95 protein-coding genes and 8 pseudogenes are annotated in these 115,343 nt (G+C 56.6%); 53 read left to right on the top strand and 50 right to left on the bottom strand.

Annotated elements, in window-relative coordinates; genetic code table 11:
- Positions 1 to 1,795: 1,795 nt before the first annotated feature.
- Positions 1,796 to 2,713: a recombinase family protein gene (locus tag AAIH70_RS26220; RefSeq protein WP_430036605.1), complete on the bottom strand. Its 918-nt coding sequence runs from the start codon at positions 2,711 to 2,713 to the stop codon at positions 1,796 to 1,798.
- A 279-nt stretch (positions 2,714 to 2,992) separates the two neighbouring features.
- Between AAIH70_RS26220 and AAIH70_RS26215 the strand changes: the two genes are divergently transcribed.
- The gene (locus tag AAIH70_RS26215; protein ID WP_430036602.1) at positions 2,993 to 3,238 is read left to right on the top strand and encodes a hypothetical protein; all 246 of its coding nucleotides are present in this window, start codon (positions 2,993 to 2,995) and stop codon (positions 3,236 to 3,238) included.
- 21 nt (positions 3,239 to 3,259) lie between these two features.
- Here the strand turns inward: AAIH70_RS26215 and AAIH70_RS26210 are convergent, their stop codons facing one another.
- The 5 genes from AAIH70_RS26210 to AAIH70_RS26190 all read right to left on the bottom strand — a co-directional run bounded on the left by AAIH70_RS26210 (position 3,260) and on the right by AAIH70_RS26190 (position 6,563).
- Positions 3,260 to 3,514 (bottom strand): hypothetical protein, encoded by a 255-nt coding sequence (locus AAIH70_RS26210; protein WP_430036599.1) that lies wholly within the window; start codon positions 3,512 to 3,514, stop codon positions 3,260 to 3,262.
- A 160-nt stretch (positions 3,515 to 3,674) separates the two neighbouring features.
- Entirely contained in the window at positions 3,675 to 4,817 is a 1,143-nt protein-coding gene (locus AAIH70_RS26205; RefSeq protein WP_430036596.1) for a site-specific integrase, read from the bottom strand.
- On the bottom strand, positions 4,814 to 5,092 hold the full coding sequence (locus AAIH70_RS26200; protein WP_245519439.1) for a type II toxin-antitoxin system VapC family toxin: 279 nt from the start codon (positions 5,090 to 5,092) through the stop codon (positions 4,814 to 4,816). Before AAIH70_RS26200 ends, AAIH70_RS26205 begins: the two co-directional genes overlap by 4 nt.
- A 123-nt stretch (positions 5,093 to 5,215) precedes the next feature.
- Positions 5,216 to 5,473: a type II toxin-antitoxin system VapB family antitoxin gene (locus AAIH70_RS26195; protein WP_132281803.1), complete on the bottom strand. Its 258-nt coding sequence runs from the start codon at positions 5,471 to 5,473 to the stop codon at positions 5,216 to 5,218.
- Between the two features lie 586 nt (positions 5,474 to 6,059).
- Positions 6,060 to 6,563, bottom strand: a complete 504-nt coding sequence (locus AAIH70_RS26190) for a PAS domain-containing protein (RefSeq protein WP_430036592.1) — start codon at positions 6,561 to 6,563, stop codon at positions 6,060 to 6,062.
- A 395-nt stretch (positions 6,564 to 6,958) separates the two neighbouring features.
- Here AAIH70_RS26190 and AAIH70_RS26185 point away from each other — a divergent pair, with 395 nt between their 5' ends.
- The gene (locus AAIH70_RS26185) at positions 6,959 to 8,935 is read left to right on the top strand and encodes a methyl-accepting chemotaxis protein (RefSeq protein ID WP_430036589.1); all 1,977 of its coding nucleotides are present in this window, start codon (positions 6,959 to 6,961) and stop codon (positions 8,933 to 8,935) included.
- Positions 8,936 to 9,104: 169 nt separating this feature from the next.
- On the opposite strand, the gene AAIH70_RS26180 is transcribed toward AAIH70_RS26185, so the two are convergent.
- Both AAIH70_RS26180 and AAIH70_RS26175 read right to left on the bottom strand, forming a co-directional pair.
- The gene (locus AAIH70_RS26180; protein ID WP_430036586.1) at positions 9,105 to 9,305 is read right to left on the bottom strand and encodes a hypothetical protein; all 201 of its coding nucleotides are present in this window, start codon (positions 9,303 to 9,305) and stop codon (positions 9,105 to 9,107) included.
- 121 nt (positions 9,306 to 9,426) lie between these two features.
- A complete protein-coding gene (locus tag AAIH70_RS26175; protein WP_430036584.1) occupies positions 9,427 to 9,582 on the bottom strand; it encodes a hypothetical protein in 156 nt (51 codons plus the stop codon).
- Between the two features lie 189 nt (positions 9,583 to 9,771).
- On the opposite strand from AAIH70_RS26175, the gene istA reads away from it, so the two are divergent.
- Both istA and istB read left to right on the top strand, forming a co-directional pair.
- The gene (gene istA / locus AAIH70_RS26170) at positions 9,772 to 11,307 is read left to right on the top strand and encodes an IS21 family transposase (RefSeq protein ID WP_132281914.1); all 1,536 of its coding nucleotides are present in this window, start codon (positions 9,772 to 9,774) and stop codon (positions 11,305 to 11,307) included.
- Between the two features lie 11 nt (positions 11,308 to 11,318).
- Positions 11,319 to 12,074, top strand: a complete 756-nt coding sequence (gene istB, locus AAIH70_RS26165) for an IS21-like element helper ATPase IstB (RefSeq protein ID WP_132281916.1) — start codon at positions 11,319 to 11,321, stop codon at positions 12,072 to 12,074.
- 328 nt (positions 12,075 to 12,402) lie between these two features.
- Here the strand turns inward: istB and AAIH70_RS26160 are convergent, their stop codons facing one another.
- The 5 genes and pseudogenes from AAIH70_RS26160 to AAIH70_RS26140 all read right to left on the bottom strand — a co-directional run bounded on the left by AAIH70_RS26160 (position 12,403) and on the right by AAIH70_RS26140 (position 14,832).
- On the bottom strand, positions 12,403 to 12,567 hold the full coding sequence (locus tag AAIH70_RS26160; RefSeq protein ID WP_430036582.1) for a hypothetical protein: 165 nt from the start codon (positions 12,565 to 12,567) through the stop codon (positions 12,403 to 12,405).
- Positions 12,568 to 12,937: 370 nt separating this feature from the next.
- Positions 12,938 to 13,054, bottom strand: a pseudogene (locus tag AAIH70_RS26155) (integrase); the annotation flags it as partial.
- A 38-nt stretch (positions 13,055 to 13,092) separates the two neighbouring features.
- Positions 13,093 to 14,175 (bottom strand): tyrosine-type recombinase/integrase, encoded by a 1,083-nt coding sequence (locus tag AAIH70_RS26150; RefSeq protein ID WP_430036580.1) that lies wholly within the window; start codon positions 14,173 to 14,175, stop codon positions 13,093 to 13,095.
- Between the two features lies 1 nt (position 14,176).
- Positions 14,177 to 14,578: a type II toxin-antitoxin system VapC family toxin gene (locus AAIH70_RS26145; protein ID WP_132281791.1), complete on the bottom strand. Its 402-nt coding sequence runs from the start codon at positions 14,576 to 14,578 to the stop codon at positions 14,177 to 14,179.
- On the bottom strand, positions 14,578 to 14,832 hold the full coding sequence (locus AAIH70_RS26140; RefSeq protein WP_111564548.1) for a type II toxin-antitoxin system Phd/YefM family antitoxin: 255 nt from the start codon (positions 14,830 to 14,832) through the stop codon (positions 14,578 to 14,580). The genes AAIH70_RS26145 and AAIH70_RS26140 overlap by 1 nt, the downstream gene beginning before the upstream one ends.
- A 235-nt stretch (positions 14,833 to 15,067) precedes the next feature.
- Here AAIH70_RS26140 and AAIH70_RS26135 point away from each other — a divergent pair, with 235 nt between their 5' ends.
- From AAIH70_RS26135 to AAIH70_RS26125, 3 genes are all read left to right on the top strand, one after another.
- Positions 15,068 to 16,021, top strand: coding sequence for a DUF1403 family protein (locus tag AAIH70_RS26135; protein ID WP_430036578.1), 954 nt, complete (start codon positions 15,068 to 15,070; stop codon positions 16,019 to 16,021).
- Positions 16,018 to 16,731 (top strand): SMC-Scp complex subunit ScpB, encoded by a 714-nt coding sequence (gene scpB, locus AAIH70_RS26130; RefSeq protein WP_430036577.1) that lies wholly within the window; start codon positions 16,018 to 16,020, stop codon positions 16,729 to 16,731. Before AAIH70_RS26135 ends, scpB begins: the two co-directional genes overlap by 4 nt.
- Positions 16,732 to 17,165: 434 nt before the next feature.
- Positions 17,166 to 17,768, top strand: a complete 603-nt coding sequence (locus tag AAIH70_RS26125) for a hypothetical protein (RefSeq protein ID WP_430036575.1) — start codon at positions 17,166 to 17,168, stop codon at positions 17,766 to 17,768.
- A 28-nt stretch (positions 17,769 to 17,796) separates the two neighbouring features.
- Here the strand turns inward: AAIH70_RS26125 and AAIH70_RS26120 are convergent, their stop codons facing one another.
- On the bottom strand, positions 17,797 to 18,321 hold the full coding sequence (locus tag AAIH70_RS26120; protein WP_430036573.1) for a hypothetical protein: 525 nt from the start codon (positions 18,319 to 18,321) through the stop codon (positions 17,797 to 17,799).
- 715 nt (positions 18,322 to 19,036) lie between these two features.
- Between AAIH70_RS26120 and AAIH70_RS26115 the strand changes: the two genes are divergently transcribed.
- Positions 19,037 to 19,228: a CsbD family protein gene (locus AAIH70_RS26115; RefSeq protein WP_132281783.1), complete on the top strand. Its 192-nt coding sequence runs from the start codon at positions 19,037 to 19,039 to the stop codon at positions 19,226 to 19,228.
- Positions 19,229 to 19,280: 52 nt separating this feature from the next.
- Here the strand turns inward: AAIH70_RS26115 and AAIH70_RS26110 are convergent, their stop codons facing one another.
- The 4 genes from AAIH70_RS26110 to AAIH70_RS26095 all read right to left on the bottom strand — a co-directional run bounded on the left by AAIH70_RS26110 (position 19,281) and on the right by AAIH70_RS26095 (position 23,189).
- The gene (locus tag AAIH70_RS26110) at positions 19,281 to 19,913 is read right to left on the bottom strand and encodes a hypothetical protein (protein ID WP_245519437.1); all 633 of its coding nucleotides are present in this window, start codon (positions 19,911 to 19,913) and stop codon (positions 19,281 to 19,283) included.
- A gap of 259 nt (positions 19,914 to 20,172) precedes the next feature.
- Entirely contained in the window at positions 20,173 to 20,922 is a 750-nt protein-coding gene (locus AAIH70_RS26105) for a hypothetical protein (RefSeq protein WP_245519436.1), read from the bottom strand.
- A gap of 429 nt (positions 20,923 to 21,351) precedes the next feature.
- Complete coding sequence (locus tag AAIH70_RS26100; protein ID WP_430036571.1) at positions 21,352 to 22,512, bottom strand: tyrosine-type recombinase/integrase; 1,161 nt, start codon at positions 22,510 to 22,512, stop codon at positions 21,352 to 21,354.
- Positions 22,512 to 23,189 carry a hypothetical protein gene (locus AAIH70_RS26095; RefSeq protein ID WP_430036677.1) on the bottom strand — a complete coding sequence of 226 codons (678 nt, stop codon included), beginning with the start codon at positions 23,187 to 23,189 and terminating at the stop codon, positions 22,512 to 22,514. The genes AAIH70_RS26100 and AAIH70_RS26095 overlap by 1 nt, the downstream gene beginning before the upstream one ends.
- Here AAIH70_RS26095 and tssI point away from each other — a divergent pair.
- The 10 genes and pseudogenes from tssI to AAIH70_RS26045 all read left to right on the top strand — a co-directional run.
- A pseudogene (gene tssI, locus AAIH70_RS26090) lies at positions 23,182 to 24,828 on the top strand (type VI secretion system tip protein TssI/VgrG); the annotation flags it as partial. The gene AAIH70_RS26095 and the pseudogene tssI sit on opposite strands and share 8 nt — an antisense overlap.
- A 5-nt stretch (positions 24,829 to 24,833) precedes the next feature.
- Positions 24,834 to 26,117, top strand: a complete 1,284-nt coding sequence (locus tag AAIH70_RS26085; RefSeq protein WP_430036569.1) for a hypothetical protein — start codon at positions 24,834 to 24,836, stop codon at positions 26,115 to 26,117.
- 6 nt (positions 26,118 to 26,123) lie between these two features.
- Positions 26,124 to 27,344: a hypothetical protein gene (locus AAIH70_RS26080; protein WP_132276777.1), complete on the top strand. Its 1,221-nt coding sequence runs from the start codon at positions 26,124 to 26,126 to the stop codon at positions 27,342 to 27,344.
- A gap of 262 nt (positions 27,345 to 27,606) precedes the next feature.
- Positions 27,607 to 28,050, top strand: a complete 444-nt coding sequence (locus tag AAIH70_RS26075; protein ID WP_132276779.1) for a hypothetical protein — start codon at positions 27,607 to 27,609, stop codon at positions 28,048 to 28,050.
- 20 nt (positions 28,051 to 28,070) lie between these two features.
- Positions 28,071 to 29,162, top strand: a complete 1,092-nt coding sequence (locus tag AAIH70_RS26070; RefSeq protein ID WP_430036567.1) for a DUF2169 family type VI secretion system accessory protein — start codon at positions 28,071 to 28,073, stop codon at positions 29,160 to 29,162.
- A 2-nt stretch (positions 29,163 to 29,164) separates the two neighbouring features.
- Positions 29,165 to 30,274: a DUF4150 domain-containing protein gene (locus tag AAIH70_RS26065; protein WP_132276783.1), complete on the top strand. Its 1,110-nt coding sequence runs from the start codon at positions 29,165 to 29,167 to the stop codon at positions 30,272 to 30,274.
- A 22-nt stretch (positions 30,275 to 30,296) separates the two neighbouring features.
- On the top strand, positions 30,297 to 31,229 hold the full coding sequence (locus tag AAIH70_RS26060; protein WP_430036565.1) for a hypothetical protein: 933 nt from the start codon (positions 30,297 to 30,299) through the stop codon (positions 31,227 to 31,229).
- A gap of 23 nt (positions 31,230 to 31,252) precedes the next feature.
- Positions 31,253 to 32,101 carry a hypothetical protein gene (locus AAIH70_RS26055; protein ID WP_430036564.1) on the top strand — a complete coding sequence of 283 codons (849 nt, stop codon included), beginning with the start codon at positions 31,253 to 31,255 and terminating at the stop codon, positions 32,099 to 32,101.
- A 3-nt stretch (positions 32,102 to 32,104) separates the two neighbouring features.
- Positions 32,105 to 33,211, top strand: coding sequence for a hypothetical protein (locus AAIH70_RS26050; protein ID WP_430036562.1), 1,107 nt, complete (start codon positions 32,105 to 32,107; stop codon positions 33,209 to 33,211).
- Between the two features lie 132 nt (positions 33,212 to 33,343).
- Positions 33,344 to 34,483, top strand: a complete 1,140-nt coding sequence (locus AAIH70_RS26045) for an RHE_PE00001 family protein (RefSeq protein WP_430036560.1) — start codon at positions 33,344 to 33,346, stop codon at positions 34,481 to 34,483.
- A gap of 402 nt (positions 34,484 to 34,885) precedes the next feature.
- On the opposite strand, the gene AAIH70_RS26040 is transcribed toward AAIH70_RS26045, so the two are convergent.
- Complete coding sequence (locus AAIH70_RS26040) at positions 34,886 to 35,830, bottom strand: hypothetical protein (RefSeq protein WP_430036558.1); 945 nt, start codon at positions 35,828 to 35,830, stop codon at positions 34,886 to 34,888.
- A gap of 718 nt (positions 35,831 to 36,548) precedes the next feature.
- On the opposite strand from AAIH70_RS26040, the gene AAIH70_RS26035 reads away from it, so the two are divergent.
- The 3 genes from AAIH70_RS26035 to AAIH70_RS26025 all read left to right on the top strand — a co-directional run bounded on the left by AAIH70_RS26035 (position 36,549) and on the right by AAIH70_RS26025 (position 39,972).
- On the top strand, positions 36,549 to 37,880 hold the full coding sequence (locus AAIH70_RS26035; protein WP_430036556.1) for a phospholipase D family protein: 1,332 nt from the start codon (positions 36,549 to 36,551) through the stop codon (positions 37,878 to 37,880).
- 105 nt (positions 37,881 to 37,985) lie between these two features.
- Complete coding sequence (locus tag AAIH70_RS26030) at positions 37,986 to 39,299, top strand: hypothetical protein (RefSeq protein ID WP_430036554.1); 1,314 nt, start codon at positions 37,986 to 37,988, stop codon at positions 39,297 to 39,299.
- A 10-nt stretch (positions 39,300 to 39,309) separates the two neighbouring features.
- Entirely contained in the window at positions 39,310 to 39,972 is a 663-nt protein-coding gene (locus tag AAIH70_RS26025; RefSeq protein ID WP_430036552.1) for a hypothetical protein, read from the top strand.
- 253 nt (positions 39,973 to 40,225) lie between these two features.
- Here the strand turns inward: AAIH70_RS26025 and AAIH70_RS26020 are convergent, their stop codons facing one another.
- Positions 40,226 to 41,245 carry a hypothetical protein gene (locus tag AAIH70_RS26020; RefSeq protein WP_430036550.1) on the bottom strand — a complete coding sequence of 340 codons (1,020 nt, stop codon included), beginning with the start codon at positions 41,243 to 41,245 and terminating at the stop codon, positions 40,226 to 40,228.
- Positions 41,242 to 41,718 (bottom strand): hypothetical protein, encoded by a 477-nt coding sequence (locus tag AAIH70_RS26015; RefSeq protein ID WP_430036548.1) that lies wholly within the window; start codon positions 41,716 to 41,718, stop codon positions 41,242 to 41,244. Before AAIH70_RS26015 ends, AAIH70_RS26020 begins: the two co-directional genes overlap by 4 nt.
- A gap of 341 nt (positions 41,719 to 42,059) precedes the next feature.
- Between AAIH70_RS26015 and AAIH70_RS26010 the strand changes: the two genes are divergently transcribed.
- From AAIH70_RS26010 to AAIH70_RS25995, 4 genes are read left to right on the top strand one after another with little or no spacing between them, the layout of a single operon-like run.
- Positions 42,060 to 44,888, top strand: coding sequence for a hypothetical protein (locus AAIH70_RS26010; protein ID WP_430036546.1), 2,829 nt, complete (start codon positions 42,060 to 42,062; stop codon positions 44,886 to 44,888).
- Positions 44,885 to 45,961: a hypothetical protein gene (locus tag AAIH70_RS26005; RefSeq protein ID WP_430036544.1), complete on the top strand. Its 1,077-nt coding sequence runs from the start codon at positions 44,885 to 44,887 to the stop codon at positions 45,959 to 45,961. Before AAIH70_RS26010 ends, AAIH70_RS26005 begins: the two co-directional genes overlap by 4 nt.
- A 4-nt stretch (positions 45,962 to 45,965) precedes the next feature.
- A complete protein-coding gene (locus AAIH70_RS26000; RefSeq protein ID WP_430036542.1) occupies positions 45,966 to 51,518 on the top strand; it encodes a DEAD/DEAH box helicase in 5,553 nt (1,850 codons plus the stop codon).
- Positions 51,515 to 53,494 carry an RNA helicase gene (locus AAIH70_RS25995; protein ID WP_430036540.1) on the top strand — a complete coding sequence of 660 codons (1,980 nt, stop codon included), beginning with the start codon at positions 51,515 to 51,517 and terminating at the stop codon, positions 53,492 to 53,494. Before AAIH70_RS26000 ends, AAIH70_RS25995 begins: the two co-directional genes overlap by 4 nt.
- Positions 53,495 to 53,496: 2 nt before the next feature.
- Here AAIH70_RS25995 and AAIH70_RS25990 read toward each other — a convergent pair whose 3' ends face one another.
- Together AAIH70_RS25990 and AAIH70_RS25985 are read right to left on the bottom strand one after the other, a co-directional pair.
- Positions 53,497 to 55,536, bottom strand: a complete 2,040-nt coding sequence (locus AAIH70_RS25990) for a Druantia anti-phage system protein DruA (protein ID WP_430036538.1) — start codon at positions 55,534 to 55,536, stop codon at positions 53,497 to 53,499.
- A gap of 28 nt (positions 55,537 to 55,564) precedes the next feature.
- Positions 55,565 to 57,106: an ATP-binding protein gene (locus tag AAIH70_RS25985; protein WP_430036536.1), complete on the bottom strand. Its 1,542-nt coding sequence runs from the start codon at positions 57,104 to 57,106 to the stop codon at positions 55,565 to 55,567.
- Between the two features lie 409 nt (positions 57,107 to 57,515).
- Here AAIH70_RS25985 and AAIH70_RS25980 point away from each other — a divergent pair, with 409 nt between their 5' ends.
- The 3 genes and pseudogenes from AAIH70_RS25980 to AAIH70_RS25970 all read left to right on the top strand — a co-directional run.
- Positions 57,516 to 58,610, top strand: a complete 1,095-nt coding sequence (locus AAIH70_RS25980) for a type IV toxin-antitoxin system AbiEi family antitoxin (RefSeq protein ID WP_430036534.1) — start codon at positions 57,516 to 57,518, stop codon at positions 58,608 to 58,610.
- Between the two features lies 1 nt (position 58,611).
- Positions 58,612 to 59,499: an antitoxin gene (locus tag AAIH70_RS25975; protein WP_430036532.1), complete on the top strand. Its 888-nt coding sequence runs from the start codon at positions 58,612 to 58,614 to the stop codon at positions 59,497 to 59,499.
- 70 nt (positions 59,500 to 59,569) lie between these two features.
- Positions 59,570 to 59,889 (top strand): annotated as a pseudogene (locus AAIH70_RS25970) (transposase); the annotation flags it as partial.
- 120 nt (positions 59,890 to 60,009) lie between these two features.
- Here AAIH70_RS25970 and AAIH70_RS25965 read toward each other — a convergent pair.
- The 5 genes from AAIH70_RS25965 to AAIH70_RS25945 form a co-directional block, all read right to left on the bottom strand.
- On the bottom strand, positions 60,010 to 60,360 hold the full coding sequence (locus tag AAIH70_RS25965; RefSeq protein WP_430036530.1) for a cyclophilin-like fold protein: 351 nt from the start codon (positions 60,358 to 60,360) through the stop codon (positions 60,010 to 60,012).
- A 62-nt stretch (positions 60,361 to 60,422) separates the two neighbouring features.
- Positions 60,423 to 61,079 carry a DUF4405 domain-containing protein gene (locus AAIH70_RS25960; RefSeq protein ID WP_430036528.1) on the bottom strand — a complete coding sequence of 219 codons (657 nt, stop codon included), beginning with the start codon at positions 61,077 to 61,079 and terminating at the stop codon, positions 60,423 to 60,425.
- A 60-nt stretch (positions 61,080 to 61,139) separates the two neighbouring features.
- On the bottom strand, positions 61,140 to 61,613 hold the full coding sequence (locus AAIH70_RS25955; RefSeq protein ID WP_430036526.1) for a hypothetical protein: 474 nt from the start codon (positions 61,611 to 61,613) through the stop codon (positions 61,140 to 61,142).
- A 139-nt stretch (positions 61,614 to 61,752) separates the two neighbouring features.
- Positions 61,753 to 62,925, bottom strand: coding sequence for an alpha/beta hydrolase (locus AAIH70_RS25950; protein WP_430036524.1), 1,173 nt, complete (start codon positions 62,923 to 62,925; stop codon positions 61,753 to 61,755).
- A complete protein-coding gene (locus tag AAIH70_RS25945; protein WP_430036668.1) occupies positions 62,922 to 64,073 on the bottom strand; it encodes an MFS transporter in 1,152 nt (383 codons plus the stop codon). Before AAIH70_RS25945 ends, AAIH70_RS25950 begins: the two co-directional genes overlap by 4 nt.
- Positions 64,074 to 64,252: 179 nt before the next feature.
- On the opposite strand from AAIH70_RS25945, the gene AAIH70_RS25940 reads away from it, so the two are divergent.
- From AAIH70_RS25940 to AAIH70_RS25930, 3 genes are all read left to right on the top strand, one after another.
- On the top strand, positions 64,253 to 65,140 hold the full coding sequence (locus tag AAIH70_RS25940) for a LysR family transcriptional regulator (RefSeq protein WP_430036522.1): 888 nt from the start codon (positions 64,253 to 64,255) through the stop codon (positions 65,138 to 65,140).
- 388 nt (positions 65,141 to 65,528) lie between these two features.
- Positions 65,529 to 66,509 carry a 3'-5' exonuclease gene (locus AAIH70_RS25935; RefSeq protein WP_430036520.1) on the top strand — a complete coding sequence of 327 codons (981 nt, stop codon included), beginning with the start codon at positions 65,529 to 65,531 and terminating at the stop codon, positions 66,507 to 66,509.
- A gap of 170 nt (positions 66,510 to 66,679) precedes the next feature.
- Entirely contained in the window at positions 66,680 to 66,826 is a 147-nt protein-coding gene (locus AAIH70_RS25930) for a DUF1127 domain-containing protein (protein WP_003551724.1), read from the top strand.
- Positions 66,827 to 67,290: 464 nt separating this feature from the next.
- Here AAIH70_RS25930 and AAIH70_RS25925 read toward each other — a convergent pair whose 3' ends face one another.
- Together AAIH70_RS25925 and AAIH70_RS25920 are read right to left on the bottom strand one after the other, a co-directional pair.
- Complete coding sequence (locus tag AAIH70_RS25925; RefSeq protein ID WP_430036518.1) at positions 67,291 to 67,632, bottom strand: putative quinol monooxygenase; 342 nt, start codon at positions 67,630 to 67,632, stop codon at positions 67,291 to 67,293.
- 51 nt (positions 67,633 to 67,683) lie between these two features.
- Positions 67,684 to 68,700 carry an NADP-dependent oxidoreductase gene (locus AAIH70_RS25920; protein WP_430036516.1) on the bottom strand — a complete coding sequence of 339 codons (1,017 nt, stop codon included), beginning with the start codon at positions 68,698 to 68,700 and terminating at the stop codon, positions 67,684 to 67,686.
- A gap of 93 nt (positions 68,701 to 68,793) precedes the next feature.
- Here AAIH70_RS25920 and AAIH70_RS25915 point away from each other — a divergent pair, with 93 nt between their 5' ends.
- Both AAIH70_RS25915 and AAIH70_RS25910 read left to right on the top strand, forming a co-directional pair.
- On the top strand, positions 68,794 to 69,696 hold the full coding sequence (locus tag AAIH70_RS25915) for a LysR substrate-binding domain-containing protein (protein WP_430036514.1): 903 nt from the start codon (positions 68,794 to 68,796) through the stop codon (positions 69,694 to 69,696).
- A gap of 905 nt (positions 69,697 to 70,601) precedes the next feature.
- Positions 70,602 to 70,850 (top strand): hypothetical protein, encoded by a 249-nt coding sequence (locus AAIH70_RS25910; protein ID WP_430036512.1) that lies wholly within the window; start codon positions 70,602 to 70,604, stop codon positions 70,848 to 70,850.
- Positions 70,851 to 71,080: 230 nt separating this feature from the next.
- Here AAIH70_RS25910 and AAIH70_RS25905 read toward each other — a convergent pair whose 3' ends face one another.
- Positions 71,081 to 74,527 carry a chemotaxis protein CheB gene (locus AAIH70_RS25905; protein WP_430036510.1) on the bottom strand — a complete coding sequence of 1,149 codons (3,447 nt, stop codon included), beginning with the start codon at positions 74,525 to 74,527 and terminating at the stop codon, positions 71,081 to 71,083.
- A gap of 84 nt (positions 74,528 to 74,611) precedes the next feature.
- Positions 74,612 to 74,926, bottom strand: a complete 315-nt coding sequence (locus AAIH70_RS25900; protein ID WP_430036508.1) for an ArsR/SmtB family transcription factor — start codon at positions 74,924 to 74,926, stop codon at positions 74,612 to 74,614.
- 114 nt (positions 74,927 to 75,040) lie between these two features.
- Between AAIH70_RS25900 and AAIH70_RS25895 the strand changes: the two genes are divergently transcribed.
- The gene (locus AAIH70_RS25895; RefSeq protein WP_430036506.1) at positions 75,041 to 75,673 is read left to right on the top strand and encodes a hypothetical protein; all 633 of its coding nucleotides are present in this window, start codon (positions 75,041 to 75,043) and stop codon (positions 75,671 to 75,673) included.
- Between the two features lie 88 nt (positions 75,674 to 75,761).
- Here the strand turns inward: AAIH70_RS25895 and AAIH70_RS25890 are convergent, their stop codons facing one another.
- The 3 genes from AAIH70_RS25890 to AAIH70_RS25880 form a co-directional block, all read right to left on the bottom strand.
- On the bottom strand, positions 75,762 to 76,025 hold the full coding sequence (locus tag AAIH70_RS25890) for a hypothetical protein (protein WP_430036504.1): 264 nt from the start codon (positions 76,023 to 76,025) through the stop codon (positions 75,762 to 75,764).
- 75 nt (positions 76,026 to 76,100) lie between these two features.
- The gene (locus AAIH70_RS25885) at positions 76,101 to 76,388 is read right to left on the bottom strand and encodes a hypothetical protein (RefSeq protein WP_430036502.1); all 288 of its coding nucleotides are present in this window, start codon (positions 76,386 to 76,388) and stop codon (positions 76,101 to 76,103) included.
- A gap of 744 nt (positions 76,389 to 77,132) precedes the next feature.
- Positions 77,133 to 78,029 (bottom strand): LysR family transcriptional regulator, encoded by an 897-nt coding sequence (locus AAIH70_RS25880; protein WP_430036500.1) that lies wholly within the window; start codon positions 78,027 to 78,029, stop codon positions 77,133 to 77,135.
- A gap of 140 nt (positions 78,030 to 78,169) precedes the next feature.
- Here AAIH70_RS25880 and AAIH70_RS25875 point away from each other — a divergent pair, with 140 nt between their 5' ends.
- Together AAIH70_RS25875 and AAIH70_RS25870 are read left to right on the top strand one after the other, a co-directional pair.
- Positions 78,170 to 78,499: a nuclear transport factor 2 family protein gene (locus tag AAIH70_RS25875; protein WP_430036498.1), complete on the top strand. Its 330-nt coding sequence runs from the start codon at positions 78,170 to 78,172 to the stop codon at positions 78,497 to 78,499.
- Entirely contained in the window at positions 78,496 to 79,275 is a 780-nt protein-coding gene (locus AAIH70_RS25870; protein WP_430036496.1) for an SDR family oxidoreductase, read from the top strand. The genes AAIH70_RS25875 and AAIH70_RS25870 overlap by 4 nt, the downstream gene beginning before the upstream one ends.
- Before the next feature lie 121 nt (positions 79,276 to 79,396).
- On the opposite strand, the gene AAIH70_RS25865 is transcribed toward AAIH70_RS25870, so the two are convergent.
- On the bottom strand, positions 79,397 to 79,864 hold the full coding sequence (locus tag AAIH70_RS25865) for a MarR family winged helix-turn-helix transcriptional regulator (RefSeq protein ID WP_430036494.1): 468 nt from the start codon (positions 79,862 to 79,864) through the stop codon (positions 79,397 to 79,399).
- 145 nt (positions 79,865 to 80,009) lie between these two features.
- Here AAIH70_RS25865 and AAIH70_RS25860 point away from each other — a divergent pair, with 145 nt between their 5' ends.
- Both AAIH70_RS25860 and AAIH70_RS25855 read left to right on the top strand, forming a co-directional pair.
- Entirely contained in the window at positions 80,010 to 80,795 is a 786-nt protein-coding gene (locus AAIH70_RS25860) for an alpha/beta fold hydrolase (protein ID WP_430036492.1), read from the top strand.
- A 185-nt stretch (positions 80,796 to 80,980) separates the two neighbouring features.
- Positions 80,981 to 82,611: pseudogene (locus tag AAIH70_RS25855) on the top strand (GMC family oxidoreductase).
- Positions 82,612 to 82,914: 303 nt separating this feature from the next.
- Here AAIH70_RS25855 and AAIH70_RS25850 read toward each other — a convergent pair.
- Complete coding sequence (locus AAIH70_RS25850; RefSeq protein WP_430036490.1) at positions 82,915 to 83,496, bottom strand: DUF1349 domain-containing protein; 582 nt, start codon at positions 83,494 to 83,496, stop codon at positions 82,915 to 82,917.
- A gap of 381 nt (positions 83,497 to 83,877) precedes the next feature.
- On the opposite strand from AAIH70_RS25850, the gene AAIH70_RS25845 reads away from it, so the two are divergent.
- Entirely contained in the window at positions 83,878 to 85,101 is a 1,224-nt protein-coding gene (locus tag AAIH70_RS25845; protein ID WP_430036488.1) for an MFS transporter, read from the top strand.
- Between the two features lie 566 nt (positions 85,102 to 85,667).
- Complete coding sequence (locus AAIH70_RS25840; RefSeq protein WP_430036485.1) at positions 85,668 to 89,615, top strand: putative Ig domain-containing protein; 3,948 nt, start codon at positions 85,668 to 85,670, stop codon at positions 89,613 to 89,615.
- Between the two features lie 315 nt (positions 89,616 to 89,930).
- Here AAIH70_RS25840 and AAIH70_RS25835 read toward each other — a convergent pair whose 3' ends face one another.
- The 3 genes from AAIH70_RS25835 to AAIH70_RS25825 form a co-directional block, all read right to left on the bottom strand.
- Positions 89,931 to 92,693, bottom strand: coding sequence for an EAL domain-containing protein (locus AAIH70_RS25835; RefSeq protein WP_430036483.1), 2,763 nt, complete (start codon positions 92,691 to 92,693; stop codon positions 89,931 to 89,933).
- Positions 92,694 to 92,722: 29 nt separating this feature from the next.
- Positions 92,723 to 93,835 (bottom strand): FecR domain-containing protein, encoded by a 1,113-nt coding sequence (locus AAIH70_RS25830; protein WP_430036481.1) that lies wholly within the window; start codon positions 93,833 to 93,835, stop codon positions 92,723 to 92,725.
- A 229-nt stretch (positions 93,836 to 94,064) separates the two neighbouring features.
- Positions 94,065 to 94,286, bottom strand: coding sequence for a hypothetical protein (locus AAIH70_RS25825; RefSeq protein ID WP_132279083.1), 222 nt, complete (start codon positions 94,284 to 94,286; stop codon positions 94,065 to 94,067).
- Positions 94,287 to 94,631: 345 nt separating this feature from the next.
- Between AAIH70_RS25825 and AAIH70_RS25820 the strand changes: the two genes are divergently transcribed.
- Together AAIH70_RS25820 and AAIH70_RS25815 are read left to right on the top strand one after the other, a co-directional pair.
- Positions 94,632 to 94,862 carry a CrpP-related protein gene (locus AAIH70_RS25820; protein WP_132279086.1) on the top strand — a complete coding sequence of 77 codons (231 nt, stop codon included), beginning with the start codon at positions 94,632 to 94,634 and terminating at the stop codon, positions 94,860 to 94,862.
- 221 nt (positions 94,863 to 95,083) lie between these two features.
- Entirely contained in the window at positions 95,084 to 95,731 is a 648-nt protein-coding gene (locus tag AAIH70_RS25815) for a BA14K family protein (RefSeq protein WP_430036478.1), read from the top strand.
- A 479-nt stretch (positions 95,732 to 96,210) separates the two neighbouring features.
- Here the strand turns inward: AAIH70_RS25815 and AAIH70_RS25810 are convergent, their stop codons facing one another.
- Positions 96,211 to 96,606: a DUF1236 domain-containing protein gene (locus AAIH70_RS25810; RefSeq protein WP_132279092.1), complete on the bottom strand. Its 396-nt coding sequence runs from the start codon at positions 96,604 to 96,606 to the stop codon at positions 96,211 to 96,213.
- Positions 96,607 to 96,990: 384 nt separating this feature from the next.
- On the opposite strand from AAIH70_RS25810, the gene AAIH70_RS25805 reads away from it, so the two are divergent.
- The 5 genes and pseudogenes from AAIH70_RS25805 to arsH all read left to right on the top strand — a co-directional run bounded on the left by AAIH70_RS25805 (position 96,991) and on the right by arsH (position 100,101).
- Positions 96,991 to 97,344 (top strand): ArsR/SmtB family transcription factor, encoded by a 354-nt coding sequence (locus tag AAIH70_RS25805; RefSeq protein WP_430036476.1) that lies wholly within the window; start codon positions 96,991 to 96,993, stop codon positions 97,342 to 97,344.
- Complete coding sequence (gene arsN2, locus AAIH70_RS25800) at positions 97,338 to 97,781, top strand: arsenic resistance N-acetyltransferase ArsN2 (RefSeq protein ID WP_430036474.1); 444 nt, start codon at positions 97,338 to 97,340, stop codon at positions 97,779 to 97,781. Before AAIH70_RS25805 ends, arsN2 begins: the two co-directional genes overlap by 7 nt.
- 131 nt (positions 97,782 to 97,912) lie before the next feature.
- Positions 97,913 to 98,971 (top strand): ACR3 family arsenite efflux transporter, encoded by a 1,059-nt coding sequence (gene arsB, locus AAIH70_RS25795; RefSeq protein ID WP_430036665.1) that lies wholly within the window; start codon positions 97,913 to 97,915, stop codon positions 98,969 to 98,971.
- 2 nt (positions 98,972 to 98,973) lie between these two features.
- A pseudogene (gene arsC / locus AAIH70_RS25790) lies at positions 98,974 to 99,398 on the top strand (arsenate reductase (glutaredoxin)).
- Positions 99,391 to 100,101 (top strand): annotated as a pseudogene (arsH, locus tag AAIH70_RS25785) (arsenical resistance protein ArsH). Before arsC ends, arsH begins: the two co-directional pseudogenes overlap by 8 nt.
- A gap of 11 nt (positions 100,102 to 100,112) precedes the next feature.
- Here arsH and chrA read toward each other — a convergent pair.
- Positions 100,113 to 101,324 (bottom strand): chromate efflux transporter, encoded by a 1,212-nt coding sequence (gene chrA / locus AAIH70_RS25780; RefSeq protein ID WP_430036472.1) that lies wholly within the window; start codon positions 101,322 to 101,324, stop codon positions 100,113 to 100,115.
- 1,077 nt (positions 101,325 to 102,401) lie between these two features.
- Here chrA and AAIH70_RS25775 point away from each other — a divergent pair.
- Together AAIH70_RS25775 and AAIH70_RS25770 are read left to right on the top strand one after the other, a co-directional pair.
- Complete coding sequence (locus AAIH70_RS25775; RefSeq protein WP_430036470.1) at positions 102,402 to 102,773, top strand: hypothetical protein; 372 nt, start codon at positions 102,402 to 102,404, stop codon at positions 102,771 to 102,773.
- 8 nt (positions 102,774 to 102,781) lie between these two features.
- Positions 102,782 to 102,979: a CrpP-related protein gene (locus AAIH70_RS25770; RefSeq protein WP_132279107.1), complete on the top strand. Its 198-nt coding sequence runs from the start codon at positions 102,782 to 102,784 to the stop codon at positions 102,977 to 102,979.
- 112 nt (positions 102,980 to 103,091) lie between these two features.
- On the opposite strand, the gene AAIH70_RS25765 is transcribed toward AAIH70_RS25770, so the two are convergent.
- The 4 genes from AAIH70_RS25765 to AAIH70_RS25750 form a co-directional block, all read right to left on the bottom strand.
- Positions 103,092 to 103,295 carry a cold-shock protein gene (locus AAIH70_RS25765; RefSeq protein WP_430036662.1) on the bottom strand — a complete coding sequence of 68 codons (204 nt, stop codon included), beginning with the start codon at positions 103,293 to 103,295 and terminating at the stop codon, positions 103,092 to 103,094.
- A gap of 681 nt (positions 103,296 to 103,976) precedes the next feature.
- Positions 103,977 to 104,291 carry an ArsR/SmtB family transcription factor gene (locus tag AAIH70_RS25760; protein ID WP_132279113.1) on the bottom strand — a complete coding sequence of 105 codons (315 nt, stop codon included), beginning with the start codon at positions 104,289 to 104,291 and terminating at the stop codon, positions 103,977 to 103,979.
- A 202-nt stretch (positions 104,292 to 104,493) separates the two neighbouring features.
- Positions 104,494 to 106,755, bottom strand: coding sequence for a methyl-accepting chemotaxis protein (locus tag AAIH70_RS25755; protein WP_430036467.1), 2,262 nt, complete (start codon positions 106,753 to 106,755; stop codon positions 104,494 to 104,496).
- 226 nt (positions 106,756 to 106,981) lie between these two features.
- On the bottom strand, positions 106,982 to 109,159 hold the full coding sequence (locus AAIH70_RS25750) for a putative bifunctional diguanylate cyclase/phosphodiesterase (protein ID WP_430036465.1): 2,178 nt from the start codon (positions 109,157 to 109,159) through the stop codon (positions 106,982 to 106,984).
- 1,359 nt (positions 109,160 to 110,518) lie between these two features.
- Here AAIH70_RS25750 and AAIH70_RS25745 point away from each other — a divergent pair.
- The 3 genes from AAIH70_RS25745 to AAIH70_RS25735 all read left to right on the top strand — a co-directional run bounded on the left by AAIH70_RS25745 (position 110,519) and on the right by AAIH70_RS25735 (position 112,821).
- Positions 110,519 to 110,989, top strand: coding sequence for an Hsp20 family protein (locus AAIH70_RS25745; protein WP_430036463.1), 471 nt, complete (start codon positions 110,519 to 110,521; stop codon positions 110,987 to 110,989).
- A gap of 151 nt (positions 110,990 to 111,140) precedes the next feature.
- Positions 111,141 to 111,437 carry a DUF982 domain-containing protein gene (locus AAIH70_RS25740; protein ID WP_071208272.1) on the top strand — a complete coding sequence of 99 codons (297 nt, stop codon included), beginning with the start codon at positions 111,141 to 111,143 and terminating at the stop codon, positions 111,435 to 111,437.
- A 100-nt stretch (positions 111,438 to 111,537) separates the two neighbouring features.
- Positions 111,538 to 112,821, top strand: coding sequence for a diguanylate cyclase (locus AAIH70_RS25735; protein WP_430036461.1), 1,284 nt, complete (start codon positions 111,538 to 111,540; stop codon positions 112,819 to 112,821).
- On the opposite strand, the gene AAIH70_RS25730 is transcribed toward AAIH70_RS25735, so the two are convergent.
- Both AAIH70_RS25730 and AAIH70_RS25725 read right to left on the bottom strand, forming a co-directional pair.
- On the bottom strand, positions 112,794 to 113,090 hold the full coding sequence (locus AAIH70_RS25730; RefSeq protein WP_430036459.1) for a hypothetical protein: 297 nt from the start codon (positions 113,088 to 113,090) through the stop codon (positions 112,794 to 112,796). The two genes, AAIH70_RS25735 and AAIH70_RS25730, sit on opposite strands and share 28 nt — an antisense overlap.
- Before the next feature lie 28 nt (positions 113,091 to 113,118).
- Positions 113,119 to 113,358 (bottom strand): hypothetical protein, encoded by a 240-nt coding sequence (locus AAIH70_RS25725; protein ID WP_430036457.1) that lies wholly within the window; start codon positions 113,356 to 113,358, stop codon positions 113,119 to 113,121.
- 170 nt (positions 113,359 to 113,528) lie between these two features.
- On the opposite strand from AAIH70_RS25725, the gene AAIH70_RS25720 reads away from it, so the two are divergent.
- The gene (locus AAIH70_RS25720; protein ID WP_430036455.1) at positions 113,529 to 114,056 is read left to right on the top strand and encodes a hypothetical protein; all 528 of its coding nucleotides are present in this window, start codon (positions 113,529 to 113,531) and stop codon (positions 114,054 to 114,056) included.
- Positions 114,057 to 114,319: 263 nt separating this feature from the next.
- Here AAIH70_RS25720 and AAIH70_RS25715 read toward each other — a convergent pair.
- Together AAIH70_RS25715 and AAIH70_RS25710 are read right to left on the bottom strand one after the other, a co-directional pair.
- Positions 114,320 to 114,889 (bottom strand): annotated as a pseudogene (locus tag AAIH70_RS25715) (M20/M25/M40 family metallo-hydrolase); the annotation flags it as partial.
- 97 nt (positions 114,890 to 114,986) lie between these two features.
- Positions 114,987 to 115,343, bottom strand: a pseudogene (locus AAIH70_RS25710) (histidine kinase); the annotation flags it as partial.

The raw sequence follows: 115,343 nt of genomic DNA, 5'->3' as shown, positions 1-115,343 counted from the left end.
ATGTTGCTGGCTCGCCACGGGAGTAGATCTTCACGTATGATTGCCTGGAGCGGTATTTGTGGGGGTTGTGCAGGCGTTGATAAGGACTTTGGCGCGATGGCAACACGAACCTTTGCCGATCTGGACACATCTCCTGCCCCCAGAGCACGGCGGCACTGGCGGGCTTCCGGACCCCAATCATGCTGGATTCTGGTGATTAACGTCGCAAGCGCGGATGAAATCCTGTGACGATCCGTCGCTTTAACAATTACTATGTTGATGCTTAGATGCGTCAATCCACTTCGTCAGGCGCCGGTTAGGTGTTTCGCCAACCGGGAGGAGTCCGGTGTACCCGAACATCTGATCGTCTGAAGATTGGGACAATAGAAGCACTTCTTCGATATCTTAACGCCCTCGGTTGTCGAAGGGGTCAAGGAATAGTTCCCCTGCGAACAAGGTAAATCAGTTTGATTAGCCCGAAACCGCTCAGATGAAGGCCGGTCAAGACAGTTACCTCACAGGTGGACAGAAAAAGAGATCGGGATCATGCCTTATTGTCAGGGGTGTGTGGCAGCAAATTGGGACAGAGGATGCGTCGCTTTCGGACATTGAAGACGGGATCTGCCATCATCGAGCTCTTAGGTCTCAATTTCGATGATGCGAGGAGCGCAGAGTATTCTGTCCAACATCTCAATATCGGCGCAATCAAACTGGCTCTCGATCATCACGTGGCGGATCAAGCCCTATTGACAGGATAAATTTATGCCGACCTATTTGAAGCTTGGGCTTGCCGGGTTCATTACAAAGCTGGTCGTCATCGCGATCGGGGTATGCCGTCCTGACCTGTGATCGTAAGGCCGTGCGATCTGGCAGGTCTTTGGGCGTATTGCTTGGCCAACTTGCTAAGTATGCCGGTAGGAAACCGGGTTTCGATACTACGTAAAGCTCTCATTTGCCATCATCAACGCCCTGCCCGATCGAAAGGGCATCTAACCTGACGGCCATCGCACCACTGGTTGGCCCGGATGCGAAGCAAGCGTGCTAACTTGCTTTCAGAAGGATGTTCGATTCATATGACGTGATCGCGGAGACCCATGGATCAATGATTGATGACGATGCCGAGGAGGGGAGGGCTGCTATCTCGGGCTATTGTGGGAATGTATCGAAGCCGTGGATGTGTGCCCGGTAGAAATCTGGCTTTGAGCTGAAGTGTGCTCGATACTTTCGCTGCGGCCCGTTTTCAGATGACACCTACTGGGGTGGCCAGACGGTTTTGCTATTATTGTGATGTGCTTGTCTCGGCGGACCATTTTAAGCGGCGCGATCGGGCAGAGTTGCAGTAGGTCCTATCGTTTGATCGACGAGAGCAACGGTAGGGATGGGTTGTATTTTGACGCATCGACGCGCCAAGCCGATTCTTCTGGTCACCAATCCCATAAGGCACACCATACATTGTCTCAATGGCTTTATGGTTCGCGACCGTCGATCACTCGGGCACGCCGCAGCTGATCAGCTTTCCATCTGTATGGCGCGTTGTGATCGATACGCCAGTCGGAGACCTCCTTGTTGAAGACGTTTCCGATACGGCCCGAACCTTTCCCTCTGTTCGCGAACTGTCTTGGCAGCTCGAGCGCGGGCCGGCCTCAGAGTGCCATGGATTCTTTTAGCAAAGGGCAGGGTCGGTCGTAAAACTCTGGAGGTAAAACATATTCCTTCAACCCGCCCGACACATTATTTAGAGCGAAGGCTGGAAATCTTGGTCGTCGAAAATCGGGCGCCAGAAACCGAGCAGTCGGCATGTTGGTGCCCCGTCCCCTCAGTGACGAACGAGACCGAGCCGATGTGCCTGATCCAGTAGGTGGCGAACAGAAGAAGGCTGCCATTTGCGACCACCGTGCGCTGGCCGCTCGCCCATCTGATCCAGTTGACCCGCAATGTCGCGAAGCGAAAGTCCAGGATCAGCAATGGCAATCGCTGCGACGAGTTTCATCAGATGATCTTCTGGGGCTCGACGGGGTGAGCGAGTTAACAGCTCGGGTTCGGCAAGCTTTTCGCGGACCATCCGGCGCACCGCTCGGCGCAGTCTTTCCACCGTCCAATCATGGCCTTGGCGGTTTAGGACACTCACGACATTGTCCCAGCTATGCGCGGGGCGAAGCTGCCGGACGGTTGGAAGCCAAGTTTGGGCCGACGAGATCAACTCATTGAGATAGAGTTTTTCTCGCGCCTTCGACACCGCCATGATCGCTTCTGGTCGCCTTTCCCGAAGTCCAGGATTGCCCGGCATTCTGCCACGAGCCTTCGCTTGCTCGATCCCAGCTTTGGTTCGTTCGGCGTTTAGCGCTCGTTCGAGCTGTGCAACCGCCGCGAGGACTTGAAGAGAAAACATCCCCTCAGATGTGGACGTGTCGATCGGATCGCAGATCGATCTGAAATAGACGCCGCGTTCTAAAAGGCCCTTGATCAGGTGCAACAGATGGCTCACCGATTGGGCGAGGCGGTCCAGCCTGACGACGACAAGCACGTCACCGGTGGCGAGCTCGCCGAGCAGCCTTGTTAGAACCGGCCGCGTCCGTGACGCGCCAGATTCATGCTCTTGAAAGATCCGCTCGCAACCGGCGGCGCGCAACTCGTCCATCTGGGCATCATCGACATGATCGGCGGTCGAGAGTCGGGCATAGCCGATAAGACGTTTTGGGGCCGACGATGGATTGGCCGCTTGTTGTTTTTCCATGTCTCTCACACGCGATTTGATATAGGCTTGTACAATAAAGAAATGCGTGAGAAAAATCACGGTTGCAAGCGGGTTTTATGGGGTAAATGCAGCCCCGCCAGACACAACCTGCAGCCCTTGATAGATCTTGACCTGCCGTGTGTGTGCAACGCCCGCTGGCGGCGCCCTATGGGGGAAATTTCGTAAAAAAGGGATGTCTGAGAGCAGGAAGGCAGAAATAATCATTTGAGCGAAGAGGCCGGTTAAATCTGCGCTGATCGCCAGATAACGAGAGTGACGATGACACTTGGAGAATTGGTTGATCGCTATCGCCTGGAGCTGCAGGACGAGACGGTCGGCGTCCGGAAAAGCTGGGAGGAAATGTTCCGATACACCTTCAAGCAATATCCTGAAGACGCCGAACTGAACACGTTCGACCTCGGCACGTTCGCGGACGGACTGTTGTCGTCGGATATGAACCCGCAGATTGTCGAGGGATACGTGAAGCGTTGGCGTGATCTCCTGGCATGGGCGAAGGGCATTTAGCCAAGAATTCACAACGCAGACTTATGCGTCGACGGCTCCAAATTCGGCCTCCGTTGGCCAATCAGTCTCCCGCATGATTTCCATAGCAGCTTTGATGGCGACCAGTGCAGTGTTCAGATCATTGTAGCGACTTGAAGAGTCGGCGTACACGCCGAAACCATTAACAACCCGGCCGTTGAAACCCGACTGCAGGGAATCCAGTGCTTCACCCACAAGCGACTGGATTTTTTCTGTTGTATTTGCGGCGCTCGAAATCTTCTCATGGCTCTCGTTCATGGAACTTTCCTCCAACCGTAATGACGTGTCCCCATTCCGCAAGCATAACCTTAGCGTGAGTTTGATGGAGAACAACGGGAAAGCACATTGGGCAATGGGACAAGCTGCCTGGAATGCCGTTTATACCCATCATGAAACTCTTCCCGTTGAAGGCAGGCCCCTAAAGCAACCTTGCCACCCGCCCACTACGGCGCGTGGCGCTGTTATAATAGCTGGATGCCTGCTGGACCGAGCTGTGACGGGATTGCTCCATGGCCTCAGGGAGGGGAATGCCGCGATTTGCAGCTTCTGTAAGGTATCCCGACCGCAGCCCGTGCGCCGAAAACTCTTGCGGGTCCAACCCCGCCATCGCCGCCCGCTGTTTGACTATGTCGTTGACCGATTTCGGATCCAGCGTCCGCTTCGACACATTGCCCCAGCGATCCACCTTGCGAAACACTGACCCGGTTTCGATGCGTGCGGCCGCGATCCAGGCATTCAGCGCCTCGACAGGTCGGCCGGTGAGATAGACGACCTCGTCGTGATCTGAACCGGATGTTTTGGTGCGACCGAGATGGAGGGAGAGAGAGGGAAGGGGAGGGCTGTCCTCAACGGCGATTGGTGGTTGGACCGTCAGTTGTTCCTTCCGCAATCCTGCGATCTCGCTGCGTCGGCGTCCGCCGGAGGCAAAGGCGACCATCAGGATCGCCCGGTCACGCAGGTCGCGCAGACTGCTGCTGGCGCAGGTGGCCAGCATCTTTGCCAGGACGTCGCCGGTTACCGCTTTGGCACTCTTGCGTTTGCGGGGCCGCGGCGTAGCGCGGACAGCGAGGCGAATAGCGGATTTGAGGGCAGGGGAGGTGAAGCCGTCAGAGAGGCCTCGCCATTTCGTCAGGGTGGACCAAGTGGCCAGACGCCGGCGCACGGTATCGGGCGCATGCGGGCCGGTGGATTTCAGGAAGCCCTGGTGTCGAAGATTTTCTGCAACCTCATGGGGCATCCCATGCAGAGGATCCTCTTGCCGCTTCTGCGGATCCCAAAGATGATGCGCGACAAATTTGAGTAGCAGTGCTTCAGGCGCCGGCCAAGGCAGCGATTTTCCGGTGGCCGCCAAAGACCATGCCTGCAAATAAGCCAGATCGGAGGTGAGGGCTCGAAGGGTGTTTTCGCCCATGCCCTCGTTGACCAGATGGCGGAGCGTCGCGACATCCTGATCCGTCAACAGCTCGGCGAGTTCGTCGCGACGTTCTAGCGGCAGCACAGCCGCAATGGTGTCCAACTCAAGGATACGGCGATCGAGCGGGGTCAGGGCTGTCTGTCTCATGCCATTGAAGACGCAGGATGCAGTTTTAGATCCGTCTGCCCGAACCCGTGCCCTTTGAACAGTAACGGTGCTCTGGCGATGCAGGCAACGGCGTAGGAGAAACAGTCGCCCATATTGAGCGCAGCGGGATGACGACCGCGGCTGAACCGCTCAAAGGCGTCTTCGGCCGCGCGATAGTGTTTTTCATCGAAAGCAATGGTCGTAACGTTCGGCGTTTCAGCGAACTGCTTGATGATCTTGGCGGCACTGACGAAGCCCTTGCCTGACAAGACCATTCTTGCCTCCAATAGGGTAGGCCATCCGATGATGACCGGCTCGCGTCCCAAAAGGGGCCCTGAATATGTCGGTTTCCGGCTCGCGCATTGAGATTGCGATGATGACAGAGGTGTCGACGGCAATCATATCGGGAGACCGTTCTCGTCGTAGAATTCATCGTGGTTGGACGTCGTGCCGGGAGCGATATTGCGCAAATCCTCGGCTGCGAGATCCCATACGACATCCATCGGATAGCGGGTGTTGTCAGCACGTAGCTCCCGGTCATAACGCTCCAAGGCGAGCTCAACGAGCCTGTTGATAGGCTGGCCAGTACGGCGGGAAAGAGCATGGGCCAGATCGCGAGCCTTGCTGCTGCGAATGGAAAGCTGCGGTTCAGACATCGTTTTCCTCGTCAGATTTGTGCCGAGTATTGCTATTCGAGGGTTTGATGGCAAGGGAAGCACGTAAGATGGCTTACTTCCGATAACAAGAACCCATTTGTTGACGGATACGACAGATGTTGTTGGTGCGTTCTCAATTGCCGGACAAATTCAGCACTTTCGTGTCGCGAGGCCAGGTTGGAGCGTAGGGGACGTCTCTGCAGGCCGCTCTGATGGTGTTCCTCTTGGCAGCGAACCGGATGCCCCTGCAGCGGCAAACGATCGCGATCACGGGAAGCACTCATGGGCGATCGGCGACCCTAAATGGCCGGCAATAACCGTGGCCAGTCCGCACTGATTTAATGGCGTACCCAAAGCCAAATAGGGAACTCTTTGCCTGCAACCCCGTTCGCAGGGCGTTTGCCTACAAATCACCGCATAGCCGTTTGACACTGATCTATAAAGGAGGCCGCATGGACGAAGAGAAAAGACTGGAAACGCTTCTCGCTCAGATCCGGGTGGCTTCCGCAGAAAGAATAATCAGTAAGCCCCAAGCCCTGGTTCGGCTCGAGCTAGTGCAACGTATCATCGATCAGCTGAAGCGCCTTCAGCGCTCTGAGGAAGAAAGCGATCGTAGAGCTGACGATAGGTAGCGCTCTGTGAGTTCGCGCCCGTCCGAACGGGCTAGTTCCAAGGCATTTGATATTTGCGCCGCAAGCGTCGTCGCTCGAATCTCAATTTCTAGCACATGCTCCACGAGCACAATGCCGGAATAGATTGACGGTATGCCGTCTTGATCTTTTGCGCACGACCCCATGCTAAGGAGCGCTTTCACCCGTCCACTGGGGCAGTTGATCCGGTAGGATGACACAAATGGCTCACCCCCGAGTATGACCTCATGGATGCGCTCGGCGAGGCGAGGGCGATCCTCCTCGACAATACGCGCCAAGATAAATTCGACAGGCACCCCTCGGGCAAGATCCTGTACGTTGACCTCATAGATTTCTGCGAAAGCCTTGTCGGCCGTCAGCATATTGAGCGGCAGCGACCAGGAGTAGAAACCTGCTCCCGCCATGAGATTGTCGATCAAGTGATGCTGCGGTTTTTCCACTGGACCGCTCCTTTCGCATGAAAGCAATCTAGGGCTGTCGACGTGACCTTCCAGTGGTGAGCGGTGCAATCCAAAACCGCGCGAGAGAATGCCCACTAGGCGAACTATCTGATTATTAGTCCATTTTGTCGGATGCCACGCGAGAGACGATGATGCAGCTGTTACTAAGTGTCCCAAGGATATTTCCAAGGCTGGGCTCTGGTAACTGCCGGCCGAAGCGGCCCACGCCAGCGGCACCAGGAAAACGACGAGAGAGCGTGCGACAGCGCCGCGCCCGACACTGATCGCTGCTCACGTTTTTTTGATGCTTCGTTAATCATCTGCGGCTAATCAAGCGACATCGAAGCCATGATGGCTCCATTCCCCCAAAAAACCTAATTCCCCTCGGAGCACCCATGAATATTCGTGGCAAGATCTATTCGATCGTCGCGGTGATGGCGCTTACTGCGCTCGCTATCGGCAGCATCAGTTTCTACACCCTCAGCGTATACGACAGCCGTGTTGACCGCCTTGAGAATGCCGCGCGGCGCGCTCAAAACGGCGAAGCTCTCAACAGGCTTGTAACTGCGGTCGTGATGGATCTTCGCGGAACCTACGCAGCCTCTTCTGTCGAGGAGACCAAGCCTTTTGCCGATGGCGCGTTGGCATCTCTCAAGAAGATGAATGCATTGCTTGATGCGTGGGAACCACTGGTCCCTGCTGATCAGAAGACTGATTTTGCTGAGTTGCGCCAAGGCGCATCAGCATTCACCCAGTTCCGGACCGAGACCGCGCGTGTTGCTGTAACAGATGGTCCCGCAGCATCCAATGCGCATGGGAACACGGATGCAAACCGCGCTAACCGCAAGAGCTACCAGAAAGACATTGACGATGTCGTCAGCCAGGACGAGGCAAAGCTGGTCCAGATCAGTGCCGATCTGAAAGCCTTTCAGGCGAATGTCCTGATGATTATGGCAGCCGTCACACTGATTGGCCTAGCTGGCGGTTGCGCAATCGCGTTCTACATAGCGACCCACCAGATCAGCAATCCCATTCGCACCGTGACCTCCGTCATGAAATTACTCGCCAGTGGGGACTTTCATACCGAGGTACCTTTCCAAGGCCGTACCGACGAAATCGGTGAAATGGCGGGTGCAGTAGAGGTGTTCAAGCAGAACGGCCTGGAAGTCCAGCGGATGAATGCTCAAGAGACGGCGATGCGCACAAAAAGCGATCGCCTTCAGCAGGGCATGGCGGTCGTCGTCACCTCCGCGGCAGCCGGCGATTTTTCAAAGCGCGTGGCAACTAACTACGGCGACGAGGGTCTCGACCAGTTCGCAGCAAACATCAACACGCTGGTCTCATCGGTTGAAAACGGCATCGACGAAACAAACCGCGTTGTCCGTCTTCTCGCTGATGGTGACCTCACGCAGAATATGAAGGGCGATTTCAAGGGTGTATTTCTTCAGCTTCAGGAAAACGTCAACAACACGATCGTGAGCCTCCAGCGAACGGTTGGCGAAATCAGGAATGCAAGCGACACCTTGAATGGCAACAGCGAGGAGCTTCGCTCCTCGTCGGACAGCCTTTCTAAGCGCACCGAACAGCAGGCAGCAGCACTTGAAGAATCGTCCGCTGCTCTTGATCAGATCACGACGGTGGTGCGCACTTCCACTGATCGGGCACACGAAGCAACCCGAATTGTATCCGAGGCTAAAGAGCGCGCGGTAAAATCATCTGATGTCGTCGGTCGAGCAGTTACGGCCATGGCCGAAATTCAGACGGCTTCTAATGAGATCGCACAAATCACCAACGTGATTGACGAAATCGCTTTCCAGACCAACCTGCTCGCATTGAATGCAGGTGTCGAGGCGGCTCGCGCAGGAGAGGCTGGCAAGGGATTTGCTGTCGTCGCTCAGGAAGTGCGTGAACTGGCTCAGCGCTCTGCTGTAGCGGCCAAGGATATCAAAATACTGATCGCTCGGTCAGCAACCAGCGTGCAATCGGGCGTGACGCTTGTCGAGGACACCGGCGGCGCTCTGACGGAAATCAGCGGGTACGTCGCTCAAATTAATGATCGCATACACTCTATTGCGACGGCTTCTCAAGAGCAGGCCACCGCACTTGCAGAGGTTAATACGGCCGTGAACCAGATGGATCAGGTCACCCAGCAGAACGCGGCAATGGTAGAAGAAACATCCGCTGCCACGCACAAGCTTTCCGTAGAGGCGGCCGCCCTTGCGGAGCTCGTCGGTCGTTTCAAAATGTCTCACACCGCAAATACGAATGTGAAATTGCACAGACCCAGTCATCAGACACCTTCATCCAAGCCGCGATATGCGATGGTGTCAGGTGCCAATGCGCTTGCGGTGGATAACTGGCAAGAGTTCTGAGGCTACGGTCGAGACAACGACGTCGCGGGATACCGCGACGTCTTTTTCATTCAAGTTCGCACTGCGACGTCAAAAGAAGGTTCCAGGCGAAAAGCTGAAACTGCGCCTGAGATAAAAGGGGAGAGTAAGTCGCATTGGTGGTGGTCCATTGCGAGGTATCCCAGAAGGCTCAGTACTGTTGTCCGGCGTCGGTCGGTGAGTGCACCGAAACAGCCGGGTCTTCAACATAGGGGCCCGACCATCCCAATCCGCGACACTGTTCTTCAGCATCCGCGCGCGCCGCATCAATATCATTGTAAGTGCCAGGAAGAATGTAGGATTGCTCGCGAAATAGGTAGGTCGCACTCCCGTTTTCGATATTCAGCTGCACGCTTGGGCTTCCGTTTTCTGATTGAGTTCCTGCATCGTTGTCTCCTTGGTTGGTGAGACCCGAAGCAGGCAGCAGTGATTTTGTTCCTGTGAAACCTGCATCGAACGCTAAGCGTTGGCAATCAGCCGCGCATGTTTTCGACGATGGCTAGAACTTCTTCCAATTCCCCATCGCCGCATTTTTGGCGTGCCAGGCTTTGGGCAACTTCCGAAATAATCAGAAGGGTTTCGCTCCTGCTCCAGCCGGCATTGACGGCATCGGCCACAAGTTCGAACAACTGGGCCTCAACCGTCTCCTGCGGATTCCGACGTGAAGCCGGCCACCATTCCGATCAAATACCGGCCAGCATTCCGATATGAAGCCGGCCACCATTCCAATCAAAGACCGGCCACTTCCGCCACTGATTATCATCCCCTGGGTCAGCAACTTTGGCATCAAATGGACCACGCGCAACGTGGAGATTTTGATGCCGGCAAAGAGAAGGCTGACCATGAGACAATTACGACAGATGCTGCGGCTTGCCGGAAGCGGGACGAGCTCCCGTGAGATTGCGGTCGTGTTAGGAATAGCGCGCAGCACAGTGCAGGATAATTTACGGCGAGCAACTGAGATCGGCTTGACTTGGCCTTTGCCAGGCGACCTGACCGATGATGCTCTCGAGAATAAGCTTTTCGCTCGCAACGGTGTCAAGCAGGGCACCCGACGGCGAACAGAGCCGATATGGGCAGAACTTGTCGTCGAGCTCAAGAAGCCTGGCGTTACGCTCCAAATCCTATGGGAAGAGTATCGCGCTTCAAACCCTGAGGGGTATGGATACAGCCGGTTTTGTGAGCTGTTCCGCAGCTTCGAGCAACGGCTGTCTCCGACGATGCGCCAGGAGCATGCTGCCGGCGACAAGGTCTTCGTGGACTATTCGGGAAAGAAGATACCGATCGTCGATCGGACGACGGGCGAGATCCGCGAGGCTGAGATCTTCGTCGCGGTGCTCGGCGCTTCCAGCTTCACCTACGCCGAGGCAACCTGGACCCAGACCCTGCCCGACTGGATCGGCTCGCATGTCCGCTTGTTTCGCTTCATCGGCGGGGTCCCTCGGCTGATCGTTCCCGACAATCTCAAATCGGGCGTGAATCGCGCCAGCTTCTACGATCCCGAGATTAACCGCAGCTACGGCATGATGGCCTCGCACTACGGCATTGGAGTCTTGCCGGCACGGCCGAAGCGACCGAAAGACAAATCAAAAGTCGAGAACGGTGTCCGTTTCGCTCAGTCCTGCATCCTTGGCCGCTTGCGCAAGCAGACCTTCTTCTCGCTCGCCGAGGCCAATGGGGCCATTGCCCAGTCTCTGGACCGCATCAACGACCATGTCATGCGTCGCCTTGGTGTCACCCGACGGCAGTTGTTCGAGAATGTCGAGCGTGCCGCGCTCGCAAATCTGCCCGGTGACGATTACGAGTTTGCGGAATGGCGATTGGTCCGTGTTTCAACCGACTACCACGTTGAATACAAGACCTTCCTCTATTCCGTTCCACATGGCCTTATCCGTCAGCAGGTCGATCTCAGAGCGACGGCACGGACCATCGAGGTCTTTCACCGCGGCAAGCGCGTCGCGGCTCATCAACGCCGATATGGTGGCCCTCGGTACGGCACTGATCCGGAGCACATGCCTAGCTCCCACCGGCGTTATGCAGAGTGGACGCCCGATCGTTTTCGCCGTTGGGGCGCATCGATTGGGCCCAATACCGAAGGCCTGGTCATCGCTGTTCTCGCCAGCCGGCCGCACCCGGAACAGGGCTTTCGAACATGCCTGGGCATCCTGCGCCTGTTTCGCGACATCGCTTGCGAACGCGCCGAGGCCGTATCAGCCAGAGCTGTCGAGATCGGAGGCCTGAACTGCAAAAGCATTGCCTCGCTTCTAGCCAACCATAAGGCAGCAAAACATTCCACCGAACCTTCTGCAATCATCGACCACGCCAATCTGCGTGGCCCGGGCTACTTTCATTGAGGACAAAACTGATGCTGACACACCCCACTATCGACCGACTACGAGAGCTTGGTCTTTACGGCATGGCCACTGCCTTCCAGGAGCTTGATGCCCAGTCAGAGGCGCGTGGTCTCGAACATGGCGAGTGGCTTGCCATTCTGCTGGAACGGGAAGCCACCATGCGCCAACAAAAGCGCTTCGAAGCGCGCGCAAGGGCCGCAAAGCTACGCCATGACGCGCAGATCGAGAACGTAGACTTCCGTGCGGCCCGCGGCCTTGATCGTAATATGTTCATGACCCTGGCCGGTTGCGATTGGATCACAAAACACCACAGCCTTCTCATCACCGGCCCAGCTGGGGTCGGCAAAAGCTGGTTGGCTTGCGCGATCGGTCACAAAGCATGCCGCGAGGATTTCTCCGTCGCGTACCACCGCGTCCCGAGGTTGTTTGCCAGCCTCGCACTGGCAAGAGGTGATGGCAGATATGGCCGGATCCTCAAGTCGCTGGCCAAGACCGACCTGCTGATCCTTGATGACTGGGGCCCGGAAAAGCTCAATGACGACCAGCGCCGCGACCTCCTTGAGATCATCGAAGATCGCTACGAACGGCGCTCTACCATCGTCACAAGCCAGGTACCCCTGGATCGGTGGTACGAGATCATCGCAAATCCGACGCTCGCCGACGCCATCCTCGATCGCCTTGTTCACAACGCCTACCGCATCGAGCTCAGCGGCGAAAGCATGCGAAAACAGCGTGCTCCAACGCTCCCCGAAACATCGCAAGCTTGACGTCGAACGAAACCAAAGCCACACATCCATTAGACCCAGGATCAGTCCGACAAGTGGCCGCCTTCAAATCGGAACGGCGGCCGGAATGAGATCGGAATGACTGGCCGGCTTGATTTCGGAATCAGTGGCCGGCTTCATTGGAATACGCAGTCTCCCGGTGATCAACGGCCTGGTCATATGTAACGAGACGTGTCTGTTTGAGCTTTCCCATAGCGTGAGTTTAGGGCGGTGACCGTGAATTAACAGATGCCTACGAGTTTTCCCCGCCGACATACATCGGTAGCAACGCCCTGCCTGCTCTCCTGGGCGGACAAGATTTGATATCCGGTCAGGAAGCCGAAACGATCTCAGGAAAAGGTTGGTCGTCGTTAGCAACCTCCTCAATCTCGAACAGTGGCTTGTCTGCCAGATCGTGAAGCTCGGCCGCCAGTTTCATGAGTTCTTGGGCGATCGGACCGAGCGTTCCTGGTTGGTTATCTTGATCATGCATCATGAAAATCTGCAGGATTCGGCCGGTGCGGTCAATGCTTCTCTGGACTTCGACGATTCCTGTAAGTCCTTCTGGCGGACCACGGGCAATGGTTGGAAGTTGCGGTCAGCGGGCACGGGCGAAAATGACACTACTGTTCGCGATCATGCAGGCCGAACTCAGCGCAGAGGAGAAAAAGGGCCGCATAACGCAGCCCTTTAGGTGAGAGGCTTTGCCTCCAGAGGGGAGTTGCAACGTGCAGCCGGGGGACAGTGGCTGCACAACAGCGCTTTCCTATCTGCCATCAGGTGACGTAAGTGCAAAGGCCGGTTTCCCGTATAACGGTACGCACGCTTTCGTACTGCACCGGAATATTACGCGAATGTCTGGCGGGCTAAAACATGCGGGCCGCGCGACCGCTCCCCTGGGTCGCATTATAGTAGCTTGAAGTCTGCTGTCCTGATCGGTGTCTTGACTGCTCCATTGCTTCGGGAAGGGGAATACCACGATCCCCCATACTATTTCACTCCGGACCAGGGGAGGGGCCAGCTAAAGCCCTGAAGCCTTGGTCAAATTCACGCGGAAGCGGTCACGCCGGCGCTGATACCGGCGGGTCATCTCGGCTGATGCATGGCCTAGCTGCTTCTGCACATATCGCTCGTCGACCTCGGCAGACGAGGCGAGGCCGGCGCGAAGGGAGTGACCCGAGAATTTAAACTGACGCTCGATCTCGGCCAGATCGCCTCGAATACCCGCAGCCATGGCGGTGCGCTTGACCAGGCGGGCTATTTCCTTGTCGTTCAAGCGCTCCGATCCAACCGCTTTGCCCTGTCCCGTGACCCGACGGAAGAGGGGGCCGTGCGCAAGCTTGGCGAACTTGATCCAGATCTCGATCGCGGCGACCGGGCAGGTGGCATCGGCCGAGCCGCGGCCGACCTCGACCTCTCGCCATCCGGTTTTGCCGCGTAAGGTGAGGAGCATGCCCTTGTCGAGGATCTCGATCCAACCGCGTCCGTCTTCGGTCTGGTCGGCTTTTAGATCAAGGCCAACGATCTCTGACCGCCGAAGCCCACCAGTGTAGCCGATTAGCAGCATTGCACGGTCGCGCATGCCTCGCAGAGTGCCGCGATCGAGTGTTTCTAGCATGGCAATGATGTCGGTCGCCATGACCGCTTCCTTCTGGACCGGTGGGCGGGCATGGCTGTTACGAATGCCGGCCATTACGGTGGCGATATGCCGGTCCTTGCGATCGAGGACCAGGCCGCGCTGCGCATAATTCCAAGAGATCGACGAGAGGCGGCGCTCAATCGTCGAAACGGAATTTCCCTTTGCTCCGCGGTCAACGGATCCCGAGGCGCAGGCTGTGATATAGAGACCGACGGTCTGCGGAAGTGGGGGGAGGGGGGAAAGACTGGAGCGACGGCACCAGGCAGAAAAATGCTTCCAATCGGATGCGTAGGCTTTTCTAGTGTTGATCGAGCTGGCCGCGTCGACGTAGCTTCGAGCGCGATCGGTGAGATCCTGCAGGTGGCCCGACAGGCTGGACCCCGGTTGTGGGGCAGGGGAGGGAATTTCTCCTGTGGAAATGAAAGGCTCGTCCGCCACAGCTTGTCCACCGAGAATCTCGCTCATCTCACACTTCCCATGGATTGATCACCGCTGCGCCTGTGTCCTCAAAGTCCTTAACGTTGCGAGTGACGAGGATCAGGTCATGGACAATTGCAGTGGCTGCGATCAGCCCGTCGATGTCGCCGCGTGGACGGATTGCGGCGATGCGGCCCCATTCGACTGCGATCTCGTCGGTCACCGTGAGGATGCGGTCAGCATGATCGTGGCGCAGCTTGCGCAGCCATTCGGCAAGATGTCCTGCAGCCTTGGGATCGGATTTTTGTTTCAAGGCAATACCGCGCATGATCTCACCAAGCGTCAGCGCACTCAAGTGGACGCTGAGAGGATCGACCGAGCGCAGCCACGACACTGCCTGTGGAGTGCCCCGCCTTGCCTCCGAGACGATATTCGTATCCACTAGATACATCAGAAGGCCACGTCGCGGCTTGAGACTTTGGCCCGCGCGTCGACCGCGTCGGTAAAGGCGTCATCCCAGGGCGGACCGGCGAGCAGGTCATCGACCAAAGTCGGTCGCCCAGCGCGCAAAGCGTCATAGTCTTTTGCGGACAAGACAACGGCAGTACGCTCGCCACGCACGGTTATCTCTTGCGGGCCTTCAAAGCGGGCTTTTTGCACTACTTTCGAAAATTGGTTCTTAGCGTCCTGCAGCTGCCAATCCATAAATTTGCTCCGATCTAGCTAGGCTGTCTAGACATAAATAGCGCCGTTCTCGACTATCTGAAAGCGCCAAAGTGTACGTCTAGAAGAAAAATCGTGGCGTTCGTCGCCTATCCAGTGACAGTAGCAAAGACGTCCGATAATGCAAGATTATCGGACGTTTTTAGTTGTCGACAGGCGGTGCGGTTTAGGTCGATAATAGTAGCACAAACTGCTCATGTGAATTACATTACGAGGTATGGATTCATTCGCGCCCTCCGCTCCCACCGCCCCCGCCTGGTCACCACGCGTGCCGGAATGGGCACTGCCGCGAAGGCGCGACATCAACGAGACGGACGCCGCCTTCGCTGCCGGTATCGCCCTGAAATCCCTCGACGATCTGATCCGCAGCGAAGCGCCGTGGCTAGGCTGCTGGCACGATCGACTTGCCCTCAAGTCAGCCGCCGTCGCCGCAAAAATGCTTGGCCGCGGAGAAGAGGAAGGTGCCATCCGGGACGCCGTTCTGCTGACCGTCGCCGGCGACGATCCCGGCCCCGCCGGAAAGCTGTTTCTGGCGACCCGAATGCTGACACGCCGATCCGGACAGGTCACCACCTCACTCGTCAAAGAGATCGCCGATCTTTTTGGCCTGCGGTGGGACGAGGATCTTGCCTCAATTCCCGATATTGTCGATTCTGCATATCAGTCCGGGCGAGCAGCACCCTTCGCGGTGGCGGACCTTATTACGGCGATCTCTGCCGTTCGCCCGGATGCCGAGGTGCTGGCGCTTGGGCTGGCCGCGGTCGTTCTGGCGCATAAGCTGAGTTGGCCGAAATCCGTGCCGCTGCTGCTGCCCGAACGCTATGGACCGGCTTTTCGGACGATCGGCGGCAGAGGCCGCGTTCGGCCGGGCGAGCCGGCTTATCCAAAAGCAATCTGCCTGGCGCTGGTCGACGGCGTCGACGCCGCCTTGCGCTCCGCCGCCGAGATTGACCGCCGTGCCACGCGCCTGCTCTCCGTGGTACCAAAACTGCGCACCAAGGGTGCCGAGCCGGTCGTCCAGAGATTGCTGACCGAGGACGCCGTGCCAGCCTCGGCGCCCGGCAGCAGTCTGTCGCGCTGGGCGGCCAACCGGCTGTTCGAACGGCTCGAAGGCTTTGAGGCGGTACGGGAGCTCTCCGGTCGTTCCTCCTTCCGGATATTCGGATTATGACCATGGCCGGAACAGGTGCACCCAAATCATCGCGCCGAAAGGCGAATGCCGCGGATGATCCTCTTTATGATCGTGAACTGGATCAGTTCCCGCCAGAGATGCGCTGGCGGGAATGGATGCTGCGGGTAGAGGCGGTGATCTTTGCCTCGGCCGAGCCGGTTGGCCGCGAGACGCTGGCGCGGGTGGTTGGCAAGGAGTGCAGCATTGATCTGCTAATCGACGATCTTGTCGAAGAGTTGCGAGACCGGCCATATGAACTGGTATCGGTCGCCGGTGGATGGCAGCATCGCACCCGACCCCGGTTTGCTGAGACAATTCGCATTTCGACCGCTCCGGCGAGATCGATTGGACCAACGCTGTCCGAGACCGAGACAATGGTGTTGACGGCTGTGGGATATTTCCAGCCGATCACCCGTGCCGAATTGTCGGAGGTTTTCGGCAAGGAGGTTAGTCGTGACACGATTGCTGGCCTTCGAGATGCGGGCTTTATCGTTTCAGGGCCAAGAAGTCCGACGCCCGGGGCGCCCTACACCTATGTAACAACACCCCAATTTTTGTCGGTATTCGGATTTGACACCCTGCGTGATCTTCCCAACGTCGGGGCACTTGAGGATGCCGGACTTCTGAGCAGGTTAGGTGCGTCAAAAGCTGCCAACAACGATATCCCTGACATCGCGCCTGGTAGACTAGACAACGATGATGCCGACTGACGCGCCTCCTCTCATCGGAAGGTCGATTATGTCGGCCTTTTCTCGGCAATCCAATATATTCGAAAAAACTTGGAATTGATCACGGTGCTGATGTACAGCCGCGCGGACTTCAGGATGACCCGCCTGACCAGAACAATTTGCGCCGCGGCATCAACTGATCAGCTTTACCGGCACCCATACGAAAAACAGGCCGCAGAAGGCCAGATTGAAAACCCAAGACACTGCTGAAAACCGGAGGGAAGATGGGTCTCAGGTCACATAACTTGCCATCTTTAACGCGTCTTTGACCAGCATGTGATCGAGCGCTGGCGTAAGGCGGGGGAGGGCAAACATTGACTTGTGGCCCATATCAGGGAAGAACCGACGAAACCCTGCGCTCATCGTACGTCCGCCACATATTGGCGCTCCTTTGGGTAACCAATAACCAGCAGCGCATGCATGCGCATCTTGAGATTATGAAGACACCAAACCGAAATTTCGTTGTCGAATACAAGGGTAGCCGCAAGCGGGGTACGCCGCAGCCCAAGTCGATCTGGGGTGACATCGATCTCCGCTCTGCCGCGAAGTCGGTGGAAGCCGATGGTCTGTTGCCGAAGGACACGCCGCCACCGTCGGCCGCAGAAGAAAGCCAAATCGGTCTCGGCCCTACCCTCGTTGAGTCAGCGCCAAAGGCCTCTGCCGTTGAAAAGCTTGTCGCCACCGAAGCGGCTGAGACATTCGTGGCGGTCGAGGAGACATTTGAAGATCAATCTTCACTGCCATCTCAAGTTCATGGTCTGGAGCAACCCGCGGCTGATAAGAACACCCTGCCCCCGAGAAAGGCCCGCGGCAAGGATCTTAAACCCAGACGCCGGCGCGCACAGGTCGCAGCGATGGCGGATGCACCGTCCAAACCCGAGAGCGGCATGGCCTGGGAAGACGAACTGGCACAGCTTGATGCCGAAAACCATAGCCTGAAGCGTGAGCTTTTGGAGAAGCTGCGCGCTGAGAACGAGGCCCTGGTTGCGATGCTGCAGCGGGTGAGCGCGACTGGTTAGCCCATCTTTGGAGCTCTGCTCTGTCAGATCAAGTCGTTCCGCGGCGGCGCCTCAGCGTGTCGAACTGGATGACCGTATGCTCATGAGCACCGACGGCATTCACGACTTCGAAACCTGCTGGCGTGAGACGCGCCCATTGTTTGCCGTTCCATCCAGGGTACCATTCCGCCCATCCACGTAGGGTCATCCGGCGGCAAACGTCATACAGAGCGCCCGATAACGCGGTCATTGGCTGGCCGACGCTGTCCTCGATCGGGCCATCTTTCAGGAACTTGAGCAGATCGATCTGCGGACCGGTAATGCGTAGAATGACGAGATCTGTACGGTAGCCGTCTGCTTTCAACTCGCGGCCACGCGGCGTCAGAAATGCCAAAAGCTTGCGGCGGTTTGCTCGACTTTCGACAAAGCCGAGCTTCTGCAATTCATCTAGCGCCAGAAGCTCACGGTATTCGAGGCGAGAGATGGGGATGCCGTCATTCTCCGCAGCAAGCCGCTCCATCAAAGCGACCTGGGAGGGCGTGAGTTTGCGCCAAGGAAAAGGTTTTGGGGTCATCGATCGTGCGCTCATTTCTTGTTCGTCTGCAGAATTCGTCGGGAACCACGTGTGGTCAAGATCCCCTTGGAAGAGCTGGCCGCTGCGTCGGTGGAAGTGTGATCAATGAAAACCCGGATTTCCGTCAGAGAATTTCGCATAAGCGGCAATACTGGGAAATGAGAATTTCGGGCCCTGCGCCTTCGGTTAGCACAGCGAGAAATGCTTTGATGAAATAATCCCCGGAAAACGACGAGCCGCCTCCTGCCCTATCCGGCTTTAAATCTGAATCTCTGACGAAAGCAAGGCGGAGCGCTTCTGCACTGGACCTTCAAAACAGAGGGCTGCCGCGAGAGGCCCGGTGCCCACCGGCACCGTCACCACCGTCGGACGGCAAAAACAGGTGAGCTTCACGGCAGGATTGTCAGCACGAATGCGAGTGTCAGAATGCCGCCCGCAAACACGACAAGAGCGATAATGAGATGCTCTGCGAACTCTGACTTTCTGGTCTCGCCTATCCAATCGTATGTCAGGACGGGCAACAGATTAAAGGGCGTAGATCTCTAAACGTCGGCCTTCGGAGATGTAGACAGCTGAATCCGGAACGATGTGTCTCTCCAAGTGTTCTCTCACCAAGCGGATCGTTAAACGGTCTGACAATGGACTTCCCCGGCAGATGACCGGATAGCAACTTGGAAGACCGTGCGTGCCCCGCTCGATACAGGAGATCCCAATCATGGGTTCCACAGCTGATAAAGTTTCCGGCAAGGCGAATGAAATGAGCGGCAAGGCAAAGCAGGCCGTCGGCGACGCCACCGATAACAATAAGCTCCAGGCAAAGGGTGCCGCCCAGGAAGCAAAGGGTGATGCACAGCAAGCCAAGGGTGAAGCCAAGGACGCGGTGAAAAAGGTCGTCGACAAGACTTGATCGTTCCCGCCACATAATGAGAGATGGCCCGCAAATGCGGGCCATTTTTATGTCACTCTGGCGAAGGCTCAGCGGCATCGGGACCGCCAGCAGGCTCGCCGACCGGCTTCGCCGCCTCTCTTGAAGGACTATCGTCTATGCCGCCGGATTGCCTTTGACGCTGGACGTCGTTGGCTGAATTGTCGCGGGTCTCCTGCGTCGGGCTTTGCTTTGTGTGACGCGCTCCCTCGGTGTCCGCATCGCTGATAGACGGCAGATGCAGAAAGACCTCACGCTTCTCGCGTTCGGCTAAGGCCTCGACGTTCGCTTGCCAGAATGCTTCCGCATCCATCGGGTCCATTTCCCATTCGCGAATATTGACAATATTGTCGTCCACTTTCGCCAGCCGTCGGCCACCTAATTCCAGATATCGCATAGCCGTATCGTAAGATGGTGTCTGCAGATTATCGTCGGCGAGCGGCTGTGTGTCATGATTGTCCGTTTTGCCCAGTATTTGGAGGAGGGAGTCATGCTCGGGCTTGCCGACGCTGACTTCAAGAAACCGATCTATGGTGCTCCTCGTCTCATGTCCGCCAGACGATGCATTCGCTCTGTGATGAACCATCGCCTCACCGGTCGATGGTTCGGTCTCAAGCGACCAGCTGTCTCCATTGGCGCTGCGCGAGAACGTCTTGCCGTCAGTCATATTCCGGCTTCCTTATTGTTGAGAGTAGCCCCGACAGGATGCTGGGGACAAAGGCAACGCGGTGCTGCGTTTGACGTGCTTAGGTCCGACGGCAGCATGAACGCGTGGTTGGCCGCTCTTTCGACAGTCTACGATGTGAGATCTACTCGAGGCGCAGCGGCACACAAGCTAAACAGCCGGCGGACACCGATTGTTCCGGTCGTTCACTAGAGGAGCCGTGGTGCCCCCATTGCGACAATTTCAGTGGCGATCTCGTCGATTAGAGCTCAAGCTGGACAAGTGCTCTTTTGAGGGGAGCATCTGAAATCTGAATCGCGCCAGCAAAGGGAATGTCCATGTCCAGGACAAGATAGATCGACGCCGCCACGAGACCGGCAGAGACGACGAACATTCCTGATATCACTGGGTTGAATGGTGCGCGATATCCAAACGACGCGAAGATCAACGTCAACCAGGCGATCAGCATGACGATCAACGGTGTAGGAATGACCCCCTCGGATTGCTCCACTATGGACCAGCGTTGCTCGACGATCTGCCGATACTGGCGCTGCGCCTCGGTTATAAGGGAAAGGTGATACCCGTCGGTCGGTTGGATCATGGCGAGATGATCGCCAATAGTTGCAAGTCGCTGCTCAGCCAATCTGGAGCCCGGTGCTTGATTGGCACGCTCGGGCGCATCGATTGCCGCGACTAAATAGTCTTTCAGGCTTTGCCGTGCTTGGACAGCGCCCAATCCATAGGTCCGCAAGCTACGATCAAGAAGGATAATCTGGGTGGCGTAGGAATGAACATTGCGGTCAATCGTTTCGTAGGTCGCCTTCGATGAATTGATCATCAGTCCGAACACCAGCGACGTCATAATCGCGAAAATATTCGCGATCAGCCTGACGATAGTGTTTGTCTCGTCGTCTCTATGGTGAGCCGGAAGCCGCGGGCAAAGCCACATGACTCCGAACGCCGCACTGATCAAACTGAAAAACACCGCAACTGAACCGATGATTTCTTCCAATGACAGCTATCCTTGGTAGCGAAAGCACGTTCGCAAAATTGCGCAGCGTGCTATGCAGTTTTCAGAACCCGCCGATGTCAGGGCGAGCCTCCCAGAATTGAACATTATAGTTGGGGTCAGAACAAGATTAGTGCGAAATCGTACGTTTAGGTGAGAAAACGATGATCGAGATCGATATTCCTACCCAAAACTGCACGCTCCTGATATATTTTCTACCTGGAACCTCACGTTCGGTGCAGGCAGAAAACTACGGAAAACAAGCGCAATCTCGGCTGGCGTACGATTTCGCACTAATCTTGTTCTGACCACTTATGGAAACAGACGAGGGCGCGGCAGCGGTGTTTGCCTATATCGAGGATACATTCGCGAACGCTGAACACGTATCCCGCGCCGGAAGCGCCATCATCGAGTTGACCGTGGCGCCCGCGATCAGCTCAGCAGCCGCGCCGCCTTCCCGCTGCGCCGTGTCGCGCTGTTGTAATAGCTCGAAGCCTGCTGCACCGATCGATGCCTCGACTGCTCCATCGCTTCCGGCAGCGGTATGCCACGATTGGCAGCCTCAGTCAGATACCCTGACCGCAAGCTGTGCGCCGAAAACTCCCCAGGCTCAAGCCCGGCAAGTTTTGCCCGCTGCTTGACGATGTCGTTGACAGACTGCGGATCGATCGTGCGTTTGGACACATTGCCCCAGCGGTCGATGGCGCGGAATATGCTGCCCGTGTCGATGCGGGCCGCTTCGAGCCAAGCATTGAGTGCCTCGACCGGCCGGCCAGTGAGATAGACGACCTCATCGTGGTCGGCACCGGATGTCTTTGTGCGTCCGAGATGAATGGCGAGAGAGAGCAGGGTGGTGCCATCCTCGGTGGTGATGGGTGGCTCATTGGTGAGCTGTTCTTTTCGCAGCCCGGCAATCTCGCTGCGTCGTCGGCCGCCAGAAGCAAAGGCTACCATCAGGATAGCCCTGTCGCGAATGTCCCTCAAACTATCGGTGCCACAGGTCGCAAGCAGCCTGGCCAGAACGTCACCTGTAACAGCCTTGGCACTCTTGCGTTTACGTGGTCGCGGCGTGGCGCGCACGGCAAGTCGTATTGCCGACTTGAGGGCAGGGGAGGCAAAGGCACCGGTGAGGCCCCGCCATCTGGTCAGCGTCGACCACGAGGCAAGCCGTCGGCGCACCGTGTCGGGTGCGTGAGGACCGAAGGATTTCAGGAAGCGTTGGGCACGGAGGTTTTGCTCGACAGAAACCGGCATGCCGTGATCGGGATCGGTGTTGCGTTTGTTGGGATCCCACAGGTGATGGGCGACAAATTTTAAGAGCAACGCCTCCGGCGCCGGCCAGGGCAGGGACGCGCCTGTTGCTGCCAATGACCATGCCTGCAGATAGGCAAGATCGGAGGTGAGAGCACGCAGCGTATTGTCACCCGTGCCTTCATTGACCAGATGCCGGAGTGTTTCGACATCCTGATCCGTCAGCAGCTCGGCAAGTTCGTCACGTCGATCGATCGGCAGAACGGCGGCGATCGTATCGAGCTCGGCCGCGCGACGATCGACGGAGGGGAGGGATGCAGACGGTTTTCGTTTCTGCGCCATCAGCGGATCAGCTCCACCGGCACCCAGACAGTTACATTGAAGCCGATTGCAGGATCAAAGCTTTCCGGCGTCAGCAGTGCGTTGCCATGTTCCTTCGCGAACCAGCGGGCAACGTCGGCATTGTAGATCTCTTCGACGACCTCGCGAACCCTTCCGGCAGCGGCCAGCGCTCCGCCATGCATCATCTTTGCCGTATTGACGTGTGCCAGTTTCCTTTTTGCCGGAGAGCCGCCATCGGAGACCGCCACCGCCAGTCGTGCAGGACCATAACTTTTGACACGCACTTTGAGCCGGGGAGGGCGGTAGGCATCAAAGCGGGCATTGATCTCAGCGATGCGAGCAATGACCTCCTCCTCGCTGATTTGCACCTGCGGCGCCACGTCGGCAACCACATCGAGCTGATGGTCAAAATTCTGGCGCGTGATCTCTTCGGCGTGATGGGCATAGGCCAGGTGCTTGACCGGCAGCGCGTTCAGCCAGCGCATGCGCTGCGCGATTGCCATCGACTTGGCCGCTTCCTCGCCAAGCCGGCCGATGGAGAAACTCTCACGCTTCTGGCCCTCATTGGTCATCAGCGTCGCCTGCCAGACGTCACCCTCTTCGGCTTCGACCCGGCGCACGCCTGAGATGCCGCTCTTGTTGTTCTTGCGGATCTTCACCGCCTGTTCGCCACCCAAACAGCATTACTCGGTTCAATGGAACGAGACGGATTTCGCTTATTTATCAAGGCGTTTCGAGGAGGACGGTTTATTCTACTGGTTCAGCCACGAGGATGGCAAGCACAAACTGCACGTGGCCGATACTGCCAATGGCTGGCTCGGCCCGTCACCGTCCGCGCAAGGGGAGGGCAGGGTGCGTCTGGCGCAGGGCTCGTCCGATCGCAACCATATCAACGAATGGGCGCGGCGTTTTTCCTACGTGCCGGGCCAGCGCGCCGGCGCCGACTGGAATTTTGAAACGCCGCGCATGGTGCCGGGCACGATGACACCGTCTCTGGTGCAGATGCCGGATGCGACCAAACGCGAGCTTTACGAATACCCGGCTCGCATCTCATCCGTCGCCGAGGCCGAACGTGCGCAAAAACTGCGCGCCCAGGCATCGGAAGCCGACCACGACCGCGTTTTTGGCGCTTCTACCAGCCGCATCATCGAAACCGGCCGACGTTTTACGCCGTATGAAGTCGCGCATCCCGACAATGTCTACGGCGAACACGTCATCATCAAGTCGATCCAGACGGTGGTCGACCAGTCCTACGAAACCAACAGCAACGAACCGGAATATCGCAACGAGTTCGAGGCCGTCCCCTCACGCGTGCCGATGACGCCGCACCGGGAAACCAAACGTCCGCGCATCGAGGGTACACAAGTAGCCATCGTCGCTGGTCCCGAAGGCGAAGAAATCCATCCGGATCAGTACGGCCGCATCAAAGTCTGGTTCCCATGGGACCGCAAGGCCAAGAAGGACGGGTCGGATACTTGCTGGGTGCGTGTCGCACAGACCTGGGCGGGTGGTGGCTGGGGTGGCCAGACCATTCCGCGCATCGGTATGGAAGTGATGGTGGCCTATGTCGATGGTGATCCCGATCGGCCGCTGGTAACGGGTGTTGTACCAAATACGGCCAATGGTGTGCCTTACGATCTGCCGGCCAACAAGACGCGTATGGTCATGCGTTCGAATACGCACAAGGGGCAGGGCTTCAATGAAATGTCCTTCGAGGATGAAGCCGGAAAAGAGCAACTGTTCCTGCACGCCCAGAAGGACCACGACATTCACGTTCTCAACGACACTCGAGAGCGGATTGAGCATGACCGCCATCAGCACGTGGCAAACGACAAGACTGGTTTCGTCGGTGGTGACTATGAGCAGGTTGTGACGGGCAACGTTTCTATAGCTGTCGGGCAGAACAAACTCACCGAATACCTCTTGTCGCGCACCATGAACATGTTTGGTAATTTTTCCGACTTCATGCAGAAGATGCGAATTCCAGACCCCTTCAATTTTGCCAAGGGCAACTATCAGATGTTCATTGAAAAGAACAAATCTGAGATAGTTCATGGTGGGAGTTCGGAAATTGTCGGCGTCGCGAAGTCTACGATCGTTGGCAACCTCCTACAAACGACGGTAGGCAAGAAAATGAGCCTGATCGTTAGGGGGCGGTATGATGCGGATATCGGCCGAGTTCATAACATCAATGTTGGTCACCAGTTCAACATTCGCGTCGGCGAAAACGTTTTGATTACGATGTCTAAGGAAGGTGATGTGACGATCAAGGCAAAGCGGATCCGTTTCCAGGCTGATCGTATTGACGAGAATTGATCGTCATGAGCGACAAAAACCAACCGCAAGCTTCTAATCTCGATTATTGGCGCGGAAATCCAAATTTCGGGCCTGTCTTACCACCGCTCTTCCGGCGTTCGTCGCGTGAAGAAGAAGCATTGCGTCAGGTGGTGCGCAAGGACCTAGAAGGGTTTTGTCCCGCACCGGCGGCGACACAGAGCGTTCGCCCGCCCTACAAACCTGGCTACGAACCGGGCTCCTACCTAAAACCCTGGCGCTTCTCTCCTTCGACCGATGGGGCGGCCGGCCCCCTGCTTGGCGAGCAAACACCGCGCGAGCATCAGAATACGATGCTGTCTTCTGACGGCTTTGCTACAGATGCATCTCATATAGAGACTGAGGGGGATCCCCAACAGGTCGCCAAGGAAGCTGAACAGCGGCCGGCGAACGAACTGATAAAACAAGAAGAGAAAAAAGAGGACGAGGACAAGACGCACGATCCGGAAGTGACAACTTCGGCCAAAAGCAAGGTGGAATCCGAAGAAGGGTACGAACGATCTCGGACAACATACGAGGATGGTTCCACTGAGAGAAAAAAGGGACACACTTCCACCTACAAGGAAACCGGAAAGCCAATCAGAGGCAAGTACGAAACCGGCTCGAACCTAGACAAGAAGTTTTACGATGAGTCCTACAAGGTCCTTGAGGACAAGGATGGCTTCGCTCAGGGAAAGTTGAGCGTTTTCAATGCGTCAAGCAAAGCGACGGTCGGCTACACCGGGTCGGACGACTGGGTTGGCGGCAATGCGAACGTCACCGCGAAAGCAGGAATGTCTGGTGCAGTAAGCTTGATCGAGGGGAATGGTACCCTTAACCAAGACGGGTTGCTCAACGCGAAAGGTGGCTTTGAGGTTGGAAAATTGGAAGGTGCCCTTGAAGCTGGCATTAAAGTCGGCACTTACAACGGCTCCCCCACCTTTGTTACCACTGGCAAGGCTGGCATAGACGCGACGCTTGGACAGATCAACGGCGGAGTCGGAGTATCCGTCACCCCTGCCCGCGCGCTAAATTTCGTCGTTCATTCCTTCAACGGCGTAGCAGAATGGGCGGAGTGGGACACTCGACTTGATAAAGTCGGCAAGGAATGGGACTGGGGATTTTTTGTCGAAATTGGCGGAGAAGCAAGTATTGGCGGGGCGCTTGCCGTGGAGGGAGAGATGGGTGATCTCGAGGACGGCAAAGTCGGCGCGAGACTAAAAGGCAAGGCGGCGTTTGGTCCTGGCGCTGGCATTAAGGCTGGTTTCGGCCTGCAAACACCGGAGAAATAACCTGACATGCACCAGCAATACAACAAACCTTATAAACTCGGTGAAATGTGTCGAAAGGCCGTGCTGGCATTTGCGGTTGGTGCGTCATCACTCTTTACCATTTTCATTTCCGAGGTGGCCATGGCCCAGACCTATTCGACTGAAAGAATTCTTGCGATCTCTACCGAAGAGTCGGGCAAATACACTCGGAAGAAGATTGATCTCGGCGAAACTGGTTTCAGCTTTTCGTCGATCTTGAACGACAAGATGGATATTTGGACAGAAGAGGCTCCTCAGGAGAAGGAGGGCGTTATTGCCCGAATCTACGAGCCAGAGGACCGTGACAGGCTCATGATCGAGGTCCATCGTCTCCGGTTTCCTTCTTTCGCCGATGCGCAAACTGCCGGTTACGGGTTCCTTGCTATCAATGGCTATAATCGGATCCTCCAAGATCAGGAAAAAGGCAACAGTGTTTTCGGCTTTCTCGCCGGCAGCGAGTTTAAGGAAGGCGCTGGCTACAGCCGCATGAGCCGAGTTGCCGCAATCAGTCACGGGCGTGATGTGCTCGTTATTCACGCGGCATTCGAGTACGAGGATTATCCGGAATACGAGGATGCGTTGTCCCGCTTTTTCGGCGGGATCCGGATGGAGGACGACGGCGATGCTTTTGCGAGCCTGGGCGAGGAAAAAGCCAAAGGTGGAGAGTCTTTTCTTTATCCTAAGAACTGGGACGTCAAAAAAGTCGACAGCAGCGGTAAGCCCCAAGGTACGAGCGATTACAACCTGTCACTTGATGGGGAGGAATATCCCAATCTGGTCGTCCACATTCGCCCGGTTGATCTGACGAAAGGTCGAGAGGTAGCTGCGGAGATGATATCCAAGTTTACCAAGCAGATCGATCAGAGTGGGCAAACGGCATTTTCAGGTGATGCCGAGATGCAAACCATCAAAAACACGTCTGGTGAAACCGTCGCGCATGCTTACGCGCGCGCTTGGGATATGGCAGCCGGCGGACATTTCGTTTCCGAAATTTATGTCCAGAAAAATACATCGCCGTCGATCTCAGTTCTTGGACTGAATACGTACGATGCTCGGCGAAACATCCGGTCGTTTGATGCGGAAGCCCGTCAGATGATTTTCAACGGTTGGGTGACTGGTGTGTCAGCATTCTCGGTTGCCAAGATATCACTTGGGCAAGAACGCAGCGAAATCGAGCGACAATTTGATCTGAGGGCAGTGGGACGCTGATGTCTCCGTATTTCACGCCTTGGCAGACTGAGAGCCGGAAACGAGACTTGGGTCCTTTGGCCGGCGAACAGGCTCCAAATTGGAGGACGCCCGTGTCTTTCCTGTTTGGCCTGATCAGCTCTCGTATGTTCTTCAGACGTTTGGCCTTGCTCGCTTTTGTGGCCTCCGGTGCGTTCAACCGTTTCTTGGGCGAGCCGATGCGTGAACTCGTCCTCGACTTGAAACAGCATGCTTCCTGCGGATATTGTGGAGTTGCCCTATCATGAAGTACGATCTTGCAACCAATCTTCTGCCGCTTTCCCAGTCAATCGATGCCGCTGCGGATAGAAGTCAGTTTTGCCTTCATCTCATTCTGGAAGTATCGGACGCAGGTGTTCCGGTTCTTGCAGGGGTGAATCCTGCAATCGTCATTTCCGGCATCCAGTTTGGAGCAGACACGGTCGGATGTCTGGCGATCGGGATGAACCTGGCGGCCGGGCCCGTCCTTCTGATCGGCCATGTGCCGTTTCATGCAATTGCACGCGCTTTCTCTCAGGGCGCGTTGTCTCCGGCGCATAAACCAGCGGATACGCCTCTTTCACTCAAATGCGGACGCTCTGAACTGCGCCTGTATCCCGATGGGCGCGTGCGCATTTTGGGTGACGACATTTCCATCGAGGCACTTGGGCGGATGGGCCTCAAGGGCGCCGTTGTCGAACTCAACTGAGATTCTGGGAGACCTGCGCTATGTGGACGCTGGCCAACCGTACACCCTTTGCCGCCTTTTCGGGTTTTGATCGCGACAAGGAAGGGCGAAGCTATTGGCTGGTCTGGGCGAAGGCGACCTTTCGCATGCGTTATCAGCGGACTTGTCTTTTCGAGCGCAAGCAGGTCGATCTTTTTCGCGCACCGGTCTGGCGTGAAGGTGTCGGCGTCAGCGATCTGGTCGCTGACCTTTATATCGGGCTTCCAAAGGTTCGGCCAGATATCGTCGTAACCGGCCATGCCTATCGACCGGCGACGACAGCGATTGATGAGCCCTACACGGTGTCCGCCTCCATCGGCGAGTGGTCGAAGGCCCTTTCGGTCCAGCCTGCCATGACATGGTCAGAGCGTTTGCAGCCGCAATTGCAGAGCGGCGATGATCCCGTTTTCCTTGGCTTCAGCCAGACCTTCGGCGGCACCGATCAGGCAAGCGACACGGAACTTGCACAGGAGCATCCGGGCAACCCTCTCGGATTGGGTTACTGGAAAACCGAGGCTGCGGCAAAAGGCAAGGCGCTGCCGCGTTTGTATGCGCAAGGTGCGGAGCCCTTGAGACAGTGGGATGGCAGTGCCGAGCCGGTCGGCTTTTGCGCCATTCCTAAATCATGGCCGCAGCGTGCGCAGCATTCCGGTACCTACGACCAGAACTGGATGCGCCGGAAATCACCGCTTCTGCCTGACGATCTTAATGAGGATTATTGGCAGAGTGTATCGGTGGACCAGAAGCTCGACCATGCACCCTCTGCAGGCCAGATCGTTACTTTGACCAATATGCTGCCCGACGGCGGAGATGCGTCACTTCGACAGTTCACGACCGAACTGCCGACCCTGCAATTCGAGCTGATGACGCGTTTCAAAAGCCGCTGGCAGGAAACGCCAATGGCGCTGCAAACCATTCATCTTTTCCCTGACGACGGCTTGCTGACACTGTCCTATTGCGGTGCCATGCCGCTGATGAGCGCTGCCAATGACGTTTTGGTCGAACGCAGCGAGTTGGCATTGCGGGGGCGGTCCGGGTTCCGTGTGCGGCCTGAAGATACCGAGTGCTTCGACGGCCTCGGCATGGAGGTTTGAAGATGCCGAATACCGTTTCCGCCAATGGCTTCACCATCTCCCACAAGGGCACGGGTGGTTATGAGAAGAACTCGACGCCGGATGTCTGCCTGACGCCGTCCGGGCCTGTCCCGGTGCCGTATTCGATCATTTCGTTCTCGCGTGACCTGATCCGCGGCACACGCACCGTTTTCGCCGATGGCGGTCATTCGGTGGCGATCAGGGGATCAGCGCACACGCCGGGTTATGGCGATGAGCCGGGGACCGCCAAGGGGGTGATGTCGGGTACCAACCTGCATGAATCAACGTGGATCACCTATTCACCGAACGTCTACGCGGAAGGCAAGAATATCTGCCGCCTGTCGGACAAGCTGTTCATGAACAACAAGAACTGCATTTCCGGCGCGGGCGGGCATTATGAGCCGCCTGCGGGCCTTTCGGAAGTGATGAAAGAACTCTGCAAGATTTTCTGCCAGGTTCGCGAAGAGTGGCACGATTGCAAGAAAAAGGGCGGGAATTGCCGAACACCCTCTAACATCGCAAAGGACCGGACGACTGCTGCGCTCAACAAAGGAGACAGCGCGTTGTCCCGAGCGATCGGACGCCGTTATCCGGGCGCCATCGGCCATGCGGAAAAGGCGTTCTATTCGTCTGCCGACAAGCTCTTCGAGGGAGCAAGAAAGATTTACGACCGCGCGGGCCTGGAGCGCGCTATCAAGCGACAGGTCGACAAGCTGGTCAAACGCAAGATCGTCCAGAAGGGCGTCAAGATGGCGGGCAAGGCCTGGATGAAGCTTGTTCCCGGATTGAACATACTTTCCACCATCGTCGATGCTGCAGACCTAGCCTACACCGGTTACGAAATCTACGACATGATTAAGCAATCTGAGATGATCATGGATAAGGCCATCAAGGTTGTTCCGGATGTCGCAATTCAGGGGCCAGACGGCGATCTGATCGACGTTTACGACTATAAGTTCGACGATCCCGACACGGGATACCAGGACAACTGGCAGGAAAAACAAAAACAGGAAGAAGCGTATCGCAGGGCCTCGGGTCAGAACCCGAAAAAGGTGGATAACGCCACTTGTGACTGCGATAAGAAGGGCGGCCTAGTCGTCCCGTCCGCCTGACTTAAAAAATCCGGAGTTTTGAATGACCGACCTACTTCTGTACAATGGTAATCCCTCTGCAGTGCCTGCATTCAGGATCATCGCGATTATCGACGGCGATATTCATGCAGAGCCAAGCCGCAGTGCATTGGGGGCGATTTATGGTCGGTTCGAGGCTGCGTTTGGGGAGAGCGCCAACGTCACGTCTTACAACTTTCCCGGTCATACGGGAAAAATTCGCTGGACCAATCCTGAACTGATCGCGGACGGTCAGAATTTCTTTCACCGTGACAGCACAGAATATGGCGAGGGTATTCGCCGCTATGGCTATGCCGTCGAAGAATTCAAGGAACCGGCTGTCCCGTATTTCTGCGTTGAACAGCGCAGCTATTTCCATTTTCTGGAAATAGCTCTTCCCGAAACCACTTCCTCGATCCGCGAATTTGCGGATTGCGTGACGGAGCAGTTGTTCAAGGTTCACTTGATAACCGGCGTGATGGGATTTGGTTTCTTCCTTCCTCCATATAAAAACAGCCTCGAATTTATCATGGGTGCCGCGACCGCGCGATTTAAAGCGGCGATCGAGATTTCTCCTTCAATGGTGATGGATGGCGTGCGGCGCAACGGTTCAGCTTATCGCTGGAAATCCGGAGAAAAGGCCGGCATTGCGGATATCGGCTGGCGAACTCTGGTCGGTCAGGAGTTTTGGGATCGTCTTCCGGCGACGGAAGATCTGAGAAGCCAACCCGATATTGCGGTCGATAAATCGGACTCCATGTTGAGTATTACGGCGGGCTCCGAGCCCATCTGGGGAGATGTCAATAAGGGTGAGGCTATCGACGCCTACCGGGCCGTTGCGGCATATCTTTCTCCAGTGCAAATGCCGGCTGGCTGTTTGAAGGCGTTCGCCTTCGGGGGAACCGGTGAGCCAGCCCATAATGACAAGGTTGAAGCCTACCTTTCGCGTTTCAAATAATCACTTTCATCGGAGAATACCGCGTGTCCAGCCTGGTCAAAGAGACGCTGAAGCAGCCAATTTCACATCTTCCGCTTTACATGCGCAGTTTCCGCCTCGACGTCATCTACAACGACGACATGGCGCCCGACGACGAGCGCCGTGAAGTGCTCGAAGGAGCGTTTACCGAGCTTGAAGATGCCTTGCGTCTCGGCTTTTTCTGCTGGGACAGGTTTTCAACGCGCGAAACGGCCGAAGTCCATGTCGCCTGGAGTGATGAAGGCAATATGTCCGTGGCCGTTTCGTCTGAAGGCGTTCATCACAACGCACTTGTCGCGGCCATTCGTATCGTGGCGCGGCTTCATCACACAAGCCAGGAAGGCTATGAAGCCATGCGCGCGCTTCTTGGTGAGGACGCAGACGCGCTGTCGTTGCCAACAAGCTTTCGACAGAATGTTGCATCACTGGAGATTTCAGATGTAACGGCTGCCGAACAAGGGGAGGCTGCGGCGACCGATGTTCTGAATTTTACCGCCGAGGGCATATCCTTCCCTGCGTTTGCCGCTCTTCGGGATGAGGTCAACGAGAACTACACCGGCGACAGGCTGATCGTCACATCAAGCGCGGGTCAGGACTTTCCCGCAGGCGATCTCGACGAAGTCGAGGATTGTTTCCTCAGTCTCTTCGGCAGTGGCGTGTTTACCTCCATCAGCAATCTCGACAGTGATATCCCGGACAACGAGGCCGAAATCTTTACACGCCAGCATAATGGTCAGGTCGAACTTCTGTTCGGAGATTACGGCGACCAGAAATACGGGATGCTTGAATTCCTCAATGTGGTGGCCGGTGGGCGGATAGCTAATCTGAATGTCCGCAGCGAAAGCGATGGTTGATCCGTGACATTCGCGCTAATTGAATGCGGCCTCTCAACGGCGCTTGCTCCGAGTGCCGAAGCCACGCTTGCCGCGATTACGGCGGATAAGACAGTTCTGTTTCGCAACAAGCGTTTTCTCGGGCAGGATTTTCAGCCGCAACTTTGCGCGTTTCGGGATGGAGACGCGATCGGTCGTTTTGCTGATCGTGCCCGTGAATTGCTGGCGGAAGCGACCGAAGATTTCATCGCCCGCCTGTCTTCGTCTGTCCCGGCGTTATCGGAAGCGCGTCGCAATACGATCAAGCTGATCCTGTTGCTTCCTGAGGTTGACGAAGCCGGTGGTCTGGACAAGGCCTCGCTTGCCATGCTCGGGCAGGAGTTGGCCGCCAATATTCAGCATGCGGTCAATCATGCTTGCGACCTTCGTTTTTCCTCGACGGTGATGCGCGCTGTCGGTCACGCCGGTGTAGGGTCGGCCATCGCTGATTGTTTTCTGGAAAGGAGGTCAGACGATTCGCCTATGATTATGATCGCAGCTGTCGACAGCTACAGCGATCACCTTCGGCTTAATCGTCTCAACGACCAGAAACGACTGTTCAGCAAGCAAAACCAGTTTGGTTTTGTTCCCGGCGAGGCGGCAGGCATGCTTTTGTTCTCGGATCAGAGTAATGTGTCGTCGCATCCGCAGGTCCTGGGCGCCGGCAACTTCGTTGAACCCACACTGGAATACGAGCAGGCCGAGAGCGCATTCACGGCGCTCAGCGATGCGGCATTTGCGGCCGCCGACATGGCCGCACCCAAAGGGCAGACGAAATGGATCAACGCCTGGATTGCCGACTGGAACAACAGTCGCTACCGCGCGACGGAGCTGTCTTTCGCCATGCATCGACTGAATCCATTCTGCTTGCAGGATGGGGTGGAGCCTGTCTACCCTTCTTTGCGCTTCGGCGATGTCGGTGCCGTCTATGGGGGGCTCTCGATCATTCTCGCGCGTTCGCAGCAGTCGTTCGATACCGCTTTTAATGGCAGCGACGCTGATGCACATACAGGTATGCGAGTCTTGATATCGGCTGGCAGTGGTTACAGCGGGTTGCGATCTGCAATCATAATCAAAACGCGCGACAACTGAGGCAGGCGAGCCGTATTCATCATCGATAAGAGGTACTTATCGATGGTTATAACGTCACCCGTCAATCATACCATGTGGCGAACTCAAATATTCGTATAGAGTTCGTTTAGCAAATCGTTTACCATAAATTCAATGGCTTACGATCTCGCAAAAATCAGCATTTCAAACTTGGTTCGGCCCGCTTTTGACGCGGGCATCGCGCTCACCCGTCTCGACGAGCGCATTGCTCGCTCGCCGGTCGGCGCCGGCTTCCTTGAGCGTATGCATTTTGCTGACGCGTGTGCCTCGCTCTGGATCGACGGCGAATTGGTGCATCTCGAAGACCTCGTCCTCCATGACGCCTTGCGCGACACCCGCACCCCCACCCACGAACTCACCATCGCCCGCGACGTTCTCCGCACTCGCCGGCGCATTGGTGGTCAGTCGCCGGACTGGGCACTATCGCCCGACGGTATTCGATCCTTGCGACAGACCCAAGCGTGGCCTGGATCATCAGACGGGTTTGAAAACACCGCGGACGGCAGAAGCATCGAGCCCGCAAGAATGGTCGAGCGGGAAGGGGAGGGGGACGATGATGATTCAGAAAATCTGCCCGGCGTCGATTATGCCGCCATCGATGCGCTGCTCGCTCGATCCGAGGCAGCGATTGAGGACGCCAAGAGGCCCGGCCGGGCTTCGGCTGATACCCGCGAACGAGATCCTCTCGTCTATGATCTCGACTGGGACGAGGATGCCCGGCTCGACGAATGGCGCGGTGTGATACGCCAGGCCGAGCATCTGCCGGCGGTGTTTAGGGCGATCGTCGCCCTCGATGCCTGGAACGAGCTGTCTGTACTTCAGCACGCGCCCTGGCTCGGCCGGCTGCTTTGCGCTTCGATCTTGCGGGAGGCCGGCATTACCAGCGGCGGCCATCTCGCCGCCATCAATCTCGGCCTCAAAACCATTCCAGTGGATCGGCGCCGGAGCCGCGATCGGGAAACACGGTTGCTCGCCATTGCCCACGGCCTTTTGGCGGCCGCCGAGATCGGCATGAAAGAACATGACCGGCTGATTTTGGCGCGTACACTGATGGATCGGAAACTGGAGGGGCGCCGAACGTCGTCAAAACTGCCAGAGCTGGTCGAGCTCGTCATGGCAAGACCGTTGGTGTCAGCTGGGATGGTGGCGAAAGCGCTCGAGGTGACGCCGCAGGCGGCGCGGCGGATCGTTTTGGAACTCGGCCTCAGGGAGATGACGGGGAGGGGGAGGTTTCGGGCGTGGGGCGTGATTTGAAAACTCGGAGAGGACCGCAACTGCTCGAGATGGCCGTTCAGAGCTACGGAAATATGAAAAGGCTATCTCACGGCTCGGCATGAAATCGGAAATGTGCTGAACGAAAAATTTGTTCTCGAGGGAACATGCCTTGAGCACAGTCAATATCGAGATGACAAGATTCAGCCTGACAGAAATAGAAGACAGTGCATGTTCGGTCCGGACGGCGGGTCAAGGGCCGCCGTTGGCGGGCCCAGCTTCACCCTTGACGCGCCGGCTGGCCGGTGCCAACGCGTCTTCGGTTACCCGTTCCGTTTTCGGCGCGGAGATGCGAGGTGGAACAGGCGCATAAGCTCTCTCGGATGCTCGCTCCAAATCGGACAGGTTGCGGCAGGTGGCAGGGCGTTCACACAACCAGGTTTCTCAGACCAGCGTGCGCCGACGAGCCTGATTTTCCAGATTTCGTGCTTCTTCGTCTCGCCATAGGCTGGATGTGACGATCAATTCCAGCGCGTCATATGCTTGTTTGCGTCTCGCCGGGGTCGGCATGACGATGCGGAAAGCGCGTGCGATGTCAGCTACTGTCTGATCTGGCTCGCCCAAGCCAATTTTCCAGCGCCAATCGTTTTCCGAAACGACATCACCAAATGCAAGGATGAATTCCTTGAGGGCGTCATGAAGGTTTTGCTGATTTGACGTTAGTTTGCTTTTATCTACAAAGGTTTTTGTCATGACATTTGCACGCATGGAGCCGTCAGCATAGTAGTCACGCAAGGACTTTTGCCGGGTACCCGTGCTGTCAACGATAGCCCGTAACGGGCCGGCCGCGGGGAGTTCACCGACTTTTTCGATCGCTGCAAAGAATAGCCCGCCCTCAAACGGCGTCACCACGGCGGTCACCGGATCACCTCGTCCCACCAAACGCTGCTCACGACGCATCCAAAGGATTGTTGGCCACAGCGCCGACATCTGCAATTGGATTGCGGCAAAATCTCGCAACTGGCCATTTCGTTCAAGGACCCGTTCGAACAGGTGCGGTTGGGTCATCCCCGGCAATAGCCCGTGCACAAAAAGGATAGAGGCCTCGCGCAGCAGAACAGCATGGCTTTCGATCGAAATGTATTTTTTTCCGGCTTCCACTACCACCCGGGTTTCATAGGCTATCAAACCGGCTCGAGCATCTTGGAGCGACAGCGTGCGCGGAGCACGGACGATGACACAGTCGGGCATATCCTGTCGGAGTACCGTGGCAAGCTTTGATGCGAACAGAGAGAGGCTTCGGCGTTTGACTGCTCCGTGGTGCCAAATTTCGACGGCGCGGCTCAGCGTCTTGTCGGCGGACCCCGCCCAGACCGGGCGGCGCGCCATGATCTCGTCCCCTCGCGCCTTGATAAACTTTTGAATTTGACGACCCAATATCCAGACCTTTTTCCAAACAGACTTAGTTCTTGCGACCGCAACAGTTTACACTACCCCAACCCTAGTTTGGTGAGGTTTCATTGGCGTTTACGCCCGCGCCAGCGGTTGCCGACCTGCGGTTGACAGGGGTGCCGCCTGTTCGTCCGAAGGGGTTACAGATCAAGGATTTTAAAGCGATGCTGTAGTGGCTCGTTCTAATCCAAGGCCGTCGGGCGCAAGCGGCTGAAATTGCAGTCGACTTGCTCGGCGATTTGTCGGAGCCGGTCCGAGTAGGCCTCCCCTTGCGTATCGGCGTCGGTTGCGGCGACGAGCATTTTATCGGAGGGGAGGCCCTGAGTGGCGCGAACCATCGATCGCGATCATCCACCATTGTTGCTGGATCTCAAATGCGCCAGAGCTGCAAGGCTCAAAGCATCGATCGCAGCCAGGTTCTCTCGCTCTGGTAAACGGGGTATGGCGAGGCCAAGCTCGCATTCCCATAGGGACAACGGATGAGGTTGGGTGGCTCCGGCCAACATTTCCCGGGGGTCGGATCTGAAAAAAGCGTCGGAAGGTCGGAGACTATGATGAACTAAGCGAAAAACGATACTACCTCAAGGTGAATGTTAAATCTTTTGCTTCACTCTCGCGCGGAAACAACACCCGACTACTCCTCCGACCTGAGCAAATGATTTCCGAGACGATTCATGTTTCCCATGCCGATATCCTCCAACTCGACGGCCACGCGTATGTCAGCGACCTGAAGGACGCTTTCAGAGAAGCCGCTGAGAAGGCAACTGCGATCGAGATCCTTGGCGGCTACGTCTCCGTTGACAGTACGATCGCCCTTCTGAAAACCGTCCCGCGGTCCAGGCGCGCGGCGTGCCAGATCCGTGTCGCGATTGGCCTTGACGCGAGTGCCAAGCTCAAACAGAATTGGGCCGACCTGCGCAGGCTCCACGACGCGCTCCGTAAAGCCGGTTTCAAAAAAGTCACAGCGTCCGTCATTACGGGACGCAGGCATTTTCACACAAAGCTGTTTCATTTTCTGCGGACCACGCACCACGTCTGGTTTGTCGGATCAGCAAACCCGGGTAGCGACCGCCATGAACTTATGGTCAGTTTCACCGGCAGGCACAAGGCCTTAAAAGAATATATCGATGCGGCCTTTGCCGTTGGACACGAGGTCACCAAACCTTTTCCGCCGAGACAATTGCCGAAAGACTTGCGGGAGTTTTTCCTCACGGGATCGTTGATCCATCGTATCTCGCGGCAGTCGCCGTTTACTTTCGACGCGTTCAGGCTCGATCCGGAAGACCGTGCAAAAATTATGCGGGCGTTGACGGCAGCAGTGGTGCCGCATGCGCGGCCAACGACGCAAGGGTTTGCCTTCGGACTTCGCAGCGCTGTCGAAACGGTGGATATTTTGGACGAGGACGGTGATGACATTGGCCGGGTTCAGGTTCGGCTAAATTCCGTCGATACCGTACTTGGGCTTTGGGCGCCGCGGCCTTTTATCGAGGATATAAAAGCGCAACTCGCGGCAAGCGAGGAAAGCCGGGTGGTTGAACTCCAACGCTTCGCCGAAAAGCTTTCCGGCGACGGAGCGAAAAGGGCGAGGGCCGCATTTTCCGACTACCTGACATCCATGGAGAGGTTACTTGCCGACAACGGCATCAAGCCGAAACCGGTTGCGCAGCGAGATGCCGCCTTTGAGAGGTTTCTCGCATCGAGGCAGCGGATGCTTGCCGACGAGACTGCGATTGCGCGGCTGGCCCGACGCCTTGAGATCATGGACATGCCGGATATTTGGTACGATCCCAGCGCAGTTGAGGCGTTTGAGACAGGCTTCTTTTCGGAGGTCGCTTACCGGCTTCCGGGGCCTGGGCGCATAATCAAATCGATTGCACGCGGGCTATCGCTCCCTGAGCAGGCTTATCTTGACGGGAAGACCCTGAGGGAGCAGTTGGAACGCCGGCTGGAGAGGCAGGCGTGGCGCGATGCGGAATGGGCGGCCTGACGCCGGCCTGGCATCACCTGCAAACACAACCTCTAAACGCCTCGCGCCTGCACCGCTTGCAGCGTCAGACGTTCGTGCTACGTTCTAGAAACGCAAGGATTCGTAATGACAGTGACGCCCTCTTCCCAGATCGATGCGGTAATCGACAGTTTTCGTGTTAAAGACGGCGTGTTTGCAGTTGGTATGCACGAACGTGGCGTAACGCTCTATAACCAGCAAGTGCGCGCGCATAACCTGGTCTGGGCGTTGTCAGAGCTTGAGCAAACAGGAGTACGGCCGCTAGGCCGCATTGCGGTTATCGGCGGCGGCGCAGCGGGATTGACCGCGACCGCGGCCCTTTTGGCTTGCATGCCGGTGGGTAGCTCCGTGACACTGTTCGAAAAGGAGTGGGATCTTTGCCCGGTACAGCAGGGTTGCGACGGCCGTTGGCTGCATCCCAGTCTCTATGCCTGGCCGGAATGGGGAAGCCGGGCACCCAGTGCGTCGCTGCCGATCCTGAACTGGAGCGAAGGTCGTGCCTCCGACGTCGCCCGCGCGCTACTCGACGGATTTTCAAAATATATTAACGAACGAACGGAAAGCAGATTTAAAGCGTTGGTCGGCGTCCATCACTTGCAAATCAATGCCACCCGCAAGGAAATCAGCTTTATCGGAACCAACGTCGTCATGACGGGCCCCTATTTTAAGCAGGGGGACAGCGAAGGCGGAACCGAGAAATTCGACACGATCATCTTGGCAGCCGGCTTCGGTTGGGAACGCGTTAATGATTACAACACCAGTTCGTACTGGCGCAACGAGCAGATTGCCCAGCCAAACCTCACTGTTGACCGGAGCCGATACCTTGTTTCGGGGTTTGGGGACGGCGCTCTGGTTGACGTCTCCCGCCTGACGATCGAGCGGTTCCGGCAGGATACGATCCTCTACGAACTGTTTGGCGACAAGTTGGAGAAAACCGAGGAAGAGTTGCGGCGCGGAATAGCCAAGGCTGGTCCCAATCTTCTCGGCTACTTTACGAGGATTGAGGCGAAGCTGCTAGAAGAGGCCAAAGTGTCGATGCGCGGCAGACTGCGGAAAGACACTGCGGTCACGCTCCATGTTTCCGGGACCGACGAGAAGGCGCCGAAAGACCTCCGTGACGTCTTCGGGCCGGGCAGCTCTGTTCTCAACCGACTGCTGACATATCTCCTTTACCGGTGTGGCGCCATTTCGATCAGCCGTCGTCCTCTCGGCGAAGCGATTTCGAGCGCGCATATCGCCCACGAACATGTATTATGTCGCCACGGGTGCGATACAAAACGTCATCTACAACTCATATTCTCCGATTATGATAAGGTAAAACTGGCGTTTGCCGATATGGAAGATAAGCAGGCACAACATCCGACCCGCTACTGGGCCCCAGGGTATTTTCCTGTTTGCTGAAGGAGTGACCATGGACTTGTTCAATAATCCGGAACCCGTTCCGCCGGCGTCGCAGATGGCCGTCCTTCCCTTCCTGGCAGGGGTGCAAGGCCTATTGTCGGCAGGCCGGGTCGATAATCTACAATTGACTATCCACCGCCTGATGTATCGTGAAGGGCAGGAATTCCTGCAACAAGTCTGTCCCTATCTGCCGCTCGGCGCGGGCGCTGACGGCGCCGGACGCGTATTTTCCGTGAACACTGGCATCATGGGTGCAGCCTACGACAAGGCTCAATTGTTCCGCACGCGCTACTTTGAAGATGAGCAAGCGTTCATTGCCGCACGCAGCAAGGATGCCAGCATGAAGGAGGATGCCAAGCGATCGTGGCTTGCGATCCCCTTGCTTGGCCCGGATGAACAGGTTGTGCTTATTCTTTACGCCACCTGCGAAACGCTAAACTTCTTTTCCGATGATGCGCGCATCCATCAGATTGTTGCCATGGCGAAGGGCTTTTGCTTGCTGCACGATTTCCTTCAGGAGTCGCCCTTCACCAACCTTCGGAATTTTCCCCTGTTGAAGGGTAAACCAAATCGGGATGGCGGCGGTCTTCACAAGGTGCAGGAAACTGTAGACATCGAACTCCCTCGTTTCAAAACCCTGTCGTCGTTCAACTACGAGGCCGCCGCCGCCTAAAGCGGTAGCTTGGCATCCTGCCCCGTGACCGCACTTTATTCGGCCACGTTTAAGTCTGCGCACGGTGACGCGAGCTCAAGCTTGAGATCAGGCTTGAAGAGCAGCGTTGCAACGGGCTTTGGCGATGAACTCAAATTACTGCAAGGTGGTACGAACAGCATTAAGGAAGGAAAACTTCCCTTGAAAACGCCCTATCTCACCAATATCCGCGTTCCCGTTAGACATTCTCCGCTTGATGTTACGAAAACATTGGCTAGCCGAGGCGAGCAGCGTGACGAAGCAGTGCCTCCAGGAGATCTTCGGACACCACGTTGCGAACGTTAGGCTCCAGCAGGAATGACGCCAACTGAGATGGGAAACGGTCCGAATTCCAAACCTGCGCGAGACTCATCGCCGACTCCCTAAGTAAAAGGAGGGTTTCCTTTGGTGCTCTGCTGTTGATGTCCCCCATCACCTTCAGGATGATATCGGGGGGAACTTGCTCAGGCGCAGCAACCTTGGCACCGTAGTGCTTGACCGCGGCATCGAGGACGAGCCACAGATCGGGCACCAGTTCCAAAATGCGCGCGGGCGAAATGTCGCCACCTTCAACCACAGCCAGGATCTCGTTGTGGATACCGGCATAGTGAGAGGGGTGCATCTGCACGATTTTATAGTCGAACAGGTCCTTTTGTATAGTACGTAGATCAGCCTGTTTTAACTCCACGTGCTCCTGGCCGGGAAATATATGTCCCACCACACGTACCCAGTGAGCCCAGATTCTCGCCACGATGAGTGCATGCGTTCCGGCGGGCTGTTGCGCAGCCAACGACAACCACTTCTGATCGTCCCGAAGCTTCTCCACCATCGCTTTTTTAACCCGCACCTTCGTTTCCCTAAGGACGCGCGCATTCGCTTGATCTGCCGAAATATCAAAAAAGCGGATTTGTAGAACTGCATCCGCTCGATCAAACAGAACCGCTGAGATTGCCTCAAACCGGTGGAGCGCTTCGACGTCCTCCGGAATATGTTTCAATCGAATCCTAATCCTGCCGCGCATCAAAGGCTTAGGTCGGGCTCTGTTCGCAACCTCAACGATTACGAATTTGGGTTGTTGCTGCTCTTTGGGCCGGCGCACCAGCCGCGCGACTAGGTCCAGCGTCAAGGCGTTGAAAGCGTCGGTGGCCGCCTGTCCCTGCAGGTCTAAAGTTTCGGCGCGAACATTTTGCTCGACAGCATATCCTTCGGAAACAAGCTCGGCCTGGATCGCGTCAAGTTGCGTTTGCTCGTTCATCGCGTAACAGACCTTCCGTGATTGGGAGGAAAGTCGACCGATACAAACACCGCAGCCTGTGCGGTGTTTGCATGAAGCATTGCGCGGTACTCTTCCAGCCGTAGCCCGTAAAATCTAGTATGAAACCGCATGTTGGTTCGCTGACTGACGACATGTTCGACATGACGGTCGTCGCTCAGCACGCGTGGGGTTGCTCGGGGTCCAGGACCCGTCTTTCCGTCCAATCCGTCAAAGATCGCTTTTAAAATGTTATCTACATCCTTCGGCCGGTCGAGACGGCGGAAATAGCGTATGCGCACCGAGCAAGATCCGCTCACCAGCGAGCCCGCCCATGACGCGGTGGCCGTGCCGTACGTGTGCACGTCCGCGCGCCACGCCTTGTAAGGAAGGGTGCCGTAGCGGTTCACCGAAACAGGCGATCCGGGCACGAAAAACTCATGTGGCAGGGTAGGGGAGACTACGAATACGGTCATTCGGCATGATCTTCACAAGTTTGGCACTGCTATACCAGATGAACATAGACTTGCAATCAGCACGAGCGCAAAACTCTAGGCACGCCGGCTGAGGTCAGGTGCTGGGTGCACACCTGAGATCCGACTAACGCTCGATACCATCGTCAGAAATCGCTAATGAATGTCGAAGCTCTTTCAACCTCTTGAAGTTATCTTGAGTTGCGTTCCTGGTCGATAAACGATCAACTGCAGGTGACCATTAGCGATTCGGGGGAGGGCAGAGGTCCCGATTGCTTTAATTATATCCATGATGTCAGGTTGCGGGTGGTTCCCGCCCCATCATTAGTCGAGGATTTTGAAACTTGTCCGCAGGGTGGGGCGAACGCCTGGACAAACATTTCGAGGCGTTGCGGATCGAACGGACGAAGTCCGGTACGCCCGTTTTTGCATTTGAGCATGGTCTGAATTCAGACGAACTTGCTGAGTTGTCTGATTATCTTCATGCACAGTTGCGCAATAGAGCGTTCTTCCTGCCGGATTGGCTGTTGTGGGTCGTCTACGGTGCCGAACTCGGTTACGACTTCGATGGACAGGACTACTGGACGAATTTCGAAAACCGGATGCCCTATTGGCGGCATTACTATCACAGGCGGTGGCTCCGTGAGGCGTTCAAGCGTTTCCATCGGCGTTATCAGGGCTTCGTGCCGTTGGGGACATGGGCGACACACTTCTCGATCATAGCCTGGCCCATCACACACGCGATCTTGCCGCGGGATTTGCAGACACAACTAGCCCGTAGACTGTTTTCTCTGCGCTATGGTCTTGCGGAGCGTCTCGACGAAAAACCTGCGGTCATCGGGCGCTATATCAGCGAACGAAGAGAGGGAAGCTCGAGGTTTCGCAACTTTTTGCAACAGGAAGAGATGGTTGGACGTATTGCGATCGGCCTTTTGGGCGGATCGGCGTCATCAGCGAGCGAAACGATTTTTCCACCGACGCTCGATCGGATAGTTCAGGATCTTGAAACCGGGCAAAGCGCCAAGGCGTGGCTCGGAGACGCGCGTCGTGTCGTCGAACGCGCACGCATCAAAGGTGTCGGCGGTTACGGTCGATGGCCGCGCGCTGCGATCGACAATATCAATCTTGAGCTTGGTACTGCATCATCGGAAAGGCCTCTCTCACTCAAGCCATCGCTTGCACTTGTACGCGCAGAAGGAAACGAATGGCTTGTGATGGCGCAACTTCCATCCTATCGGCCGCTCGCGGAAATTTCTGGTGATTTCGAGCGGTTTGTTAAAACAACGCGTTGCAAGATCGAGGGCGCCGATGGTTTACGACCCGCCGGCTGGCTTTTGTCAGAAGGACCGCGACGCGTCTTGACGTCGTGGCCGAACCCAAATTTGCCACTCGTCCGCTTCGAAAAGCGGCACGCAACAATCGACCGTTTAATGGCATCGGATGCCTGCATAACCCCAGGCCCAACCTGGTTGTTCGAAACAGGTACGGACGGTAGAGCCTCGGAGGTCGTAACCAAGAAGCTTCACCCTGGCAAACGTTACATCATTGTATCGCAAACACCCATTGACGTTCTCCCTTTCAGTTCGACAGCACGTCTCCAATGCATGAACTGCTGTGCACAGCAGGTCGATCTTCCGGCCCAGATAGAAAACCAAGAGTACAAAATCTTTAAGGCAGCGGGCCTCCTAGTCACACGCACGATTTCCATTTGGCCGGCAGGGCTACCAGCACGTCGGTGGGATGGACAAAGCCGCGCGGAGTGGCTCGAAGGAGAACTGCCGACGTTTGGTATTGGTGCCGACCACGATATCCAGGATCTATGCGTGTCCGTGAACGCTGGGGCGAGGTTTAATCTGCCGGATGTAGCTGCAGGATGCTCTGCATTCTTTTCTCTCCCGGATATGCACGCTGGTGTCCATCGCCTGCGTGTAGATGCACATGTCGCAAGGGATGACGGCGGGTTCGCCGCCACCACTGCAACAATCGAAGTCACTATCGCTTCTCCGAGTGGCTGGACCCCGGGCACGACGGAATTTAAGGGCATGGTGCCAACGGTCTCTCCAAGCGAACCCACTTTGGACGACTTTTTCGAAGAGCGGCTTGTTGTCACCGTAGCGGGACCAAAAGGGTACAGCTTCAAAGTTTCGGTCCAGCTTTTCGATGCTGGGGGCACCGTCATAGCGAGCGAACTGATTATGGAGGCCAGTCTTCCCTGCGATGAGGGCGTCTGGCGCCGCCAATGTTCACATGTGCTGCGGAACTGGTCAGCGCCCTGGGCAATCCTTTCCGCAACAAGCGCAAGCTTGCTGATCGATAGCGAAGAGCTTGGCACCTACAATATCCCGCTCCACCGAGATGTGAGGCCCGTTCGATTTGTCTGGCATACGGACGGAAAAACAACGCAGGTGCGGCTGATCGACGAGCATCAGGGGAAGCGTCCCGTGAAGGCGTCCTTTCATCCATTCACGGTGCCGTGCATGCCCTCCGTCCTGAGCTTGGAGGCACTCCAGGAAGGGTTCGAGCCTCCCGGACCGGGCGGCATGTTCCTTCTTGAATACGCCGAGGTAAAGGAAACGCTTGCAATCAGCATGCCGCATATAGTCGATTTATCCGAGCTTGCACCCGAACCAGACCAAAGGTGTTTTCCGGGTGGACACGATGCACTCGAACGGACCCAGGCCCATTTAGTGCGATGGCGATCCGCGGCTCTCGCCGGACCCTTGGCAAACTTTCGGCGAGAACGGGTCGTTCAACGTCTGGAACAGCATTTTTTTAAAGTCCTTTGTGGCGAGAGATGGGTTGAGGCCGAGCGGGTTTACGAGCTATCGCGCAAGAGCACGCACGATTTGAAAATGCTGGCGATGAAGACGGAAGCAAACAAATCGTTCGCCGTTTTGCTCAGCCGCGTCCTTGCCGAACTGCGCGGTCTCGACGAGGGAGCCTCCATCGATCGGTTTGCCGAGATGGCAAATCGGTATGGTGTATCAGACATCGCCACTGCCCGTGCAGCGATGGCGATATGCATGAATGGTGGTACGAAAGCGGATACGCAGGCTTTTGACTTCGCAAGGTCGCTTGGAAAGGGCGGTCGACCGATCTTGAGAGCGGCACGCTTCGTATGTGATGCGGAGGTTCCCATGGTGCAACAGAACTCATCGAGGGAAGCTTCGTGATAACCAGTATCTCAAGCGCGGAAGTGTTGACCACGACGCACCGGTTCCTCGGCGTTTCCGACGGCGGATCGGTGGGGCGGAGTTATCTCGCAGCCGCGTTGCGGAGATTGGCTGGGACTGTCTGCCCGTGCTCTCCGAAAACACTTGTCAGAGCAATGGTCGATTGTCATCGTGGTCTGGTGGATGATGCGCACGAGTTTTCAGAGAAAGTGGAGGTCGTCATTGATGACCTTATCTCGATTGGCGACCTTCTCGAAATAAACGATGTCGCCGCCATTGACGAATTGATCCGGGGAACGTGGGTTTTTGCCGCGCCACCTTCCTTTGTAATGCACCTTGGCAATGTCGCGCAGATAATCGGCCTTTCTTCGGACGAGCAGACGCCACTGCCGGCGGAAGTTCGAGATCGTGTACGACTTGAGGGTGTTACGCGGCGTCTCTATCCTAAAGACAACGAGGATCTTCGGAACCTGTTGCTATCATTGGGGTTGCGAGAGATTTACAGCGAGGTCTGGCTGCGTTTTCCGAAAGTCATCCCGGCAAAAGATTTGGTTGATCGCGCTGATCGCCAGTTGTCAGAACTGGGTCCGTCCGGAACACTCGACGGCGCGCGGATCTTCGACCATTTGTCGGAACACCGCGGCTACAGGTCTCGCTGGGAGCCGCTGAAACGCCAGACCGGCCGCTTTATCGTCCGCCGGCCGCAACCCTACGGCGCCGACCGATGGGGATATGGCGAAGTTTCAGGCGGGGAGGTCTGTAAGCTTCTCGAATTTCCGGACTCAAACGACCGCCGCCGGGCCTGCGACATCGCATGGAGGCTGGCGATGGCGTTGAAGGCGCTCGCTGGAAGCAATGTCACGTACCGACTTATCCAGAACCATGACTTCGGTTCCTTCGATTTCCATTTCCCGTTGCCAGATTGGGCGAAGCGGTCCTTAGCGTTCGCCGGCCAACAGGTTGAGCCCCGAGGATGCCTCCTGTCCTTCGACATTGCAGTGGGTCAAGTACCCTCGGCAGAACAATTCCTGAAATCCTACCTCTTCCTGTCGCCTGCCACCATTGATCGGTGAAATCATGAGCAAAACTATCCAAGAGACAATCGATTCCCTTCACGGCTCGCTGAAGGATTACATCGAAGCGACCTATCATATCGGCAATGCTCACCTCATCGAGCATCGGCGACGGCTCCTTAATCGGGTAGGGGTAACTCATCAGATCCCATACCTTGAATCGACACGGCGCTATAAAACCGGCAAGCGTTTTGCAGAGATAACCGGTATTCCGGCCGCGGCGCTGGCGGTGTATAACGCGTTGTCCCGACCGAACGGCGACATGCCTAATCTTCTCCACGATCCGGCCTATACACATCAAGCAGATGCGATCCAGCACGCCTTGATCGACGATAAAAACCTGCTGATCATGACAGGTACCGGCTCGGGTAAAACAGAGTCGTTTCTCATGCCGATCCTTGGCAAGCTTGCGCGGGAAGCATCCGAACGTCCGCACGACTTCAAGAACCGACGCGCCATGCGCGCTCTTCTGCTTTATCCGATGAACGCTCTGGTCAACGATCAGTTGGGCAGAATGCGGGCAATTTTCGGGGACCCTCGTCTTAAAGAGATCTTCGACAATCTCTGCGGCCGCCCGATTACGTTCGCGCGCTACACAAGCCGCACGCCCTACGCCGGCGTACGAAGCAAAGCAAAAGATCAGCGTAAGTTGGTCTCCTTTGAACAGTTTTTCGTCGAGATTGAGCGGCAGGCAAACGACCTAGATGGAGACAACCACGAGCAGGCACTGAAGCTCAAAGCACAATTGAAGAACCGTGGAAAGTGGCCCGCCAAGCCCGATCTTGCCAGTTGGTTTGGAGACAAGGGTGACGACTGGATCGATCGCAAAACGCGAGAATTCCTGCGTACGAACACGCTTCCAGATGACTCGGAATTGATTACGCGACATGAAGTGCAGGGCGGTTGCCCGGACCTCCTCGTCACCAACTATTCGATGCTCGAATACATGCTGATGCGTCCGATTGAACGTTCCATTTTCGACGATACGAAAGCCTGGCTTGCAGAAAATCCGGAAGAAAAGATTATTGTGGTTCTGGATGAGGCCCACTTATATCGGGGTGCAGCAGGGGCAGAGGTTGCCTTGCTGTTGCGCCGGCTGCGTGATCGGCTTGGTATCCCTCCCGAGCGTTTTCAGGTTATTTGTGCGACGGCCAGTTTTAGCGACGAAAAGGAGGCCGGTCTGTTTGGTGCAGCCCTCGCCGGCGTTCCGGCCGACCTCTTTGAAGTTGTCACCGGACAGTTGAAGACCAGGCCTGACGAGGGACCGGGCACGCTTTCCGACCAGACTGTACTTGCTTCGCTTGACCTCGAAAAGTTTTATGACCCGGATCCACTGAAGCGGCAGGAGGCGGTTGCACCATTCCTGTTCTACCGCAAAATAAAACAGACGGGCGACCTGGAGCGTGACCTTTTCGATGCGCTGGAAAGCTTTCCGCCAATCGGGTTGTTGATCAATACAACTATGGAAGCGGCACAGCCGCTCGCCGATCTGGGCCATACATTGTTTCCGGTTGATGCAGGGAAGGCCGATCAGTCGCTGACAGCATTATTGGCGCTTGGGAGCGTCGCACGCGAGAGCGCGCAAGCCGCAGGGCTGTTACCATGTCGCGTCCACAACTTCTACCGCGGGCTGCCAGGATTGTGGGTTTGCATGGATGCGGAGTGCAGCGAGGTGCACGAACGCGAGCGCTCCGGTGTTTGCGGAAAGATGTTCGGCCAGCCGCGCGATCAATGCAATTGCGGTGCACGCGTTCTACAGTTTTTCACATGTCGAAACTGCGGTGCTGCCCATGTGCGTGCGCACACCAACAATGTCGATACTCCACGCTCCTTATGGGCGGAGCCGGGACAGCGGCTTAAGATGCAGGGTGGGGAGACCCGGGAACTCCTCGATCTCGACCTCTTGCTGGAAATGCCTCGTTATGAAGCTTCGGCAGAGGTTGCCAATTACGATCTGTTGACCGGCCAGTTGGATCCGGATGTTCTTGGATCCAGAATGCGCACCGTATACATTCGTCGAGATCGGACAACGCCCGCGACCGATGAGAATGGAGACGCTGACGTCCGCGACGAGGCACGAGGTCAATTTATCCCTTGTGCGGTGTGCGACAAAACCGCCAGCTACGGCCGGACCTCTGTGCAGGATCATCAGACCAAGGGCGATCAACCTTTTCAAGCCTTGGTCTCGCGGCAGATTCAGGTGCAACCACCGGGGTCGCAAGAGGCGTCCGCGTTTGCGCCGTTGCGAGGCCGAAAGGTTCTGGTTTTCTCGGATTCCAGGCAGGTCGCTGCCCGTTTGGCGCCCAATCTGCAGATGTACTCCGTGCGTGATGCGCTGCGCTCGCTTATTGTGTGGGGCTTTAGACGGCTGCAGCAGTCCGAAATGCTGCGCCCCAATCTGAGCCTCGAGGATCTATACCTTGCAGTTATGATTAGTTCACGCGAACTAGGCATCCGGCTTCGCCCTGAAATGCGAAGTGGGGAAACTTTTGCCGAGACCGTCATCGATGATGCGATCGGAAATGGCGCCCTTAAAGACGAGATGCAATTGTTCAGGTTGCAATCCGACTTCTTCCACGAAACGCCTCCAAGCGGTCTGCTGGACGACATTGTAAAGACGGTGAGGGATCCGCATCTGGGTCTGGAGGCACTGGCACTTGCGTCCTTGTGCGAGACCGCCCGAAAGCAGAGAGACATTATCGCCCTTGCCAGTATACCTGGTCTGGCCGAGACGAACGAAGACAAGATTGCACTGGGGCGGGCTTGGCTGCGCTACTGGAAGAGAGAAGGCTTCTGGCTAAGCCGGATGCCGACAGGATGGTACAAGCGGGAGGGCAGGGGAACAACAGTTCGCAGCCGAAAAGCGACGTTCACCCTAATGAAGCGTCTGATCGGTGATACCAATAGCAACAAGATTTTCAACAAATCATGGGAGCCGGCACTGCGGGCGATGTTTACGGAAGACATCGACAACGGTTACAGACGGTTGCTCGGCAGGAATATGGCCCTCGAACTGGAGGGCAATTGGGTTCGCTGTGAAGCCTGCCGCTCCGTTCACCGCCCGGTTCCCCAACGTCGCCAATGTCTTGACTGTGGATCGACTGAGATCAAGCCGTTGGACCCTGTGAATGACCCGGTTTTCGTGGCGCGCAAAGGCTATTATCGAACGCCCGTCGTCACTGTTCTCAATGACCCGACTTCGCCACCAATGGCTTTGATCGCCGCAGAACATACCGCGCAATTGAACGCGCCGCAAAGCGAAGACGTGTTCTCAAAGGCCGAGGAGAATGAACTCCTTTTCCAAGACGTTGAACTCACCTGGATTGATCGGCCTAAGAAGGTGACGGCGATCGACGTGTTGTCAAGCACGACCACCATGGAAGTCGGGATTGATATCGGAGCGCTTTCCGGGGTTGCGCTGCGTAATATGCCGCCAGGCCGGGCTAACTATCAGCAGCGCGCTGGCCGCGCCGGCCGCCGAGGGAATGCCGTGGCGACTGTTATCGCGTTCGGTAGTGCCGACAGCCACGACGAACATTATTTCACCGATCCGAAGGCGATGATCGCGGGTCGTGTTGTCGACCCGAAGCTTACGCTGAACAACCCCGATATCGTGAAGCGGCACATTCGCGCCTTTATACTTCAGTGCTATCTACAGGATCGGGTTGCTACCTTCGCTCCGAATGCTGACCCGGACCTTTTCTCAGTTTTGGGAACGGTACAGGCTTTCCAGTCCGGCTCTGGTGCTTTGAACCGGATGGATTTTGGCAACTGGCTGTCTGCCAACACGGGCATGCTACAGTCACGGGCCGGTGCCTGGATTCCGGCCGAGCTTTCGCTGGATGCCCGGGATGCGCTACTTCTCGGCATGGCCGATGACTGCCTGAGAGAGATTGACAACGCGTTAGCAATTGCGTCCAGCACAGAGCAAATCGTGTCCAACCCTGCCGACGGCGGCGGCGAGGAAGAGAACGTCGAGGTGCAACTTGAAGAAGGCGAGGAACTTCCTCGTTTGGCACCTGACGGAAAACTGTTGGACCGGCTCCTCTACAAGGGCGTGTTGCCCCGATATGCGTTCCCGACCGACGTAGCGACGTTTAACGTTTTTGACACAACGCGATCGACTTCGTTTCGGCCGATCATGAAATTCGCGCCGTCGCAAGGACTTCCCGTTGCCTTGTCGCAGTATGCACCGGGCAAACAAGTTTGGATTTCCGGCAAGTGCTATACGTCAGGCGCCATTTACTCCCCGATGCAGCAGGATCGTCACGACGCCTGGCACAATCGGCGGCTATTTCTCGAATGCTCGGAATGCTCCTTCGCCGACACTCGCGCTCTCGACAGCGGTTTGAAGCTTGGATCAAAGCTTAACTGTATAGCGTGCGAATCAGAAGAGACATTCGGACCCGCTCGTTATTGGCTCCGCCCCCCGGGCTTTGCACATCCGAGGGACGCTGAAGAAGTAACGTCTCCGGACGACATGCCTGAAACTGCATACGCTACCCGCGCCAAGCTCAGAATGCCGACACCTCCCGATGACCTACGCTGGCGTACTGTTAGCGACCGGGTAAGGGTTATGCCGGAACGAAATTTCCTTCTCGTTTCCAATACCGGCCCAAAGCATGAGGGCTACGTTTACTGCACGCTTTGCGGCCGTATCGAGAGCAATGTCGAGGCGACGGGATCACTGAACCAGCCGCATCCTAAGCCATTCCCCGATGACAAGGAGCCGATCTGCAACGGCACGCGAACGGCTCAGCATCTGGTGTTGGGAACCGATTTTATAACCGACATCGCTTTGTTCTCTTTGAGGGTCAACGCTCCATTGAGATTAAGGCCGGGCCGCTTTGAGACCGATGTTGCTCTGCGGACCGTCAGCGAGGCCTTGGCAAAGGCCGCCTGCAATATGTTGGAGATCGAGCCTGGGGAATTGATGGCGGAATATCGCCCGGCGCTGACGCCGGGCGGGAGAAGCGGCCTTGAAGCGGAGATTTTTCTTTACGACACACTTCCGGGCGGGGCGGGCTTTGCAACGCATTTAGCAGATCGCGGGACAGAGCTGTTTAAAAGTGCCCTCGAACTGTTGCAGGACTGCCCGGACGGATGTGATGCGTCCTGCTATCGATGCCTGCGCAGCTTTAAAAACAAATTTGAGCACCGATTTTTGGATCGCCACGTCGGGCGAGAGCTTCTTCTGTATCTCGTCCACGGCGTTGTTAAGCCGTTCGATCCAACGCGGATCCGCAACTCCACAAATGTGCTCGGAGATGACCTCAAACGTATAGGCGGATATGACGTCAAGCTTTTCGAAAAAATCGAAATTCCCGGACACGGCTTGGTCGAGATTCCAATTCTTATTGCCACAGATACCGGACAACAGCATGTGGTCGCATTGTCCGGGGCACTGACCGACGGACACCCAGCGGATCCGGCAATCGCCAAACTCCAATTCGACTTCGAAGCTATCAGCGTTGCGGTCGTGAATGAATTGCTTGTTAGGGTAAACATTTCCGACGCCACTCGAAGGATCAAGGCACAGTTGGAGGGCAGTCTGTGATTGAAATTGTCGGCGTTCTGGACGGGCAGGAATATGAAGCCGCCGTGCATATAAGACGGTTACTTTTGAATGTCTGGCCCGATCTTGCGCAGAGCAGACGCGACAACGTCAAGATCTTTGTCGGCTTCAAAATGTATGGCCAGAGTGTCGAAGATCTCGATCTGGTAGTGATTGGCCATTTTCATGAGCCGAGAGAGTTCGCGGTCGAATACAAGTTCTTTCCAAGGGATGGTGACCCCTTCGTCCCGCGGCAGGGCTGGGTCAAGAATTTTGGACTTCTGATTGAAGTCAAGTCGCATGATGCGGGCGGCGTTCATTTTGATGGCAAGGTCGCGTCGGTGCGATATATGCGCAATGGAACAGGAAAATGGGAATGCGTGACTGAGAAAAATCGCGCTCAGATGTTCGAGTTCAAGAAATATCTTGCGCGCCAGGGCTTGGACCGGATCCATGTCCAGGATCTCATTCTGTTCACGGGATTGCGCGAACGGGATTTGCCGGAGCGTCCCCATAACTGCTTGGCGAACGATGCGAGCTTTGAGAGATTGCTGAATATCCTTGGACAGATTTCCCGTCCCCATCGCAATGGCAATCGCGTGACGCTCTCCTTCGGGGCGGACGATGCGTTTCAGGCTCTACTGGGAGGAAAGTTCGGCGTTTTTGATGTCGTCGAGCCGACCCCCCTGGACCGACGCCGAATGGATTTGATTGCGAAAAAGGCCGTGCCCGATGACTGGATGGACGATTTGGGTCGACGCCAGATCATCCTGCGCGGACGCGGCGGGGTGGGCAAGACTGTCCATCTTTTGCAGATGGCGTACCGGTCGTTTGACTCGCGCCAGCAACGATCGCTGCTATTGACGTTTAACAAGGCTCTTGTTGCCGACTTGAGAAGAACCATGGCGCTGCTTGGTGTTCCCAGAAGCGTTGAAAATGGCGGTATTGCCGTTGAAACGGGACACGGTTTTTTTGGCAAGCTGATGCTATCACTGGGCGTAATTTCGGACTTTGACGGGTTTCTCGAAGACTTTGACCGTCACAAGCAGACAACGTTGCAGTACCTGGAAACAGGAACGATTGACGAAGACGACATCGCGTCACTGCTGCAGAAAAATCCCACTGAATTCGACTGGGACCTTATTTTCGTTGACGAAGCGCAGGATTGGCCACAGGACGAAATCACGATCCTAAAGATGGTTTTTGGTACTGAGCGACTTACAGTATCCGATGGCGTTGACCAGTTTGTGCGGGACGACATTGCCGATTGGACCAGCGGCATCGCGAAAGGCGGCGTTCAGCCGCGCCGTCTGATCAAAAGCATGCGTATGAAGTCGAACGTGGCGATTTTTGCCGGCGACATGGCGGCCGCGCTGGGCTTGGAAGACTGGGATGTTGTGCCGAACCAAGATGCGGTCGGCGGACGCGTCATTGTCGTTGAGGGTGACTTGTCCAGCCGTCCAAACATGTTGCACGGCCTTGCGGCTGAAGCGCTGTCGCTTGGAAATTACCCCGTCGACATGCTTGCCTGTATTCCTCCAAGCATGGCGAGGGCGGCGTCCGAGGACGGCCTATGTGCGCCTGCGAGCCACTATGTCAATTCCGGCGGGCGTGTGTGGGATGGGACGACCCGAGACGTTCGGCAACATTTTCCTACACATCGAGATGAACTCCGCTTTGTACAGTACGATTCCTGCAGGGGTCTGGAGGCTTGGACCTCGATTAACTACGGGCTCGACCAACTATGGGATTACAAATTTAACCAGGGGATGGCCTCGGACCGAGATCGGGATGATCTGTTATTGGGCCGGGAGGAGACGGCCAAACTTCACGCTGCACGGTGGATCATGATCCCTCTCACGAGAGCAATGGATACTATCGTCATCAATATAGGAGCAAGCCCATCGCCGCTGAAGTCGGCGCTCAAAAGCGTGCGGGAGCGGCGTCAGGATTTCGTTCAGTGGATTAGCCCATCATAAATTTAGCGATCGAACAGGTCGTTTGCTTCGCCAGTACGAAGGCTTGCCTGTACCGTGGCAGGGCCGAGAAAACGGAGTTTTTCAAGTGTCTCTGGTCTGAGGCTGCGCGCCTCGAGCCACCTACGGCGCCAGGCCTCACCTATCGCCGACACGGTTTCGCTGTAAACCTCGGCCTGCGAGAGGCCGAGTAGCGCATCTCGGGCCCCAGTACCTAGTTCGCACGCATAGAACAAACGCGGTGTTGCATGATGAAGAATCGTATCGCTGTCCAGGCCGAGTGCGTTCAGCCCTTCGCGGATCTGACGCAGCCTGGGGCTCGTGCCTTCACCAAAGCGATTATTGACGCGCCTGGAAAAATGCCTGGATTGGGCTATCGATCGGAGCGCCTGGGCGGTGTCGGAGCCTAAGTGAAGCGTACCATACCCACCGGTCAAACTGCTGCCGATTGGCTTCCATTCGAGATCAGTCAGGAGAGCTGGGTGGTCTTTCGCCTTAACACAAAGCCGATTGTATTGACTCGAGCCAATGCCGTACAGGCTCGTTGTCGTTAGGATACGAAGGTCTGCAGGTTTGGAGATCGGGCGTCCTGCCATTTGGGAGGCAATGACGCTGACTTGGTTATTGTAACGATGATGATAGGCGTCACGAACCTCCTTGGAGGCAAGGAGTAGGGCGACCAGCTTTCCACCAAGCAGTTCATTATAAGGAGCAACCGCACCACAGACACTGACGTCTGCTATCCGGCTCGATAGCCCGGCTTTGCGGCATTCCGTTAGCACGATATCGATTGCGCGTTGACCGCTTCGGCCTGCCAGGAGTTGTTCCAGTGCCAAGGCGGGCTGGCTGGACAGATTCGCAGCGTGGAACATCAGCCTCGCAAACAGGAGTTGGGCAAGAACCTCGGCGCGTTTTCGCACGAAAAGGAGATCCTCCGACGCCGCGAGCCAGTCTATGTCGGCCGCGTCGCTCCTAACAGCGCCTCTGAGCGGTGACACCGGCTCGCCCGACTCCTGCCGAGCGTCGAAATGGGCCCGCAACTGCATTTCGCGCGCGTAGGCGGCGCCAGCGGCCCGTTGTTCCAGGCGTAAAACAGTGGCCTCGCTCGGTTCGCTGATTTCGTTACATCCGACGAGATCGTCTGAGCGAATAGCTGCTATCGATGCCTCAAGCTGGCTGAGGAGAGATTTCGAGAGCGAATTGGGATCTATGAGCCCGTTATCCAGTCTATGCTTCGTTTCGTCCCGCAGCCAGCCTATCCAGCGATCTCGAACGTTGACACGCATGACCGGACTGGCAAGCATTGCTATCCCGATGACGGGATGTTTCGGTCGAGCGGCATTGCGGATAAGCACCAGCAACTGCCGTCCTGGTATAGGACGATACTCGTGCGCCCATGTATGTCGAAAATATCTCCAAATATCGATAAGATTGAGACCGGTTTGAGCGCAGCGACGCCCTGCTTCGCAAATCTCTACGACAGGCTTGATGATTTCGCCCAGCGCGCGGTCCCGATCTTCTGGGTTGCATGCTTCGATTGACGCAAGCGCATCAGCAAGGCCGTTTCCGTCATCAATCAGATCGAGAATTGAAGTTTTCTGCCCTGATAGGCGACGCGACGGCCGCTCCATGCGTTGTATAAACGACTTGACGGAGTCTTCCCCAAGCTGGCGCTGCCGTGCCAACTGGAGAGCCAGCCGCACACGTGACTTGACGTCTTCGACGGTCTGCGTGCCCGATCGAGCTATACCCGGCGGCTCAAATTGGATTTCGCCTTCGTCTATGGAGACGCGCCAGCCTTGCTCGAAGAGATCAGCGACCAAGAGACAAATTGTCCGCAACTTCTGGCTGACGCCATCGTCAACGTATTGCCGCGCTAGATCGCGCAGTGCTTCCGCGAAACTTGATGGAGGACCATCGGCGAAATTGAGCAGTGCATGCAGTTGTTCTTTTTCTTCCGGCCCCAAGAAAGGGGAAAACGGCCGTAGGCGCCCGCGGCCCTGAATCTCTGCGAAAGGTGGTTTGTCGCTTGTCTGGTCACTCATGCTTCTATGGCCAAGGCTTATGCTCAGTTTAACGCGGCGTCCCTGACTGTACCCATCGGTGCCAGGTGGCGAGCAGATCACCATAGTGATCTTGTCCTTCTGCGCCACCACAACCAGTGCGACTGCCAATCATATCGACAAGTTTTTGCAGTGCCTCGCCACACGCTGCCGCGCCGGCCGATCCGTCGAAAAGAGGGTGGTTCTTGTTTCCCCTCAATTGATGCTCTCCTTTCATCATAAAAAGCGGGGGTGGGTTTGATAAATCGCGGCGCTTCACAGCGGCTGCGGCATCCAATGACTGCTTTTCTACCGTTGTTAAAGGTGGATCTGCGATTGCCGATCGAGACAACGGTGACCTTTTCAGCTTGGCCTGCCGTACTTTCGCTCGAAGCTGCTCGATCGCCTTATGGATGCCGGCCTGCCGCAGCGCGTCCCACACATCTGGCGAGACCGAAACTTGCTGCTTGGATGTGGTGACACCAAAAAGCTCATCGAGACTGGCCGAGAACTCGATCTCGACGCGAATATAGCGGTCGTTGTTGATAAAGACTGTCCAGGGGGCTCTGCTCTGGACGTCGATCAGCCGGCCATTTCGGCTAAAAATCAGGCCGTGATAGTCTTTCAGGAATGGAAAGCGCGCATTCGCATTAAGGCCTACCGCGTCGCGGCTCTTATCGACGCCACCAAAACTCGGAGGCAGCCACGCGTAACGCAACGTCACGATACCTTCCCGATCGGTAATCGGGTTGCGAACGGTAACGTCAACAGGTTCAAGGGCAACGGCGCGATCTTCGTCCAATGCAAAATATTTTGCGGTTGGCGTGAGAAATAGTGGATCGACTGGCTGCATCTGCATTCCGTCGACATACAGACCTGCGAGATTGGCCATCTTGTGATAGGTGACACCCAAATGCCGGAGCAGATTTGTGCGCATCCCAAGCGCCGTGGTCCATTCCACCCGGTCAAGCTTTTCCATGAGGATGATCGTCCCCGAATTCCAGCCGTCAGGATAGCACTGACCGAGATGCGAAAGAAGAAAATCGGGGATTTCGGCCGGCTTGGCGTCTGGCATGACGATCTGACCGTCTGTGGATCGATAGGTCCCTTTGTCCAGGTCATCCAGATCGAGCACGACTTCCAAAGCAGGCCCGCGTTCCAACTTGGATATAATCTTGAAGCGTCGGCCGATGCTGACCGTGGCACAAGGAAGTCCGTAGCCGTATCGTCCAAGCCCATCACGATTGCCTTCGCGATGGGTGCCGCCCCACATCATTGCAAGGCGGAGCATGTTGGATGGCATTCCATGCCCGTCATCGACAACGGCGATACGATTAGGTTTCTTCATTGAGTTGTCTTCGTCGTATCCAAAGACAATATCGATCCGCTCGGCGTAAGCCTGCACTGAATTATCGATGAGTTCGGCGAACGCATGAAGGTTGCTTCTATATCCCAGGTCCCGGATACCTCGAATGAAAGCCTCATCGACTGTCAGGCCGTGCAGCCTGATAGCACTCTGCCGCTCTGCGTAGGCCTGTTGCAGTTCAACAACTGCGTCGCCCCTTGTTCTCATGCTGATCTCCCGCGAATAGCGGCCCAGCAATCAGTTCGCCAGCCGTTTCTGTGAAGATACGTGTTATGGAGGACTTGTCAGTTGATTAGTTCGGAAGCGGGCATTTTTTGTTCAAACGATCGGGGCAGGCATCGGAGAGATGGGGAGTGCGGTTTGGCGCGGTGCTGAGGGATCTGGTTGCCGAACCTTCATGCGACAGTGATGCTGAAAACTACTGTTAACATGAGTCATTTGCAATCTACGACATTGAAATCGCGTGGCTGGACGGTTCGGTTCCCATCAAGGCGAAGAGCGGGAATGGCAAAATTCGCTTGTATAAAACGTCTTTTCACTGGGCAGTGAAAATTGGCGTGACATCGAATATTGGATGGTTTAATGAATTTTCACTCTGCAGTGAAAAAGGTAAAGCATGGAGTTAAGCGAGCGGGACCGTGCGACAAAGGCGATCAATGCGCTTGTTGAAACGCTTGAAGGGCTGCCGCATGTCACGGTTTCCCATGTTGAAGCCGAGCCCGGTTTCGGCCGTCACCTATACCTAGACGCTGCAGTGGAGGCCGATGTAGCCGGCAAAGGCATCGTCTTGATCGTCGAGTGCAAGTCCGTCGTATATCCTCGTGATGTCCGCGAGGCGATATGGCGCCTCCTCGCAGCCAAGAAAGACGCCGAAGCAAAGCGCGTTGAGACTGTCGTGCCCGTTCTCGCAGCAAGCTCCATATCGGTTGGCGCTCGCCAACTGCTTCGAGAGGAGGGGGTTGGATACTTCGATGACGGCGGAAGCCTATTTGTGCCAGCACCAGGCGCCTACCTCGACATCGAGCGCCCCGTCCCAAAGTCTGGGGAACGAAAGATTGGATCCCTGTTTACAGGGAAGCGCTCCCAGATCTTGCATGCCCTGGTTCTGGATCACGGAGACTGGTTCGGCGTCAGCGACCTGGCAGAGCGGGCGAAGGTATCGTTCGGAACCGCTTCAGAAACACTTAGCGCGCTGGAGCGCCTGGAATGGGTGTCTGCTCGCGGCCATGGCCCAAATAAAGAACGGCGCCTGTCGGACACCACCTCATTACTCGACAGCTGGGCTCGCCATGTGGAAGAGGGGCCGCGGTACAAACGCCGGCGCTTCTACGTTCCTGGTAAAGGTGCCGACACTATCGCAAACAAACTGGAAGCTGAATGCGAGGCTCTTGGCGCCGAGTATGTGCTTACCCAAGACAGGGCTGCACAAGAATATTCGCCCTACCTATCATCTATCAATCGCATCGCTTGCCGTATGGCGCCTGGTGAAAAGACAGACATCGTTCTGGAGCATCTTGATGTCCGAGCTGTGACGGAAGGTGCAAATCTCGACGTGATCGAGACGCCCTCCCGAACTCAGTTTCTTTTCAAAGAGAAGCGGGCAGGACTTTGGCTTGCGAGCCCCCTGCAGGTCTATCTGGACCTCCTGCGAGGCGAGGGGCGATCAAGGGATATGGCCGAACACCTTAGAAGAGAAGTTTTAGGAGTCTGAGATGACGAAACCGTCGACCGCCGAGGGATACAGCAATCAGGTCACTGAGAACTGCGAACGGGTCCTGGTCACGCTTCTTCGAGGGTTGGGGCCATGGCGTGACTCCATCTTCCTGGTGGGTGGTTTGACGCCTCGCTATCTTATCGAGAGGAAGCCTCCCGAAATTCCGGCACACGCAGGAACGGGCGATGTCGACGTCGTCATCCAGCTTCAGATGCTCAACGAAACGGAGGCTTACCATAGCCTTGAAGACAATTTCAAAAAACTCGGATTAACGCGCGGCACAAACATGAAGGGGCAGTCTGTCTCTTGGCGCTGGGAGATCAGCACGGGTGGTACGAAGGTTGCAATCGAACTCCTCGCCGATGATCCTGACAAGTCAGGCGGCAAGGTCGTTGAGTTGCCCACGGAAGGCAGCGTATCGGCCATGAATATCCCGCATTCGGCAATTGTCTTCGATCATCATAAAACGCGAAAGATCTCGGCCGAGCTTCTCGGGGACGACGGCGTTGCAACGGTCGACCTCCACTATGCTGACCTGGTGGCGTTCGTTTGCCTGAAAGCTTATGCCTTCAACCAGCGAGCCGAGCGAAAAGACGCCCACGACCTCGTCTACTGCATCGAGCATTATGATGGTAGCGTCGATGCGGCCGCAGACGAATTCGTGAAAGCGCTTGGTGGTGAACACAAGGAGGTTATCGCCGAGAGTCTGACTTTGTTGGCTCAGCACTTCGTTGATGACGAGCGGACCGAAGGCTTCACCAAGGATGGTGCTGTCGCGGTGGCGAAATTCGAATTGGGAGAAGACACCGATCGCGACACCCGTATTCTCAGGCAGCGTGAGGTTTCCGATCTCATATCGACGCTCCTGAAGAAAGTTGGCGCCTGACGCCTAGGGTCAGGACCCATTGATTTGAATTGACGGCTATGATTCTGACTGGCGGATAGGAGCCTGACTGATGAGTAATTTGTTCTGGCAGAATAACGAGAAATGGCTCGTCTTCAGCCCGATTTCCCCAAGAGCCATGGCCGCGAGCGTGTAGATGATCGGCGTGTGCTGATCGGCATCATTTTCGTCAATCGCAACGGGCTCCGGTGGTGCAATGCGCCGAAGGAATATGGCCCGGCGAAAACGCTGTATAACCGCTGGAAACGCTGGAGCGACAAGGGCATTTCTATCCAGATGATGGACGGCCTGGCGGTGCCTGAAGCTGCAGAACACCAGACCGTCATGATTGATGCAACCTATCTCAAGTCCCACCGCACGGCTTCCAGCCTGGGCGCACTCCCTCAAGTTCTATAAATCGGCGTTATGCCATCTTTTCAGAGGCTTAGTTCATTTGTTGAGCGTGCCACTGGTTCGAATCCGTTCAAGGCGTTCAGTTGTCCGAAAACGCATCTACTCACGTTCGATTTTGACGGTGACCTTGCCGGGACGGTCAAAAACCGAGACATCTCCTTGGACTTCACCAAGAATGACGATACCCGGCTGAGGAACGCGTCCATCACGGTAGTAGATGACGAAATCGCCGGAACTCCAGAGACCAAGCGTTCCAGCAGAGAATTCGCGCTGTCGCGAAGCGGCCGGCAGTGCCGCCGGCAGGTTGCCCGTCTTTTCCTGGCGCAGATGATCGTCCATCTCGATCGTCAACGGCAGCATGTCGGCAAGTGCGCGAGCAGCCGCGTTGTCGGTCAGCTCGGCCGTGACGTTGCCCCAGTTGGATGAAATTGAGATGCGGTCCTGCGCCAAGGCGGCTCCTCCAAGCGTTAGGGTAAACAAAGCTGCTATTATCGATGTTTCTGCTAGACGTTTCATGTTCCACCATTCTGCAACTGAGAACGAAGCTTTCCGGCTGACCTCAAACCAGCCAATGCGTAGTGTGAAAGCACCGCGACACCTGCGACGACCGCAGTCCAGTGCGCGAAAAACGGAGCTACGGAGGCGGTAAAATCCCAGAACTCAATGCTGTAACCGAACATCAGCTTCGTTGCGACGCCGAGGACAGCGAAACTCCAGGCGCCAAGAGCTACGAAGATCACCGCAACAAGTCTGAACATGCCGGTCCTGATCCGCGAGTGAGTTAGATTGAATATTGTCCCGGTCGCCGCCATCACGCGCGTCCAATGGCTGCCGACATGAACGGCGATGATCATCGCCACCCAGTGGGCCGAGAACCAGTGGAGTTCGATGACGCTGATATTGTCCGTGAACTGGATGAAGCTCAGCACCGAGCGGGATATCAGCACGCTGGTCACGAACAGCATCGCCATGTTGATCACAAGCCAGAAATGTACCACCGCGACTGCCCAGCGGCGGGCGTCATAACGCCCGATACGAAGTTTCAGGAACCAACGCCTGTTGGTGTAGAGGTGCCATGCCAAAAGTCCGAACATGGCCGTCCCAAAAATCTCATGCGGGCCGTTGTCGAGCCACCAATAGGCGAGCGCCAGCGTCAGCAAAGCGGCCATGCTGGCGGGAATAAGAAGTCGGTCGGTCGTTAGCCGGAGCATGGCAGCACCCCGATGACATCAAAGCGCATCGTCATCGGAGATCGCTCCATCAAACGTAAACATGAACTGTTCGGATTGCTTTGACCGGTGGCAGGAATAACAGCGAGCGACATTCTCGTCCGCTTTGACGGTCTGATCGGGCCAGAACCACTGGTATTCCCACTGATCGGCGTCATCACCGATTTTCTGTCCGACGAGATACCGCGTCAGAACATCGCTCTGAAAGTCGACAAGTACCATATGCGTGCCGGTGGGAACAGGCTGCCCGGCCTTGAGCGCCGCCAGCGCCTCAGGGCTTGTCAGCATGTGCTCGCGGGTGATCCCCCGCCGAACCGTCGTGTAATGCTCGAGCTGATCGAGAGGCGGGAATGTCACCGAGTTGGAAGCCGCGAGTGCTGTCGTTGGCGATAGCTCGGTTTCGAACACGAAATAGCCTGCCAGAACGATCAGGAAGGGTAAGGCCATTAAGCCGGACCAGCGAAAGATCTTCATAGTGTTCATCCCTTATACCGATCGATTAGCGGCTGCCGCACTCTCTGCCTCGCACTGCGTACGCAATTCTCGAGCTGGCAAAGACAGAAGGAAGGACTGAGGCCACGAGCATTGCCCGCAGCCCCATTCCGCTTACCGGTCAAGCGAGGTGTTGATCAAAGAAGCCTTTCAGCTTGTCGAATGGGATCAGATCGACACGGTCGTAGAGATCGACGTGACCGGCGCCCTTCACCCAGACCAATTCTTTCGGCTCGGAAGCACGCTTGTAGGCGTCCTCACTAAATTCCTTCGAATGCGCCTGGTCGCCGGAGATAAACAGCATCGGCCGCGGCGAGATCGTTTCGATGTCGTTGAACGGATAGAAGTTTGCGAACTTGACCACGCTGCTCATCGTCGGCTTGGTGGTCGTCTGCTTCGTTGCACCAGCCGGGGTGAACTCGCCGCGCGGCGTCCGGTAGAAGTCGAAGAACTCGCGCTGTACTGGGTCTGTATCGGCTGTCAGTTCCAGAGTGGTGCCGCCGACATATTGGACAGGGGCACCATCTGCTTCTGCCCAGCGCTGTTCCGCTGCTGCGGCGATGAACGCCTTGCGCTGCTCGACGCTCTGGGAGTGGTTGAGTGCATCACGGAAGGCCGAGCCCATATCGTACATGCTGACGGTTGCAACCGCCTTGATACGTGGGTCGATCTTGGCCGCGCTGACGACGAAGCTGCCACTGCCGCAGACACCGATTGCACCGATGTTGGCGCGGTCAACGAAAGCATTTGAACCAAGGAAATCGACACCGGCGCTGAACGCCTCGGAATAGACTTCCGGGGAAACCAGGTTACGCGATTGCCCTTCGCTTTCGCCCCAGAACGGCAGATCGATGGATATCGCGACAAAGCCCTGTTCCGCCATTTTGGTGGCGTAGAGATTAGCGCTCTGCTCTTTCACCGCACCCATCGGATGACCGACTATGATTGCCGGGTTCTTCGTCGCACGATCCAGATCTTTGGGAAGATAGAGATTGCCGGCGACATTCGTCTGGTACTGGGTCTTGAACGTGACCTTCTGCAGGGTCACCCGGTCACTGGTGTAGAAATTTGACGCGCCATTGGACATGTCTTGAGCCTCTGCATTTGTGATGTTGAAAATGGACATCGCCCCAAGGGCCGCAACGCCGGCACCTGTCATCCTGAGAAGATGTCGGCGGTCGATACCGGCCGTCGAGGTCTGTGTGTCGTCCTGATTTTGGTCGGTCATCTGCATGTCTCCTTGAGTGGTGGTGCGACGGAAATTGAGCTGGCGAGAGTTGCCGCCGCGTTTCATCGGCGTGTGGACCGCCAGGCGGCGATGGCGAAAATGAATGAGCCGACCAGCAGCACCGCGGCGAACAGGAAGGTGCTCCGCCAGCCGGAGCCGTCGAACAGGGCGCCGCCGACAGAAGCGCCAAAGGTGATTGCGAGCTGGATGGTCGCCACCTGCAGCCCGCCGCCTGCCTCCGCGTCGTCGGGCATGGTTCGGCTGAGCCAGGTTCCCCAGCCGACTGGAGCAGCGGTGCTGAACAGACCCCAGCCGATCAGAAGAACAGCGGTGAATGTCGAGGACGATCCGAATGCAATCAGCCCCAATGCAATGATGGCCATGATCAGGGGGATCGCGGCGAGAATGACGAACAACCGCTTTTGCAGCAGATGGCTGACGATCGTAGTCCCTGCGACTCCCGCCAGACCCATCAGCAGAAGAAGAAGAGAGAGGGTCGATATGGAAACCGACGTCACTGTTTCCAGGAAGGGGCGGAGGTATGTGAACAAAGCGAACTGGCCCATGAAGAGCAGCATGATCGATGCCATGCCGATCGCCACCGGCGGGCGGAGAAGCAGCCGGAAGACGTTCGACGAGCTCTCATTACGATGCGGAGGCAGTGACGGCAGGCTGATCCACTGCCAGATGAGCGCCAGGAGTGCCAGCGGAACGACAGCAAAGAACGCGCCGCGCCATCCGAAGTAACTCCCGAGCATGCTTCCGAGTGGCGCCGCGATCGTCGTTGCGACGGCGTTGCCGGTGTTCAACATCGCAAGACCCTTCGGCACAGCGTTCTCCGGAACCAGCCGCATAACGATCGACGTCGACATCGACCAGAAGCCCCCGATGGCTATGCCAAGAAGGCCGCGTCCGATCATCAGCACGAGATAGTTCGGGGCAAACGAGACGATCGTTCCCGAGATCACCAGGATTAATGAGAACGACGCAAGAACCAGCCGCCTGTCAAATCGACGAGTCAGCCCAGCCACGAAAATACTGGTGAGGACCGCAAAAACTCCGGACACCGAGATCGCCTGGCCGGCGCGGCCTTCGGTGACACCCAGTTCCGTCGCAATTGGGGAGAGAAGACTGACGGGCATGAACTCCGATGCGATCAGGACCGACACGCACAGGGCCATCGAGGTGACTGCGCCCCACGCCGCAATCGGCATGGGGGACGTTGGCGTTATCGCCGCCGCAAGCTCAATATCACCATGATTGAAGTTAGATCGTTTGAGAGCGTGCTGTGTCATGGCGGCAATATATGGCGGGGGGACTCTGAGGATTAGCCATTGCAATTCGCTTGGACTTATCGATTGATGACATCAATCAATGACGCCTGGAGGGAACTATGAAGCGGGAAGATCTCAATGATATGCTCTGGTTTCTGGCAGTGGCGGAGGAGCGGAGCTTCACGAAGGCGGCCGCGAAACTCGGTACGTCACAATCAACGATCAGTCATACGATCAAGAAGCTCGAGGCCCGGATGGGACTGCGCCTTCTGACGCGCACCACCCGTAACGTCGTTCCGACGGAGGCAGGCGAGAGGCTGATCCGCTCTCTGGCTCCCCGCATTCAAGAACTCGAAACCGAGATCGACGAATTGATGGCAATTCGAGACAAGCCGTCCGGCTCGGTCCGGATAACGCTCTCCGACTTCGCTCTGGAACGTTTCGTCTGGCCAAAACTGCGGTCGGTTCTCAGGGACTACCCCGACATCAAGGTCGAATTGATCAGCGACAACGGCCTCAACAATATCGTTGAGGAAAAGTTCGACGCTGGCGTGCGGCTTGGCGAAAGCCTGGATAAAGACATGATAGCAGTGCGGATCGGCCCCGACTGGCGTCTGGTCGCTGTTGGGTCACCCGGATATTTCGCGTCTCGCCCCCTCCCGATGACACCCCAGGAACTCGTCGGTCACAACTGCATCAACCACCGGCAGTCAAGTGCGGGTGGTCTTTACGCATGGGAATTCGAAAAGGACGGGCGAGAGCTTCGGGTCCGCGTCGATGGACAACTGACGTTCAACACCTCGTACGCAATGATCGATGCGGCCGTGAACGACTATGGCATCGCATATGTCCCTGAGGCTCTCGTTGAAGCACAGCGCGCGTCGGGAGAACTGGTGCAAGTTCTGGATGACTGGACGCCGTTGTTTTCGGGATACTACCTGTACTATCCAAGCCGGCGACAGAACTCCCCTGCGTTCAAGGTTGTCGTGGAGGCTCTCCGTATCTGAGGCGGATTGCACGATCGTTAAATTCCCATCAACGAGTTCTCACCTAACGCGCCTAACGCCCGATTGCTTTCAGAGCAGACCCGCGCGCCGGGGGCTGTCGGTCCCGGTTTCCGGCGTTGCCGGCGCGGTGCTTAACCTCCTGCGGCAACCCTTTTAACCGGTCTTGCGGGAGGCGAACGGCTTTCGCGCTTCCCGCTACAGCTTGTATGCCCTTTCTTGTTTTGGACGCTGCTGCCCATCGACCAAGAGCTGCCACTGCGTGAAACTTCGCGATTGTAAACCCTGCTCGCCGGGTTCGCTAAAATCGCATCTCCGCCAACAAGGTTGATCTGCCGATAGTGCCGTGTTTTGAAGGTGGAAGATCGGCGGCGGGGGTTTGACAACAGGAATGGCAGAACAGTTTGACTTGTTTTCGGAGCAGGCTCGGCGCGACCATGTGGTCACGCGTAGCACCGCCAAATCTGCGGAAACCGACAAGTATGCCATCCCCATAAGTGAAGAGGACATGGTCCGATATCTGTCGGAGACCGGTCGATATCGGATTCTCACGAAACTCGTGCCGCGCGCAATCGCGCCATTCGCCCGGTCAGCCTACCCCCTCAGGGGCATCATTGTCGACACTGAGACCACGGGCCTCAATGCTCGCAAGCATGAGATCATCGAGATTGGCGTGATCGCTTTCACCTTCGATGCCAAAGGAAACATCGGTGACGTCACCGGGATCTATGGTGGACTTCAGCAGCCAAGCGATTCCATTCCTCCCGAAATCACCAAGCTCACCGGGATAACGGACGACATGGTCGCCGGGCAAACGATCGACATGGCGGCGCTAGAGGCGCTGATTGAACCTGCTGATATTCTTATCGCCCACAATGCCGGTTTCGACCGGCCATTCTGCGAGGCGTTTTCTCACCTGTTTTCCGGCAAGGCCTGGGCTTGCTCAAACTCCGAGATAGACTGGTCGTCGCGCGGCTATGAAGGCACCAAGCTCGGCTACCTGATCGGGCAGGCGGGCTATTTTCATGAGGGTCATCGCGCGGTCGACGATTGCTTTGCACTTCTGGAGGTCCTGGCTCGAGAAAAGGACGGATTGGCTTCCACCGCTTTCGCAGAGCTCTATGAAGCAAGCCAAACTTCGCGTGTCCGGATCTTTGCGGAGAACAGCCCCTTCGACATGAAGGACCACTTGAAAGCGCGAGGCTATCGCTGGTCCGACGGAAGCGACGGCCGTCCCAAATCCTGGTGGATCGAGATTGGAGAAGAAGCGCTCGATGACGAACTCCGCTATCTCAGAGCCGAAATCTACCGCTATCCAGACGCCGATCCTCCAATCAAACGCCTCACTGCCTTCGACCGGTTCCGGGCCTGACAGCCCCCTTCAGCTCATCTCTGATTGGACCCATGCCTTGAGCGCATGGCCGACCTGAGACCTTGTGTCTTATCGACGAGCGTCCAAGAGCCTATGTTCCAACCATCGAAACGACGTTGGAACCGAAGCAAGGTTGCTGGCGTCAAGAGACCTCACGAAAGGGGATCATCATGAACGTAGCACGCTCTTTCAATAACTGGCGCAAGTATCGTCAGACGGTTACCGAACTCGGCCGCATGAGCTCGCGCGAACTGCAGGACCTCGGTATTAATCGCGCTGACATCCACAGCGTCGCCCGCCAGTCGGTCGCTCGCTAAGCGGCTTTTCCCGCGTATCCTGAGTGACACTACGCCCGCTGATGACGCGGGCGTTTCTGTGTCTGGCCTCCGACGAAGCGCTGAGCTGGAGATTTTCTTTCGTCAGAAACGGCTTTGCATTTTTCTCATAGCTGTACTGCAGCAAAGTCTATTTAATGTGCGGCGAGAATGGATATGATTGTTTTTATCGAGGCGATGCACCTCCTCCCGCAGAGCTCCGAATTCAGGCGGCCCACTCCTCCTCCCAAGGGACGTCTGTTGGAACAGCGGCATTCCTCCTCCCAGTCGCTGTTCGGTTATTTTGGAAAGCCTGCCGCACCTCCTCCCGCGGCAGGCTTTTTCGTTTCTGCGGACAGTCAGGGAGTGACATCGCGATTGGAGCAGTCACTTGGCGGGCGGTTCGAAGCCGTTCGAATGCCCCGGCTTCCTTAGTCACTTGTTCTGGAACCCGCGCATAAAAAGGTCTACGAGATCTGCGTCACGAATAAAGCCTTGCTGTCTAAGAGGTCCCGTTCATTCACGGCGTCATATTTTCGGATGTCACCCCGCATACGGCCCTGCCATCGGCTGACGAACGCCTTCGTTTCAAGCGCATCAAGATGGGTACCGAGTGCGTGCTGATCGAACCAACGTTCCAGTATCAGCAATTGTCCAGCTTGCTGATCAGCCACCGCCACGTCATAAACGATGTTTCCGGCACGCTGGCGGGTGGCAACCGCAAGCACCTTGAGATCTGCAATAAAATTTTCAAGATCAGCAGGGTCGACGTGCATATATCCGGTTACGATGAGCATGATGAATTCCATCTGGAGTTAGCCCCCGACCACTGAGCTCTTTCTGGCGGGGGCTCCGTGTGATCAGCCAGTGATGAGGACTACCTTGCCCTGGATTCCACCTCGGGCGGCGCGTTCATGGGCAGCCGAAGCCTCGGCCAACAGAAAGGTGCTATCGATGACGACGCGAAAAGTCCCGTTGCCAAGCAAACGGCCAGCCTCTGCCAGTTGGGTGCCGTTCGAGCGAACCTGTGTCGATGACACCGTAACGCCGCGCCTGGCCGCCTCATCGTGACCTGAGAAGCCAAGTGGGTTGGCCAGAAAGAGCGCTCCGCCCGGCTTGATCGACTTCAGGAAGCGCTCCATGTCCGGACCGCCGACAGCGTCAAGCACAAGGTCGACATTCTGCACCACCGCTTCAGCTGCCACCCTGGTGTAGTCGATGAAGTCATCCGCGCCGAGGTCGCGCAGAAGCGCCTCGTGCTTGCCGGAGGCGACAGCGATCACGCGCGCGCCCTTCCACTTTGCCACCTGAACCGCCAGGTGGCCCACACCACCCCCTGCGCCATTGACCAGAACCGTCTTGCCTCCGAGCGGGACAGGCATATGGGGGAAAGACTGGAACGGGTTCACCGCGCCATGGCCGGGAGCGACCAGAAACTGCCAGGCCGTCAGCAACGACATGGGTGCGCCAGCTGTCTGGGCGTGATCGATGCTTTCAGGCTTTTGTGCCAGTTCCGATGCGGGAACGCAGACATATTCGGCATAGGCGCCGCTGCCCTTCATTAAATCCTCCGGGAAGCGGACCATCGCATAGACCTCGTCGCCGACGCTGAACCCCGAAACGTCATCACCGATCGCCGCCACAATACCTGACACATCGGTGCCCGGGATGATTGGAAATGCCGGATCAGGCTGCCATTCGGGTGGTAGCGCCCGATAGCCATCACGCAGGTAGAGGTCCGGCGGGTTGATGCTCGCTGCATGCACGCGGACAAGCACATCGCCACCTGATGCGATGGGCCGCGGCGCATCTTCATACTTCAACACCTCCGGGCCGCCGAATTCGTGCAATTGAACAACCTTCATCATCTCAGCCATAATAACCTCTCTCTCTAACGTTGTGTTCGCCAACAGGACATATGACCAGACGATGAGATTGATAATTGCGCCTCCGTTCGCTTTAATAGTGCCATGAAGGAACAAATGGGTTTTGAACGGCTGACCGGACTGATTGCATTCGCTCGTGCTGGCTCTCTCGGCAGCTACACGGCGGCAGCGCGCGCGCTGTCCGTTTCGCCATCGGCGATAAGCAAAAGCATCCAGCGGCTGGAGGCCCATCTCGGTGTATCTCTGTTCACGCGCACGACACGCTCGCTGACCCTCACGGCCGAGGGGCGCGACATCCATCAGCGCGCACTGCGGCTGCTGCGCGATGCCGAGGAGATCGAGCAGGTCGCAAAGACCGCCCGTGCCGAACCCGCTGGCACATTGAGGATTGCATCCTCGTTGCCCATCGGCCTTCACGTGATCGCACGTGTGCTTCCGCAGTTTCGCAACCGCCACCCCAAGGTGACGATCGACCTGCGACTGAGTGACCATATGGTGGACCTCATCGAAGAAGGCATTGATCTGGCAGTCCGGATCGGCGACCTCGCCGACTCGCGCCTTCTGTCGCGTCGGCTCTCGCCACATCGTCTTTGCTGTTACGCGTCGCCCGGTTATCTCGCCACGCACGGCACCCCGATGCATCCTGATGAACTGGGTGGGCATGAAACGGTCAATCTGCGCTACCAGGGCACGGGCCAGCTGTTTCGCTGGCCCTTCCGGATTGAACATCGGGACATCGAGATCGTGCCGTCGTCGGGCGTGATCGTCGATGCCAGTGAGGCCGTTATAGAGACGATCGCCGCGGGCGGAGGCATTGGTATGTGCGCGAACTTCATGGCCACGCCTTGGGTCAGTCGCGGTCAGTTGATCCCGGTTCTGTCCGATTTCGCCGTGGAGCGGCACAACGTTACCGCAGTCTGGCCAGAGAACCGTCGCTCCAACCCCGCTGTTCGGGCTTTTCTGGATGAACTGATCGAACGGTTCTAGCCGAAGGTGCGGCGATAGCGACGTTCGACAGTCTTGCTGCAAGGCCATAACGCCGTTGAAGCGGGATCAACGAAGCCGATGGCTAGGGTTTGTTGAGGGAACGGAATCTACGAGTATTTGTAGCCGGGTCGATGGTTCAGATCCCCTATGTGGACGGCCCCCGACCCGCAAGATATTTCGAGATAATTTGATCTGATCGCTTGCGTCCATATGTCCGGCCTGTAGTTGCGCTCGCACATGAACGCTGGCCAAGATGGTTTCCGCGACACAGGTCCCGAACATCAAGGCGGCCTTGACGTGCCGAAGGGATCACCGGGGTATCCTGGGTCTCGGATCGATCGATCACACCATCTGTTATTATCTTGCAAGTTGTAGTGTTGCCTACACGTGATGAAGATCAGGGTATGTGGTTTTTGCTTCCCGGTCTTCATGTGGCGCACCCGTTCAAAGCCGATCCCGATTGTGCGCTGTACGTTTCTCCGGAGACCATGAGTTTCCAAGCTATGCGCTGTTGAGTTTCGGCAGGGCTTGCTCCATTTTTCCATTTCGCATCGTCCAACCAATCCGGTATAAGTCGTCGACAATAAACATCTTTGTTGAGTTCGTGTGGATCACAGCAAAATGAAAAAGTGGGTCAAGGACTCGCGATAGGCGACATCAGGGATAAAGGAGGACCGTTTCAACCGGCCGAAAGAGCCTTCGCGAGCGGCGATTTACTGAGAAACCCTGGCTTGAGATGGAATGAACCAGCTTCACGTCACTGATCCGAATAAGCCAGCCGGGTCAGCGATGATGGGCTTCATGATCAGAATGGACGTTCGCATGCTTTCAAGGCCGCCACGGGATCAACTTGTCTCGCTCGCGAGGGAGATATATTCTCAACGTCTCGAGCTGGAGGTCGGTTCATGAAGATTGTTCAATCTAAATTTGAAGGCTCATTTGCTGAAATCGAGATTGTGACTGGCATTAATCGCTCGTCCGAACTCGTCACTTTCGGACCGTTCCGACCGACGATCCTCGAATCCCTAAAAGACCCGATAGTCGCTGATGTTGATTTGGCGATTCAAGAGATCGCCAAGCAGTGTGGTGTGGCTGACATAGAAGTAAGGGCCGCCGTACTGGTTCACCTTACAGCAAACGACAACCCATTCTAAGATATCCTCTGAGCCATGGACGCATTGTGTTCCCGGTGAGATATTTGCTACTTTGAGTTCCCCCCATTTCGCCGGACAATTCAGCTATTAAGACAATGCATTGATGAACTACCGGGGGAAGGCCGTTTTATTTGTCAGCGCAACAAACATCGCAGGGGCTTTGAGCTCGATTCCCCATATCCGCGCTTCACGCCAAAAAACACGATCGTTTGGTCTCAGATGAGGGTTTATCACTGATTGTGCCACATTTTGAGCCGCTCCGAGAAACGATTGCGAAACTCTTCTAAGCTGCTGCTCTCCTTGATGATGACATCGGTTATATGCTGGACCTCTAATATCACGTTTCCGCTGCGCGATTGCAATTCTTCGACCAGCATTGCTTGTCGTGTTTGCAGACCTTTGAGGTCTTCAATATCGGTTGATGTGCCGAGCCATTCTAAAATCACGCCGTTGTCATCACGAACCGGAGTGGCGCGCGTATGGAACCACCGATACGCGTCTGTTCGACCTTCTCGAATACGATATTCGACCTCAAAGCCGCTTGTCTGGTTCGCGTTAGCCCACGCATTTTGAGCTGCGTTACGGTCGTCAGGGTGAACGACTTCCAACCACCCCATCTCATGGCTTTCAACTTCTGTCTGTCCCGTGTAGTTGACCCACTGCGGACCAGACCACGATACATGGCCCCCATTTGTAGCTCGCCAGACAAGTTGCGGTATGCCTTCCAAGAAGGCGCGTTGGCGCAACTGAACATTTGTGAGCGCTTCTTCGGCGCTCTTGATCGCTGTGATATCCTGCGCGATACCGCCTATGTGGACGATTTTGCCGTTGCTGTCTTTGATGGGAAAATCGGTGTTGCGGATCCACCGGATATTGCCGTCTTTAGGCCGCTTTACACGATAGTCGGATGTCACTCGTTCCCCGTTTCGCACGCGTCGCAGGTTTTCCGCAGCAATCTCTCGATCGTCCATCACGATCAACTCAAGCCAACCAAGCATATTGTCCCCGCGCAGCGCCGCCTCGCGATCCAGTCCAAAAATATCTTCGAATGCTGGCGTAAGGTATGACCACTGCAGTGTCTCTGCGTCTCGGATCCAGAGGATATCTTGTGATGCCTCCCCGAATTGGCGGAAACGATCCTCACTCTCTCGCAGCGCGGCCTCAGCACGCGCTCGGTCCGAAACGTCGACAAAGGTCACGACCGTGCCATCAATCCGATCCTCGACGGTTCTGTAGGGACGAAGCCGCATCGCGAATTCCTTGCCTCGCCGGCTGGTGACCTCACGCTCGATCGGCACGAGGTTCTTCAATACTCTGCGAGAATCGGCATCGATATCGTCATAATCGAGATAGTGCGTGAAGTCGGTAATCGCACGACCAATGTCGTGCCTGGTGATATTGAATAGCTCGGCGATTGGTGCTGTGAACATCTTGATCCTGAGATCCGCGTCGAGGAAGAGGGTCCCGATTTCAGTCGCAGACGAGAGGTTTTGAAGGTCGCTATGAGCAGCAGAAATGCTATCGAGCTTGTTTTTGAGCTCGGCATTAACCGTATGCAGTTCCTCGTTGATGGACTGTAGCTCTTCCTTGGATGTTTCAAGCTCCTCCGCCGTGGAGCGGTACTCCTCGTTCATCGACTGTAGCTCTTCGTTGGCCGCACGGAGTTCCTGGACAAGTGCCTCATGTCCCTGACGGCTCATCATCAAGGCTTCTTGCGACGCTTTGAGCTCCGCGTAGATGCGACGCACTTCATCCGGCCGGGGGTCAGAAGTCTGATCAGCCTCATCGGTTTCGAGGACGATACCGCCGTCCAGGAAAAACACGAGTGCTTGGGAAGCTTTGTGAGCTTCGTTCGTCACGGGTGTCACTTGTAACGCGACCCGCCGTTTACCGTGATCAAAGGCAACAACCGTCGGAAATGTCATCGATGGCTCGCCGCTTTCCAGCGCACGCGATAACGCGATGCCGAGGTCTAGCCGCAATTCAGGTCGGACCACTGCTGACAGCGATCGCGAGACGGGACCCGCGGAATGGAGAAGGAAGCGGCCGGCGGTAGCCGAAAGATGCAAGATGTTCTCGCTGTCATCCACCAGCGCGCTGGCGGGGGCGTGCTGTTCAAGAGACGCGACATGGAGAGCCGCAGGCAAAACTCCACGGTCGCTTATCAGCGGAACTGGGCGTGGAAAGTTCGCAAGCTGTTCTGATACCGCGAACTGCGGAAGAATGGGTAGCATTTGGGTGCCGTTCGCTCGGGCACTATAGATCCGCGCCTGTCGATCGATTGGCGTGAAGAGATCGGCTGCCACATCGACTGTTTCCGCGGAGCCGAGAAACAGATATCGCCCGGTTCGCAGTCCATAGCTGAACAGCGAGCAGATTTGGGCTTGCAGACCGCGTTCCAGGTAAATCAGCAAGTTACGGCAGGTAATCAAATCGAGCCGCATGAAAGGTGGCTCTTTGAGTATGCTGTGCTTGGCAAAAAGGACAGTTTCACGGAGCTCTTTTCGCACGCGAAAATGCGTACCCTCGTCGACGAAATATTGCGTGAGCCGCTCCTGCGAAACGTCTGCTTCAATCGCTCGCGGATAGCGTCCTTCCCGGGCAATAACCAAGGCCGCCTCATCCAAGTCTGTAGCAAATATCTGAAGCGGTATACTCACATTTTGCCGCGCCATTTCCTCATGCAACTGGATAGCAACGCTGTAGGCCTCTTCGCCAGTCGCGCAGCCCACGACCCACACGCGTATGCCGTCCTCGTTTGCAGTATCGTATCCGCTCACCAGTGGGCGTATCACTTGGCGCGCCAGCGCCTCGAAAGCATGTTCATCCCGGAAAAACATCGTCACTGATATCAGCAGATCCGAAAAAAGGTTCTTTGCTTCATCAGGTGTGGCGATCAGGTAGTCGGAATATTCTGCGAGCGTCTTACTCCGGCTCACCTGCATCCGTCTTACCACTCGGCGCATCACAGTCGCGCGTTTATACGCAGAAAAATCGTGTCCAACTCGCGAGCGTAGCAAAGTCACAATGCGACGGAGATCGTGCGCGGAGCCTCTAGCGTCAAGCGAACGCACTGCTTCTTTGCTGCCGGCAACCTCGCTGAGGTGCTCAACCAAGCGTGCGATCGGTGCGACAAAATCCGCAGCTCCTGTCGCGATGGCATTTTGCGGCATCGACGGGAAGCTGGCTTCGCTGGGATCCTGCACCATGATGACGCCGCCGGCTTCTTTCACTGCTGCGACGCCAAGTGAACCGTCGGTCCCGGCTCCTGTCAGAACAATCGCGACGCCGTCGCCTCTTGCGACAGCCACGGACCGAAAGAACATATCGATTGGCGCCCGCTTTCCCCGGGGCTCGGTGAACGGTCGCGCTGCGATACTGTCACCCTCGATGACGAGTTCGCGGTCCGGTGGGATGACGTAAACACAATTTGCCACCAGGGTCGGAGTGTCGTCAATCTGGTAGACTGGCATGCGGGTACAAACGGAAAGGATCTCTCGCAGTGAGCTCGGCTCGTCGGGTGATAAATGGAGGATGACGACATAAGCTAGCCCAAGGTCTGGCGCGATCAGCCTGAAGAACGTCTGCAGCGCAGCAACGCCGCCCGCCGAGGCGCCGATCGCACAGATGGGAACAAACTCATCATTGTTGGTCGAAATCTCTATAATGTCCGTCATATAGCCTCTGTCATTGTCGACTGCTGGACCGCGCAACGGTGGCGAGCGGACGTCTCGGCAATATATACCGAGGCGCGATCGAAGCTAGGCGACTGACTTGCTGTTCACGGAATTTTTGCTGATTTCGTCGAGGGTTGCGAGAACCTTCATGATGTCCTGCGAAGAGCAGTAATAATAAATATTCTGAGCATCTCTTCGCACCTGAACCAACCTGGCGCTTCTGAATTTTGCAAGATGTTGTGACAATGCAGACTGGCTGAGTCCGACCTCACTCGCCAGGTCGTTGACGCCCCATTCTGCCTTCGTAATGAGACCCATGACTTTGAGGCGGCTGGGATTTGCGAGTAGGGCGAGGAATTCTGCCGCCTTATCAGCATCGAACTTCATAGGTTCGTCCATCGAACAGTCCTCCCACGATCATGTGTCAGAAGATGCCGCTCATCACAATTGACGAAAAGCGATGTTCAATACCTGCTGGTTATATTAAGTTACGATATATAGTCGAGTTTTACAATGGACGTTGGGGAGGGCGTGGAATTGGAGCAAATGGAGCGAACAAAGGTTCTTACGTCAGAAATAGCCGGTCTTTTGTCTGATGTTCGGGAAAATATCGGTCTGAGTCGGAAGCTCTTGCAGGATGCGCCGAAACATCCACCCCCGCGCGAAACTGTCAGGCTCGTAATCCCGGAGATCGGCTTTTTCACATGGTTCGTTGCAGGCAACCTGTTTCATGGAGACAGCTTGTTTGCAGACCTGCACGGGATGGAGGTGGAAGACTTAGCGGCTGGGGTGGGCGTGGAGGCGCTGATCGGCCATATGACGGAGCGGGACCAGCCCTGCATCGCTGAAGGTTTCTATCAGGCCATTAAAACGGGAGAACGATGCTGTCTCGAGTACTCTACTTGTCCGGATGGAATGCACCGAAACGTAGTTCTTGCTGGGTGCTGTTTAAGGAATGAACAAGGTCTGGCATCGTTCTTTTGCGGAATAGTCTTCGAGAAAAAAGCGTCTTTGATTGTCGATGATTCGGAGCCATTTCGAGCTTACTGCGATGCAGCTCTCTCATTGGCCCACGAGAGAGGAAATCTGCTCGCGGCCCGCTATCTTAGATCCGCGATTCATACGACCGCCTCCCCTCAAGGATAGGTCCGCCTTATCTCGTTCATGCGATGACACTTGGCTTGAGTTTGACGACTTGTGCACGGGGGGCTTAGGGCTCAATACTGTCGAAATGTCAAACGGAAGCGCGAGCTGCTGCGATGAGCCGGCCGATTTCCGAAAACACAGGCTTCGATACGACAACGTGCATCATCTCGAGTTCAGCAAGCACCCCTGATCTCTCATAGCGTTTTGATAGGCTAGCCTCTATTTCATCCAAAATGGGCAGCGCATTTCTCCCTAGCATTTTGACAAGGGCGGAAAGCGCTTCTTCAGCCACTGCGGCCGCCCCGATATGGGCTGCGATTAGATGACTTACCTGACGTTGATGTTCGTCCATCCCGTTCTCTCATAGTTGGCTTTCGTAGCGCCTGTCAGGGCCAGAAACGACTAGTGCACGCTAGGTGAAGTGATGTCATCGAAACGGCTTAGCGGCGAGCTCGTACGGAGCTGTATCTGAGAGCTGGCCCCATTTGTCATCCCAGACGGCGCCTTCACTGAGGAAGACGACCACGCTGGAATAGGTCTCTGGCTTTTGCATAAGCCAGTTCCCCGCGAGTGAGAGGGCCTCCGGCGTCGAGTGATAGGCTGACCGTGGCTCCAAATTGACCGATCGAATTCGAGCAGTACCGTCCGATTGGACCTCGACCATAACCAAGCCATCCATTAACTCGCTGGCTTTGGTGATGTCCCGGTAGATCATTCGTCCCTCCTCATGTAGATCACAGATGGGGGAAAAGGCCAATGGTCGGGTTGGCAACGATGATTGCAACCTATCTCGATTTCACACAGCTGTTCACAGGGAGTGTGTGGTGTCGACGGACGACGCCAAATCCGCGACCTATGCTACCCGGATGATGGCGCTGAGGCCTGCCAGAGGAAGCGAACACTATTGACGAGCTGCAGGTTCGCCGGTTGTCGGAACAGGATCGAAATCGTCAGCTCACCCGCAGGAAAAGGTCTGGAGGCCTTGAAACCAGCCCGCCGGTGTCACTTGAGCGTCAACAGTTGCTCATGGACGGTTCCCGGAGATGGCTAGCGGTCCCATGCGGCGTGGCTGTTGCTTGACGAAGCACGCATTCTTGACAGGCTACAAACTAGCCAATTGACGTGCGTTCGCCTACCGACAGGCCAGGCTGTTTGCGCTGGCCATCGGGCACGGCAAGTAAAAAGTCTTGGCGAGGTGCTCTTCGGCTACTCCCAAAAAGTCTCGGAACAGGAGGTCGATCAACGCGATCGCGGGATGTTTCGCATTCTCTGGGAATGGACAGCGCTTCTCGGTTATGATCTCGGGTTATCGCCAGTCGCACCCAGTGCGCAGCCCACTAAGCTTCTGTAATTTACGGACCTTTGAATTTTAGGTTGGTTTGGACTTGCGCGTCGAAGGTTCGGCTTCCGTCAAGAGCTTAAGAACATCTCGAGTTCATTGACGTGGAAACTCAGAGCCTCAACTATTCGCAAAATCGCGGGCTGCCTGAATGAAAGCACTAAAGGCAGCCGGTGGGTTCTTCCTGCCAGGATAATATAGAGCCAGCGGCACCAAGAGCGGGGTCCAGTCCTCAAGAACTCGCACCAGTCGCCCGGCCGCAATGTCCTCGCACACATCCGCCTCCATAACGTAGCCGAGCCCAATGCCATTCTGAGCCGCTATTCTGACCAGGCTCGACTCGTCGAGCGTCATCGCGCCCTGCACGTCGATCTGGACAGCGTTTCCGTCCTTCTCAAATTTCCATCTGAACAAGGCATTGTTGGGAAGGCGTGCGCGGATACACCGAAACCTGTACAGGTCGGCCGGAACAATTGGCGTGCCGTGCGTGCGCAGAAAGTCCGGCGAAGCAACCACGGCATTACTGCGCTTTCGACCGAGTGGCACGGCGATCATGTCGTTCGGCACCAGATCGGCAGGCCTCAGGCCCAGGTCGAACCCGGCGGCGACGATGTCGACGAGCCGCCCCTCGGTGACCAGGTCGATGTGTACCTGCGGATAGCGCTGTAGAAAAGGCAGGATCAGCGGCTCCATCACCTCCCGTGCCGCGGTGGCAAATGCGTTGATCCGCAATGTACCGATCGGGATCTCCTGCAATGACTGAGCCGCGAGCATGGCATCGTGGATATCGGTCATTGCCGGTCCGATCCGCTCGACGAATGTCGTGCCGGCGACGGTGAGCGAGACGCTTCGCGTCGTCCGATTGAACAGCCGAATGCCCAGGTTCTTTTCAAGCTTTGCGATAGAGTTGCTCAGCGCTGTCGTAGACATGCCGAGCTCGAGCGATGCAGCCCGAAACGAACCGTGACGAGCGATGCTCAGGACAGCATCCAGATCGGTGAGAACAGACCTCGTCATTGTCCCTCTTTTCGTGATGTCTCATCCCATTTTGTCCCGCTTATCGCGTCAATCAGACTGAATTAAGTTACGTCCTATCGACCCAAAAGGGGCCGAAAGCCTCAGTCGGCGGAGACTGGAAACTTGCTTGGAGAACCAGGATGACTGTCAAATTACCGAAGGCTATCGAAGCCTATTTCGAGGCCGACCGGACGGGCAGCCCGAATGCAATCGCTGATACATTTACCGAAAACGGCGTCGTCAAGGATAAGGGCCTGACCCACAAAGGTCGTGATGCCATCCGTGCCTGGATGGCTGATGAAGCTCAGCAATACAGCTACACGGTGGAACCGTTCCTCATGGTCACCGAGAGCGCGAAAACCCAAGTCACGGCCCATGCCGCGGGCGATTTCCCGGGTAGCCCGATTGACCTGCGGTTCCTTTTTGTCCTCGCGGGCGACAAGGTTGCCGAGCTGGAGATCACCGTATGACCCCCTTCCTCACACTGCAGGGGCGTCGAGCCCTGATCACCGGCGGCACCTCGGGCGCCGGCGCTGCCACGGTGGCGCTCTTCCAGCAGCTTGGCGCCCATGTTCTCACGACTGCCCGCAAACAGCCGGCGGATTTATCCGGTGCGGCATTCGTCGAAGCCGACTTGACCACCGGGGCAGGGGTTCAAGCTGTCGTCGATGCGGTGCACCAGGAACTTGGTGGGCTCGATATCCTTGTGAATGTGTTGGGCGGATCTTCTGCTCCTTCAGGCGGATTTGCTGCGCTAACCGACGAGGAGTGGGAAAAGGAGTTTGACCTCAACTTCTTCCCGGCGGTCAGGCTCGATCGCGCTCTAATACCCGGGATGGTCGCTCAGGGAAGTGGTGTCGTCATCCATGTGACCTCGATCCAAAACCGTCTGCCACTACCGGAGGCGACGACCGGCTACGCCTCGGCCAAGGGGGCTCTCAACACCTATAGCAAAAGCATCTCCAAGGAGGTGTCTCCAAAGGGGATACGAGTGGTGCGCGTTTCTCCCGGCTGGATCGCCGATCCGGGAGCCAATGGTCTAGCCCTGCGCATAGCCGAGGAAGCCGGCATTGAATACGACGCCGCGGTGCAGGTGATCATGAATTCGCTCGGAGGCATACCGCTGGGACGACCAGCAGCGCCGGAGGAAGTTGCCGACCTGATCGCGTTCCTTGCATCAGATCGAGCATCGTCCATTACCGGCACAGAGCATGTGATTGACGGGGGGACGGTTCCGACCGCTTGAACACTCGGCAATGCAGCGGCCAACCGCCAACATCATCAGCTGAAGCGACTAACGCAGACCAAGCTGGTCGATTGTAAGTTGGTGCCGCGGGTCGATCTGAGCCCCTGCAGCTATCGTAAGATCAGGCAGGTGCGTCCCACCCGCCGATCTGGGAGTAGATCGCGTTGCGGAGATGGCGGACATCACGGTTCAGAGCCGCCAGTTCTTTTGGCGTCTGGGTCGAGGCCGCGAGCAGAGTGTCGCTGAGACAGCCTGCCTTGTGCTGCAAGGCACGGCCTTCGTCGGTCAGGGCGATGACGACCTGCCGCTCGTTGCTCAGGTTTCGTGTCCTACGCAGAAGACCGGACGTCTCGAGGCGCTTCAATAGCGGGGTCAGTGTGCTGGATTCCAATGCAAGGGCGTGGGCAATGGCGCCGACCGTTTGTCCATCCTGGCTCCATAGGACGTTGAGGACGAGATATTGCGGGTATGTCAGGCCCAGTTCATCGAGGAGGGGCTTGTAGGCGCGCTGGATCGCAATGCCGGCCGTGTAGATCGCGTAGCAAAGCTGGTCGTGCAAGGGCGGCGGATCATTGTGGCGTGTGGTCATTCTGAACTCCTGTCCGTGTCAAATGTAACGAACGAAACGACGAAAAACAATATCGCGATAATAATTATTTTGACGCGCAACAGAAAGCATGACAGCATAAAGATATCGCGATAAACCTTATCGCAATTTAAAAGAGGAGAAAGTCATGACAACCAAGACCACCGTCGCTGCACTTGCAGCCGCAGCCTCCCTGTCTGCCGCATTGCCGGCAAACTCCGCCGACATCATCCCTCAGGATCAGTCCGTCAGAAACGTCGTCCTCGTTCATGGCGCCTTTGCGGACGGCTCCGGCTGGAAGGGTGTTTACGATAATCTGACTAAGCGCGGTTATCGCGTGACCATCGTTCAGAACCCGCTGACATCTCTCGCTGACGACGTTGCCGCGACTAGCCGCGCGCTTGAGCGTCAGGATGGTCCCGTCATTCTTGCCGGGCATTCCTGGGGCGGCACGGTCATCACTGAAGCCGGTATCGATCAGAAGGTTGCTGGCCTCGTCTATGTCTCCGCGCTTTCTCCAGATGCCGGCGAAACGACGGCTCAGCAATACGAGGGCTTTGCTCCCGCGTCGGAGTTCGTCATCGAAACCACGAAGGATGGTTTTGGTTATGTCAGCCCGGAAAAGTTCAAGGCCGGATTTGCGCATGACGTCAGCGATGCGGATGTCGCTTTCATGAGGGATGCACAGGTTCCGATCAATATGTCGGCCTTCGGCACGAAGCTCGAACATGCCGCCTGGCGCTCGAAGCCCAGTTGGGCTGTCATCGCCACCGAGGACAGGGCATTCGATCAGGCGATGCTGATCCATATGGCCGAGCGCATCAAGGCAAAAATCACCAAAGTGTCAGCAAGTCACGCCCTGTTCATGACCCAGCCGGAGGTCGTGGCCGATACCATCGATCAGGCCGCCAAGGCCGTCTCGACGAAGAAGTAATGCGAAGTGCAGCGTCATCGGGGCGGCCAGTCTGTCCCGGTGACGATACGCAGTACCTGCCTGGTCAGAACAGGCGGACTAGGCCGCCCTTTAGAGGACGCTGATTTCGGGCTGAGCCTCAACGGCTGCCCTCATAGTTCCGCAATTCAAGAATTTGAGCGCAATCCATTCACGGAGGTAATCACGTGACGCTGAATACTCATGACCAAAATCCAAGTGAACGTAGGGCAAATACCGAGCGGGAGGTTGATGATGTCTTCGACTTCATCGTTTGCGGCGCAGGATCCAGCGGGTCCGTTGTCGCAGCACGTCTGGCGGAGGATGGAAACGCACGCGTTCTTCTTCTCGAGGCTGGTGGAGATGATGTGGATGAAGCTGTCACCAACCCTGCGCTATGGCCACTCAATCTCGGCTCAAGTCGGGATTGGGGCTTTGTTGGACAGCCGGCACCTGGCCTGAATGGGCGACGTCTCCCGCTCAGCATGGGCAAGGGGCTCGGCGGCGGTTCGAGTATCAATGTCATGGTGTGGGCGAGGGGGCATAAAGAGGACTGGGATCACTTTGCCTCAGAGGCCGGTGACGACGCCTGGGGCTATGAGTCGATCCTGGGTTACTACCGGCGGATCGAAAACTGGCAGGGCGCCCCTGATCCCTCCCGCCGCGGCGCGGGAGGGCCGGCCTATGTCGCGCAGCCACAGTCACCTCAGCCTGTTGCTGAAGCTCTGTTGAGTGCCGCGTCCACGATCGGCATTCCAGTCTACGATACCCCAAACGGCGAGATGATGGAGTCCGCAGGCGGTGCCTCGATCGCTGAACTTCGGATCCGCGACGGGAAGCGGGAGACGGTGTTCGAGTCCTATATGCGCCCGCTTATATCTCAGCCAAACCTCACGGTGTTGACTGGGGCGTTGGTTACGCGCCTGATATTCGAAGGCCAGCGCGTGATCGGGGTCGAAGTGCTTCTCGAAGGCAAGAAACACCAGTTCATGGCGCGCTGCGAGACCGTTCTTTCGCTCGGAGCAATCAACACACCGAAAGTCCTGATGCAATCGGGCATCGGCCCGGAAGAGGAACTGCGATCACACGGTATCGCCGTCGTTCAACACCTGCCCGGTGTCGGTCGCAATCATCAGGATCATCTCGCCGTCGGCTGCACCTGGGCGTACCGAAAACCAGAAGCCGTTGGCGGTAGCGGTTGCGAAGCAAAACTCTACTGGAAGAGCGACTCGCGTCTCGCCCAGCCGGACATTCTCCAGTGCCAGCTTGAGTTTGCTGTTGCGTCGCCGATCGAAACGGGTCTCGAAACGCGGATCATGGCTGGACGATGTTCAACGGCCTTGCACAACCGAAGAGCCGTGGTCGGCTGCAGCTCTCCGGTCCGGATTTCGATGATCCTATCTTGATTGAACCAAATTCACTGAGCGAGCCGGAAGACATGGCTGCCGCCTTGGCCGCAGTGGAATTGTGCCGCGAGCTTGGGAACAGCGATGGTTTCAAGCCTTTGGCGACGGGCGAAGCGGCTCCGGGTGCACGCAATAGATCGGGGATGATCGACTTCATCCGGCGTTCTGCTGTCACCTACTGGCACCAGTCCTGCACCGCCAAGATGGGGCGCGATAGCATGTCGGTAGTCGATCACGAGCTCAAGGTTCACGGGATCGAAGGCCTGCGCATCGCGGATTCTTCGATCATGCCGCGGATCACGACCGGCAATACGATGGCGCCTTGCGTTGTCATCGGAGAGCGTGCGGCCGATCTGATCCGGAACATGTACGGTCTCGAAGCCGCCGGCGAAAATCAGGCTCTGGTCAACTGAACGTCGCTGTAGAACTCGGTGGCTGGCTTCCGCCAGCCGCCGCTGATCGATTATGTAAAGCGGTCCAAATCAACGAAGTTCGATGATAACAACGGGTCGTCGGTTCGAATCCGCTCAAGAGCGAAGGCGCGCGCCGGGCAAATGGCTTAAACTTCCGTGGAGTTCCGCTGGTGGCTTTCACCTCCCGGGGGGAGCTGCGCGCCGTCGTTTGCCGTTCCTGAGAGCGGTCATCATTCTCGGCGAAGTATCGTAGGTTTCGCGCCATAAGTAGACGCTCTGCTCCTGTATAGAGCGCTCTGGTGGTTAGGTCAGATCGTGGAGCTCTTTGCCCAAAGCCCGCCCCAATTGCCACCCACTAAATTTCACCTCCAAACCTGCACGCTCTGGAGTGCAGCACATTGGGCCAACTAGGTAATAATCCGCTTCTGGGAATGGACAGAGGCGGACCAGTGGCCAAGCCTGTCCATCGTGTGAGGCTTGTATTCTCATAACGCCACTCTGGACTGTCACCCTGATCCAAAAATCTGATGGGTCGCCGTCATATCGCCCCGTTGCCCAGTCGGAGGTTCCATTAGTCAGCACACTGCCGAGCAAGCCATATCCGTCCGAGAACTCGATTCCGGTCTTGACCCATCGTCTTTCGTCGAGCCTGACCATGAGGCCAGCTTGGTCGTAAAGATGGTTGAAATGTGCCTGGATCCGAACCTGGGCGGTGAAATCGCGTTGGGCCTGGAATGCGTAGAAGTGGCCGCTGTCGCGCACAAAGCCATAGTGTGTCTCTCGCCAAAAGTCCGTGTTGGCGTCGGTCGTTACGGAAAGTTCAGTATTCGAAGCTTCTGCTTTTGTGGGCTCATTGAGCCACCGTCCATTTTCAAGACTCTGCAACGGTGTCTCCTTATGACGACTAGCGGACTTGCTCAGCACATCCCCTGCAAAGCGGTTAGTTCCTAGAGAGCCCAATTGCTGCCAACAGGCAAGCTCTGAGAAGGCATCTTACGCTCTGGGCGGCCAAGGCGGTCTGAACCGCCGCGAGCAACTTGAAAGCGGGCTTCGTGTCGACGGGAGTTTGTCCCGTTCGCGGTATGAGCGGCGGCTGAGTCGGTCGGCCTCAAATTTTGGAAGAGGGCACGCCAGACCATAGCCTCGGATGTCGGTTAAGGGTCTTCGTCATCGCGCCATGGCGAAACAACGGGAACACTTCGATCATGACCGAAGCTTCTGGTCGTTGAGCCTGCGATAAGGGCTAATGACCAATGGAACGCTTTCATGACATCTAAAGCCTCATCATTTTTCGGCTGGCATGTGGTCGCTGCCACTTTCCTCGTCGCTATGTTTGGCTGGGGGGTCGGTTTTTACGGACCGCCCATCTATTTGCAGATGGTGGTTCAGCGGACTGGATGGCCCTTCGCGCTCGTATCCGCCGCTGTCACGCTGCATTTTCTCATTGGAGCGGTCGTCGTCGCAAACCTGCCTCGACTTTATCGGCGTTGGGGCGTTCCAGTGACAACGTCTGCCGGTGCGGTTGTGCTTGCCATCGGTGTCGGCGGGTGGTCACTGGCCAGCCATCCTTGGCACCTTTTTGCAGCTGCTCTTCTGAGTGGGGCAGGTTGGGTTGCCATGGGAGCTGCGGCGGTGAATGCAATTATCGCTCCATGGTTTGTCCGCAAACGTCCGGCAGCACTGTCCATGGCATACAATGGAGCGAGCGTGGGTGGCGTAGTTTTTTCGCCCTTGTGGGTCGTTCTCATCGCTTGGAGCGGGTTTTCACAGGCTGCGATGATTGTCGGGATTTCCATGACCGCCACAGTCGCGGTCCTGTCTGCTCTGGTGTTTTCCAAATCGCCAGAAGCCTTGAGGCAGTCTCCAGACGGAGCGAAGTCAAACCAAGTGCAGACGATGGCAGCGTCTTCGCCGGCTCCATCCCTGGCACGCGGTTTGCTGTGGCGCGATCGTCGCTTCATAACGCTCTCAGCGAGTATGGCCGCCGGACTGTTTGCGCAGATAGGACTGTTGGCACATATGTTTTCGATCGTTGTTCCTTTCTTTGGTCCGCAAGGCGCGGGCGTACTGATGGGTGGCGCAACCGCTGCTGCAGTTGCGGGGCGCACTGGCATGGGCTGGTTTATGCCGGTTTCGGCGGACCGCCGTCTTATCGCTTCCGCAAGTTACGGCGTCCAGGTCATCGGCTCCGTCACGCTTCTGCTGGCAGGTGGAGACCATGCGGCTGCAATGATAGCCGGGGTCCTCCTTTTCGGCCTGGGCATTGGCAACGCTACGTCGCTCCCGCCTCTCATCGCACAGGTGGAATTTGACAAGGCCGATGTTTCACGAGTCGTGCCGCTGATCGTGGCTCTTAGTCAAGCGACGTATGCCCTTGCACCCGCCGTGTTCGGCATCGTCAGGACAATCTCCGAACCTGGCGTTTTTATACTGGCGGCGGCGATCCAACTTGTTGCGGTAGCGACCTTTGTTTACGGCCGCCAAAAATGACCGATTCGAGTCCAGTCCCGACCCCGGCGGCAAGAACCCTAATGTTCGTTTCTCTGTCAACGTGCCCTGGGAACGCGCGGTCGGCAATCTGGCTCAGATCGGTCGTTCTCCATACGGCGTACCGGCGTTTTCCGCTAAGCAGCTTCCGTGCGTTAGTTCTCGCATAACAGGGTCGGAAGTTCGAATCCTATCAAGACGTAAGACCTGCAGTAGCAGTGAATAGCTTAGCGGCTGCAGCAGGACGGCGCTGTCAATGCGGCATAATGGTGCCATTCGTTAGTGTCGTTTAGCGCGGCAGTAAGTGCTTGCGGCACCACCACCGACAACTACCTTGAATAAGGCACCAATGAGTGCCCGCTGCCTCTAAGTCGGCACGGGACAGTTTGGTCCCCGAAAAAGTAGCTTCAGGCCATCCGTCCAGATGCCGTAAGCCGGATCTTATGCGGGTATAATCAGCCAAGTTTTTCAGCTGACAAACGGATATCCAAATCCAGCAATAATTTGGATTTTCGATATTTTTTTATGCTAATTCACTCATATAGATTCGGGCGGGAAATGGCTAATCGATGAGTACAGGTGCGGGATTGTGGAAATGCTCGAACCAATGCGACAGCAACCAGCGTTTTAGCCGCCTTTCACTGGTTCAAATGCTCATTTCGTTCGTCGTGGCATTGTTAGCTGTCGGTGCGACTGGCTTTTCGCCCGCCTACGCTTTGTCTGCCGCATGCAGCACCTTGAATAACCAGAGTGGGACGACGTCGTACACCGGCCGATTTGCGGCTTCTGCCTTTGACACGGGCGAAACGATCACTGTGTCGTTTACTGATAACGGGACGGATCCCAAAACTAATCAAACTGCTTCTGCTAATATTCGACTTTCGACTTACGACCTTGCCGCAGTTTATGTCTACTCAAGTTATTCAGGCTCTCAAGGACAGCAGTCCGGCACCAACAACTCTCTAAGTACCTCAGGGCTTTATATTGCTTTGAACGCACGGACCTACCTCAGCGCTTTCTCCATCGTTTGCTCGGGCCAGCTATCCACACCAAGTGTGATATCTGTGAACCCCAACGCTGGCACGACGGCCGGCGGTACTTTGGTAACGATCACCGGGACCAACTTTACCGGTGCGACAGGCGTGACCTTCGGTGGGACGGCTGCGACCAGTTATACGGTCAACAGCGCCACCTCGGTCACCGCGGCAACCCCAGCGCACGCTGCAGGCTCCGTCGATGTCGTGGTGACCACGGCTAACGGAACGGCAACGCTTTCTAGCGGATATAGCTATACGGCGGCGAACCTGAGCCTGATGCCTCCTTCTGGAGCACTAAACTCAGGCACCGTCGGCACGGTCTTTTCTCAGACCATTACGGTTTCAGGTGGGAGCTTGCCCTATTCCTACTCTGTCAATTCAGGTGCGCTTCCAGCGGGCGTGACGCTCAACACTGCGACTGGTGCCATCGTCGGGACGCCGACGACGGCTGGCAGCTACAGCTTTGCTGTCACAGCAACGGATGCAAACAACACTGCAGCATCGGCAAGTTATACGCTGGCCATAGCTGCCATATCGGTGCCACTCACAGTCTCGCCGAGCTCGGGCGCTTTGACAACCGGGACAGTTGGAACGGCTTACAGCGAGGCCGTTTCGGTTTCGGGGGGTACATCACCCTATAGCTATGCCGTAACCTCCGGATCGCTTCCTGCGGGTCTGGCGCTGAATACCTCAACAGGGGTGATCTCAGGCACCCCGACGACAGGTGGATACGCCGCCTTCACTGTGGCGGCCACCGATGCCAACAGCGCAACGGGCAGTGCGAGCTATACGCTCGCCATTGCAGCCGTGGTTCCCGGCGCTCCAACGATCGGGGCAGCAACGGCAGGCGATGGCGGGGCGACTGTGTCCTTCACCGCACCGTCCGCCAATGGCGGAGCCGCGATCACCGGATATACCTTCACGGCCAGCCCCGGCGGCGCAACCGCGACCGGTGCGGCGAGCCCGATCACAGTGACCGGCCTGACCAATGGCACGGCCTATACCTTCACCGTCGTCGCTACCAACAGCGTCGGTTCAAGCGCCGCATCCGCTGCATCCAATTCGGTGACCCCGGCGGCGGCCGTTCAGCTTCCTGTTGCCAACAATGTCAGCGCGACGGTTGCGGCCAATTCGTTGGCCAATCCGATTGCCCTCAACATTACCGGTGGCGCTGCAAACTCTGTTGCCATCGCATCGAACCCCGCCCACGGCACGGCGAGCATCGCCGGAACATCGATCACCTACACGCCGACGGCTGGTTACTCCGGAGCTGACAGTTTCACTTATACCGCGACCAACACGGCCGGAACCTCGACGGCCGCAACTGTCAGCATCACGGTATCGGCCCCAACCTTTGCCTTCTCGCCAGCGGCTGGCACGCTGACGGGCGCAACGGTCGGAACGGCTTACAGCCAGACTGTTGCAGCCTCCGGGGGCGCTTCGCCCTACACTTATGCCGTAAGTTCCGGATCGCTTCCTGCGGGCCTGACGCTGGATATGTCGACAGGGGTGATCTCCGGCACACTGACGACGGCTGGAAACGCAAGCTTCACCGTGACGGCAACCGATGCCAACAATGCAGCAGGCAGTTCGGCCTATGCGCTCGCAGTGACGTCGCAAGCTGTAACACTCACCGTCTCGCCAGCATCTGGTGCCTTGACGTCTGGAACAGTCGGAACCGCCTATTCCGGCTCCGTCAGTGCAACGGGTGGGACCGCACCTTACACCTATGACGCTACCGGACTGCCGGCGGGCCTTACTCTCAACGCCTCAACCGGTACGATATCTGGTACTCCGACGGCAGCTGGCAATTCCTCTGTCGTGGTAACGGTCAACGATAGCAGCACTCCGGCCAATACCGGTGATGCGAATTACACACTGGCGATCGCGGCTGCTCCGGCGGTTTCCTTCACCTTCTCCCCCTCCGGCGGTGCGCTGACGGAGGCGATGGCTGGCGAAGACTATAGTCAGGCCATCTCAGCCACAGGCGGCGCAGCGCCGCTGATCTACAGCCTCTCGTCTGGAAGTTTACCGAACGGCGTGGTTCTCAATGTCTCGACAGGTGAACTCACTGGCCCGCTGGCCGCTGGATCCGAAGGAGACTACAGCTTTACCATCCAGGCGCGCGACAACAACGGTGATATAGGCACGGCTAGCTATACCTTGAAAGTTGCGCCTCGTGCCGTCACCGTCGATGACAAGGTCGTATCGGTTCCAGCTGGCTCTTCACCTGCAAACGTCAATCTGGCGGGAGGGGCGACAGGGGGGCCCTTTGTTTCAGGCGATCTGACGTTTGTGGAGCCAGCAAACGCCGGCACGGTCAGTATCGTCAATGGCGAGTTTGCCCAAGCAGGTGGCCCAACGCCGACCGGCTGGTACCTGAAGTTCATTCCCAACCCTGCATATGCGGGTCAGGTCCGCATCGGCTTCCGTCTCACCAGCGCGCTCGGAGTCTCAAATACTGGCACGGTCACCTACAATATTGGCTTTAGCCCAACTCAGGTCGCCGAGGATATCGACAATCTGGTGCGTGGTTTCGTGCAGACACGGCAAAACATGATAGCCTCGTCCATCAAGGTTCCCGGCCTGATGGAACGACGCCGTATGGCAACAGCAACCGATCCGGTCACGGCCCGCATGATGCCATCTGCAGAGGGTATGACACTCGGCTTCTCTACCAGCCTTGCACAGTTGGAGTCTGCAAGAGATGCCGTCGATGGTGGGGCAGGGGGATACTTCTCTTCGTTCAACATCTGGATCGATGGAACCTTCTTCGCCCATAATCGCGAGGAAAACGGAAACAAGTGGGGTAACTTTGCAATGGTTTCCGCCGGGGCGGATTACCTGTTTTCCGATAAGGCGCTGCTAGGAGTCTCTTTCCACTACGACCGGATGACGGATCCAACCAATGAGGATACGACCCTGACCGGCAACGGCTGGCTCGCCGGCCCCTACGCTTCATTCGAAATTGGCAAGAATGTCTTCTGGGATACGAGTCTGCTTTACGGCGGCTCTGCCAACGATATCGATACCCGGTTCTGGGACGGCACATTCGATACCAGTCGCTGGCTGTTCGACACCTCCATCAAGGGGCAGTGGAACCTTGATGAGGTCACGGTGCTCACGCCCAAGCTTCGTGCGGTCTACATGTCGGAAACGGTTGACGATTATTCCGTTACGAACGGCGCGGGTGATATCCTTGATCTCGACGGCTTCACCAGCGAGCAATTACGCGCCAGCCTTGGTGCAGAAATATCGCGGCAGGTCACGCTGGACAACGACCTCGTGTTGACACCGAAGATCGGCGCCACAGCTGGCTTCTCTGGGATGGATGGCGCCGGTGCATTCGCGCAGGTGTCCGCCGGATTGTCGATGCAGACGAGCCAGGAGTTCGATGTCGATTTCGGCTTGCTGTTCAACATCGAAGGCGATGGCGAGCAATCGGCTGGTGCAAGAGTGGGAATCAGTGGGCGGTTCTAGAAGGGTGCCATGCGTCCGAGCGACGACCACTGCTCAACCGTGCGGCGAGCTGTGCTTACCGTACGCTTGCCGCGACACCAAAATTCAGAGGGCAATCCTTCTCAACAATCATCGTGCTGCGTCAGTTTCTTCGCACAGACTGCTTGAGCTAGATACTTCGGCTGAATCAAAGGAACAACGCATTGACCTGCCTACATTTTTTAGCACGCAAATAAACAGGTCGACGGTTCAGATCCTATCAAGAACTTCTACACTCGAACTTTTTTCGATCGCAATATCCTGAACAGGCCGATCTGTTTAGTGCTCCATAAGTGGTTAGGCAGCCTCGTTAACATTCCCGATTGCTAGTTGCTGCATAATCTCTCCAGCACTCTGTGGTCTCCCAAATAGGTAGCCCTGTCCTTCCTCACATTGCAATTCGGCGAGAATCCGCCGCTCTTCTTCGTTCTCAATACCTTCAGCGACAAGCTTCAGCCCGAGGCCCTGAGCGAGAGAGATTACTGCTTTTACGATCAGAAGAGACTGATGGTCGGTCGTCAGCTTGCGGACAAAGGACTGGTCTATCTTCAGCTTGTCCAACGGGAAACCAGACATATAGCTGAGGGATGAATAGCCGGTACCGAAATCGTCAAGCGCGATGCAAACGCCGAGACTTCTCAACTGTGAAATGACGCCCAATAAACGCTCTGTTCCGTCCAAGAAAGCGGATTCGGTGATCTCAAGGTGAAGGCGGTGGGCGGCCAGCCCGCTTTCTGCCAAAGCTCTTTTCACCTCAGCCACCATATCTGTCTTGGCAAACTGAATGGGGGAGACGTTAACTGCCACGGTCATATGAGGTGGCCATGTCATCGCCGTTGCGCAGGCATTTTGAAGCGCCCATGTGCCCAAGTCGCACACGACACCACTGCTCTCGGCAACGGGGATAAACTCACCCGGCGAAACCAAGCCAAAATCTGGATGCCTCCACCGCATGAGTGCCTCGGCCCCTACCATCCGCCCCGTGGCGAGATCGACCTGCGGCTGATATGCAAGAAAGAATTCATCCCTCCTCAGGCTCGAGCGCATCGCCTGTTCGAGCTTTCTGGCTCGAAGTTGATCCTGGGCACGTTTTTCATCGTAGACGATCCAGTTGGAATTGGGGTTAGACCTCGCGTCGATAAGTGCTGCTTCGGCGTGGTCCACAGCGGACGCGGCCGGAAGCCTAATGTCGTCGAACAATGCAATGCCCAGACGAGCGTCAACGTAGATTTCGGACCCATCGGCTTCAAAAGGAAGCGCGAACTGTCTCAGGACGGCTTCCGCTTGAATCTCGTGGAAGTCCCGAGTGGGCAGGCTCAGTGACATCGCAAAGCAATCACCATCGACACGGCCCAAATGCGAGACGCGCGAGACGCTGGACAAGCGGCCAGCGATTGCACGCAGCAGCTGGTCGCATGCTGGGCGGCCCAGAGTCGCACTGAGCTCAGGAAATCTGTGCAGTCCAACAGCGACGACAACCTGCGGTTCGATCATGGACTGAAGGCGATTGATGAATTCTCGACGGCTGAGCAGCCCGGTTAATTCATCGACCTGGGAAATTCGAAGGAGGTCCGCTTCGTACTTTCGACGGACGGTAACGTCTCGAGCGATGACGCTTCCCATAAACCCGTAGATTTGCTCGCCCCTATCGTCGAGACGTTCTGAACGAGAAATTGTAATTGATGCTTCAAAACGGGCCTCGAAGCCGCCGCGAACCACTTCGAAGTCCGCGGAAACCGAGTAGGTGGGCGAGTGGCCTGCTCTGAAACGATGGACGGCCTCCTCGACATGCCGCATCAACGCGCTTGGAATAGTATGACGGTGGTCGTCACCTTCCTCATGCTCTAAGTCGAGGTCATCAGCAGACGCACTCCGATCGAGAACGCGAAGGTTTTCATCGAAAACGAGGACGACGTCGTTGCTGTCCGCGATTATGGACTGAAGTGTGTTTTTTGAAGTTTGAAAGTCAGCAACGGCGATCCGGCTCCGGACGTGGGCGAAATTACTTCTCTCGCTGAGGGCGAGCAAGACAGAGAGCCCGACAAGTAACCAACTGTTTGCTGTTCGCAGTGCATAGGCATCATTGGCTTGCACAATGAATGCAATGGTTTCCATTGCTGAGATGATTATGACGGCAGTCGCGAAAAAAGCGACGGGACGATACACTTTGAAAGCTACAGCTAGCCCTATGAGCGCCGCTGCGAGGATCAATTCTGGTACTGTCTGATCGACGCCCGAACCCAATCGATGCTGCAAAATCGTTTCGGTCGCCAGGATATGGATCAGGGGGCCCGCCAGAGGACCGTACATTGGTACTGGGTAGACATCCTTCAGTTCAGTAGCGTAAGCGCCGACAACCACCGCTTTATCGGCGAAAACGCTCGGTGGAACCTTTCCATCTATTAGCTCAGAGGCAGAAAAAGTGGGGATTGTTGAAGGGTCGATGGAATAATCTATGAGATAGGTACCAGCGGTGTCGTCGACTTGTGCCAAGACGGCAGGTACGGACTGCGTCACCCTTCCGTCCAATCGGTCGGCCATTTTGAATGTCGTTATCAGCCCACTTTCCGCAAGTTCAACGTTAGCGAACGCGAGCCAAGCATTTGAGGCGAGGGCGGGGATAGGCCTTGTTACGCTTGTAGACGATCCGGGTACGGCGCTTTCGTGTTGCCGGAATACGGGCAACACAGTGCCTCCGCCGGCAGCAATGAGTGATAGCCTGAGCTTCTCATCTTCCTTGGCGGACGACGGGTTGCTGAAGTCAATATCGAGAAAAACGTCACGAGCACCCGCCGCTGTCAGTCGATCGATGATCTCCGAGTGAATGCCTCGTGGCCAAGGCCAGACGCCGACCGCATCAAGACTTTTCTTATCGATTGCCACGAAGACAACGTCGCCACTCGCCGGCCGTTGCAAAGCTTTGAAACGAAGGCTGGCAATGACATTGTCGACGTAATCGGTGAACGGCTTTACGGCCGTCCAAACTGGCACGGCGCACATAAGAGCGACTAACGCGGCGCGAACAGCGAGTGACGTTTGTACTTTTCTCCAAAAACCCATCACGTCCCCCTAGACACCCGATAGCGACTTTAGTCGTTCCCGTTCCCGTTCCCGTTCCCGTTCCCGTTGCCGTTGCCGTTGCCGTTTCCGTTGCCGTTTCCGTTGCCGTTGCCGTTGCCGTTGCCGTTGCCGTTGCCGTTGCCGTTGCCGTTGCCGTTTCCGTTGCCGTTTCCGTTTCCGTTGCCGTTGCCGTTTCCGTTGCCGTTGCCGTTTCCGTTGCCGTTGCCGTTGCCGTTTCCGTTGCCGTTGCCGTTGCCGTTGCCGTTGCCGTTTCCGTTGCCGTTTCCGTTGCCGTTTCCGTTTCCGTTGCCGTTGCCGTTGCCGTTTCCGTTGCCGTTTCCGTTGCCGTTGCCGTTGCCGTTTCCGTTGCCGTTGCCGTTGCCGTTTCCGTTCCCATTGCCGTTCCCGGCACCATCGTCACTGCTTCCGCTCTTCGAATGGCCAGCACTGTCGGCGCGATTGCTGTTCGTCGAGCCAGACGTCGTAGAGTTTTTTCCAGCGGCCGTGGACTGCGGTTGGCCGTTGAGCGCTGTTGCGCCAACAGCCCGCACGCTAGCCACTGATGGTTCCACGGCACTAATAGAGGGCTTTGAAACAGCCCCGGCGACCGTCATCCCTTTCACCCCATCTACTGCGGCACGTTGACCAGGCCCCAACGACGAGCGTTGACCACTGGCGAATGAACTCACTTGAACGAGGCCACGCGTTACAGAAACGCTCGCAGTTGTCTTTGTGACTGACACGCGAAACGCTGTACCTTTGACGACAGCGGCAAGGTACGGCGTCTGGACTGTCGTATGAGGCCTGCTGCGCTTCTCGATTTCGAGGTCGAGAGTACCGGTCTGTTGGCGAACCTCGGTGGTCTTTTGAAAAAAACCGGAGGTGGTAATGCTTGCCAACGTGTTCGGCTGAAAGGAAACAGACTCCACGCCTCGAGAGAGCTGGACCCTTCCCTTTGGTCCTGTGGAAACCCAAGCCTTATTCGGAATTACATCGCCGACTCTGACTGCGAGCCAAGTTTTCGAATCGGTCGTGTAGTTCACCTGTCTTGTCGTCATAGTGACTTGCCACTCCGTTGGTGCGGCGTGGACAGATTGTCCCATAGCGAAAAGGAAGCTGAAAAGAATGAAAAAGCGATGCATGTATGGTCCCCCGCGGTCGAAGCAGGGAGCCATAGTTAGATTAACAGCTGTTGAATTAGCTCTTTCGAGAAGACGCTAGCCTTAACAAATCGATAGGAAGTTCAGCCCATAGAGCGGCGAAATTTCCGTGATCAATCCGGGGCACACGCTGACTATGCGGGAACGACAGAGCAGGGCGTTTCTGGATAAGAGGGATACGCTATTTACTGAATGCGTTTACCGCCTCATTTCATGTGAGGGCAGAAGAAGGCACACGATTTTGCCCAATCTCAAGATCGTCGGACGGCACAATGTTTCCGTCAGGGGCATTCGCGTCGAGCCTGTTCTTTTCGCTTTTCTTTTTGTTGGTGCTTGCAGGCCGCGTTCCTCGCCCCTGAAGCCTCTCAGATTTTTTCTCGGCCACGCTGTCTAGGGCCTGCTGGACCCGATCATTTCGAATCTCTCTTACCATTTGCAATTCCTAGATGGACACACGGCCAAGCGCGTGGTCGGTCGGCACCGAGGCCTATATCGTCTTCGGCAAGAGGAGCGATGTCGCGAAATTAGCCCATTGTTGCCCGTTAATACTCGCGCAGACACTTTGACCGGTCTAACGTCGTAACGCCGCAGGAGTTGAGAGGAGATCGAAATGCCCGCTAAATGCTCGGGAGTTATCTGTACGCTACCGCACAGCTCAAGAGCCAGTTTCAACTCGAGGCTTCCTGAGATTTCAGATAGTCTCCATGCAGGCTCGATTCGAAGACTGTCGCAGCAGACAACGTTCGCGAATGAAACGCGACGATAATGAGGATCGGAAATGAATTTCGACATGGAAGCCCTGATTGATTGGCAGCAGCTTGGAATGAACGCCCGTGTGCTGGGCCTGTCTAAGGGTGATAATCCCATAGCGGCTCGTATCGCGAACGCGAGCTGTTTACTCGAAAAGGATTCCTGGTTGCAAAAAGCAGAAGCCTGGATATTTGGCTGGAATATCGAAAACGCCGCACGCGCATTTTCTGAAAAGGTGTCCATGGCCGCGTCTACGTAAGCCCCGGATTTTGTTTTTGCGGTCAGAGAGACGGCTTCCCCGACGTCTCGGAGGAATGATGACCTTTGACAGTGTGCCTGCCGCGCAGGTCAATCCTTGTCCTTACTCTCGATTAAAGCGTAGACGTCTTCGACACCGCGACCAGCGTTAGTCAAACCATACGCAGTGGAACCACTTGATAGCGGCGACATTTTCGTACGCAAAATCATCAGGTTGTTCTCATGCGCGAACTTTTCACAAGTCTCTTGCTCGCTACGTGTCTGCTTCCAGTCGCCGCCGGCGGATTAAAGGTAGCGTCAGAGGTCGCGCAGCAGTCAAAGCCTCATTCGTTCACCAATTTGCATGACGAGCCCCTTTGGGCATCCGAGGTAAAGCGAGTTGATCGCAACCAGCAAGCTTACCAACGCCTTCCCGCCGCCCAGTCGGGTAATACGATCATCGCCGAGCTCGAACCCGTTGAGCGCACAACCCGGACGCTCGGGTCGCCAACAGATATTAGCACATCTGACGAACAAAACACATTGCCGAAATCCCTCTCTGCCGAGCTACAAGCATTGAAGTCGCGTGAATGGTGCAGCGCGCGGTACCGCTCCTTCGATCCGGTCAGCAACACCTACCAGCCCTACGGTGGAGGATCCCGCCAACCCTGCTTGCCTCCCACTCTAATCGTACCTGCACAACAGCTAGCGGGTAATAGTAGTGCTGAAGAGATGAACTCGAATGCGCGTTGGTGTATGCAGAAGTATAGCTCGTACCGTCTCGACGACAACACGTATCAACCCTTCTCGGGAGGCAGAAAACAGTGTGAGCGCCCTGAAACACAGTCTGCGAGCAATTCTGTCCAAAACCATAGTATCGCACGGTTTTGACGATTGATACTTATGCTGTGAAACACACCTACATGCAGAATAGTGTGAAAGACTATCGGGAAATTGCGGCTCTCGGCAGCACATTAATGAACTATGGATGAGAAACCCATTGGGGCCAGGGCAAGGTCAGCCACAATTGCTGCCAATCATCTTTTTGGCCACTTGGGCAACTCGGACTTTTATCGCCAGCAGGGACTAGACCGAGTTCCGAGACATCTCAGTGACACTGTCGTGAGCATCGTGCAATGCATGGAAGGGAACGCGGTTAGTGTGTGAATCGCATCCGCTTCTGACGCGGACTGGCAGACGCCGTTGCGTCTGCAATGGCGTCATTATTCCCTGTCCGCGATGCACGACTGACGTTGAATAGAACAGCTCGCCGCAAGTTCACGACAATCCTGTCGACAGGCTGATGACGCAAAATTGACAGTGCCACCTCACCGCGATGGCACCGTCCCGTCCGTGCGGCAAAGCCAGGATCAGTCAATAACCTGCACTACACGGCGGCTCGAAGGCTCAATGATCACACGCCGGTCATTGACCACCGCGTACCCGTAGTTCGGATTGTCAGGCACCTGCTGAACAACGATCGTCTGAGGAAGTGGCTCCCCGACGACGACGCGCTCTTCGACGACAACCTGTTCCGTTGGGGCGGGCGCTTCGCGAACATATGTGACTACACGCTGCGGCGGCGGATCGATCGCGGTGCCGACGATCGCGCCAGCAACACCGCCTACAGCGGCACCGACCGGGCCGCCCACGATAGCGCCGGTGACCGCTCCACCGGCGGCGCCATTCACCGTGGACTCCTGTGCAAAAACTGATCCTGCGACCAGAAGGGTGGCGCCGACCAAAACAACCTGTCTCTTAAACATTGCGTTCTCCTCCTTGCGCTATTTGCGCGTCTGAGAACGTTGAGCCGGGTAGTTGGTTCCCGTATCTGTTTACTTGTAGACTACAGTCGGCACGTCAAAAGTTAAGGGGTTTCTTCACTGCACAGCCAAAATGTTAGGAACGCCGCACATGTTCATTTGTGGCGCGGATATATGGCATTTGCCAAGTTCGTCCTCTCGGGTACGATCGACAAAATTGCTGCCTTTTTTCCACGGCGGAAACAGTTTCACTGTCCCGGCACGGACGATTAATTGCTTTCGCAGCGCTACTGCAGTATGTCGACGCTTTGAATCTCATCAAGAGCTGATATGGGCATCTGGCTCATTCGGTTGACAAGGCTACAATACATCCATTAATCTGGATATATGGAAAATAACGACGCAATTGCCGCCCTTTCTGCCTTGGCTCAAGCCACCCGCCTCGAGACGTTTCGTCTACTCGTGCGTCAAGAACCTGATGGAGTCCCAGCAGGCGAATTGGCCCGGCTGCTCGATGTCCCACAAAACACCATGTCCGCCCATCTCGCGACCCTGTCTCGTGCGGGGCTGGTCAAAAGCGAGCGGCAGAGCCGGTCAATCATTTACCGAGCCGACCTCGACGGACTGCGTGACCTAACCTTGTTCCTGGTTAAGGAATGCTGTGGCGGTTCGACTGAGCTTTGTGCGCCCCTCATCGCCGAGCTCACGCCCTGCTGCGAACCGCGGGCGAAGCCATGTTGAGCACGGTCACCCTTATCGAGGTGCCCGGTCAGGACGAGGGCTTCCGCGTGGCGCTCCATGCCGCGGGCTTGCCTACCGATGACATCGAGGACGAAGGTCGGACGTTTTTCAGAGCCGTTTCCGACGCAGGCCATACGATCGGCTATGCAGGTATCGAGCGCTGCGCGGGCGACGCTCTATTGCGATCTGTCGTCGTGCTGCCTGAACATCGTAGCCATGGTCTCGGACGGGCGATCGTCCAGGAGACCTTGCAGAGAGTCGACTGCATCGGCGACGTTTTCCTCGCGACGACGAGCGCCGCGCCGTTCTTTTCTACTCTCGGATTTACCGAGGTGCCTCGGACCATCGTGCCGGCAGCGGTACTCGCGACCCGCCAGCTGTCTTCTATTTGCCCGTCGTCGGCGACCATCATGAGGTTCAACCGGCCCCCTACCTAACGCGGACAATGACCATGACTGACAAGACCTGCAACGTGCTGTTCGTCGGCACGAACGATATCGCTCGCTCTATTTCCACCGACGCCATCCTCGGCGGACGGCCCGTCACTACCGCAAGGAAAGTCCACCTGATGTCCACCTTCGAACGATACCTGACCGTCTGGGTCTTCCTCTGCATCGCCGTCGGCGTTGCCCTCGGCCACCTGATGCCCGGTGTCTTCCAGGTCATCGGCGGCGCCGAGATCGCCAAGGTCAATATCCCGGTTGCGATCCTGATCTGGCTGATGATCATTCCGATGCTGCTGAAGATCGATTTCCGGTCGTTGGCGCAGGTCGGATCCTACTGGCGTGGGATCGGCGTCACGCTGATCATCAACTGGGCGATCAAACCGTTCTCGATGGCATTGCTGGGCTGGCTGTTCGTCGGGTGGCTGTTTCGGCCCTATCTCCCTGCGGACCAGATCGACTCCTATATCGCGGGTCTGATCATTCTTGCCGCCGCACCCTGCACGGCCATGGTTTTCGTCTGGTCGAACCTGACGCGGGGCGAGCCGCTGTTCACTCTCTCGCAGGTCGCCCTGAACGATGCGATCATGGTCGTTGCCTTCGCGCCGATCGTCGGCCTCTTGCTCGGTCTCTCGGCCATCACCGTGCCGTGGGCGACGCTTGCCCTGTCGGTCGCGCTCTACATCGTGGTGCCTGTCATTATCGCCCAGGTACTGCGGAGCTACCTGACGGCCGACGGCACAACGGGCGCGCTCGACCGCTTGCTTGCGAAGCTGCAGCCGGTATCGCTCATCGCGTTGCTCGCCACGCTCGTGCTTCTCTTCGCCTTCCAGGGCGAACAGATCATCGCCCAGCCGACTATTATCGCATTGCTGGCCGTGCCGATCCTGATCCAGGTCTACCTGAACTCGGGGCTGGCCTATCTTCTGAACCGCCTCGCGGGCGAGCGCCATTGCGTCGCCGGACCCTCCGCGCTCATCGGTGCCAGCAACTTCTTCGAACTCGCGGTTGCCGCCGCCATCAGCCTGTTCGGGTTTCAGTCGGGCGCGGCACTCGCCACCGTCGTCGGTGTCCTGATCGAGGTGCCCGTGATGCTCTCGGTGGTCTGGATCGTGAACCGCTCGAAGGGTTGGTACGAGGCATCGCCCGCCGTTTCCCGCAACACCATCATCGAAAGTCCCTGACCATGGACGCCATCATCTATCATAACCCTGCCTGCGGTACGTCTCGCAACACGCTGGCGCTGATCCGCGCCGCCGGGATCGAACCCACCGTCATCGAGTACCTTCAAAACCCGCCATCGCGCGAGCAGCTCTCCACGATGATCACAGATGCCGGCCTGACGGTCCGCGAAGCGATCCGTGAGAAGGGCACGCCCTATGCGGAACTCGCCTCGACAATCCTGATCTGACCGATGACCAGTTGCTGGGCGCGATGATCACCACCCCGATCCTGATCAACCGACCACTCGTCGTCACGCCGCTTGGCACCAGGCTTGCCCGCCCATCGGAGCTCGTACTCAACATACTGCCAGCCGACGCCTTCAAAGGACCGTTCACCAAGGAAGACGGCGAACAGGTCCTCGACCAGGAAGGAAAGCGCGTTGTCTGAGACATTTCCTGCATTGCATCACGACCATCTTCAGTCGATCTCGCCAGAATCCCTGCGGCCAGCATTCTCGACGCACAAGCCCAGAATCCTGGTCCTCTATGGATCGCTTCGGGAAGTGTCTTATAGCCGTCTCCTTGCCGTCGAAGTCCGTCGGCTGCTCGAACGCCTCGGATGCGAGGTGCGGATATTCGATCCGGCCGGATTGCCGCTCCCGGACGAGGCACCCGTCAGCCATCCCAAGGTTCAGGAGCTGCGCGACCTCACGCAATGGTCAGAAGGCCAAGTCTGGATCAGCCCGGAGCGCCACGGCGCGATGACAGGCATCATGAAGGCGCAGATCGACTGGATCCCGCTGTCGCTAGGCTCTATCCGCCCGACGCAAGGCAAGACGCTGGCAGTGATGGAGGTTTCCGGCGGCAGTCAATCCTTCAACGCTGTGAATCAGTTGCGCATCCTGGGTCGTTAGATGCGGATGATCACCATCCCCAATCAGAGCAGCGTGGCGAAGGCGTTTCAGGAATTCGACACCGATGGCCAGATGAAGCCGTCGTCCTACTATGACCGCGTCGTCGATGTCTGCGAGGAACTGGTGAAGTTCACCATTCTTACCCGCGATACCTCGACCTATCTGACCGACCGCTATAGCGAACGGAAGGAGGCGGCGGCCGAGCTGGAGAAGCGGGTTTCGCTCAAGTCGATCTGATAGCTCGGGCGTCAAAGCATCTGAAGGACAACGGTGACGGCCGCCATCAGCACCACGACGATCCATGGAGATGTTCTCCAGACAACCAGCAACAAGAAGCCGAAAAGTGCTATAGCAAAGTCCACCGGCGTCAGTACGGAGCTCGTCCAGACTGGATTGTACAAGGCAGCGCCCAGCACGCCGACGACTGCGGCATTCGCACCGCGCATCGCAGCTTGTGCCAAGGGTAGCTGGTTCAACGCTCCCCAGAAGGGAAGAACGCCCACCAGGAGCAGAAAGCCGGGTAGGAAGATCGCCACTAGGCAGATCGCGGCTCCAAGGAGCCCGCTAGGAGCCGGGCCGATGACGGCGCCAAGATAGGCGGCGAACGTGAAAAGTGGGCCAGGAACCGCTTGAGCAACCCCATAGCCGGCAAGGAAGGTGCTTTCGGGCACCCAGCCAGGATGAACGACCTCGGATTGTAAGAGCGGCAGGACGACGTGTCCCCCGCCGAACACCAGCGAGCCTGACCGATAGAAAGCTTCGAATAGGTTCAGCGATTGAGAGCCGCTGCTGGCCGCAATTACGGGCAACAAAATGAGGAACGCTGCGAATGTCACCAGGCAGACAACGCCTGTGGTCCTTGAAACACGGAAGGACAGCGCCTCCATGGTCTTGCTGTCAGGCTCACGACAGACGACGAGATCCGCCAGCGCGCCGACTATGATGGCGATGAGCTGTCCGAACACGCCGGCAAAGGTGACAGCGATGACTGCAGCAAGAGCTATGCCTGCGCGTGTGCGATCAGGCGTCAGCGATTTTGCCATTCCCCAGACGGCTTGGCCGACGACTGCCACGGCGACCAGTTTGAGACCGTGTAGCAAGGCGTGGCCGACTGGATTGTCGAGCGCGGTCGCAGCCATCGCAAACAGGACAAGGATGATCGCTGACGGAAGAGTAAAAGCGCTCCACGCGGCGAGCGCTCCCAGTGGGCCGCCGCGCATGAGACCGAGCGCAAATCCGACTTGGCTTGAAGCAGGTCCGGGAAGGAACTGACAAAGCGCGACAAGATCGGCGTAAGCCTTCTCATCTAGCCACTTTCGACGAATGACGAGTTCGTCGCGGAAATAGCCGAGATGGGCGACGGGGCCGCCGAAGGATGTCAGGCCTAGTTTCAGGAATGCCCAAAGCACTTCGGATGCGGACCCATGAGGGCGTAAAGCTGTTTGATCCTCAATTGCCATAGCGTCCAATCCCACAGCCCCAAAATTCCGATGTGATGGCTCTACAACTTTGCTGATGACAGAATTACGACAGCCTTGTCTCCTGCCAACTTGCGCTAGCAATGGGCGAACGAAGACAGGGCCACAGCAAGGATCAACTGCTGAACAAACGAATGCTGCAGCTCCTTCGTTGCTGCTAACAGCGGCGCCGCCGCATTCATTGAAGGCCGGGCCACATCCGTTTCCGTTTTCGAAGAGATAGTCAATCAGTCCGTCTGATGTTCGTTAGCCGGACGATCTGCCGATATTGGGCCATTCAGCTTCGGATACTTCAGATGAGATTTGCATTGTGCCACGGCGAGCCACAGCTCGGTATCCGCTGAGATCGTTAGGGGTGATATGCATCGCTGCTCACGATCCACACGACAACCGAGCTAGATGCGCAGACAGTCAGCCTATCCCGGGCTAGTTTATCCTAGCTGGCGGGAGCGAAACATCGGATACCGTCTGATCGTGGTCCGTCGTGCGTTGCTGCCCCGCCTTGTGGAGGCTTATGGCCCCGGCCGTGACGACGACAATTGCAATCAAACCGATGAGATAATAATTCCGGTCGTTTTTCACTGCGTGGGCTCCTGTGAACTGACACGGTCGGGACGGTGCAACATGCGCCGGCTGGGTCAACGCGCCTTCATTGGATCTGCGGTGTTCTCCGCAACCCGAAGATCGATGCAAGGATCTTCAACACACCCTCTCAGCGCTAAAACACGAAAGTCCTAATCCTCCTCTGCGGGAGGATTCCTTAGAGAAAGTGCTATAAGACCAACGCCGACCGCTGTTACCAGAGCGGCAACCGTGACTGCCAAAATATCGACCAACATCGTGATATTTCCAGTTGGGACGTGAAGTAGGACAACGCACGTTGAAGTCTCCTGTTCCCCCGTAGTCTCAGCATGAATAATCACTTCTTAAACTGAGGCTGGGGAAAACGGCTCTTCGTGCTGGAAGGCGCTCGATCAATAGTGGACACTGGGTCGTCCACCCTCTGGGCAGGGCGCAACCCGCACGTCCCGCGGCGTTGATGAAGTATCGGCTGGCAGCTTGTACTTTATTGTGAAGGAAACCTGCACTTCGCCGCCCGACTTCAAGAAAACGGAGATGCCTGCCGCCGAGAGTGGTTCGATGGAAATTCTCGAACTGAGACACGTGGCAGAGGGCGTCTATGAGCCGAATGTCCAGCAGGGGCGCGTTTCGACCTTCCGGGCTATGCACCTAGTTGCTAACTCAACGAAGCGACACTGCGTTCGGATAGGCGGGATCCCCACAGCTGAAGCAGATTTTTCATTGAAACACTGGATACTGCGAGTGCTTGAGCCAAACGTGATCCAGACAGATGGACAAACTGGCAAGCTCCGCGCAAGCTTCGATCTGCAGAGAAAGCGAAAGCCCTATATGGGCGCCGCTCGCAAATGAGGATCGATATGAAGTTCGATGAACAAGTCATTCTCGATTGGCAACAGCGCGGCATGAACGCGCGAGTTCTTGGGCGTTCGACAGCTGAGAATCCCATCGCTCCATACCTGAATAAATCAACCTGTCGATATGAGCGGGACAGTTGGTTGCAAAAAGCCGACGCCTGGCTTTTCGGTTGGCATATTGAGAACGCTGCGCGCGGATAGCTACGTGCGGATTTCGCACATGATCAGCGATCGAATGCCTTTTCCGAATAACAGATGGTTGGTATCGGAAACATGAACCAGCTGCCTTAGGGTTGGTTCATGGCCGCTGCTATCAAATGACCGAAACGTTTTCCGCCTTTGATTTGCCCGTCCTCTGGTCCTGACCAATCTCGAAACTGACCTTGTCACCTTGCCGCAACGAGCCGCCGTGTTGAAGTGCGGAGACATGGACGAATACGTCCTGTCCACCAGTTTCCGGAGTTATGAACCCGAACCCCTTTTCGTCGTTGAAAAATTTTACAGTACCAGTCGCCATCAATGCATCCCTGTCTGCGGCCAACCACATGGTTGAGTTGGTCATGTTGCTATCCCAGTACCGCTAGTCAATTACAAACATGTAACCTTGCGTTTCTTTATCTCAGAATTCATTTGAGGTGTGGCAGCTCAAGACCGAGCAGCATGGTTTCCCCGGTGAGGAGACCACCGCCGTGTCCACCTTCGCACTTATGTGTTTGCTCTGTGAGACAGAAACTTTGCCCGGACTATTTCCGCGCTTCCACGAATATGAACAGCGTCTGGTTGTTCTCCGGCCCCACCGATTGCAAGCGCCACGATCGATACATCTTCCTCAAAGGAGGTGACGTATAAGACGTGTTCTGGATTCACGTATATCGGCTGGTTGTGGGTGTTTCTGAAGCGGATTATGCGGCGCAGGGAAAGTTAGGAGAAAGGCGGCAATAATCATGATTGCAGCCTTTCTCAACGAGCGAGACGAGCGGCGTCATGCCAGCGTCCTACACAAGTTGCGGATATTCGATTCGACTAAATTTGGTCAAGGGAGCATCGACCTCAAAAGATAGCGGCCAGTCGTTTTCCATAGCTATCGAGTGACCGGCACAGCGGCCCACGTTGATGGAATATTTCGGCAGTGCAATGCTATCCAGCTTTTCAAAGACAGGGCGGCTGTCACCTGGCCCGGTGATCTACTGTAACTCTTTCACGCGGCTTGAGACGTATCCGCTTGAACGTGGAAGTTCGATGCGAGCAGCATCAAAATTTCGTTTACGGCTTTGGAGTTGCAACGATACCAAATCGTTTGAGCTTCGCGCCGGATGGTGACAAGACCTGCGGCTTTCAGCTTTGCCAGATGTTGGGACAACGCAGATTGAGACAAACCCACAGCGGCGGCGAGTGATGTCACGTCCCACTCAGCTTGATTGAGCAACGTCAGGACATGGAGCCGACGGCCATTTGCGAGTGCTTGCAGAAAAAGTGCGGGCTCATTGAACATCGACCCGGGATCATCGCGCATATGATTGATTTGACCTTATCTTAATTAGCGACACCTACAATGACGGCAATCGATTCGCAATCATCCCGGCACATCCTAAGAAACTTGGAATGGGGAAACGCGAGAGCAATTATTGCGAAGGCTCGTCAATGCTGATCCACGCCAGTCATGAATTGGTATGGAGGCCGCGCCAGCAGTCGACCTCCATTGGCTCCGTCGGTGTTTAGAATTCTTCCCAGTTATCTGTCGCCGCCGCGGTCGCCGGACCACCTCGGCCTGTGAAAGCTCTGGCGATCTTGCCGACCATGCCGCGAGCCGGGGAGGCGGCCGGTGCTGAGCGGGATGAGGCTGCCATGATCGCAGCAGTCTGGCGCAGGGCAGACGAGGGGTTGGCCATGCCTTGGGTCTGACCAAGCTGAAACTGGTTAATCAGCTCGCGCAGGCGGCCGGCTTCGGTGGCGAGCGTCGCGCCGGCGGCATTGGCCTCTTCCACCATGGCGGCGTTCTGCTGGGTCACCTGGTCCATCTGGTTGACGGCGGTATTGACCTCGGAAAGGCCTACCGACTGTTCACGCGAGGAGGTGGCGATCGAATCCATATGCTGGTTGATCGTGACGATATGAGCTTCAATGGCGTGCAGCGCCTCGCCCGTCTCCCGCACTAGCTTGACACCAGTGCCAACTTCGATCGAGGATTTTCCGATGAGATCCTTGATCTCCTTCGCAGCTTTGGCCGAACGCTGGGCGAGTTCACGCACTTCCTGCGCGACGACAGCAAACCCCTTGCCAGCTTCACCGGCGCGAGCCGCTTCAACACCGGCGTTGAGCGCCAGAAGGTTGGTCTGGAAGGCGATGTCGTCAATCACACCAATGATGTTGGAAATCTGCCCCGACGATTCTTCGATACGGCCCATAGCCTGCACGGCACCTGCGACAACGGCGCCGGACTGGCGGGCGCTTTCGTTGGCCTGGATGGCAACCGTGCGGGCCTCTTCGGCGCGCTTGGAAGAATTGGAGACGTTGACGGTGATCTGGTCGAGGGCCGCAGCCGTCTCTTCCAGCGAGGCGGCCTGCTGTTCGGTACGCTTGGAAAGATCGTCGGCGCTCTGGCTGACTTCGCGCGAACCGCTGTCGATGGCGCTGGTTGCCTGGGCAACCGAACCGAGTGTGCCGCGCAGCTGGCTGACAGCGGCGTTGAAATCGGCACGCAGGCTTTCGAAGTCTTCTGCGAACGGACGGTCGAGCTGGAAGCTCAGATCGCCGGAAGACAGATGCTGCAGGCCGGTGGCCAGACCGTTGGTGGCTTCCGCCATCTGTTCGGCACGCACGCGCGCTTCCTCGGCATTCTGGCGGCGCTGCTCTTCGGTCATGTTGCGCTGCTCGTCGGCCTGCCGCTCCAGTTCCTTGGTCTTCAGGGCATTGTCCTTGAACACCTGAACGGCGCGGGCCATGGCGCCGGTTTCGTCGCGACGGTCCTCACCTTCTATGTTGGCGGTGAGGTCGCCTGAAGCAAGGCGTCCCATGGTCGAGGTCAAGCGACCGATGGCATTACCGAGCGATTTGGCGAAGATGAAGAATGCGGTAAGGGCAAGGAGCGAAATGACGAGGGTGACGCCGAGCATGGTCCAGAGCGAGGCACGGGCGCCGGCAAGGATATCAGTTGCGTCCGTCCCCACCTCGATGACACCAATCTTCTCGCCGGCGAACGAGGTAAATGGGACAGCTTTGATAAACATGTCACGGCCCTCGAGAACGTCTTGTTCAAAGACCGGCTTCCCGTCGAGAGCGTTTTGCAGCAACGTGGTTTCCAAAAACGCTTGGTTTCCATCGGTAGAAGACTGATTTACGATCTTGCCATCTTGAAGAACGTTGACCGAAATTTCGGCGCCGAGCCGTTCCGCAAGAGGCGTGAAGTAGGGATTGGAAAGTTCGGTGCCGATATCGATAACGCCAACCACTTCGCCATCAACCACGACCGGGGCGACGGCATAAATGCCGATCCCTGTTCTGCCGGGTTCAATTCCAGCTGCAAGCGTACCGGATGTGATGGCTGAGGCTACGGTCTTGCGACGACCCATATAATTGTCGCCGAATTTGTCAGGGGCATGCATGCGGGCGACGACGTTGCCTTTCGCATCTGCGATAGTGACAAGCTGCAACCCGCCGGCTTTCGCCATGGCCGTAAGATTCTTCGACAGCTTGCTGATCAATCCTTGGCGCTCGTTGCCTGCGATCATCCCTGGGATGTCGGGTTCGCCGGCAATAACGAGAGCCAATGCCGAGGCAGATCTTTGAATAGCATCCATGTCAGTCTGGATGACTTGTAGGTCGCTAGCTGCCTTGCTGTAGAGCGCCTTATCGTTCATCGTTCGCTGTTCATACCAAGCGATACCGCCAATGGCAGCGCTGGTGAATAACACGGCGCCGCAGCCGTAGAGTGTAATCTTGCGCCAAAGAGGTTTGGTTACGGTCGAGGTGGCAGTCATAATTCATTCGCTCGCATTGCTTTGGCGATGACTGTTAAATCAGAATGTTGAATTTTAGCTAAATATTATCGGTGTCTATCGGCGCTCTTGTCGAGGCCACAATCCAGGACCACCATCCGCGCGCGTTTCTGGATTCACACCGATGATAAGAGGTCGCTGCGACGCGCACGGTCGAGTAAGGACTTTGCAATCCATATCCTTACTGGGGCCGACCCCGGTTGAGCGCTCAGGCAGTTGCACATTCATATGTCTGGTCAGCAAGAAACGTTCTAGCGGCGGCGGGGCAAAGGGGACGGGCGAGAAGGAACCCTTGCAGGTGATCGCACCCAAGTTCCATAAGTTGCACACGCTGCTCGTGCGTCTCGACGCCCTCAGCCGTAATCATCAGGCCTTTCGCCTGCGCCATGTTGATCATCGCGATCACCAGCGCCCGGCTGTCCTCCTTATGCATTTCGTTGATAAAAGAACGGTCGATCTTTACTCTGTCCGCTTCGATTTTCTGGATTCGAGAGAATGACGAATAACCCGTTCCAAAATCGTCGATTGCGAACCGGATTCCGGCATTCCGCAACGTTGATACAGCCTGTGCTACTCGGCCGTTCTCATCTGCAGCAGCGCTCTCTGTCAGTTCGATCTCCAGTCGGGACGGTTTGACCCCTGCCGTGGCTAGCGCTGACAGAACTCGAAGGGGGTAGCCCGGCGCGGCAAGTTCGGTTGGCGAAGCGTTGATCGCGACCTCAATGTCCGGAAACTCAACCATGAGGGTGCATGCATCCTCAAGGACTATCGCACCGATCTGATTGATCGCACCACAATCTTCAGCAACGGGTATGAATATGTCTGGGCTTATGAAGCCGAGTTCTGGATGCTGCCAACGAACTAATGCCTCAAGGGAAACAACGGCATTCGTCTCTGCTGAAAAGACCGGCTGATAGTGAACTTCGATGCCAGTCTTGCTCTCGATCGCCTCCCGGAGATCGTGCTCCAAGGCACGCCGCTTCTTCAAGAGTTCGTCCATATGCGCCCCGAAAACCGCGTAGGTGTTTCGACCGGCCGCCTTAGCATGATACAAGGCGATATCCGCATGCCGCGTCAGCTCGTCGCCATTGGCGGGGCCGACGGAGGTCGCTACCCCAACGCTGGCTCCAACAGTCACGAACACTCCGTCGATCAGAAAGGGAGTTCGCAGAGTCGCCACCACCGCGTCAGCAATTTCCTCAGCCTTATTCGATTGTTGCGGCGATAAAAGAATTGTGAACTCATCGCCACCAATTCGGGCGACCAGTGCATTGGGTAGAAGCTTATGAAGTCGGTGAGCGGCATCAGCAATCAGCTTGTCTCCTACCGGATGACCGAGCGTATCATTAACTTCCTTGAATTTGTCCAGATCGATGAACAGAACGCTGTGGGTCTCGTGTTCACGAGTATTTTTGAGACTGATGTCGAGATACTTGGTGAAGCACGCGCGGTTGGAAAGGCCTGTCAGAGCGTCGTGTGTCGCCTGATGTCGAAGTTCGGCCTGGCTCTCCGTGAGACGCACAGACCGCCTCCAAATAATACCTCCCGCGAAACTGGCTGCCGTGAAGATTGCTACGAAGACCAGCCCCAACGCTGGCCTCGTTGCGTGCAACACGCTCTGGCCAGGTCGGAAGGGGGTCCAGTGGAAATAACCAACAGTGCCGCCCGAACGCGCAGTAAGAGCAACATAGGTAAGCTGGTCGTCTTTAGGTTTCGAAACGCTGAATGAAAGTCGCTCGACGTCATAATCCTTGGACATCAATGTCGGCAGATCACCGTCTAGGAAACGCACCGCGACGTGCAGATTTTCCGAGCCCGGGGCCTGTTCGATATCACCGGTGTCCGAAACGATTGGCTTCACGCTGACGACAGCTGGACGGAAGCCAACAAACGCAAGGTCCGCTTCCCCAATCGACAGCGTTCTGTTGTTGATGCCATCGCGATCCCCGGAGCTTAAGCGGCCTCGCAACTTCTCAGCTAATGGTCTGTAGGCCTTCGCCAACTGATTTGTTCTGGGCGCATTCAGCCGGTCAGCGATGAACTGGTAAATCGGCTTTAAGTCTTCGCCAAGGACCACCGTCGCATCGTGATCGAAGTAGCTGTGCATCCAAGCACCAAGATTGGTATCCAGCCAATCCATATTTCTTTCAGACGCGTTCCGCACCGCGTCGTCCCACACGGTTGCACTTTCCTGGTCATGTGCAACAGAAGCCTCCAGCTTCGCGACCGTCAGGGTTATCAAGGCACGCTGACGTTGGGCGGCAACCTCATCGATGGCCCGACTTGCCAATGCTAATGCCAGAAGAAGAGAGAGGGAAATGATCGCCGCGGCGGTTACTGGTAAGGCTAATGTCAAAAACCATTTTGACTGGATGTTTATATGCACTGCGAACCGCCCCATTGTTTCGAAGACGGTAAATCAGCAGTGCTTAATACGCGTAAAACACCTATGGTTAAGGGTCCAAGATAAAGCAAGCGTACGCTACCGGACACAGGACATGAATACGTCAATTGTCATGTTTCTAATCAACGCTTTCGTTGATTCGGAGTGCAACATGCCATTTTCGACAATCAAGACGCCCGTACAGCCAACTGAGTTGAATATGTTGCAGCGAGTATTTGACAGCATATGCGCAGAGCATCAGCTACCCAAGATTGGCCCAGATGCCGAAGCTCTCGCGCTCATACTCGTAAGACAACTGCAAAACGGGGTAAAAGACGAGAGCGAACTTGCAGCCTTGGGGAGTGGGTTAATGCATCACGCCTAAACTCGTTCAGGGCCCGCTCCGAATTCACTACGCGCCCTTGCTGCAAATCACTTTCTTGTCTACCTGAGATCAGAAGGCTCCCGTGCGGAAGCGATGGGCCAGAATTCTCAGGATACCACGTGATACTGTCGATCGCACCCTGCAAAGCTTGTAAGGATACTCACTTCGTGTGCGAGGCCCACCCGCATCGGGCGCGGACTGGAAGGCGGCCGTGCGTTTGTGTGAGCGTAAGTATCCCTTGCCCGGCTTGCACCAGCGATGCCGAGTGGGATAACCCCCCAGAAACTTTTAGTCAGTTCGCTGCTATTGCAGTTACAGGGTGCAACTGACTGTCGGTTCAAACCGCAAGGCCGGCGTCACCCGAAAATCTGCGCTTCCCGACGGGTCGAACCGTCGATGATCATTCTGCGATCTCGACACATTAGATAGCCGTAGTTAGATTATCAGAGATCTCCTGTAAGACGACGGGCTGAGAAAGTGGCGCCATGCTTATCCTGTCGGGATGGCGGAAACATCTTGGCTGACGTGGTGCGGCTGCTTGATTGATTTCGCTGCGGTATTTCAATGGTTCGAGGGGTTCGAACCTCATCAAGGCTCCAGACATTCATCGCAAATGCCGCAGCCATCTTCGTCCATCGTGGAGCGCGGGCGCTGGCGACAACAGCAAGCGCAAATGGCCGTTTCGCATTCAGTGATATGCTCCGGCGGTAAAATTTCCACATCAGCGTCCAAAAAACCGTCACTGGCCAAGTCGTCCATCTCGATGCTCCCAAGTCCAGGATTGAGCATCGAAATAGGATGGGATTTGCGACGAACAAGACGCCATCAAATTCGCTCGAAAAATTTCCCTATGAGGTCTTGAACCGAGAAATCTGAGAAACCAAATCGATCGGCGCCGACGGCCCAATGAGGGGGTCGGTTAACCGAGGAAGCGGATATACCGCTTCCTTCCATGTTGCTTTACGGAGGATATGGTTATGAGAACTGAACTTGATTTTGCCCCGCTGTACCGCTCGAGCATCGGCTTCGACCGTGTGTTCAACCTGCTGAGCAATACCCAGCGCCTGAATGCAATTGATACCTGGCCCGCCTATGACATCGTCAAGACCGGTGAGGACGACTATCGTATCACGATGGCTGTGGCCGGCTTTGGCGACGGCGACCTTGATATCACTCAGGAGCGCAACGTCCTGGTGATAAAAGGCGGCAAAGCCGAGGAGCTCCAGGGCGAATATCTCCACCGCGGCATTGCCGGTCGTTCGTTCGAGCGGACGTTCGAGCTTGCTGATCATGTCAGGGTGGAAGGTGCCGATCTCCGACACGGCTTGCTGACGATTAGCTTGAAGCGCGAGGTGCCGGAAGCGATGAAGCCACGCAAGATCGAGATCGGCGGCGTTGCATCGTCTAGCGAACCGCTTCGGTTGGAAACCGAACGTCAGGTTGCCTGAGCCAGAACCTGGCAGTAGGCGAGGGCATTCGCTTAAGAGCCCTCAAGTCATGATCGGGTGACGTTCGACCAAGGTCTTGTATCACCCATAGCACCGCCGGCCTCAGCGAGGCCGGCTTCCCTTTTCATGCAGAGCAAAGAAGGAGGCTCCGATGTTACTCGCTCTGTTCGATAAACCGCTGTACGCGCAGCGCCGGTACTTTGTGCAGGAAATCACCGGGCTGGATGACGTGTTCGATTTTCTCGACGAGTGGCCACAGGAGAAGCGCAACCTCGCCTATGAGACCCTTATCCGCTACTGTCGCGAGGCGGCAAACGGTCGCTGGCCCATCAACGCGGTTCGCGAGAACTTTCGTGTGTTTCTGAAGCAGAATGACAAACTTGCCGAACTCGAAGATGTCCCGCCGCATCTCCGGCGTGACACTGGCGCCAAGATCGGTGGAATGTAGGTTGTCGGCTTAGCTTACTGGTGCCGGGACGAATCGGCACCTTGATTACCATCCCCTAAAACACACTTATTGCGGTAAAGCTCTTGTCTTTGGAGGAAAGATGGTAGCGGAACCCTACACAGTCGATGATCCCGAAACCCGCTTGGCGCTTTTCGACTTTGCCTTCGAGAACGCGCCGATCGGGATCGCCCTGGTCGATCTTGAGGGGCGCATCATTCGCGGCAACACCGCTTTCGCCAAGCTGCTATCGCTTCCTCTCAAGAAGGTGCTCGGTAAGCATTTCAAGGATTTCACCCACCCTGACGATATCGAAGCGGACCTGATCCTGTTTCAGCAGGTGCTGCAGGGAAGGCGGGACGGCTACACGATCGAAAAGCGTTACCTGCGGCCATTCGGAGAGATTGTCCACGTCCTGATCCACATCGCTGCGATGCGCGATCGTCAGGGTAAGGTCGTACGCTTCATTTCGCAGATCGAGGACATCACCCGCCACAAGGACCATGAGCGTCAGCTCGCCGAGCGGGCAGCGCAGCTTGAGCTGGCGCTGGAAGCCGTCCGTGGTGGCTTCTGGCAAATGGATATTTTGACAGGCAAGTTTGAAACGTCAGATCGGCTGGCGCGGTTTATCGGTGGCCCGACGGCCGCACGGCTCGACCTTGAGCGCTACGTCAACAGGGTCAACGTGAACGACGGCGCCCAGGCGGATCTGACGCCGCTGATTGCCGGAAAGCTCGATCAGAATGTTGCCGAGTATCGTCTCGACACAGTTCACGGCGAACGGTGGATGCGCTGTGATCGCCGGCTTTTGCGCGACAGCGACGGTCGTCCAGTCAAGATCGTCGGAATGGCGATCGACTTTACCGAAGAGCGGCGCCGGATCGAGATTCTGGAGGAGACAGCGCGGACGGACGCGTTGACTGGACTGTTGAACCGCCGTGGACTGTCGATCGAATACGCCAGCCTGCAATCTGCGGATGGCTTTGCCATTCTCGCACTCGATCTCGACGGCTTCAAGCAAGTGAACGATGCTCATGGCCATGCGATGGGCGATATTGTCCTGCAAACGACTGCTGCGCGCCTGACCTCCGCCATCAGAGAAAACGATCTTGTGGCACGCACAGGCGGGGATGAATTCGTCGTGGTTGTCGCAGGTGGTCGAGCCGCAGGCGAGGCCGCCGCCGAACGCATTCTCGAGCTGATGAGGGAGCCTATCGCGATCGCAGAGGAAAACGCTGACGTCCGCACGAGCATCGGCGGGATCTGGACGCACGCAAAGCGTGATGTGACGGAGCTCCTGAAAGAGGCAGACGCACTTCTTTACGATGCGAAGGCGGCCGGAAAAGATGCCGTCAGATTTCAGTCGACATCCCGGACAGTTGGATAACTGGGATCATTATCGGCACCGTGGATATCAATCGGTTCCGCATCGGTGACGGTCGGTACTATTGCGCCAGGGAAAGACCTCGATCGTTGTGCTCGACGGACTGCGAGGTCGTTATAACGAGACCTTAGCTCAGACATGTCGTACTCGCCGCTGATCCAAAGCTCGACCCATCCCAGGAACTCGGGGTCATCGTCGATGGGCGTTCCCCGCAACACAGCCTTGGTGCGAACCTGATCGAAAATCATTCGCCGTCTGTCGCTGTCGATCACCAGACCATATCTCCCTTGATGAAGGCGTCTAGAGAAAGACCGCGAGACCTTCCGTATTGACGACGTAGATGAACTCTTCCCATGCTTCGTGCGCAGACGCGAAGGATTCATTCCATTCGGTGACCTGGTCTTCTAAGCTTGTGACCTCCATCCGCCAATCATCCCCGGCTAAGGGACGGAAGATTTCCACAATGACGGTGATGTCGTTTTCAGTGTAGCGGCCGGAGAGTTCTGAGCGTTCAGAGGAGGGAGGATCTGTCTGGGTCATGGGTCTGGCACTGTTGAATGGCAGGCTCAAGATTACCGGAGGACGTCGAGTTTTTGCAAGCCGGCTAAGAGGCAATTGGCGCCGTTTTGATTCCAGCAAAAGTTGATGTAGACGTCTGCCGCCATCCAACACAGCGTTCCATGCGCGTCCCCAGGTCTTCAGCAACTCATATGAAAAAGCCTCTGCGTAGTTTTGTCGTCGAATACAAATCCGGTCGTCGTAAAGTCGAGAGCAAGGCACCGAGCTCCATCTGGGGCAATCTGGACCTGAAGTCCGTGGCCCGCGATGTCGAGGTTGCTCTAGTCCAGAGCGAACCTTCCAAGCCGGGGAAAGCGTCAGCACCAGCTCATATCCCTGAACAATCCGCCCCGACCTCATCAAGCATCGACATGGTCGACATTGGTGGTTTGGAGGTTTCAATCGATGATGTCAGCGCAGCGCCGGATAGGGCTGATGAGCAAGACATTGGCGCTGCCGTGCCGGCGATAAGTCGGCGCAAGTCGGGACGGGCTGTCAGGGAGCGCCGATCGCCTGCCGGACGGCGGCTTCTACAAGACCGCAGACAGATACCGGTCGAGCAAAATGAACCGGATGATCTCGAGCGGCTCGAGGAAGAGAACCGTCTTTTAAGGACGATGCTGGCGGCAAAACTCCGCAAGGAAAATTCGTGGCTTCGAGAGCGCCTCCAGCATCGGTAACGGAGGGCGGTCGCATACAGGCCATTTGATCCTGTAAGTTGATCGGCCGATCCTTCGACGGAATCTCTTAAATCGACGCGGTTCTTGCCGATGAGACCGCCTGCTTGCTCAACTCATTTCTTCGAGACCGCTTTCGGCTTCGGTTGATACAGGCGTCGCCTGGCATTCGACCGAAGAGCATTCCGGAGATCTTTGTCCGTCATCGCAAGATCGAACCATTCCGGATCGAAATGACCACCACACCAGCGAATGGTCTCTTCGAACTCCGGATCATCGAGCGTAATGAATTTCCGCGTGTAGCGGACATGGGATTCGACATTGTAGGCTAGGGCGGTGCCTTCCGCGATGACGCGCATCTGGTTTTCGATGTCGGCGCTGACGTCACTTCGGAAGCTTCGGGGATTACCAAGGATGCGTGCGGTTCCTGGAAGCGCGCTCCTCGTCCCGTCAGTGATGAGCTCGGTCACCGACACCACGGCGATATCGGCCGGGTCAAGACGCCGCGCGACGATCGTCTGAAGGTTGGTGACAAGCTCGCAGGCGGTAACAAGCACCTCATTGCCGGAATGCGGTCTGGTGGCGTGACCGCCGATGCCCCTGAGCGTGATCTCGAAATTGTCCTCGCCCCACATGATGGCATCGGGTTTCGTTTCGAACACGCCCACAGGCAGACCCGGCATGTTGTGGATGCCATAGATCTGATCGAACGGGAACCTCTCCAGGAGGCCGTCGGCCATCATCGCCAGCGCACCTTTCCCCCATTCCTCCGCAGGCTGGAAGATGAAGCGAACGGTGCCATCGAAACCGCCTTCCTCGGCCAGCGAGCGAACCGCAATCCGCTGGACCACCCGTACCATCCCCAGCAGCTTGTCGAGCGCATCAAGCGATTGCGACGACCCTGACGGCGCAACTGCCGTTGCGTCAGGTTCGCTAATGAATATGGTCGTGGTCGCTCCATTCCGTGTCGAGCGGCGCTGCGATCATGCAGTGTACGCCCAAAACATCGTAATTGAGGTCGACTTGGCCCCGAAGATGGCCAGATGACAGTGCTTCGATCAACCGGGATCCGAAGCCTCTACGGCTGGGCCGCTTGACTGGTGGCCCCCCGGTTTCTTTCCACAACAGAGTGAGTAGCGGTTCGGTGGCGGACACGTTCCATGACACAGTCACCTTTCCCGAGTTCGCTCCCAAGGCACCATATTTCGCGGCGTTCGTAGCAAGCTCGTGCAATATCAGCGTGAGGGCGACCACGGCCTTGGGTGAGACGTCGACATCAGGCCCACTGAT

Origin of the sequence: Neorhizobium sp. BT27B, assembly GCF_050455485.1 — a bacterium.
In the GTDB taxonomy this organism is placed as follows: domain Bacteria; phylum Pseudomonadota; class Alphaproteobacteria; order Rhizobiales; family Rhizobiaceae; genus Neorhizobium.
This window is presented reverse-complemented; position numbering and strand designations above follow the sequence as displayed.

What these genes read in the sequence shown, in the direction of transcription:
- AAIH70_RS25765 (WP_430036662.1), bottom strand. Translation starts at nt 103,295, where the DNA reads ATGGCGACTGGTACTGTAAAATTTTTCAACGACGAAAAGGGGTTCGGG.
- AAIH70_RS26015 (WP_430036548.1), bottom strand. Translation starts at nt 41,718, where the DNA reads ATGACCGTATTCGTAGTCTCCCCTACCCTGCCACATGAGTTTTTCGTG.
- AAIH70_RS26025 (WP_430036552.1), top strand. Translation starts at nt 39,310, where the DNA reads ATGGACTTGTTCAATAATCCGGAACCCGTTCCGCCGGCGTCGCAGATG.
- AAIH70_RS25745 (WP_430036463.1), top strand. Translation starts at nt 110,519, where the DNA reads ATGAGAACTGAACTTGATTTTGCCCCGCTGTACCGCTCGAGCATCGGC.
- AAIH70_RS26215 (WP_430036602.1), top strand. Translation starts at nt 2,993, where the DNA reads ATGACACTTGGAGAATTGGTTGATCGCTATCGCCTGGAGCTGCAGGAC.
- AAIH70_RS25770 (WP_132279107.1), top strand. Translation starts at nt 102,782, where the DNA reads ATGAAGTTCGATGAACAAGTCATTCTCGATTGGCAACAGCGCGGCATG.
- AAIH70_RS25815 (WP_430036478.1), top strand. Translation starts at nt 95,084, where the DNA reads ATGCGCGAACTTTTCACAAGTCTCTTGCTCGCTACGTGTCTGCTTCCA.
- AAIH70_RS25940 (WP_430036522.1), top strand. Translation starts at nt 64,253, where the DNA reads ATGAAGCGGGAAGATCTCAATGATATGCTCTGGTTTCTGGCAGTGGCG.
- AAIH70_RS26200 (WP_245519439.1), bottom strand. Translation starts at nt 5,092, where the DNA reads ATGGTCTTGTCAGGCAAGGGCTTCGTCAGTGCCGCCAAGATCATCAAG.
- AAIH70_RS26220 (WP_430036605.1), bottom strand. Translation starts at nt 2,713, where the DNA reads ATGGAAAAACAACAAGCGGCCAATCCATCGTCGGCCCCAAAACGTCTT.
- scpB (WP_430036577.1), top strand. Translation starts at nt 16,018, where the DNA reads ATGACCATGGCCGGAACAGGTGCACCCAAATCATCGCGCCGAAAGGCG.
- AAIH70_RS25870 (WP_430036496.1), top strand. Translation starts at nt 78,496, where the DNA reads ATGACCCCCTTCCTCACACTGCAGGGGCGTCGAGCCCTGATCACCGGC.
- AAIH70_RS26205 (WP_430036596.1), bottom strand. Translation starts at nt 4,817, where the DNA reads ATGAGACAGACAGCCCTGACCCCGCTCGATCGCCGTATCCTTGAGTTG.
- AAIH70_RS25725 (WP_430036457.1), bottom strand. Translation starts at nt 113,358, where the DNA reads ATGACCCAGACAGATCCTCCCTCCTCTGAACGCTCAGAACTCTCCGGC.
- AAIH70_RS26075 (WP_132276779.1), top strand. Translation starts at nt 27,607, where the DNA reads ATGAAGTACGATCTTGCAACCAATCTTCTGCCGCTTTCCCAGTCAATC.
- AAIH70_RS26210 (WP_430036599.1), bottom strand. Translation starts at nt 3,514, where the DNA reads ATGAACGAGAGCCATGAGAAGATTTCGAGCGCCGCAAATACAACAGAA.
- AAIH70_RS25735 (WP_430036461.1), top strand. Translation starts at nt 111,538, where the DNA reads ATGGTAGCGGAACCCTACACAGTCGATGATCCCGAAACCCGCTTGGCG.
- AAIH70_RS26140 (WP_111564548.1), bottom strand. Translation starts at nt 14,832, where the DNA reads ATGGATTGGCAGCTGCAGGACGCTAAGAACCAATTTTCGAAAGTAGTG.
- AAIH70_RS25955 (WP_430036526.1), bottom strand. Translation starts at nt 61,613, where the DNA reads ATGAAGATCTTTCGCTGGTCCGGCTTAATGGCCTTACCCTTCCTGATC.
- AAIH70_RS25830 (WP_430036481.1), bottom strand. Translation starts at nt 93,835, where the DNA reads ATGCATCGCTTTTTCATTCTTTTCAGCTTCCTTTTCGCTATGGGACAA.
- AAIH70_RS25810 (WP_132279092.1), bottom strand. Translation starts at nt 96,606, where the DNA reads ATGTTTAAGAGACAGGTTGTTTTGGTCGGCGCCACCCTTCTGGTCGCA.
- AAIH70_RS25910 (WP_430036512.1), top strand. Translation starts at nt 70,602, where the DNA reads ATGAAGATTGTTCAATCTAAATTTGAAGGCTCATTTGCTGAAATCGAG.
- AAIH70_RS25915 (WP_430036514.1), top strand. Translation starts at nt 68,794, where the DNA reads ATGAAGGAACAAATGGGTTTTGAACGGCTGACCGGACTGATTGCATTC.
- AAIH70_RS26135 (WP_430036578.1), top strand. Translation starts at nt 15,068, where the DNA reads ATGGATTCATTCGCGCCCTCCGCTCCCACCGCCCCCGCCTGGTCACCA.
- AAIH70_RS25950 (WP_430036524.1), bottom strand. Translation starts at nt 62,925, where the DNA reads ATGAAACGCGGCGGCAACTCTCGCCAGCTCAATTTCCGTCGCACCACC.
- AAIH70_RS26150 (WP_430036580.1), bottom strand. Translation starts at nt 14,175, where the DNA reads ATGAGCGAGATTCTCGGTGGACAAGCTGTGGCGGACGAGCCTTTCATT.
- AAIH70_RS25805 (WP_430036476.1), top strand. Translation starts at nt 96,991, where the DNA reads ATGGAAAATAACGACGCAATTGCCGCCCTTTCTGCCTTGGCTCAAGCC.
- AAIH70_RS26115 (WP_132281783.1), top strand. Translation starts at nt 19,037, where the DNA reads ATGGGTTCCACAGCTGATAAAGTTTCCGGCAAGGCGAATGAAATGAGC.
- AAIH70_RS25880 (WP_430036500.1), bottom strand. Translation starts at nt 78,029, where the DNA reads ATGACGAGGTCTGTTCTCACCGATCTGGATGCTGTCCTGAGCATCGCT.
- AAIH70_RS26070 (WP_430036567.1), top strand. Translation starts at nt 28,071, where the DNA reads ATGTGGACGCTGGCCAACCGTACACCCTTTGCCGCCTTTTCGGGTTTT.
- AAIH70_RS25865 (WP_430036494.1), bottom strand. Translation starts at nt 79,864, where the DNA reads ATGACCACACGCCACAATGATCCGCCGCCCTTGCACGACCAGCTTTGC.
- AAIH70_RS25930 (WP_003551724.1), top strand. Translation starts at nt 66,680, where the DNA reads ATGAACGTAGCACGCTCTTTCAATAACTGGCGCAAGTATCGTCAGACG.
- AAIH70_RS26145 (WP_132281791.1), bottom strand. Translation starts at nt 14,578, where the DNA reads ATGTATCTAGTGGATACGAATATCGTCTCGGAGGCAAGGCGGGGCACT.
- AAIH70_RS25845 (WP_430036488.1), top strand. Translation starts at nt 83,878, where the DNA reads ATGACATCTAAAGCCTCATCATTTTTCGGCTGGCATGTGGTCGCTGCC.
- chrA (WP_430036472.1), bottom strand. Translation starts at nt 101,324, where the DNA reads ATGGCAATTGAGGATCAAACAGCTTTACGCCCTCATGGGTCCGCATCC.
- AAIH70_RS25990 (WP_430036538.1), bottom strand. Translation starts at nt 55,536, where the DNA reads ATGAGTGACCAGACAAGCGACAAACCACCTTTCGCAGAGATTCAGGGC.
- AAIH70_RS26110 (WP_245519437.1), bottom strand. Translation starts at nt 19,913, where the DNA reads ATGACTGACGGCAAGACGTTCTCGCGCAGCGCCAATGGAGACAGCTGG.
- AAIH70_RS26030 (WP_430036554.1), top strand. Translation starts at nt 37,986, where the DNA reads ATGACAGTGACGCCCTCTTCCCAGATCGATGCGGTAATCGACAGTTTT.
- AAIH70_RS26085 (WP_430036569.1), top strand. Translation starts at nt 24,834, where the DNA reads ATGAGCGACAAAAACCAACCGCAAGCTTCTAATCTCGATTATTGGCGC.
- AAIH70_RS26035 (WP_430036556.1), top strand. Translation starts at nt 36,549, where the DNA reads ATGATTTCCGAGACGATTCATGTTTCCCATGCCGATATCCTCCAACTC.
- AAIH70_RS25900 (WP_430036508.1), bottom strand. Translation starts at nt 74,926, where the DNA reads ATGGACGAACCTATGAAGTTCGATGCTGATAAGGCGGCAGAATTCCTC.
- AAIH70_RS25935 (WP_430036520.1), top strand. Translation starts at nt 65,529, where the DNA reads ATGGCAGAACAGTTTGACTTGTTTTCGGAGCAGGCTCGGCGCGACCAT.
- AAIH70_RS25825 (WP_132279083.1), bottom strand. Translation starts at nt 94,286, where the DNA reads ATGGTAAGAGAGATTCGAAATGATCGGGTCCAGCAGGCCCTAGACAGC.
- AAIH70_RS26185 (WP_430036589.1), top strand. Translation starts at nt 6,959, where the DNA reads ATGAATATTCGTGGCAAGATCTATTCGATCGTCGCGGTGATGGCGCTT.
- AAIH70_RS26020 (WP_430036550.1), bottom strand. Translation starts at nt 41,245, where the DNA reads ATGAACGAGCAAACGCAACTTGACGCGATCCAGGCCGAGCTTGTTTCC.
- AAIH70_RS26000 (WP_430036542.1), top strand. Translation starts at nt 45,966, where the DNA reads ATGAGCAAAACTATCCAAGAGACAATCGATTCCCTTCACGGCTCGCTG.
- AAIH70_RS25840 (WP_430036485.1), top strand. Translation starts at nt 85,668, where the DNA reads ATGAGTACAGGTGCGGGATTGTGGAAATGCTCGAACCAATGCGACAGC.
- AAIH70_RS26045 (WP_430036560.1), top strand. Translation starts at nt 33,344, where the DNA reads ATGGCTTACGATCTCGCAAAAATCAGCATTTCAAACTTGGTTCGGCCC.
- AAIH70_RS25895 (WP_430036506.1), top strand. Translation starts at nt 75,041, where the DNA reads ATGGACGTTGGGGAGGGCGTGGAATTGGAGCAAATGGAGCGAACAAAG.
- AAIH70_RS25985 (WP_430036536.1), bottom strand. Translation starts at nt 57,106, where the DNA reads ATGAGAACAAGGGGCGACGCAGTTGTTGAACTGCAACAGGCCTACGCA.
- AAIH70_RS25755 (WP_430036467.1), bottom strand. Translation starts at nt 106,755, where the DNA reads ATGACTGCCACCTCGACCGTAACCAAACCTCTTTGGCGCAAGATTACA.
- AAIH70_RS25945 (WP_430036668.1), bottom strand. Translation starts at nt 64,073, where the DNA reads ATGCCGATTGCGGCGTGGGGCGCAGTCACCTCGATGGCCCTGTGCGTG.
- istA (WP_132281914.1), top strand. Translation starts at nt 9,772, where the DNA reads ATGCCGGCAAAGAGAAGGCTGACCATGAGACAATTACGACAGATGCTG.
- AAIH70_RS25820 (WP_132279086.1), top strand. Translation starts at nt 94,632, where the DNA reads ATGAATTTCGACATGGAAGCCCTGATTGATTGGCAGCAGCTTGGAATG.
- AAIH70_RS25720 (WP_430036455.1), top strand. Translation starts at nt 113,529, where the DNA reads ATGAAAAAGCCTCTGCGTAGTTTTGTCGTCGAATACAAATCCGGTCGT.
- AAIH70_RS25975 (WP_430036532.1), top strand. Translation starts at nt 58,612, where the DNA reads ATGACGAAACCGTCGACCGCCGAGGGATACAGCAATCAGGTCACTGAG.
- AAIH70_RS26125 (WP_430036575.1), top strand. Translation starts at nt 17,166, where the DNA reads ATGCATGCGCATCTTGAGATTATGAAGACACCAAACCGAAATTTCGTT.
- AAIH70_RS25860 (WP_430036492.1), top strand. Translation starts at nt 80,010, where the DNA reads ATGACAACCAAGACCACCGTCGCTGCACTTGCAGCCGCAGCCTCCCTG.
- AAIH70_RS26195 (WP_132281803.1), bottom strand. Translation starts at nt 5,473, where the DNA reads ATGTCTGAACCGCAGCTTTCCATTCGCAGCAGCAAGGCTCGCGATCTG.
- AAIH70_RS25890 (WP_430036504.1), bottom strand. Translation starts at nt 76,025, where the DNA reads ATGGACGAACATCAACGTCAGGTAAGTCATCTAATCGCAGCCCATATC.
- AAIH70_RS25960 (WP_430036528.1), bottom strand. Translation starts at nt 61,079, where the DNA reads ATGGCCGCTTTGCTGACGCTGGCGCTCGCCTATTGGTGGCTCGACAAC.
- AAIH70_RS25925 (WP_430036518.1), bottom strand. Translation starts at nt 67,632, where the DNA reads ATGGAATTCATCATGCTCATCGTAACCGGATATATGCACGTCGACCCT.
- AAIH70_RS26160 (WP_430036582.1), bottom strand. Translation starts at nt 12,567, where the DNA reads ATGATGCATGATCAAGATAACCAACCAGGAACGCTCGGTCCGATCGCC.
- arsN2 (WP_430036474.1), top strand. Translation starts at nt 97,338, where the DNA reads ATGTTGAGCACGGTCACCCTTATCGAGGTGCCCGGTCAGGACGAGGGC.
- AAIH70_RS25920 (WP_430036516.1), bottom strand. Translation starts at nt 68,700, where the DNA reads ATGGCTGAGATGATGAAGGTTGTTCAATTGCACGAATTCGGCGGCCCG.
- AAIH70_RS26080 (WP_132276777.1), top strand. Translation starts at nt 26,124, where the DNA reads ATGCACCAGCAATACAACAAACCTTATAAACTCGGTGAAATGTGTCGA.
- AAIH70_RS25835 (WP_430036483.1), bottom strand. Translation starts at nt 92,693, where the DNA reads ATGGGTTTTTGGAGAAAAGTACAAACGTCACTCGCTGTTCGCGCCGCG.
- AAIH70_RS25905 (WP_430036510.1), bottom strand. Translation starts at nt 74,527, where the DNA reads ATGACGGACATTATAGAGATTTCGACCAACAATGATGAGTTTGTTCCC.
- AAIH70_RS25760 (WP_132279113.1), bottom strand. Translation starts at nt 104,291, where the DNA reads ATGCGCGATGATCCCGGGTCGATGTTCAATGAGCCCGCACTTTTTCTG.
- AAIH70_RS25885 (WP_430036502.1), bottom strand. Translation starts at nt 76,388, where the DNA reads ATGATCTACCGGGACATCACCAAAGCCAGCGAGTTAATGGATGGCTTG.
- AAIH70_RS26040 (WP_430036558.1), bottom strand. Translation starts at nt 35,830, where the DNA reads ATGGCGCGCCGCCCGGTCTGGGCGGGGTCCGCCGACAAGACGCTGAGC.
- arsB (WP_430036665.1), top strand. Translation starts at nt 97,913, where the DNA reads ATGTCCACCTTCGAACGATACCTGACCGTCTGGGTCTTCCTCTGCATC.
- AAIH70_RS25980 (WP_430036534.1), top strand. Translation starts at nt 57,516, where the DNA reads ATGGAGTTAAGCGAGCGGGACCGTGCGACAAAGGCGATCAATGCGCTT.
- AAIH70_RS26120 (WP_430036573.1), bottom strand. Translation starts at nt 18,321, where the DNA reads ATGACCCCAAAACCTTTTCCTTGGCGCAAACTCACGCCCTCCCAGGTC.
- AAIH70_RS25875 (WP_430036498.1), top strand. Translation starts at nt 78,170, where the DNA reads ATGACTGTCAAATTACCGAAGGCTATCGAAGCCTATTTCGAGGCCGAC.
- AAIH70_RS26100 (WP_430036571.1), bottom strand. Translation starts at nt 22,512, where the DNA reads ATGGCGCAGAAACGAAAACCGTCTGCATCCCTCCCCTCCGTCGATCGT.
- AAIH70_RS26065 (WP_132276783.1), top strand. Translation starts at nt 29,165, where the DNA reads ATGCCGAATACCGTTTCCGCCAATGGCTTCACCATCTCCCACAAGGGC.
- istB (WP_132281916.1), top strand. Translation starts at nt 11,319, where the DNA reads ATGCTGACACACCCCACTATCGACCGACTACGAGAGCTTGGTCTTTAC.
- AAIH70_RS25740 (WP_071208272.1), top strand. Translation starts at nt 111,141, where the DNA reads ATGTTACTCGCTCTGTTCGATAAACCGCTGTACGCGCAGCGCCGGTAC.
- AAIH70_RS26060 (WP_430036565.1), top strand. Translation starts at nt 30,297, where the DNA reads ATGACCGACCTACTTCTGTACAATGGTAATCCCTCTGCAGTGCCTGCA.